The following is a 110,127-nucleotide window of genomic DNA, read 5'->3' as shown; positions in this document are numbered from 1 at the left end:
GCGAGCAGGTCGACCGGGTGGCCGAGGACGTCGGCCAGGGTCTGGCGGGGCTGGTCCACCTGCTCGGCCCACTGGTCGCCGGAGATGCGGTCCATCCGCTGGTGGTCCCAGCTGTGCGCGCCGATCGTCATGCCGGCCGCGTCGAGCTCGCGCAGCTGGTCGTTGCTGAGCCAGTTGGGCTTGTCCAGCACCACCGTCATCGGGAAGAAGGTGGCGGGGTAGCCGAACTGGCTCAGCGCCGGGAGCCCGACGGTGGCGTGGGTGGCGGAGCCGTCGTCGAAGGTGAGCAGCACCGGGCGCTCGGGCAGGCCGGTGCCGAACTGCAGGTGGTCGACGAGCGCCGGGCCGGTCACCGGGGTGTACCCGCCGTCGCGGAGCGCCTGGAGCTGGGCGGTGAGGACCGCGGGCGGGGTGATCATGGTGCGGGCGTAGGCGCTGTCCTCGGCCTGGTGCTCGCGCAGCTGGTGGTAGCAGAGCACCGGGACGGTGGAGCGGGCCAGGATCTCCGCCGCCGTTCCCGGGGTGGGTGGTGGCTCCTCGGTCGGGGTGGGGTCGGCCGAGGGCTCCGACGACGGGGTCGACCGGGCCGGCGACGTCGTCGGCCCGTCCGCGCGCCGCGCCGGCCCGGAGCTGCACCCGGCGAGGGCGAGCGCGGCTCCGGCGGCGAGGAAGTGTCGTCTGTGCACCCGGTGAGCTTGCTGCCCGGCGGGTGGTGGAGGCAACGACCCGCGCCCGGGAGTCGCCATGTCGCCATGTCGACACAGCGACAGGGGGGCTCGGCTCGTCGGGATCGGGCCGCCCGGCCGACCGTTGAGCCGCGTCAGGGCGCGGCTCAACGGTCGCAGCACCGGCTCGACCGCCGGCGCCCGTGGGTCAGCGGTAGACGACGTCGACGGTGCGGAAGGCGCCCAGCTCGTGGTCGGCGACGAAGTGCTCGTGGTCGCGGCGGACCCGGTCGGCGGCCTCCTCGGCGAAGCGCAGGACGTCGTCGACGAACAGGTCGCGCCCGCCGATGGCCTCCAGGATCGCCGGCTCGACGTCGTAGTCGACGTTGCCGGTCTCGTCGGACATCGCGTGCGTGTGGGCCAGCACCCGGCCGCAGATCTCCGCGTACTCCTTCCACTCGCTCGTGGACAGCTCGTCCAGGCTGATGTCGTCCCGGAACGGCGCCCGCTCGCGGACCATGAAGCTCTGGCCGTCGATGTCGGTGCTGCCGTAGAAGACGTCGCCGTTGACCAGGTGCACCCGCTGCGCGTGCCGGATCCGGTCACCCTGCTTGTCGACCTCGTAGCCCGAGGGCGGTACCAGCCCGGCCAGCGCCGATCGGCGGGCGCGCTTGAACTCCAGCAGGAGGTCGTCGGTGCCGTCGTCCTGGACGCCGGCGATCAGCACGTAGTACCGGGTCAGGCCCAGCGAGGCGGTGCCGGCGCCGCGGCGCTCGGCGACGTCCTTCACCCGCATCCGCCCGGCGCGCTCGGGCACCTGCACCTCGTTCTCCGCGACGTAGCGGTCGACGATGCCCTGGAACTCCTCGCGGCGGCTGCGGACCGGCACCAGCTCCTCGTCGGTGCGGAAGCCGCGGCGGGTCTCGTCCAGCAGGTCGCCCAGCCACTCGGCCCGGCTGGTCTCCAGCGTCTCGGAGATCAGGTCGGCGATCAGCGGCGGGGCGTTGTCAAGCCGGAGCTGCTCGGTCTGCTCCCCGCCGTCGGCGGCGTACGAGGCGATCCCGGCGACGTAGCCGCGGACGAACCGACGGGCGATGGCGCGCTGCTTCTTCCGGCTCTTGCCGCTCTTCTCCTCCGCGCCGAGCATGAACCCGACGGCACCGCGCTTGAGATCCCAGGTGAACGGCGCGTAGTAGGCGTCGTCGAAGTCGTTGACGCCGAAGATCGGCACGTTGTCGGCGCTGGGCATCACCCCGAAGTTGCCGGGGTGGACGTCGCCCAGGGCCAGCACCGTGGGCATCCGGGCGTCCTCGCCGACCAGGTCTCGGTAGAAGAGCAGGTTGGTACCGCGGAAGAAGTGGAAGACCGAACCGGCGAGCTTGTCGAACTTGTCCCGGGCCTCCAGGTCGCCGGTGGCGATCCGCTGCTCGTGGTCCTCCCGCACGGTCTCCCGGACGTGCACCCGACGGTCGTTGCCGGCGAGCATCCGCGGGATGAGCACCATCTCGCCGCGCGCCCGGGCCTCGGCCAGCAGGCGGAAGGCATCGACTCGGGACTGGATCTCGCGCCCGCTGTCGCCGCGCACCGTCGTCGCCTCGCCGTCGGGGGCGTCGTCGGCCTCCCCGACGGGCGGGGGCCGCAGGTGGCCGAGCAGCTCCTGCTTGCTCATCGACGAGCGTCCGGGTACGTCCTGCTCCCGCGCGAGTCGGAGCAGGTCGCTGCGGCTGGCGGACTCGAGGTCTGTGTCCATGACCTGCGCGTACCCGGTCACCTCCCCGGCCTCAAACGCCCGTCATCAGGTCGTCAGCAGGACGACATCGCTCAGGGCACGTCCCGGCGGCTGAACAGGACGACGCCGACGCCCACCACGAGCGCGGTGACGACGGTCAGGTAGATGCCGCTCTGCACGTGGGTGATCAGGTACTCAGTCGCCTCCCAGATCACGTTGCCCTGGGCGTCGACCGTCTCGCCCTGGTCGATGAACACCGTCAGCCCGTCCGGGAGCGCCAGCGCCGTCACGTTGTTGGTGAGCAGCCAGGGCTGCCAGGCCGGCCGCAGCGCCCGCACCGCGGTCTCCACCACCAGCACGTAGATGAACGCCGCGCCCAGCGCGGCCCCGGTGTTGCGCACCAGGTTGGTCAGCCCGAAGCCGATCAGCCCGGCGAACAGGGCCAGCAGCACGCCGCGGCCCTGAACGCCGGCGACCTCGGACCAGAAGCCCGCGGGCAGCTCGCGGCCGTCACCGACGAGGGCCTGCCAGGTGCCGGCCATCACCAGCCAGGCGACCTGCGCGACGACGCCGAGCACCACCGCGGCAACGGCGACGACGGCGGCCTTGGCCCCCAGCACGCGCGAGCGGCGGGGCTCCCAGAACAGCAGGTTCGTCATCGACCGGCTGGACCACTCCGCGCCGACGAACGTCGCGCCCAGCAGGAACGCCAGGGCGGCGGCGAGCAGCCCGACGCTGGCCGCGCCCATCGCGCCGTTCTCCGCGAAGGAGAACGGCGGCGGGTCGATGAACCACTCGATCGAGATGTCGGACTCCTGGACCGGGGGGCCGCAGAAGTCCTCCGGGGACATCCCCTCCTCGACCGGCACCTGCTCGAGGCACTCCGCGCGCCCCTCGATCGAGGCCTCGATCTGCTCCTGCCGCTGCTGCTCGGCCGCCGCCAGCCGCTCGGGGTTGGGGGAGGAGTAGTTCAGCAGCCCGACCACCAGCGCGCCGACCCAGACCAGCGCGGCCACGAGCAGCAGCAGCCGGATGAACCGGCGGGCGGTGAACCGCTGGAACTCCGCGCGCAGCAGCCCGCTGAACCGCCCGGCGGGGACGGTCGGCCGGTCGGCCTGCGGCGGCGTGGAGACGGCGCTCATGCCCGCTCCGCCGTCAGCGCGAGGAACGCGCTCTCCAGGTCCACGGTCATCGGGGTCAGCTCCTCCAGCCAGTGTCCGGACCCGGCCAGCAGCCGGGTGACCTCCGCCGGTGCGGCGACCGCGTGCACCAGCAGGCCGCCCTCCGGCGCCGGCTCCACCCGGTAGCCGGCGGCGGTCAGCACCGCAGCGGCGGCCGCGGGGTCGGGTATGCGCACCCGGACGTCGGGGGCGCCCCGGCCGGCCAGCACCTCGTGCACCGGACCGGAGGCGATGCACCGGCCCCGCGCCATGATCGACACCGAGTCGGCGACCTGCTGGATCTCGGTCAGCAGGTGCGAGCTCAGCAGCACCGTCGTGCCCTCCCGGCCCAGCCGCTGGATGAGCTCCCGGACGTCGCGCATGCCCGCGGGGTCCAGGCCGTTGCCCGGCTCGTCGAGCACCAGCAGCTGCGGCGCCTTGAGCAACGCCGCGGCGATCGCCAGGCGCTGCTTCATGCCGAGGGAGTAGCCGCCGAACCGGTCGTCGGCGCGGTCGCGCAGCTCGACCACCTCGAGCACCTCCTCGACCCGGGTGCGGGGCAGCCCGGCGGTCTCGGCCAGCAGCCGCAGGTTCCGCCGCCCGGTGAACCCGGGGAAGAACAGCGGCGTCTCGACCAGCGCGCCGACGCTGCCGATCACCTCGGCCAACCCGCCGGGCACCGGCCGGCCGAGCAGCCGCACCTCGCCGCTGTCGGGGCGGACCAGGCCGAGCGCGATGCGGATCATCGTGGTCTTGCCCGAGCCGTTGGGGCCCAGCAGGCCGTGCACCCCGCCATCACCGACCACCAGGTCCAGTCCGTCCAGGGCGCGCTGCGGCGGCCGCCCGCGCCGGGCGTAGGTCTTGGAGACCGCGTGCATCTCGAGGGCGGGCACCGGGAACTCCTCGGCTCGGGGGACGGGCGGGAGCACCGTGGCACAGCCGGCGACCGGGTGGGGGGTTCCGCGCCGCACCCGGCCGCATCGGCGGTGAGCTGGCAGGCTGCCCGGGTGGTCTCCCTGCCTGCGCTGGCCCACCGGGCCGACGTCGCCGTCCATGTCCTGCTCTCCCGGGTGGCGCGCCGCGCCGGCTGGACCCCGGCCGTGCTGGCGCACCCCGGCTACGGCAGCGACGGCCGGGCGCGGGTGCTCGGCCGGGTGCTGCTGGCCCCGTCGGGCGCCCATCCGGAGGAACGCCGCGCGGTGCCCGGCTGGCAGCGGTTCCTCACCCTGGAGAGCCCGCGCACCGAGGTCACCGTGGAGATCGCAGGGCAGCGCCGCACGGTGGTCAGCGACGACGACGGGCTGCTCGACGCCATCCTGGACCTGCCGCTGCCCGACGCCGGTGCTGTCCCGGTGGTGCTGCGGGCCGGTGGCCGGGAGTCGCACACCGTGGTGCACCTGGCCTCACCGGCGGCCGCGCGCGGGGTGGTCTGCGACATCGACGACACGGTGCTCGTGACCGGGCTCGCCACCCCGCTGCGCGCGGCGTGGCGGACGTTCGTGAGGCCGATGAGCCAGCGGCGGGCGGTGCCGGGGATGGCCGAGCTGTTGCAGGAGCTGACCGCCGGCTCGCCGCACGTGCCGGTCGTCTACCTGAGCAACGGGCCGTGGAACCTGGCCGGTCCGCTGACCCGCTTCCTCGAGCGGGCCGGGTTCCCGCCCGGCGCGCTGCTGCTCACCGACTGGGGTCCGACGCCGGACCGCTGGCTCCGGGACGGGCAGGCGCACAAGCGGTCGTCGCTGCAGCGGGTGGCCGCCGACCTGCCCGGCGTGCGGTGGACCCTGGTCGGCGACACCGGCGAGCACGACCCGGCCCTGTACGAGGAGTTCGCCCGGGCGCAGCCGGCGCGGGTGGCGGCCGTGCTGCTGCGCGACGTGCGCGACACCACGGTCCGCAGGGCGCGGTTCGGGGAGGTGCCGGTGGTCTACGCCCCGGACGGGACGGCGCTGGCCGGCGCCCGGCCGCGCACCGGCTGACGGCCGAACAGCTCCGCCAGGGCTGCGTCGGAGGCGGCCAGCGCCGCGCGGTCGAACGTGCTGCTGGCGGCGACCAGCTCGGCCGCACCGGTGCGCTCCACCAGCGCGGCCAGCCGCTCGGCCACCTGCTCGGCGGTGCCGGCGACCGCCGCGGCGGTGGTCTGCTCGACGTACTGCTGCTGGCGCGCCGTGGGCGTGCGGGCCCGGACGGCCCCCACCGGCTCCAGCGGCGGGAAGACGCCCGTGGTGCGCGCCTGCGCCATCGCCCAGGCCTCGGGCAGCAGCAGGTCCTGCGCCTCGGCCGCCGTCCCGGCGACGACGACGTCGAGGCTGATCGCCACCCGGGGCTCCGGCGCCTGTGCGCTGGACCGGTACTCGTCGCGGTAGCGGGCCAGCGCGGCGCGGCCCGGAGCCGGGTCACCGGCCACCCCGAGCAGCGGGCCGCCGACGATCACCGGGAGGCCGAGCGCGGCGGCCACCTCCAGGCCGCGGCCGGTGGCCAGCACGGTCATCGGCACCTCGGAGGCGGGGCGCGGGTGCGCGGTCACCTCCGCCGTCCCGGTGAGGAAGGCGCGCAGCTCGGCGAGGTCGGCGGCGAAGTCGCCCTCGTCCGCCGAGCGCAGCGCCCGCCGCACCGGGGCGGTGAAGCCCGGGGAGCGGCCCAGCCCCAGGTCGATCCGGCCGGGGGCGAAGGCGCTCAGGGTGGCGAACTGCTCGGCGACGACCAGCGGCTGGTGGTGCGGCAGCATCACCCCGGCCGAGCCGATCCGCAGCCTCGTCGTCCGGCCGGCGATCGCGGCGAGCAGCACCGCGGGTGCGGCGCCGGCCACCCCGGGCACGCCGTGGTGCTCGGCGACGAAGAACCGGTCGTAGCCCAGTCGTTCGGCGGTGGCCGCCCGCTCGACGGTGCCGGTCACGCCGGCTGCGTCGGGCTCCCCGGCGCGGGTCCGGGACCGGTCCAGCAGCGACAGGCCGACGTCGGTCAGCACTGCAGGGCGAGGACGGCCAGGTCGTCCCCGACGTACCGGGAGCCCAGCCGGTGCCGGTCGACGGCGTCCTGCACGGCCGCGACGGTGGCCTCGGCGTTGGACCCGGCGGTGGCCTCCAGCACCCGGAGCAGGCCGCTCTCCTCGAACTGGGCGCCGGTGCCGTCCCGGGCCTCGGTCACCCCGTCGGTGTAGAGGACCATCGTGCTGCCGGGCGGCAGGCCGACGGCCAGCTCGGCGTAGTCGGCATCCGGGCTGACGCCCAGGGGCCGGCCGGCGGTGCCCAGCTCGGTGCAGGCCCCGTCCGGCGCGCGCAGCACGGGCAGCGGGTGCCCGGCCACCGCCAGCCGGGCGGTGGCGGCGTCGGGGCCCGGCCGCACCAGCAGGCAGACGGCGGTCATGAACTGCAGCGGCCCCGGCGTCGCGTCGCGCAGCAGGGCCGCGTTCACCGCCTGGAGCACGGCGGCCGGTCCGGTCGAGGTCGTCGCGGCGGCGCGGGCGGTGTGCCGGGCCAGCGCAGCCGTCGCCGCCGCTCCCGCGCCCTTGCCGCAGACGTCGGCGATCAGCACCATCCAGCTGCCGTCGGGCAGCGGGAGGACGTCGTAGGTGTCGCCCCCGACGAGCAGCCCCTCACCCCCGGGGCGGTAGCGCGCCGCCAGGGCGACGCCGGGGATCGTCGGCAACGACGGGGGCAGCAGGCTGCGCTGCAGCGTGTCGGCGAGCGCGCGGACCTGCGACTCGGCCTGCAGCCGGCCGAGGAACTGCCCGATCTGCCGGCCGGCGGTCGCCAGCACGTCGAGCAGGTCGTCGGGGACCGGCCGGGACTCCCGGGAGAACAGCTCGCAGACCCCCAGCAGGGTGTCCCCGTGCAGCACCGGGAACGCCAGCCCGGTGCGGACGCCGTCGGCTCGGGCGCCGGCCCGCGGCAGGAAGCGGGGGTCGTGCCAGAGGTCCTCGATGACCACGGGTGAGCGCTGCTGCCAGGTGGTGCCCGGCAGCCCCTCGCCGCGGCCGGGCATCAGCGTCCGGGCCTGTGCGGCCAGCTCGGGCACCCCGGTGCCGGGCGCCGACCAGACGCCGCCCAGGCGCAGCCGCGCACGCAGCTCGTCGGGGTGCCAGATGGTGGCGGCGTCCCAGGACAGCTCGGTGCAGAGCGCGGGCAGCAGCTGCTGGAAGGCGGCGTCGGCGTCGGGGGCCTCGGTCAGCGCGGCCGTCACCCGCTGGATGGCCGCGAGGTAGCGGGCCACCTGGAACTGCCGCTCGAGGAAGATGGTGGTGCTCGCATCCCGCAGCATCGCCACGACCAGGGCGCCGTCGGCGTCCTCGCCGTCAGCGGCCAGCCGGGACAGGGTCAGGTCCACCACGACCTCGTGACCGGCCGCGTGCAGCGCCGGCAGCTGGGTGGTGGCCCCGACCAGCTTCCCGGTGCCGGTGGCGGCGTACCGGGCGAAGCCGGTGCCGTGCCCCACCCGCAGCCGCTCGGGCATCAGCACGGTCAGCGGACGGCCGGTGAGGTCCTCGGGGCGGTGCCCCAGCAACGTCTCCACGGCCGGGTTCACGTAGGCGATCCGGCCCTCGCGGTCGGCGACCACGACGGTGTCCGGCAGCGCCGCCAGCAGGGCGGGGCCGGCCAGCCCGGTCGGATCAGCCACCGTGTCCTCTCTCCCGGGGCGGTCAACGCCGCCACCCGGTTCCGCCGAGGGTCCCACACCCGCGGTGACGGGTCCGTTTCGCACCGTTCAGTCACCGGCCCCGGATCAGAATGCGTACCGGATGCGGAGCCAGGGCGCGTGCTCGGCGATCAGCTGCCGCAGCCGCAGCACCGCGGCCCGCTTCACGTCGGCGCGGTAGCGGACGTTGTCCTGGCCGTTCTGGCTGACCTTGGGCTCCTGCAGGTCCGGCCGCCAGAGCAGCTCCTCGGCGCGGGGGTGCCAGCCCAGGTTCACCTCGTGCAGCCCCTCGTTGTGGGTCAGCATGATCACCTCGGCGGCGGCCTGCTCCCGGGCGGCGGCGCCGAGCCCGTCGTCCAGCTGCTGCAGCAGCTCCGTCCAGTCGGTCTCCCAGCCCTCGCGCAGCACGACGGGGGAGAGGTTGAGGTGCACCTCGTAGCCGGCCGCGACGAAGTCGTCGACGGCGGCGATCCGGTCGGCGACCCGGCTGGTGCGCACGTCCAGCGATCGGGAGTCGGGGTCGGGCATGACCGAGAAGCGGATGCGGGTGCGGCCGGCCGGGTCGAGGTCGAGGAGGTCGCGGTTGACGTACTTGGTGGCGAAGGAGGCCTTCGCCGTCGGCAGCTCGCGGAAGGTGGCGACCAGGTCGGCGACGTTGTCGCTGACCACCGCGTCGACCGAGCAGTCGCCGTTCTCGCCGATGTCGTAGACCCAGCTGTCCCGGTCGCACTGGTTCGGCTCGGTCTTCGGACCCTGGCGGGCCACGTGCCGGCGCACCGAGGCGGTGATCTGGTCGATGTTGGTGAAGACGGTGATCGGGTTGGCGTAGCCCTTGCGGCGGGGCACGTAGCAGTAGGCGCAGGCCATCGCGCAGCCGTTGGCGGTGGAGGGCGCGATGAAGTCCGCCGAGCGCCCGTTCGGCCGGGTGGTCAGCGTCTTCTTCACCCCGAGCACCAGCGTCTCGCTCTTGACCCGCACCCAGCGGTCGACGTTCCCGGCGTTGCCGTGCAGCTCGGGCAGCTGCCAGTGCGAGACCACCTCGACCACCTCGGCCCCGGGGAAGCGGGCGAGCACCTGCCGGCCGCGCGGGGAGGCCGCGGCGGCGGGCTCGGCGTAGACCGTGCGGACCTGCAGCAGCCGGTTCTCGACGGGGGTCTCCGGCGGCACCACGTCGTCGAACAAGGTCAGCGCATCGGTCACGCCGGGTGCAGCGCGGGCGCGGGGGGCGCCATTCCGGTGCCCGGTGTGGCGCACCCCCTAGGCTCCTTCGCGCCCCGCCCCCGGACCTGGAGGTCTCCCCGTGCTGGCCAGCATCGGTTACGCCGTCGCCTACACCGCCGTCGGCATCGCGCTGCTGTTCGTCGGCGCGCTCGCCCTCGACCTGCTCACCCCCGGCCGGCTGGCCAAGCACATCTACGAGGAGCGCTCGATCAACGCCGGGGTCGCCCTGGCCGCCGGGTTCCTCGGCCAGGGCGCGATCCTGTTCACCACCATCTGGACCAACGCGACCAGCGGGTTCGGCCGGGCGCTGGCCTACACCGTGGTGTTCGGGCTGCTCGGCGTGCTGCTGCAGGTGCTGGCCTTCCTGCTGCTGGACGTGGTCACCCCCGGCCGGCTGGGCCACCACCTCACCGGGGTGGGGTTCCACCCCGCGAGCCTGGTCTCCGCCGGTGCCACGCTCGCCGTCTCGGCGATCATCGTGGCGTCCATCTGGCCCTGAGCCTCGGTCTGGTCCTGAGCCGGCCGGCGGCCGGTCGTGGTCGCCAGCAGCACCCCGGCGACGACGACGGCGCCGCAGCCGAGCTCCACGACCGAGGTGGCGTCGCCCAGCGCCAGCCAGGAGACGCCGATGCCGACCACGGGCACCAGCATCGAGAACGGCGCGACGGTGCTCGACGGGTGCCGGGCCATCAGTGCGGCCCAGATCGCGGATCCGAGCAGGGTGGCCAGCACGACGGTGTAGAGCAGCCCGGCCAGGGCGAGCAGCCCCTGGGTCGTGCCCAGCGTGGTGAACGACCGGGCGATCGCCGCCGGCCCCTCGGCCATCAGGGAGACCGCGAGCATCGGCAGCGGGGGCACCACGCTCATCCAGAGGGTCAGCTTCAGCGGCTCGGACGTCCGCGCCTGCCGGGTGCACAGGTTGCCCAGCGCCCAGCCCAGCCCGCCGCAGAGGGTGAGCAGCACCGGGAGCAGCAGCGCCGCGCCGCCGACCTCGGCCCGGTAGAGCGCGATGCCGCCGAGCCCGGCGACCGCGACGCCGATGCCGGTCAGCTGGCGGGCGGTGAGCCGCTCGTGCAGCAGCAGGCCGGCCAGCAGCACGGTGAACGGCGCCGAGGACTGCAGCACCAGCGAGGCCAGGCCGGTCGGCATCCCGGTGTCCATCGCCAGGTACAGGAAGAGGAACTGCAGGACGCCGAAGCCGGTGCCGTAGCCGATCAACCAGCGCAGCGGGACGGCGGGCCGCGGCACGAACAGCAGGGTCGGGACGGCGAGGACGGCGAAGCGGAGGGCGACCAGGGCGAAGGGCGGGAACTGCTCCAGCGACAGGTGGATGGCGGTGAAGTTCACGCCCCACAGCACGGCGACGAGGCAGGCGAGCAGGCGGTCGCGGGGAGGCACGGGGTGAGCCTGCCCGCGACCGCCGTGCAACTCCAGTGAAGAGATGTTGACGGTTCGTTCAGACTTGCTGCATGGACCTGCGATCGCTGGAGACCCTGCGCGCCGTCCGCAGCCGGGGCGGGGTCACCGCGGCCGCCGCGGTGCTGCACCTGACGCCGTCGGCGGTCTCGCAGCAGCTGGCCGCGCTCACCGCGGAGCTGGGCGTGCCGCTGACCGAGCGGGTGGGCCGCGGCCTGCGGCTCACCCCGGCGGGGGCCGCGCTGGCCGACGCCGCCGTCGACGTCGCCGAGGCGGTCGAGCGGGCCCGCGCGGCCTGCCAGGCGTTCACCGAGCGGCCCGTCGGGACGGTGCGGGTCTCCGCGTTCCAGAGCGCCGCCCAGCTGCTGTTCCCCCGGCTGCTCGGTGCCGGCGCGGCGCTGGACGGGATCACCCTGGAGTGCGCCGACGAGGACGTGGCGCTCGCCGACTACCCCGACCTCGCCGACCGCTTCGACGTGGTGGTCGCCCACCGGCCCGACGGTGCCGCCGACTGGGGCAGCGGGGTGCGGGTCGTGCCCCTGTTCCGCGAGCCGCTGGACGTCGCGGTCGGGGCGGGGCACCCGCTGGCCGGCCGGTCCGCCGTCGCCCCGGAGGAGCTGGCGGGCGAGCCGTGGATCACCGTGCGCGAGGGCTTCCCCGTGGCACCGGTGCTGGCGGCGGTGGCCGCCCGGTCCGGGTCCGCCCCGCACGTCGCGCACCGGATCAACGACTTCGCGGTGGCCTCGGCGATGGTCGCCGCCGGGCACGGCATCTCGCTGCTGCCCCGGCACACCACCGCCCCGGTGCCCGGTCTGCGGCTGCTGCCGCTGACCGGGGTGCCGGCCGGACGGCGGGTCGAGGCGCTGCTGCGCCCGGACCGGGCCGAGCGGCGGGTGGTGGTCCGGGTGCTCGAGGTGCTGCGCGGGATCGCCGCGGAGATCGACCGCACCGCGGGCTGACCCGGACCGGGTGGCTCAGCCGGCGACCCGGTCGGCCAGCTGCTTGGCCTGCACCAGGGACAGCGCGGGCTCGGCGCGGCGCAGCGCCACGACGGCGGCCACCCCCTCCGGTGAGCCCGCCTCGGCGATCACCCGGCGGGCCCACGCCTCGTCGACGTGGTCGGGCACCGGGGCGGGGACGGCGGAGCTGCGGCGGAACCACCACAGCCAGTGCGCGGTGAGCAGGGCGAAGACCACCGCCCACAGCGCGTTGCCGGCCACCGCGGAGGCGACCGCCGCGGCGCCCGAGGCCACCGCCAGCAGCAGCGGCACCCAACGGTGGACGAGCGGGGACTCCAGGAACCTGGTCAGGGTCTGCGGCACGCGCGGCATGGTGCCAGCCCCCGGCCGCCGGTGGGGCGCCCTGGTGCGCGGGGTGGCGGCGGGTCACCTGCCGGGGTGGGGTGGGGACGGGGGAGGCTCCGACCTCGACGACTTCAAGGCGGTCAACGACGAGCGGGGCCACGCCGCCGGCGACGAGCTGCTGTGCACCGTGGCCGACAGCGGGCGGCGAGCTCCCGCGTCCCGCTGTCGGTCGGCCTCGCCGAGCACCGGGCGGGGGAGCCGCCGTCGCACCTGATGCGCCGCGCGGACGCCGCGCTCCACCGGGCCGAGGAGGCCGGCCGGGGCCGCAGCGAGCTCGACGGCTGAACCGCCGGCGCGACTCAGCCGCGGGAGCGGAGCACGTCCGCGTAGACCTCGACGGTCTGCGCGGCGATCGCCGGCCAGCCGAACTCCGCCAGCACACGCTCCCGGCCGGCCGCGCCCATCGCGGCGGCTCGGTCGGGGTCGGCCAGCAGCTCGGCCATCCGCGCCGCCAGCCCGGTGGCGAACTCGGCCGGGCGCTCGGCGTCGTAGGGCACCAGCAGCCCGGTGCGGCCGTCGTCGACGACCTCGGGGATGCCGCCGACGGCGCTGGCCACGACCGCGGTGCCGCAGGCGGCCGCCTCCAGGTTCACGATGCCCAGCGGCTCGTAGACCGACGGGACGACGAACACCGTCGCGCCGGTGATCAGCGGCACCAGCTGGTCACGCGGCACCATCTGCTCGATCCAGACCACGCCGCTGCGCCGCTGCTGCAGCTCGGCGACGGCGTCGGCGACCTGCTGCCGCTCGGCCGGGGTGTCCGGCGCGCCGGCGCAGAGCACCAGACCGGCCTCGGGCGGCAGCTGCTCGGCCGCGGCCAGCAGGTGCATCAGCCCCTTCTGCCGGGTGATCCGGCCGACGAACAGCGCGTACGGCCGGTCCGGGTCGACCCCGAGCGAGCGGACCAGGTCGGGGTCCCGCACCGGCCGGTAGGCCTGCGAGTCGACCCCGTTGCCCACCACGACGACCTTCGCCGGGTCGAGGTCGGGGTAGACGTCGAGCACGTCGGCCCGCATGCCCCGGCTGACCGCGATGACCGCGTCGGCGGAGGCGTAGGCGGTGCGCTCGACCCAGGAGGAGAGCCGGTAGCCGCCACCGAGCTGGTCGGCCTTCCACGGCCGCCGCGGCTCCAGCGAGTGGGCGGTGACCACGTGGGCGCTGCCGTGCACCAGCTGCGCCAGGTGGCCGGCGTGGTTGGCGTACCAGGTGTGCGAGTGCACCAGGTCGGCCCCGCTCACGGCGGCGGCGATCTCGACGTCGATCCCGACGGCCTGCAGCGCGCCGTTGGCGGACTGCAGGGCGGCCGGCACGCCGTGGCCGGTCGCGTCCGCCCGGGGGCCGCCGAAGCAGTGGACGTCGAGCTCGGGCCCCTGGTCGAGCCCGCGGAGCGCGGCGACGAGGTGCTCGACGTGCACCCCGGCCCCTCCGTAGACGTCCGGCGGCCATTCCCGGGTGATCACTCCGACGCGCACGCAGCTCACCCTAGGTGGTGAACGGCGCGGGAGATGGGGCGAACTCCCAGCAGAGCCGTTACGGTCCGTCCATGCGTGGCGGTCCTCGAGTTCTCGGCATCGTGCTGGCAGGTGGCGAGGGGAAGCGGCTCGCCCCGTTGACCCAGGACCGGGCGAAGCCCGCGGTCCCCTTCGGGGGCAACTACCGGCTCATCGACTTCGTGCTGTCCAGCCTGGTCAACGCCGACATCCGGCGGATCGCGGTGCTCACCCAGTACAAGAGCCACTCGCTGGACCGGCACATCACCACCGTGTGGCGGATGTCGACGCTGCTGGGCAGCTACATCACCCCGGTGCCGGCGCAGCAGCGGCTGGGCCCCCGCTGGTACACCGGCAGCGCCGACGCCATCTACCAGAGCCTGAACCTGATCTACGACGACCGGCCGGAGATCGTCGTCGTCTTCGGTGCCGACCACGTGTACCGGATGGACCCGTCGCAGATGATCGACCAGCACCTGGCCACCGGCGCCGGCGTGACCGTCGCCGGCCTCCGGGTGCCGCGCAAGGAGGCCACCGCCTTCGGCGTCATCGACGCCGACGAGAACGGCAAGGTGCGCCAGTTCCTGGAGAAGCCCGCCGACCCGCCGGGGATGCCCGGCAGCCCGGACGAGACGTTCGCGTCGATGGGCAACTACGTGTTCACCACCGACGCGCTGCTCGAGGCGCTGCGGGTGGACGCCGCCGACGAGAACTCGGTGCACGACATGGGCGGGTCGATCATGCCGATGATGGCCGAGGCCGGCGACGCCCACGTCTACGACTTCAGCAGCAACGTCGTGCCGGGGGAGACAGAGCGCGACCACGGCTACTGGCGCGACGTGGGGACGCTGGACGCCTACTACGACTCGCACATGGACCTGGTGTCGGTCAGCCCGATCTTCAACCTCTACAACGAGCGCTGGCCGATCTACACCCTGCCGCCGATGCTGCCGCCGGCGAAGTTCGTCCTCGGTGGCCGCGCGGAGGAGTCCATGGTCAGCGCCGGGGTGATCATCGACGGCGGCTCGGTGCACGGCTCGGTGGTCTCGCCGAACGTGCGCCTGGAGCGCGGGTCGCGGGTCGAGGCCAGCGTGCTGATGGACGGCGTGCACATCGGTGAGGGCGCCGTGGTGCGCCGCGCCATCCTGGACAAGAACGTCGTCGTCCCGCCCGGCGCGCAGATCGGCGTCGACCTGGACCGCGACCGCGAGCGCTACCACGTGAGCGCCGGCGGGATCACCGTGCTCGGCAAGGGCGCCCGCGCCATCGGTTGAAGGGCCCCGCTGCCCCCCCCACCCCCCCACCGCTCGCAGGCTCGCGGCGGGCCCCTGCAGCGGGGCCGACGGCCGGGCACGTCGCGAGGGAGCGTCACGTCATGCAGCCGCTGATCGTGACGCTGCTGCTGGACGAGGCTGCGCAGCGGCGGTTCGACCGGTTGCGTGCCGCGCACTTCCCGCCGGGGCGCAACCACCTGCCGGCGCACGTGACGCTGTTCCACGCGCTGCCGGGGGAGCGCCTCGCCGAGGTGCGCGAGGAGCTGCGGACGGCGGCCGCCCGGCCCTCGTTCGACGTCGCCGTCACGGGCGTGCGCTTTCTCGGCCGGGGCGTGGCGATCGACCTGGCCGCGACCGAGCTGACCGCGATGCGGGCCGGCCTCGCCGCCGCCTTCGACCCGTGGCTCACCCGGCAGGACCGGCAGTGGGCGCACCCGCACGTCACGGTGCAGAACAAGGTGGCGCCCGAGGTCGCGCGGGCACTGCACGCCGACCTGGCGGCGGCGTTCACGCCGGGGACGGTCCGCGCCCGGGGCCTGGGCCTGTGGCACTACTGCGGCGGCCCCTGGGAGGCCGAGGCCGGGTTCCCCTTCGGCTGAGGGTCAGTCGCGCCGGGTGCCGATCAGCAGGCCGGCGCCGACGGTCAGGACCGCGCTGGTGAGCGCCTCGTCCTCGCGGACCGTGCGGGCCACCTCCCGCCAGGCGACGGTCTGCTCGTCGCGAGCTGCGCGGTCGGCGATCCGGCCGTCGGCGAGCAACCCGTGGCAGACCAGCGATCCCCCGCGGCGCAGCAGCCCGAGCAGCCCGGCCAGCTGGCCGGACCACTCCAGCGGCGGGCCGGTGCAGACCACCAGGTCGTAGGCGCCGGGGGACAGCCGGGGCAGCACCTCACCGGGCGTGCCGAAGATCAGCCGGGTGCGGCCCTGCGGCACCCCGGCCTCGGTGTAGGCCCGCCGCGCGGCGCGCACCTCGGCCGGGTCGGCGTCCAGCGCGGTGAGGACGCCGTCGCGCCGCATGCCCTGCAGCAGCCAGAGCCCGGCCACGCCGCCACCGCTGCCGAGCAGCACCACCGAGCGGGCGTCCACCCCGGCGGCGAGCACCGCCAGCGTCGCGCCGACCGCCGGCTCGACCGGGGCGGCGGTGCCGAACGCGAGCGCCGACGTCGTCGCCCGGTGCCGGGCCGTGGCCACGGCGGGCGTCTCGGCGGCGAAGCCGTCGGCGTAGTCCGCGGGGCTGGTGGGGGAGGCGTCGGGAGAGGGCGGTCCGCCGACACTGGTCACCGCACGAGGGTAGAGGCGGGAGGCGGGTCCGCGCCGCGCCGGGGGCGGTGCCTGTCAGCTCCCTGTGGGTCCGGCGGTCCGGGAACACCGTCGGGCCCGTCGGCCGTTGATCCGGACGTGCGTCTCTCGCGTACCGCCCGCCCGTCCGCCTCCTCCGACCGGCCCACCCCCGCTGGGGAGGTGTCGGTGCCGGCCGTCTGCGATCCTGGGGGCGTGACCGCACCGGACGCCGCCAGCGGCGAGCGCGCCCAGCCCGAGGGCGGTGCCCCCGCCGTCGACGGCTGGGTGGCCCCGACCTGGGAGCAGGTCGTCCGGGACCACTCCGCCCGCGTCTACCGGCTGGCCTACCGCCTCTCGGGCAACCAGCAGGACGCCGAGGACCTCACCCAGGAGACCTTCGTCCGGGTGTTCCGCTCGCTGGCGGACTTCTCCCCGGGCACGTTCGAGGGCTGGCTGCACCGGATCACCACCAACCTGTTCCTGGACATGGTGCGGCGCCGGCAGCGGATCCGCTTCGACGCGCTGCCCGAGGACACCGAGCGGTTGCCGGGTTCGGCGCCCTCGCCGGAGCAGGTCTACGCCGACACCCACCTCGACCCGCAGATCCAGGCGGCCCTCGACGCGCTGTCCCCGGAGTTCCGCGTGGCCGTCGTCCTGTGCGACATCGAGGGCCTGACCTACGAGGAGATCGCCGCGACGCTGGGCATCAAGCTCGGCACCGTGCGCTCCCGGATCCACCGCGGCCGCGTCCAGCTGCGCGAGGCGCTGGCCCACCTGGCCCCCCGCCGTCCGGTGCCTGCCGGGGAGGTCTCGGTGAGCGAGCTCGCGAGCTCACGCGGGGGCACAGCAGCACCGCGAACGCGGCCGACGAGCGCCAGCGAGGAGGTCTCGTGAGCATGCCCGAGAGCCACCTGGCCCAGGAGGCGATCGCCGCCCTCGTCGACGGCGAGCTCTCCGGTGGGGCCGCCGGCCGCGCCGCCCGGCACCTGACCGGCTGCGCGCAGTGCCGGATGGCGGTGGCCGCGCAGCGCGAGGCCAAGTCGGCCCTGCAGCGCGAGCAGGACGTGGCCGTCCCCGGTGACCTGCTCTCGCGGCTGAACGCCATCCCGTTCACCGCCGAGGTGAGCGGTCTCGGTGGTGGCGGCCTGAGCGCGGGCGCCGGTGGGCTCACCGCCACCGGCGCGGGCGGTTCCTGGGCGATCCCGCTGACCCCGGCCAGCCCCTCGACCGAGCCCCCGGCCCGCCCCGGGTCGGCCCGCTGGCTGCGCCGCGGCATGACCGGCGCGCTGGCCGGGCTCGGGGTGGGGGTCGCGGTGCTCGCCGCCGGCCTGCCCGGCACCGACGACCCGACCCGGGAGGTGCCACCGCCGGGATCGCTCGCCGGGGAGGTCCGCGACCTGGCGCCCACCGAGCGCACCGATGTCGTCCCGCCCGTGGTCCGCACGCTCACCGTCGGATCGACCACCACGCTGCCCTCCGGCGGAACGCCCTGACCGAGAGCTCCGGCGGTCCACCCCGGCCCGAAGCCGGCGAGCCGCCGCACGTCCCGGCCGCCGGCCGGCCCGAGGAGCGCGCCGTGTACGCGCGCCCGGAGGGCACCACCGGCGCCTTCGCCGACGACCAGCCCCGGCTGCGCCCCGCCCCGGCCGACGCGCCCCCGCCGCCCCCGGCGCAGCAGGCCGCCTTCGGCCGGCCCGGCGCGGTGACCGGCTCCTTCGCCGGTGACCGCCCGCCGGCCCCGCCACCTCCGGCGCCGCCCCCGCCGCCGGAGGCGGTGCTGCGCGCCTTCGCGCCCCGTGGCGACGACCGCGGGCTCGGCGAGCCGCCCGGCGGGCGTCCCGGTCCCCGCCGCACCGCGGCCGGCCCGTTCTGGAAGCGCGATGCGGAGAGCGACCCGTGGCGCGACCCGCAGGCCCCCGCCGGCCTCGGTGCGCCGGCCGTCTACCCCGCCGAGGTCGACCAGCCCGGCCCGCTGGTGGTCGACGTCCAGGGACGGCGCAAGGTGCGGCTGCGCGATCTGTCGGTGCGGCTCACCGTGCTCGCACTGCTCAGCCTGCTCCTGGTCGGCATGGTCGGTGGCACCACGGCCTGGTGGCTGGGCCGGAGCGTCGACGAGCAGCCGCTGCTGTCCCCGGGCACCCGGCTCTCCCAGGTCTCACCCGGCGTCAGCCGGGAGCCGGGATCGATCTCCGACATCGCCGCCCGGGTGATCCCCGCGGTGGTCTCGGTGGAGGTCCGGCTGGCCAGCGCCGGGGCCACCGGATCCGGCGTGGTCATCGACGCCGACGAGGGCTACATCGTCACCAACAACCACGTGGTCTCCGGCGCCGCCGACGTCGAGGACGCCGAGATCCGCGCGGTGTTCAGCGACGGCAGCGGGTCGCCGGCCCGGATCGTGGGCCGTGACCCGGCCAGCGACCTCGCGGTCCTCAAGGTGGAGAAGCCCGGCCTGGTCGGCGCGGCGCTGGGCAGCTCCGACGAGGTCGTCGTCGGCGACGCGGTGGTCGCGATCGGCTCCCCGCTGGGGCTGGCCGGCACGGTGACCAGCGGGATCGTCAGCGCGCTGGACCGCCCGGTGCGGCTGGCCGGCGAGGGCAGCGACACCAACGCCGTCATCAGCGCGGTGCAGACCGACGCCCCGATCAACCCGGGCAACTCCGGCGGGGCGCTGGTCGACGCCAGCGGCGCGGTGATCGGCATCAACACCGCGATCGCCTCGGTCGGCGGCAACGGCACCACCGGCGGTTCCATCGGGCTGGGGTTCGCCATCCCGATGAACACCGTGCGGGACATCGCCGAGCAGCTGATCACCACCGGGTCGGCGGTGCACGCCTCGCTCGGGGTGAACGCCCGCTCGGTCACCGACGGCACCCGGGACGGCGCGCTGGTGGTCAACGTCGAGCCGGACGGTCCCGCCGCCGAGGGCGGCATCGAGGAGCAGGACGTGGTCATCGCGGTCGACGGCGAACCGGTGGGCAGCTCCGAGGAGCTCGTCGTCGCCGTCGACGCGCACGAGCCCGGCGACACGATCACCGTCGAGGTGGTCCGCGGCGGCAGTTCCCGGGAGCTGCAGGTCACGCTCGCCGCAGCCTGAGGAAGGGCCTCCTCGCCCCCGCCACCCGCGAGCTCGTGGCGGACCCCTGCGAGGCGGCCGGACACGGACCGTTCAGGCGGCGCTCGACTGGCCGACAGCTGACGCACCTACGCTGGACACGGCCGCGGCGCGTGGTCGGTCAGCGAGGAGGAACGGTGTTCGACTCGATCGGCTGGGGCGAGATCATCATCGTGGCGCTGGCCGCGTTGTTCATCTTCGGGCCCGACCGGCTGCCGGACCTGGCCAAGGACGCGGCCAGCGGGCTGAAGAAGGCCCGGTCGGCGATGACCGGGATGCGTGGGCAGCTGCACGAGAGCCTGGGCGACGACTTCGACCACCTGCGCGACATCGACCTGCGGCAGTACCACCCCAAGACGTTCATCCGGCAGCAGCTGCTCGCCGACGACGACGAGCCCGTCACGCAGCGCGGGAGCGCCACCGGGAGCACCGGGCTCGCCGCCGCCGCGGCTGCCGGAGCCGCCCGGCCCTCGCAGGCCGGCCGGTCCCGGGACTCCTCCGTCCCGCCGCCGTTCGACTCCGACGCGACGTGATCTGTCGTCCTCCCGGACGACACCGCGGCCGCACGGGGAAGCTGGACACATCGTCCGTCGATGGGCAGACCGCTGCCCCGCAGGCACATCGACGGTCGATAACTGGGGGGCTCCGTGGCGGAACGGACTGCCTATGCGGGGCCGCGTCTCATCGGGTTCCTGAGCACCGTGCTGGCCGTCGTCGGGATCGTCGCTGCGGTGGCCGGGCCGGTGTACGCGCTCAACGGTGCGACGCAGGCGCCGGCGACCGTCCGGGTGCCGGTGGAGCTCGAGGACACCGGACCCACGCCCGCTGACGGGCGGGTCCCGTTCCCGGTGGGCGGCCTCCCCGACAGGGCGCAGGTGTCCGTGCTGAACACCGGTGACCAGCTGGAGCTCGGCGCCTGGGACTCCACGGTCCCCGAGCAGCTGCTGTCCCGCGGGGACGCCGCCGTCACCGGGCTGGCGATCGGCGTGGCCGCCTGGCTGCTGCGACGGTTGCTCGCCTCGGTGGCGTCCGGGCGCCCGTTCGGCACGGGCAACGCCCGGCGGCTCGGCGCGCTGGCGGTGGTCGTGCTGGTGGCGGGGTACGTCGGGCCGCTGCTGCCGCAGGTCGGCGCACTGGTCGTCCTGGACCGGCTGGGGCTCACCGGCCCCGGGGCGCCGTTCGTCCTCGGGCTGGAGTTCTCGTTCGGCCCCCTGCTGGTCGGCCTGCTCCTGCTGGTCCTGGCCGAGGCGTTCCGGCAGGGGGAGCGGCTGGACCGGGACGTCGCGGGGTTGGTGTGAGCCCGGTCGACGCCGACGGGCACCGGGTGGTCTGCCACCTCGACGAGCTGCTCGCCGACCGCGGGCTGACCCTCACCGAGCTCGCGGAGCGGGTGGGGGTGACGGTGGTGAACCTGTCGGTGCTGAAGAACGACCGGGCGCGGGCGATCCGCTTCTCCACGCTCACTGCCATCTGCGATGCGCTGGACTGCCAGCCCGGCGACGTCCTCGGCGTCGCGCCCCGCCGCTGAACGGCGAGAGGCCGGCCTCCCGCGGGGGAGACCGGCCTCTCGCCGTGCGTGCCGTCGATCAGGTCAGCGGCCGACCGGGGTGAGCCCCAGCGACATGCCGGACAGGCCGCGGGAGCGCGCGGTGAGCCCCTCGGCGATCGCGGTCAGCGCCTTCGCGGCCGGGGCGTCGGGCTCGGCGAGCACGATCGGCGCGCCGGAGTCGCCGGCCTCGCGCAGCCGGACGTCGAGCGGCACCTGGCCCAGCAGGGGCACCCGCGCGCCGAGCGTCTTGGTCAGGGCGTCGGAGACGGCCTCGCCGCCGCCGGAACCGAAGATCTCCATGCGGGAGCCGTCGGGCAGCTCCAGCCAGGACATGTTCTCGATGACGCCGACCACCTGCTGGTGGGTCTGGGTGGCGATCGCCCCGGCGCGCTCGGCCACCTCGGCGGCGGCCTGCTGCGGGGTGGTCACGACGAGGATCTCGGCGTTGGGCAGCAGCTGGGCGATGGAGATCGCCACGTCGCCGGTGCCGGGCGGCAGGTCGAGCAGCAGGACGTCGAGGTCGCCCCACCACACGTCGGCGAGGAACTGCTGCAGCGCCCGGTGCAGCATCGGGCCACGCCACACCACGGGGGTGTTGCCCGGGGTGAACATGCCGATCGAGATGACCTTCACGCCCAGCGCCTGCGGCGGCATGATCATGTTGTCGACCTGGGTGGGCTTGTCGTCGACGCCGAGCATGCGGGGCACCGAGTGGCCGTAGATGTCGGCGTCGACGACGCCGACCGACAGACCCTTCTTCGCCATCGCGGCGGCCAGGTTGACCGTGACGCTGGACTTGCCGACCCCGCCCTTGCCGGAGGCGACCGCGTAGACGCGGGTCAGCGAGCCGGGCTGGGCGAAGGGGATCACCGGCTCGGCGGCGTCGGTGCCGCGGACGGTCTTGCGCAGCTCGGAGCGCTGCTCGTCGTTCATCACGTCCAGGCCGACCTGGACGGAGGTGACGCCGGGAACGGCGCCGACGGCCTGGGTGACCCGGCTGGTGATGGTCTCGCGCATCGGGCAGCCGGCGACGGTCAGGTAGACCTCGATGCGCACCGCGCCCGGGTCGCCGCCGATCCCGATCTGCACGTCCTTGACCATGCCCAGCTCGGGCAGCGGACGGTTGATCTCCGGGTCCTGGACGGTCGCCAGGGCCGCGTTCACGGCGTCGAGCGCCGGCGAGCCGGTCAGCGTGTCGGACATACGGGACGGATCTCCTTCGACGGGGGCCAGCGGGAGTCGGCTCGCGGAGAGCTCGCGCGCGGGCGCCCCCCACTGTACGGCCGGGCCGGGGCGGACCTGCTGGTCGGCGGTGTGAGCCGGGGCATGCCGGTGCCACTCACTAGGGTGCCCCCGTGCCCCGCTCCGCCCGGTCCGCGACGCTGCGGGACGCCGTCGGGCTGGGCGCCGCCGTCGGCCTCTACGGGGTGGCGTTCGGCGCCGCCGCCGCGGGGGCCGGGCTGGACACCTGGCAGGCGGTGACCATGTCCGCGTTGATGTTCACCGGCGCCTCGCAGTTCGCGCTGGTCGGCGTCGTCGGTGCCGGCGGGGGTCCGCTCGCCGCCGTCGGCAGTGCCCTGCTGCTGGGCACCCGGAACACCGTCTACGGCGTCCGGATGGCGCCGCTGCTCGCCCCACGTGGGTGGTGGCGGCGGGCCGGGGCCGCCCACTGGGTGATCGACGAGACCACGGCGATGGCCGTCGCCGCCCCCGACCGGGAGCTCGGCCGGCTCGCCTTCTGGGCCACCGGCGCCACCATCTACCTGGGCTGGAACCTGACCACGCTCATCGGCTCGATGGGCGCCGCGGCGCTCGGGGAGACGGCGCAGGCCGCGCTGGACTCGATCGTGCCGGCCGCCTTCCTCGCGCTGCTCTGGCCGCGGCTGCGACGCACCGCGCGCGAGCCCCGGGTGCAGCGCCGGGTCGCCCTGGCCGGCGCCGTCATCGCGCTGGCGCTCACCCCGGTCGTGCCCGCCGGCGCGCAGGTCGTGCTCGCCGTGGTCGCCGTCGCGCTGGTCGGCCGGCCGCGCCGCGCGCGGGAGGAGGCGGCGTGAGCGGCGGAACGCTGTGGACGGTCGTGCTGGTCGCCTCGGTCGGCTGCTACCTGCTCAAGCTCGCCGGGCTGTCGGTGCCGGCCACCTGGGTCGAGCAGCCCTGGGTCACCCGGATCGTCGAGTTCGTGCCGGCCGCGCTGCTCGCCGCGCTGGTCGCGGTCCAGGCGGCCACGTCGGGCTCGATGCTGGTGCTCGACGGGCGGCTCGTCGGACTGGCGGTGGCCGCCCTCGCGCTGGCCCTGCGGGCCCCGTTCATCATCGTCCTGGTGCTCGCCGGCGCCGCCGGGGCGCTGGTGCACGTCGTCGGCGGCTGATCCCGGACGCACCGACGGCCGTGGTCCTCGAGGGACCACGGCCGTCGTCGTGCGGGATCCGGTCAGTGCGCGAGCGGCAGCTGCGTCTGCTCCTCGGCCAGCCGCTCGGCACCGCTGGTGGTCTTCAGCGGCTTCTCCTTGATGAAGAGCACCACCAGCAGGGCCAGGGCGGCCAGCGGGGTCGCGATGAGGAACAGCTCGGCGGTGGCGCTGCCGTAGGCGTCCTGGACCACGCGGGCCACCTCCGGCGGCAGGCTCGAGACGTCGGGGACGGTGGTCTCGCCCTCCCCGCCGGTGCCGCCGCCGAGCACGGCCAGGTCGCCCGCGACCCGGCTGGCGAGCACCGCGCCGAGCACGCTGACCCCGATCGTGCCGCCCAGGCTGCGGAAGAACGACAGCACCGAGGTCGCCGAGCCGAGCTCGCGGGCCGGGACGTCGTTCTGCGCCGCGAGGACCAGGTTCTGCATCAGCAGGCCGACGCCGACCCCGAGCACCACCATGAACGCGCCGAGGAGCCAGATCGAGGTCTGCGCGTCGATGGTGGACAGCAGGCCGAAGCCGACGGTCATCAGCACACCGCCGGCGACCAGGAACCGCTTCCAGGTGCCGGTCTTGGTGATCAGCGCGCCGGCCACGGTCGAGGAGACCAGCAGGCCGGCGACCATCGGCAGCGAGAGCAGCCCGGCCTCGGTGGGGGAGTAGCCCAGCGAGATCTGGAAGTACTGGGACAGGAAGACGGTGCCGCCGAACATCGCGATCCCGACCAGGGCGCTGGCCAGCGTGGTGAGGGTGACGGTGCGGTTGCGGAAGATGCCCAGCGGGATGACCGGCTCGTCCACCCGCGACTCGACGACGAGGGCCAGGGCGAGCAGCACCACGGCGCCACCCACCATCAGCGCGGTGGTGCCGGAGAGCCAGTCGAAGTCGTTGCCGGCCAGGGTCACCCAGATCAGCAGGGTGCTCACCCCGGCGGTGATCAGCAGCGCGCCCAGCCAGTCGATCTGCACGTCGCCGCGGCGGACCTGCTTGAGCTTCAGCGTCTTCTGCAGCAGCACGATCGCCAGCAGCGCGAACGGCACCCCCATGAAGAAGCACCACCGCCAGCCCAGCCACGAGGTGTCCACGATGACGCCGCCGATCAGCGGCCCGGCGACGGTGGCCACGGCGAAGACGGCGCCGAAGATGCCGGCGTACCGGCCCAGCTCGCGCGGCGGGATCATCGCGGCCATCACGATCTGCACCAGCGCCGTGAGGCCGCCGGCACCCAGTCCCTGGATCACCCGGGCGACGATCAGCATCGTGGTGTCCTGCGAGAACCCGGCCAGCAGCGACCCGGCGACGAACAGGGTCAACGACAGCTGCACCAGCAGCTTCTGGCTCACCAGGTCGGCGAGCTTGCCCCACAGCGGCACCGAGGCCGTCATGGCGAGCAGCTCGGCGGTGACGACCCAGGTGTAGATCGACTGGCTGCCCTCCAGGTCGGCGATGATCACCGGCAGGGCGTTGGAGACGACGGTCGCCGCCAGGATCGACACGAAGATGCCCACCATCAGGCCGGACAGGGCCTGCAGGACCTCCCGTCGGCTCATCCTGGCCTCGGTGCTGGCCGCTCCGGCCGGACCGGTCTCCGCGGTCGTGGACATGGTGCTCCTGTCAGTGCTGTGGGTCGGTGGGGGAGGCGAGGTCAGGAGGTCGGGCCGGGCTCGGGCAGGCCGGCGGCCAGCGCGTCCAGCGCCTCGTCGAGCAGGGTGGTGAGCGGGACGGCGCCGTGCTGCGCGTGCCAGCGGGCGAAGGTCACCCGGACGGCGGCGGACAGCACCGCGGCGAGCAGGCCGGGGTGCAGCGCGGTCCCCGGGTCCTGCCCGGTGCGCTCGGCGATGGCCACGGCGACCTCGCGCTCGTCGGCCGCGCTCACCTCGACCAGCCGGGGGAGCAGCGAGGGGTTGCCGGCGATCACGGTGATCCGGTCGTGCAGCGCGGCAGCGTCGGCCTCCAGCTCGGTGAGCTCCTCGCGCAGGGCGGCTCGGGCGGCCGCGAGAGCGCCGAGCCCGGCCGGCTGGGCGCGCAGCCGGGCGGACAACCTCGTCTGGTCGGCGCCGGCCGGGAACACCAGCGCGTCCTCCTTGGCGGAGAAGTAGTTGAAGAAGGTCCGGTAGGAGACCCCGGCGGCGTCGGCGATCGCCTCCACCGTGACGTGCTCCCAGCCGAGGTCGATCGCCAGCCGGAGGGTCGCGGCGGCCAGCGCCGCACGCGTGTCGGCCTTCTTCCGCTCGCGCAGTCCTCGCTCGGTCACCGGAGGAGCATGCGCGAGATCATGCACACTGTGCAAGCTTGCGCAGTGTGCAGCTAGTCACCGTGGTGCGGCGCGGCGGACGGCGCCCGGCCGACCACGACGGCACGATCGGCCCCGTGACGGCCACCACCGAGGCGCCACCCCGCCGGTGGACGCCCCTCGCGCTGGTCGCGGTGGCGGGTGTGGTCGCCGGTGTCGCGGCGAAGGCCGGCGACGAGTCGGGCTGGCGGTGGGCCGCCGACCTCGGTACGTACCCGGCGGCCTGGGTGCTCGCGGTGGCACTGATCGGCCGGCTGGCCGGCACGGTCCGTGCGGCCGCCGTCCGGGCGGGGGTCTTCTTCGCCGCGATGACGGTCGCCTACTACGCCTGGGCCGCGCTCGTCCTCGACTTCGGCTGGTCCGGGCGGCTGCTCGTCGTCTGGCTGCTGCTCTCCGCCACCGCCGTCCCGGCCACCGGCGCCGTCGTGCACCGGGCCACCCGGCGGGCCGGCTGGCTGCCCGGTGCGCTGCTCGGGGTACCGGCCGGCCTGGTGCTCGGCAGCGGCGCGGCCCGGCAGCTGCGGTCGGAGTGGGTCCAGCCCGGTCTGCTCCTGCCCGACCGGCCGGTGCAGGTCGCCGCCGAGCTGGTCACCGCGGTCGCGCTGGTCGCCGTCCTGCCGCGGGACCGGCGCACCCGCCTGTGGGCCACCGCGTTCGCCGTCCCAGCGGTCTGGCTGGCCCCGTCGGCGCTGGACCTGCTGCACCGGTTCGTCTGAGGAGGCACTCGTGCTCATCGTGATCGGCGGGCTGCCCGGGGTCGGCAAGACGACGCTCGCGCGGGCGGTCGCGGCCGCACTGCCCGCCGCGCACCTGCGGATCGACGCCTTCGAGGCGGCGCTGGTCCGGCAGCAGCTGGTCGCCGGCCCCGACGACGTCGGCGCCCACGGCTACGACCTGGCGCTCGCCGCCGCCGACACCTGCCTCGCCGCCGGCACGGACGTCGTCGTCGACGCGGTCTTCGACGTGGCCGCGGCCCGGCGGCCGTTCCGCGACCTGGCCGCCCGGCACGGCACGCCCGTGTACTGGGTGCGGTCGATCTGCACCGACCCGGCCGAGCACCGGCGCCGGGTCGAGCAGCGCGTCGCCGACCTGCCCGGGCACACCGTGCCGACCTGGGCCCAGGTGCGCGCCCGGCGGGTCGACCAGTGGCACGAGCGGCACACCGTCGTCGACACGGCCGTCGGCGACCCGGTCGCCGCGGTGCTCGCCGTCGTCAGCTAGCTCAGCCGACCGGGTCGGCGGCCGCCTCGCGACGCTTCTTGTCCCGCTTCTTGCGTTCCCGTTCCCGCTCCCGTTCCCGGTCCCGCTCGTCGCCGTCGTCGGGCACCAGCCGGTTCAGCTCGCCGCGGATGAAGTCGCGGGTCGCCAGCTCCCCGATCGACACTCGCAGCGAGGCCAGCTCGCGGGCCAGGTACTCGGTGTCGGCCCGGTTCTGGGTGGCGCGCGCCCGGTCCTCCTCGGCCAGCACCTTGTCGCGGTCGGTCTGCCGGTTCTGCGCGAGCAGGATCAGCGGCGCGGCGTAGGCGGCCTGGGTGGAGAAGGCCAGGTTCAGCAGGATGAACGGGTAGGGGTCCCAGCGCAGGTTGACCGCGGTCACGTTCAGGGTGATCCAGATGATCACGATGACCGTCTGCACCGCGAGGAACCGCCCGGTGCCCAGGAACCGGGCGATGCCCTCGGCGAACCGGCCGACCGCGTCGGGGTCCGGCCGCACGAACGTGCCCAGGCTGCGGGCCCCGCGCGGCTGGTCCAGCCGCAGGTCGGCCCGGCGGTCGGGCTCAGCCACGACGGGACCGCTCGCGCCAGTCCTCGGGCAGCAGGTGGTCCAGCACGTCGTCCACGCTGACCGCGCCGACCAGGTGCCGCTGCGCGTCGACCACCGGGGCGGCCACCAGGTTGTAGGTGGCGAAGTACCGGGTGACCTCGGCCAGCGGGGCCTCCGGGCGCAGCGGGTCCATGTCGTCGAGCACGCCGCTGACCAGCGTGGACGGCGGTTCGCGCAGCAGTCGCTGGATGTGCGCCAGACCCAGGTACCGGCCGGTGGGGGTGGCCGACGGCGGCCGGCAGACGTAGACCTGGCTGGCCAGCGCCGGGCTGAGCTCGGGCGCCCGCACCCGGGCGAGCGCCTCGGCGACCGTGGCGTCGGGGGAGAGGATGATCGGTTCGCTGGTCATGATGCCGCCGGCGGTGTCCTCGGAGTACTTCAGCAGCTGCCGGACCGGCTCGGCCTCGTCGGGCTCCATCAGCTCCAGCAGCCGGTCCCGGTCGACGTTGGAGAGCTCGGCGAGCAGGTCGGCGGCGTCGTCGGGGTCCATCTCCTCCAGGACGTCGGCCGCGCGGCCCTCGTGGAGCGTGCCCAGGATGGTGATCTGCTCGGACTCGGGCAGCTCACCGAGCACGTCGGCCAGCCGCTCGTCGTCCAGCGCCTCGGCCACCTCGTGCCGCCGCTTGATCGGCAGGTCCTGCAGGGCGTGCGCGACGTCGGCGGCGTTGAGCTCGCGGTAGGTGGCGATGAGCGTCTCCGCGCTCTGGCCGGTCTCCGGCAGCGACAACCCGCTGACCTCGTCCCAGGCCAGCTGCTGCAGCTGACCGCGCCGGCCCAGCCGCCCGGGCTCCTGCACCGCCAGCCGGGCCACCACCCAGTCGCCGGTGCGGGTCTGCTCGATCGCGGCGTCGACGACGGTCGCCGGGCGGCCGGACTCGTCGATCGTCACCCGCCGGTCCAGCAGCTCGCCGAGCACCAGCGTCTCCCCGGCCCGCTGCTCGAAGCGCTTGAGGTTGACCGTGCCGGAGGCGAGGGTCACCGAGGAGGCGTCCAGCCCGGTGACCCGGCCCATCGGGCAGAAGATCCGGCGCCGCGCCACGACCTCGAGGATCAGCCCGAGCACCCGCGGGGTGGCGCTGCCCACCCGCAGCGCGACCAGCACGTCGCGCACCTTGCCGACCCGGTCGCCGTTGGGGTCGAAGACCGTCAATCCGGCGATCCGGGAGACGTACGCCCTCGTCACCGTGGTCACGGGGGGAGGCTACCGTCGCGCGGGTGAGCGCCCAGGCACCTGATCGACCGGCACCTGATGGATCGGCACCCGAGCGGCTGGCCTACGAGGTGGTCGACGTGTTCGCCCCCCGCGCCTACGCGGGCAACCCGCTCGCCGTCGTCCTGGACGCCGACGCGCTGACCACCGAGCAGTGCCAGGCGCTCGCCTTCGAGTTCCACCTGTCGGAGACCTCGTTCGTCTGCGCCCCCACCGCGGGCTCGGGCGCCGACTACCGGGTGCGGATCTTCACCCCGTTCGCCGAGCTGCCCTTCGCCGGGCACCCCAGCGTCGGCGCCGCGCACACCCTGGTGCGCACCGGCCGGCTCCCCGCCGGGCAGCTGCGGCAGGAGTGCGCCGTCGGCGTGCTCGACCTGACGGTCGACGACGACGGCGCGACCCTCGGCGGTGGCGCGCCCACGCTGGCCGACGCACCCGATCCGGCGGCGGTCGCGGTCGCGGTCGGGCTGACCCCCGACGACCTGGCCGGGCCGCCCGCGCACGTGGCCGGCTGCGGCCTGCCGTTCACCTACCTCGCGGTGCGACCGGGCGCGGTCGACCGGGCCCGCCCCGACCAGGGGGCGCTGGACCTGCTCGGCGTCGGCGAGGGGATCTCGGTGCTCAGCTGGGACGCCGACTCCGCGACCGCCCGCGCCCGGGTGTTCGCCGGCGACCTGCGCTGGGGCGAGGACCCGGCCACCGGCTCGGCCGCGCTGGGCGCCGGGGTGTGGCTGGCCGCCGTCGGGCTGGTGCCGGCCGAGGGGACGGCGCGGTACACGATCCGCCAGGGCGAGCAGCTCGGCCGCCCATCGGTGCTGGAGTGCACGGTCACCACCGTCGGCGGGCGGGCCACCGCGGCCACCGTCGCCGGCGCCGTCGTCCCGGTCGCGACGGGCACCATCCGGGTCCCGGCATGAGCACGGCCGCCGCCGCACCGGAGTGGTCGGTCACCCGGCCCGGCGGGCGGGAGGCGGCGCTGATGGCGGTCGCGGTGGTCGGCGTCTCCTTCTCCGGGCCGCTGACTGCGCTGGTGACCACCTCGTTCGTGGCGATCGCCTTCTGGCGCAACGCCGCCGGCGCGGTCCTGCTGGTGCCGCTGCTGCTGCGCGACCGCGCCGCGCTGGCCGGCGTGGGGGTCCGCCAGCTGGGCAGCTCGGTGGTGGCCGGGCTGTTCCTGGCCGCGCACTTCGCCGCCTGGCTGCCCAGCCTCTCGATGACCACCGTGGCCGCCTCCACCGCGCTGGTCACCACCACACCGATCTGGACGGCGCTGGCCGCTCGCGTCTCCGGCGTGCAGCTGCCCGGCCAGGTGTGGGCCGGGCTGGCGCTGGCGGTGTTCGGTGCGGCGCTGATCGCCGGGGTCGACGTCACCGTCTCGTGGACCGCGCTGGCCGGTGACGGGCTGGCGCTGCTCGGCGCGATCTGCGCCGGTGGCTACATGCTCGCCGGCGCGCGGGCCCGCGTCCGGCTGACCACCTCGGCCTACGCCGTCGTCTGCTACTCCACCTGCGCGTTGACCCTCGCCGGAGCCGCGCTGGTCGCCGGGGTGCCGCTGGTCGGGTTCAGCGCCCGCGACTGGTGGCTGATCGCGGCGATCACCGTCTGCGCGCAGCTGCTGGGGCACACGATCCTCAACAAGGTGCTCTCCACGGTCGGGCCGACGGTGGTCGGCCTGGCGATCCTGCTGGAGGTGCCCGGCGCGCTGCTGGTCGCGCTGGTGCTGCTGCAGCAGGCGCCGCCGCTGCTCGCACTGCCCGGGATGCTCGCCGTCGTCGTCGGGGTCGCGCTGGTGGTCCGGGCGGGCCGCCCGGCGACGGTGACCGAACCCGTCACCTGACGAAGGACCACCTCGCCCCCCACCGCTCGCAAGCTCGCAGTGGGCCCCTGCGAGATGGCCGGCCGGAGCGGACGAAGGCTCATCGACGTCGCTACTGTCCGGTCCCGACACCGTCGTCGGTAGGAAGAGAGGCACCGTGGCCGAGCTCCGATCCCGTCGTTCCAACCTCGCCGTCCCTGGGAGCAACCCCCGGTTCCTGGAGAAGGCCAAGGGGCTGCCCGCCGACCAGGTCTTCCTGGACCTGGAGGACGCCTGCGCGCCGCTGGCCAAGCCCGGCGCCCGGAAGAACATCGTCGCCGCGCTGAACGAGGGCGGCTGGGGCGACAAGATCCGGGTGGTCCGGGTCAACGACTGGACGACGGAGTGGACCTACCGCGACGTCGTCGAGGTGGTCGAGGGCGCCGGGGCGAACCTGGACTGCCTGATGCTGCCCAAGGTCGTCGACGCCGCGCAGGTCCAGGCGCTGGACCTGCTGCTCACCCAGGTCGAGCGGGCCAACGGCCTGCCGGTGGGACGGATCGGCATCGAGGCGCAGATCGAGAACGCGCAGGGCCTGATCAACGTCAACGAGATCGCCTTCGCCAGCCCGCGGATCGAGACCATCGTCTTCGGCCCGGCCGACTTCATGGCCAGCATCAACATGAAGTCGCTGGTGGTCGGCGCGCTGCACCCGGACTACCCGGGCGACCCGTTCCACCACATCCTCATGACGATCCTGATGGCCGCCCGCGCCCGCGGCGTGCAGGCCATCGACGGGCCGTTCCTGCAGGTGCGCGACGTCGACGGGTTCCGCGAGGTCGCCAAGCGCTCGGCGGTGCTCGGCTTCGACGGCAAGTGGGTGCTGCACCCCGGTCAGATCGAGGCGGCCAACGAGATCTACGCGCCCTCGCAGGAGGACTACGACCACGCCGAGCTGATCCTCGACGCCTACGAGTGGTCGACGTCGGAGGCCGGTGGCGCGAAGGGCTCGGCGATGCTGGGCGACGAGATGATCGACGAGGCCAGCCGGAAGATGGCGCTGGTCGTCGCGGGCAAGGGCCGCGCCGCGGGGCTCACCCGGACGTCGTCCTTCACCCCGCCGGAGAGCTGAGCCGGAGGACCGGCGGACGCGGCGGTCTGGGGGCGTCCGCCGGTCAGCCGCCGACCGCCCCGGCAGGCAGCGCGGACATCCGGGTGGCGATCGAGCGGCCGGCCGCCGCGGTGATCGCCGGGTCCTCGCCGATCAGCACCGACAGCACCTGGCCGGTGGCCTGCGCGAGGACCACCTGCCTCGTGCCGTCGGGGAGCCGGTACTGGAAGACGACGCTGTTGGCGGCCAGGCCGTCGGCGCTCGGACCGGCCTCGAAGGTGTACTGGTCCTCCGGGCAGCTGCTGAAGGCCTGCACCAGCTCCTGGACGGCGGCCCCGGCGGCGGCCGGCGAGTCGTAGGCGATCGCCTCCGAGGACAGCTGCGGCGTGCCCGTCCCGTCCAGCCCGACCACCGGCTGCTTCGAGGTCCGGTGCGCCTCGGAGGCGAAGGTCTGGCCGCAGATGCCGGTCAGGCTCGGGTTCTGCGTGAGGTCGGCCCCGGCCGGCAGCGGGTTGGCCTGGACCGACCAGCCGGCCGGGAGATCACCGGCTCGCAGGGCGACGGCGACGGCCGCCTCGGCGGGGCTCTCCGCTGCGGCCGGGTCGGCCGTGGCCGCGGCGGCGGCCGCGTCATCCGCTGCGGCCGGTTCCGCGGTCCCCCGGCCGACGGCGTCGGCCGGCGCGTCCGGGGACGAGCCGCACCCGGTCAGCATGAGCGCCCCGGCGGCCAGCGCGGCGATCAGGGCACGGCGGAGGGTCACCGCTCCGACGGTAACCCCGCTCTGCCCGGCTGACCGGCTCCGCTCCGCTGCCCGAAACCCGCCCCCCGCGCAGTCGTGCTCTGCCCACTCCCGGTGAGCAGAGCACGACCGTCGCCGGGAGACCTCAGCCGGTCGCACCGCTCAGGTCGTAGAGCGTCACGCCGTCGACGGTCTGCGCGGTGAACGTCTCCGCGACCCAGGCGGCGATCTCCGCCGACGCACTGCTGCCGCCGTCGCTGGCCATCCCCATCCCGCCGCCGACGAACCAGTGCACCTGTCCCGCGGCGACGTACTGCTGGAACTCCGCCAGCGTGGGCGAGGGGTCGCTGCCGTTGAAGCCGCCGATCGCCATCACCGGCTCCTCGGTGGCCAGCTGGTAGCCGGCCGCGTTGTTCGAGCCGACGGCCGCCGCCACCCAGGTGAAGGACTCGGCGTCCTCCTCGAGGGCAGCCACCACCTCCGCGCTGGGGTCGGCGGCGCCGAGCAGCCCGCCCATGCCACCGCCCGCTCCGCCGCCCCGGGCCCCGGTGGTGCCGGTCTGCCCGGGTGCCTGACCGCCGGGCAGCTGCCCGGCGCCCCGGCCCTGGCCGGTGCCGCCACCGGCCGGCGGGGTGCCGGTCGGCGCCTGCCCACCGAACCCGCCCTGCCGACCGAACCCGCCCTGACCACCGGGTGCCCCGCCGCCGCCCGGGCCACCGCCGCGGCCGGCGGCGAAGCCCGCGCCGCCCGTCACCGTGGGGCCGGCCGAGGGGATCGACCCGGTGTGCGCCGTCCCGGCGGTCTGCACCGCGTACGCGGCCGGGCCGCCGAGCGCGGCCAGGATGCCGACGGCCAGCACTGCCGCCACCACCGCCCGGCCGAACCGGTGGGCCACCAGCAGCCCGAGGGCGGCGACCACGCCGGCGACCAGCACCACCCAGCGCAGCCAGGGCAGGAAGTCCGCCGAGCGGCCGAGCAGCACGAACGACCACAGCGCCGTGCCCAGCAGGGTCACGGCGAGCACGGTCCGCGCCCACCAGCTGCCGCGCCGCTGCCACAGCAGCCCGCCGCCGATGCCGACCAGCGCCGCGATCGCCGGGGCCAGCGCCACCGTGTAGTAGGCGTGGAAGATGCCGGCCATCAGGCTGAAGGTGAGCCCGGTGACCACCAGCCAGCTGCCCCAGGTCAGCAGCGCCGCGCGGCGCAGGTCGGTGCGCGGCGCCCGCCCGACCGCGACCAGCCCGGCCGCCAGCAGCACCAGGGCGGCGGGCAGCAGCCAGGCGACCTGGCCGCCGATCTCGCTGTTCACCAGCCGGCCGAGCCCGGTCTCGCCCCAGCCGCCACCGCCGCCGACGCTGCCGGTCTCGTTGCCGGTCAGCCGGCCCAGGCCGTTGTAGCCCCAGATCAGCTCCCACACCGAGTCGGTCTGCGAGCCACCGACGTAGGGCCGCATCGACGCCGGCACCAGCTCGACGACCGCGACCCACCATCCGCCGCTGACCACCAGCGCCAGCCCGGTGAGCAGCACGTCGACCACCCGCCGGCGCAGCGTGGTGGGCGCCGCGACCAGGTAGACCAGCGCGAAGCCGGGGACGACGAGCACCGCCTGCAGCGTCTTGGTCAGGAACGCCAACCCGATCAGCACGCCGACGGCGATCAGCCAGCGCCGGCTCGCGGTCTGCAGCGCGCGGGTCAGCGCGTAGCCGGCCAGGGTCAGCAGCAGCACGAGCAGTGCGTCGGGGTTGTCAAAGCGGAACATCAGCACCGCGACCGGGGTGAGCGCCATCGCGGCGCCGGCCAACAGCCCGGCGCCGGGGCCGACGACGCGGCGCACCGCCAGGTACACCACGCCGACGGTGGCGACGCCCATCAGCGCCTGCGGCACCAGCAGGGCCCAGGAGTTGAGCCCGAACAGCCGCACCGACAGCGCCATCACCCACAGCGACGCCGGTGGCTTGTCCACGGTGATCGCGTTGGCGGCGTCGGAGGAGCCGTAGAAGAACGCCGTCCAGCTCTCCGAGCCGGCCTGCGCGGCCGCGGCGTAGAAGGCGTTGGCCCAGCCGGAGGCGGCCAGGTCCCACAGGTACAGCAGCGCGGTGGCGAGGAGCAGGCCGAGCAGCGCCGGGCGCACCCAGACCGGGTCGGTGGCGCGGCCGCGCAGTGCCCCACGGGTCCGGGACGGCTGGGGTGCGGCCGGCGCGGGGGAGGCAGCCGGCGGCAGGACGGTGGTGGTCATCGGGAGGTCTCCAGCGCCGGGACGGCGGGCTCGGGGTCGGCGGTGCGGGTCGGGGAGGGGGGCGTGGCGCGGCCGGCGCGGAACACCCAGCCGCGCAGCAGCAGGAAGCGGAGCAGGGTGGCCAGCGCGTTGGCGCCGACCAGGAGCAGCAGCTCGATGCGGCGGGACGGCGTCGGGGTGACCGCGTGCAGCGCGGCGAGGGTGCCGCTGGTCAGCGCCAGGCCGAGGCCGAACACGACCAGCCCCTGCAGGTGCGCGCGGGTGGCGCCCGGGGCGCCGCGGATGCCGAAGGTGAGCCGCCGGTTGGCCGCGGTGTTGGCGACCGCGGTGAGCAGCAGGGCGACCAGGTTGGCCGGCTGGGCGGCGACCACCTCGCGCAGCAGCACGAACAGCACCAGGTAGGCCAGCGTCGACAGCACGCCGATGGTGGCGAAGCGGAGCAGCTGGCCGAACAGACCGGCCGGCACCCCGGGCACCGGGTCGGCCGGCGGACCGGGCAGCGGTCCGCGGCCCAGCTGGGCGCGCAGCTCGGCGACCGGCAACCGGCCGGTGCTCAGCGCCCGCAGCATCCGCGCGATGCCGGCCAGGTCGGCCTTCGCCGTCGCCACGATGTCGACCCGGCTGTCCGGGTCGTCCACCCAGTCGACCGGCACCTCGTGGATGCGCAGCCCGCTGCGCTCGGCGAGCACCAGCAGCTCGGTGTCGAAGAACCAGCCGGTGTCCTCGACCAGCGGCAGCAGCCGGGCGGCGACGTCGGCGCGGATCGCCTTGAAGCCGCACTGCGCGTCCGACAGCCGGGTGGCCAGGGCGCCGCGCAGCAGCAGGTTGTAGCCGCGGGAGATCACCTCCCGCTTCGCCCCGCGCACCACCCGGGACGACGGCGCCAGCCGGGTGCCGATCGCCAGGTCGGAGTGGCCGCTGATCAGCGGGGCGACCAGCGGCAGCAGCGCGGCGAGGTCGGTGGAGAGGTCGACGTCCATGTAGACCAGCACCGCGGCATCCGAGCGCAGCCACGCGGTGCGCAGCGCGCGGCCGCGGCCGGCCTCGGGCAGCACCAGCACCTCGATGCCGGGCAGCTCGGCGGCGACCGCGCGGGCGACCTCCACCGTGCGGTCGGTGCTGGCGTTCTCCGCCACGGTGATCCGGAACGGGTAGGGCAGCTGCGTGGACAGGTGGGCGTGCAGCCGGCGCAGGCACGGGCCGAGGTCGGCCTCCTCGTCGTGCACCGGGACGACGACGTCCACGACCGGTGGCGTGGGCTCGACGGCGGGGGCGGGTGCGTCGCCCGCCCGGGGGAGCGGTGGCATGGGGGAACCGTCGGGTGCGCCGCTGGCGCTGCGCCCAGGCCGACCTACGTGCCGGCTGTGAGTCGCGGGTGGTTTCCGCCACGTGGTCGGCCGGTGTGCCCGAGGCGCCCGAGGGGGTAGGCCGGAGGCCATGAGAGCAGTCGGAGTGACGGAGTTCGGTGGGCCCGAGGCCCTGCAGCTGGTCGACGTCCCGCAGGAGCCGCTGGGCCCCGGGCAGGTGCGGGTGCGGGTGGCCGCGGCGACGGTCAACCCGACCGACACCGCCCTGCGCAGCGGCTGGTACGCCGAGCGGGACCAGGTGAAGGAGTTCCCGTACATCCCCGGGATGGACCTCGCCGGGGTGCTCACCGAGATCGGCGAGGGCGTGGAGACCGACCTGCGGGTCGGCGACCGGGTGATGGGGATCGTCGTGCCCAGCGGGCAGCACGGCGCCTACCGGGAGGACATCGTGCTTCCCGCGCGATCGATCGCCCGGGTGCCGGCCGGCGCCAGCGACGCGGCCGCCGCCACCCTGCCGATGAACGGGCTCACCGCGCGGCAGGCGCTGGACGCGATGGCGCTGCAGCCCGGCCAGGTGCTCGCGGTGACCGGGGCGGCCGGGGCGTTCGGCGGGTACGTGATCCAGCTGGCCAAGGCCGAGGGGCTGACCGTCGTCGCCGACGCCAAGGAGGCCGACGAGCAGCTGGTGCGCGAGCTCGGGGCCGACGTCGTCGTCCGGCGCGGGGACGACGTCGCCGACCGGATCCGCGAGCAGTACCCCGACGGCGTCGACGGGCTGGCCGACGGCGCGGTGCAGAACGAGGCCGTGCTGCCCGCGGTCAAGGACGGCGGCCAGGTGACCACGGTGCGCGGCTACGCCGGCAACGGCGAGCGCGACCTGCAGGTGCACCCGGTGTTCGTCGGCCAGTACGCCGAGGAGCAGGAGAAGCTCGACGGGCTGCGCGAGGCGGTCGAGAAGGGCGTGGTGACCCTGCGGCTGGCGGAGACCTTCCCGGCCGCCGACGCCGCCGAGGCGCACCGCCGGCTCGAGGCCGGCGGGGTGCGCGGACGGCTGGTCATCACCTTCTGACGGCGCCGCCGTTCCCCGCTCGCGCGCGGCGCGCGAGCGGGGGCCGGCGCGACACCGCAAGATGTCGGGGTCAGCGCACACCGCTGACCGACCGGAAGGACTTGTGGTGGCGGGTGGACTGGTAGCGCTCCTGGACGACGTCTCGGTGCTGGCGCGCGCCGCGGCGGCGTCGATCGACGACGTCGGCATGGCGGCCGGGCGCGCGAGCGCCAAGGCGGCGGGCGTGGTGGTCGACGACGCCGCCGTCACCCCGCAGTACGTGCGCGGCCTGGCGGCCGAGCGCGAGCTGCCGATCGTGCGGCGCATCGCGCTGGGCTCGCTGCGCAACAAGCTGCTGATCCTGCTGCCGGCGGTGCTGCTGCTGAGCCAGTTCCTGCCCTGGCTGCTCACCCCGATCCTCATGCTCGGCGGCTGCTACCTCGCCTACGAGGGCGCGGAGAAGCTGTGGGCGAAGGTCGCCGGCCACTCCGATGACCACACCACGGCGGAGGGGGCGCTCCCCGACGAGGACACCATCGTCTCCGGCGCCGTGCGCACCGACTTCATCCTGTCGGCGGAGATCATGGTGATCGCGCTGAACGAGGTGGTCGACCAGGCGTTCCTGGCCCGGGCGGTGATCCTCGCGGTCGTCGCGGTCCTGATCACCGTGGCGGTGTACGGGTTCGTCGGGCTGCTGGTGAAGATGGACGACGTCGGCCTCCGGCTGGCCCAGCTGCCACGGGCGGGCGTGGCCCGGTTCGGGCGCGGGCTGGTGGCGGCGATGCCGCGGGTGCTCGCGCTGCTCACCGTGGTGGGCACCGCGGCGATGCTGTGGGTGGGCGGGCACATCCTGCTGGTCGGCAGCGACGAGCTGGGGCTGCACGCCGTCTACGACGTGGTGCACCACCTGGAGGAGGCGGCGGCCGAGGCCACCGGCGCGCTCGGCTCGGTGGTGGGCTGGCTGGTCAACACGTTCGCCAGCGCGCTGATCGGGCTGGCCGTCGGCGCGCTGATCGTGCTGGTCATGAACCTCACCGTGCACCGCGGCAAGGCCGCCGCGCACTGACGTCCAGCTCAGGTGCCTGGCCGTTCAGCTCAGGTGCTTGGCGGCCTCCCGGCGGGAGAGCGGGCTGAGCTCGTGCTCGGCCAGGAAGCGGCTGACCCAGGCCGGGTCGGTCTTGGCGTGGTCGCGCAGCGCCCAGCCGATCGCCTTGCGGACGAAGAACTCCGGGTCACCGGCGTTGACCTCGATCACCTCGGTGAGCAGCGCGGTGTCGGTGCGCGCCTTGGCGCCCAGCTGGGCGATCACCGCGCTGCGCCGTAGCCACCGGTCCGGGTCGCGGGCCCAGCCGCGCAGCACCGGCCGCACCTGCTCGGGGTGGGCGAGCAGCAGGTCCCGGATCCGCGGGGCCACCCCGTCGACCAGGTCCCACCAGGCGCCGGTGGTGATCATCTCCTGGTACAGCGGCAGCAACTCGAGGGCGGCCCGGGCTGCCGGCAGGCCGGTGAGCGCGATGGCGGCGTGGCGTTCCTCCCGGTTCGCGGCGCCGCGCCAGAGCAGCTCCGCCGCCGCGCCGACGTCGGCGGCCGAACCTGGCGGGTGCTCGCCGGCGGCGGCCCGGACGACCCGGCGGACCTCCGGCAGTCGCACCCCGAGGCAGGGCTCGGCGGTCTTGAGGTAGGCCTGCATGCCGCGGGCCCGCTCCGGGTCACCGGCCGCGGGGAGTGCGTCCCGGACGGCCGCGACGAGCGCGGTCACCTCGGCGCCGGCGGCCATCGCGGCCGACTACCGGCGCCGGGCGGCCATCGGCAGCCACACCGCGAGGCCGAGCAGCAGCATGGCCAGCGGCACGTGCAGCGGGAGGCCGGCGTCGCCGGCCCGCCCGAGGAAGTACTCGGCGACCAGCAGCAGGAGCAGCAGCGCCGTCCCGATGAGCAGGTCGCGGCGGTGCCGCAGCCAGAGCACCGCGGCGATGGTGGCGATCGCGGCCAGGGTCAGGGTGATCTCGGCGCCGCGCTGGTGCAGCGTGTACCAGGTGCCGCCGTCGGCGTCGGGGCGGAGGAAGAGCCCAGCCCACAGGCCCTGCAGCAGCACGCCGAGCGAGGTCAGCCCGATCAGGGCGCTCCAGATCGGGTTGGGCCGTTCGGTGGCGGTCGCGGTGGTGGCGGTCCGGGTGGTGGTGGGGGAGTCGGAGGCGGCCATGCCCCGATCCTGCCGCAGCCTGCCGACCGGACCGGGGGCCATGAGCCTCCCCCCGAGGAGTGACCGATGGCGCACCATCCGGTGGCGCACCGCGCAGTCGGGGCAGTGGTCGGGTCCGGTCGCAGGGGCCGGACCGTTCCCGGAAGGCACCATGCGCACCTCCTCGCTCCGCACCGCCCTCGTCCTCGCCACCGCAGTCGCCGGCCTGGCGCTCACCGGGTGCTCGTCGGCCGGGGCGCCGGTCGACGAGCAGTCGACGCTGAACCGGGCGGCGGCCGATCTCGCCGCCGCGCAGCGCGCCGCCCTCACCCCGCTGGCCACCCGGGTCGGGCTGCTCACCCGGGCCCAGCGGCGGGCAGTGCTGGCCGGGGACGACGCCACCGCCCGCGCGGTGCGGCAGCAGCTCAGCGCCTACGGCGACCTGGCCGCGGCGGTCGACGGCGCGGCCGACCCGGCCGGGGTGCATGCGGCGGTCGACCAGGCCGGGCTCCCGCTCGCGCCGGACGACTTCCCGGCCGTCGACGGCTTCGTCCTGGCCGGCTGAGCGGCCGGCCAGGACAACTCGGTACAGCGACTGCAACCAGCGTCCCACCCGGGGTGCCCTGACGGTCGCCTGAACGGGTGAAGGGCCGGGTGAACCCGTCACGCTTCGTCCACAGGGCCTTCCCGCCGGAACCCGATCTGCCCTTACAGTCGCTGCACTCTGGTGGCATCTGGGCTGTTCGACGGGGGGATCGTGGCGGTTCTGGGCTCGGCGGTCGACGTCGTCGACGGCGAGGTGCGGGAGCTGATCCGCCGGCGCGGGCTCGACCCGTTCGCCGACCCGGCGCCGGTCCGGGTGCTCGTGCGCGACGTCGTCACCGACTACTCGGAGCGGTCGCTGTCCTCGGCGCTGCCGCCGATCGGTGACCCGGAGAGCGTCGTCCGGGACGTGCTGGACCGGGTGGCCGGCTACGGCCCGCTGCAGCGGTTCCTCGACGACCCGGAGGTCGAGGAGATCTGGGTCAACGAGCCGGGCCGGGTGTTCATCGCGCGGCGGGGCCGGTCGGAGCTGACGACGACGGTGCTGCGCGCCGGGGAGCTGGCCGACCTGGTCGAGCGGATGCTGCGCACCTCGGGTCGCCGGATCGACATGTCGACGCCGTTCGTCGACGCGATGCTGCCCGACGGGTCGCGGCTGCACGTGGTGATCCCCGACGTCACCCGCCGGCACATGGCGGTGAACATCCGCAAGTTCGTGCTGCAGGCGCACAGCCTCGACGAGCTGGTCGCGCTGGGCACCATCACCACCCAGGCCGCGCGGTTCCTGGAGGCGGCGGTCGCCGCCGGGCTGAACATCCTGGTCGCCGGTGGCACGCAGGCGGGGAAGACGACGCTGCTCAACTGCCTGTGCGCGGCGATCCCGGCGCGGGAGCGGGTGGTGACCTGCGAGGAGGTCTTCGAGCTGCGCATCCCGCTGCCCGACGTGGTGGCGATGCAGACCCGGCAGGCCAACCTCGAGGGCGCCGGGGAGATCCCGCTGCGCCGTCTGGTGAAGGAGGCGCTGCGGATGCGGCCCTCCCGGCTGGTGGTCGGCGAGGTGCGCCAGGAGGAGTGCCTCGACCTGCTCATCGCGCTGAACTCCGGCCTGCCGGGCATGTGCACGCTGCACGCCAACAGCGCCCGTGAGGCCGTGGTGAAGATGTGCACGCTGCCGCTGCTGGCGGGGGAGAACATCGGTCACGCGTTCGTCGTCCCCACCGTCGCCTCCAGCGTCGACCTCGTCGTGCACGTCGGCACCGACCCGTCCGGCCAGCGCCGGGTGCGCGAGATCGTGGCCCTGCCCGGCCGGGCCGAGGGCAGCGTGGTCGAGACCGCCGACGTCTTCACCTCCCGCGAGGGCCGGCTGGTGCGCGCCGACGGCTACCCGCCGCACGCCGAGCGGTTCGCGGCCGCGGGCTTCGACCTGGCCGCGCTGCTGGGTGAGGCGTGACCGTCCCCGGTGGGCTGCTCGGGCTGGCGCTCGGCGTCGGCCTGCTGCTCATCTGGCGCTCGGGCCCGCGGGCGCCCGTGCGCCGGCCGGGTCGCGCGCGGTCGGGGCGGCGGCAGCAGCTGCTGGCCGCCGCGGGCCTCACCGGCATCAACGGCGCCCAGCTGGTGGCGCTGCAGGTCGGCCTCGGGCTGGTGACGTCGTTGCTGGTGCTGCTGACCACGGCGACGGTGAGCATCAGCGCGGTCTTCGGCGTCTTCGGCGCGGCGGTGCCGCACCTGCTGGTGCGGCGACTGGCCGCCAAGCGCCGCGCGGACCTGCGCGAGGTGTGGCCCGAGGTGGTCGACAACCTGGCCTCCGGGGTGCGGGCCGGTCTCTCGCTGCCCGAGGCGCTGGGCGCGCTCGCCGTCCGCGGGCCGGAGGTGCTGCGGCCCTTCTTCGCCCGGTTCGCCGCCGACCACCGCTCCAGCGGGCGCTTCACCGACGCACTCGACCGGCTCAAGGACGATCTCGCCGACCCGGTCGGCGACCGGATCGTGGAGACGCTGCGAGTGGCCCGGGAGGTGGGCGGCAGCGACCTGGGCCGGGTGCTGCGCACGCTGGCGGCGTTCCTGCGTGAGGACGCCCGTGCCCGGGCGGAGCTGGAGACCCGGCAGGGCTGGGTGGTGCAGGCCGCGCGGCTCGCGGTGGCCGCCCCCTGGGCCGTGCTGCTCCTGCTCGCCACCCAGCAGCAGACGCTCACCGCCTACGACACCCCGACCGGGATGGTGCTGCTGCTGGTCGGCGGCGCCGTCTGCCTGGTCGCCTACCGGTTGATGAAGCGGATCGGGCGGCTGCCCGAGGACGTCCGGGTGCTCCAGTGAGCGCGGGTCTGCTGGGCATGCTGCTCGGGCTGGCGGCGGCGTCCGGGGTGCTCCTCGCGGTCTCGTTCTCCCCGCCGTTCCGGCAGGTGCGGCTGGTCGACCGGCTCGCGCCCTACGTGCACGACACCCCGGCGCCGTCGCGGCTGCTCGGCACCGCGACCCAGCCCGGCATGCTCACCGCCGCCCGGCGGGTCTTCGGCCCGGTCCTCGCCGACGGGGCCCGGCACGTCGACCGGCTGCTCGGCGGCCGGGTGGCGGTGCGCCGGCGGCTGGACGCCCTCGGTGCGGAGACCACGGTGGAGGACTTCCGGGTCGAGCAGGTCGTCTGGGGCGGGCTCGGCCTGCTCGGTGGCGCGCTGCTGACCCTGGTCGGGTCGGCGCTGGCCGGTTCGGTGAACGTGCTCTCGGCGGTGCTGCTGTGCGTGGCCGGCCTGGTCGGCGGGGTGCTCGGCCGCGACTGGTGGCTCACCCAGCAGGTGCAGCGCCGCGAGGAGCTGCTGCTGGCCGAGTTCCCCGTGGTGGCCGAGCTGCTGGCGCTGGCGGTGACGGCGGGGGAGAGCCCGGTCGCGGCGATCGCCCGGGTCACCCGGCTGTCCGGTGGCGAGCTGGCCCGCGAGCTGGGCGCGGCGCTGGCCCGGGCTCGCGCGGGGACGCCGCTGGTCGAGGCGCTGCAGCAGCTGGCCGACCGCACCTCGCTGGAGGCGCTGGCCCGATTCGTCGACGGCGTCGTCGTCGCCATCGAGCGCGGCACCCCGCTGGCCGATGTGCTGCGCGCGCAGGCCGCCGACGTCCGGGAGGCCGGCAAGCGCCGGTTGCTGGAGGCCGGTGGCCGCAAGGAGATCGCCATGATGGTTCCGGTCGTCTTCCTGGTGCTGCCGGTCACCGTCCTGTTCGCCCTGTACCCGGGCCTGATCAGCATCGTCTCGCTGGCGCAGTGACGCCGGTGACCGAAGAGGAAGGACGACAGATGCGCTTCCACGCGTACCTGACCGCCACGCTCGCCACCCTGGTGGCACGGCTGCAGGACCGGCTGGACGACGGGGATCCCGAGCGGGGCGATGTCCCGGGCTGGGTGATGATCACGGTGATGACCGCGGCCCTGGTGCTGGCGATCCTGGTCCCGTTCCGGGAGGCGATCGTCACCGCGGTGAGCAATGCGCTGTCCTCGGTCACGACCGTTCAGTAGCCACCCGGCCGACGACGGTGAGCGGGGGAGCGCCGTCGTCGACTTCGTGCTGGTCGGGGTGCTGATCCTGGCGCTGCTGCTGGCGGTGCTGCAGGTGGCGGTCTACGTGCACCTGCGCAACGTGGTGGTGGCCAGTGCGGCCGAGGGGGCCCGGTACGCGGCGAACGCTGACGTGCCGGCCGAGGTCGGGGCGGCGCGGGCGGTGGAGGTGATCGCGCGGGCGACGTCGGCGGGGACGGCGGCCGGGCTGGACTGTGCCTCGGTGGAGGAGACCGACGAGACCGGGCTGACGCTGGTGGTCGTCCGGTGCTCGGGGGCGGTGCCGTCGCTGATCGGCGGGCTGGGTGACCTGCTGCCGCTGTCGGTGACCGGCCGCGCGGTCGAGGAGACGCGGTGAGGTGGCTGCGGGCACGGCTGGGGCAGGGCGACGGTGAGCGCGGGTCGGCGATCGTGGAGTTCGTGTTCGTGGCGCTGGTGGTGTTCCTGCCGCTGGTCTACGTGATCGCGGGGTTCTCGGCGGTGCAGCGCGGGGTGTTCGCGGCGAACGCGGCGGCGCGGGAGGCCGGCCGGGCGCTGGCGACGGCGCCGGACCTGGCGACCGGTCAGGCGCGGGCGGAGGCCGCGGTGGCCGTGGCGGTGGCCGACCAGTCGGTGGCGGCGACCGACGTGGTCCTGGCCTATGCGCCGGCGGGCTCCGGGTGCGGGGCGGCGGGCTTGTACACGCCGTCGCTGGTGCCGGGGGAGGAGTTCAGCGTGTGCGTGACGGTGACCGTGCGGGTGCCGCTGCTGCCGGAGTTCATCGACGCCAACACCGCCACCGGCCAGTTCGTCGTCGAACGCGACCGCTACGTCAACGGCTGAGCAGCCCGCCGTTGTGCACTCGTCGTCGGTTCCCGCCCGCCGAACCGACGACCAGCGCACAACGCCGGTGAAACAGCGCGGGCGAGGGCCTCTGGCTTCCTGCGGTGGGTCTTCGACGACCCGGAGGTCGAGGAGATCTGGGTGAACGAGCCGGGCCGGGTGTTCATCGCGCGGCGGGGCCGGTCGGAGCTGACGACGACGGTGCTGCGCGCCGGGGAGCTGGCCGACCTGGTCGAGCGGATGCTGCGCACCTCGGGTCGCCGGATCGACATGTCGACGCCGTTCGTCGACGCGATGCTGCCCGACGGGTCGCGGCTGCACGTGGTGATCCCCGACGTCACCCGCCGGCACATGGCGGTGAACATCCGCAAGTTCGTGCTGCAGGCACACAGCCTGGACGAGACGCGGGGACGACGCGGTTGTCCCCTGCTGCGATGCCCTGCTCGCGGAGGCGATCGGAGCGAATGCCGGTGTCTGGCGCAGCTGGGTCCGGTACGAGCTGGCTCACGGCGCGACGTCCAGCACGGCGCGCGTGACCTCCTCGCCGTCGAGCAGGACGGGGTCGTTGTGGTTGGCGCCGCCGACCTCCACGACCCGCTGCAACCCGGCAGCGGCCTCGGCGACGGCCCGGCTCTGCTCCGGCGGCACGATCGAGTCCGCGCTGCCGTAGACCACGATGGTCGGGACGTCGACTCGGGTGATCTGCTCGGCCACCGGGAAGCGGTCACGCAGCAGCAGCCGCGCCGGCACGACCGGGTAGTGCACGGAGGCGACGGCCGCGAGGTCCTGGAAGGGCGACCGGAGCACCAGCCCGGCCGGCGGGTGCTCAGTGGAGAGCTCCGTGACGACGGCGGCGCCGAGGCTCTCGCCGAAGTAGACCAACCGCTCTGGTGGCACCCCGGCGTCCTTGACCAGGAAGGACCGGGCCGCCCGCACGTCGCGCGCCAGGCCCGCCTCGCTCGGGCTCCCGGGGTTGCCGGCGTAGCCGCGGTAGTCGAACAGCAGCACGGAGAGCCCGGCGTCCTGCAGCCGCCGGGCCAATGGCTCTCGCAGCCCGCGGTGCCCGCCGTTGCCGTTGGCCACCAGCACCGCCGGGGCGTCGGGCTTGGGCTCCGAGAACCACCAGGCGGACAGCTCCAGTCCGTCATCGGTCTCGAGGACGACCTCCTCCGCACCCCGCGGCACAGTCATCGGCGAACCCTGCGGCAGGTAGATCAGCGCCCGCTGGAAGACCCAGAGCAGGCCCATCACCAGCGCGAACAAGGCGACGACGAGTCCCGCCGCCACCAGCACGCCCCGGATCACGGACCGATCCTCCCACCGGGCGGACGGCCCGATGCCGTTACCCGGGGCACCCCAGAGCCTCCACTGGAACCGGGGCGGGACAGGTGGCGGCGACCGACGTGGCGCTCGCGTACGACCGCTACGTCGACGGCTGACCCGCCCGCCGATGTGCACTCGTCGTCGGTTCCGTCCCGCCGAATCGACGATCGGTGCACAGCGCCGGCGGAGCGGGCCGGGAGGGCCCGCCGGCGGGGGTCGCGGATCGCCCGGTCGGCTCGCTACCGTGCGGGGGCAAGGTCGGCGGGGCCGCGCAGCTGCGGAAACAGCCGATGCACCGGGACGAACGCGCAGGAGCGCGACGGCGCCGCCTGCGGGGATGAGGTGGCAGATGAACCGGTACGCGACGACCGTCCTGGCCGCGCTGATCGCGATCGCGACGGTGCTGGTCCCGGGGTCGGGCACCGCCCAGGCGGTGGAACGGACGATCACCTACACCGTCTCCACGCGCGGCGCGGTCGCCGGCGACCTCGGCCACTTCTCCGCCGTGGCGGCCGACACGCTCGCCGACAGCCGCGGCTGGAGCCTCGGCGGCACGCTCGCCTTCCAGGAGGTGCCCTCCGGCGCCGACTTCGACCTCGTCCTCGCCTCCCCGGCCGTGGTCGGGAACGCCGCTCCCGGCTGCAGCAGCACCTGGAGCTGCCGGGTCGGCAGGACCGTCTACATCAACGACGAGCGGTGGCGGCTGGCCACCAGCTCCTGGACGCTCGGGCTCCCGCTGTACCAGCAGTACGTGATCATCCACGAGGTCGGGCACTGGCTCGGCCTCGGCCACCGGGACTGCCCGGGCGGGGGCCAGACGGCGCCGGTGATGCAGCAGCAGTCCATCTCGCTGCAGGGCTGCCGGGCCAACGTCTGGCCGCGGATCGCCGAACGGGAGCAGGCGGGGCGCACCCAGGGCGTGTCGGTGAACTGGTCGGCGGTCGAGCAGTTGTACCGGGCGCTGGGTCAGGCCGGCGGTCTGCTCGGGCCCCCGGTGACCTGGGAGCAGCCGACCCCCGACGAGTTCGGCCGGTACCAGCACTACGCCGGCCGCGGCGGCGCCTCGATCTACTGGACCCCGGACACCGGCGCACACGAGATCTACGGCGCCATCCGCCACCGCTGGACGCAGCTGGCCTGGGAGCAGGGGCCGCTGGGCTACCCGGTGACCGGCGAGCTGACCACCCCCGACGGCGTCGGCCGCTACAACCACTTCACCGGGAACGGCAACGGGGGCGGGTCGATCTACTGGACCCCGGACATCGGCGCGCACGAGATCTACGGCGCCATCCGCACCCGCTGGGCCGAGCTGAACTGGGAGCAGGGCCCGCTGGGCTACCCGGTGACCGGCGAGCTGACCACTCCCGACGGCGTCGGCCGCTACAACCACTTCACCGGCAGCGGCGGCGGGTCGATCTACTGGACCCCCGGCACGGGAGCGCACGAGGTCTACGGCGGCATCCGCGCCCGCTGGGCCGAGCTGAACTGGGAGCAGGGGCCGCTGGGTTACCCGGTGAGCGGGGAGTACGACGTCGACGGCGGACGCCGCAGCGACTTCCAGGGCGGGTCCATCGTGTGGAACCGGGCCACGGGCACCACCGAGGTGCTGCGGGACTGACCAGCGGCGTCCGGGAAAGCGGTCGCGCGGGAGCAGGCCTCGCTCGTAGGGTCCGGCGCGAGCGGACCGACGACGAGGACCGACGACCGGGGAGCAGCGACATGGGTGGCAGCGGCGACATCTCCGGGTGAACCCCGGGATGTGCCCGGCCGGCGCGGAACCGCGCAGCGGCCGGAGCTCCGTCGTCCTCGTCCACCGCCGGGCCGCTCCGCGCGCCCGCGTCCCCGCAGGGGTCCCGCATGCCCTCCGTCATCTGCTCCGCCCTGTCCTTCAGCTGGCCCGACGGCACCCCCGTCCTCAGCGATCTCTCCTTCGGCGTGGGCCCCGGCCGGACCGGCCTCGTCGCGCCCAACGGTGCGGGGAAGAGCACCCTGCTCAGGCTGATCGCCGGTGAGCTCCGGCCCGCCGCCGGCACCGTCACCGTCGACGGCGTTCTCGGCCACCTGCCCCAGTCGCTACCGCTGGCCGGTGACCTGACCGTCGCCGAGGCCCTCGGCGTGGCGCCGGTGCTGCGTGCTCTGGCCGCGATCGAGTCCGGCGACGCCGCGCACGAGCACTTCGCCACCATCGGCACCGACTGGGACGTCGAGGAGCGCAGCCGGGCTCAGCTCGACCGGCTCGGTCTCGGCGGGATCGCGCTCGACCACCGGCTCGACACCCTCAGCGGCGGGCAGGTGGTCACGCTCGGCCTGGCCGCGCAGCTGCTCACGCGCCCCGACGTCCTGCTGCTCGACGAGCCGACCAACAACCTGGACGGCGGCGCGCGGCGCAGCCTGCACGCCGCGCTCGACGAGTTCCCCGGCTGCCTGCTCGTGGTCAGCCACGACCGGGCGCTGCTCGACCGGATGAACCGCATCGCCGAGCTCGACCGCGGTGAGCTGCGCATCCACGGCGGCGGCTTCACCGACTGGGAGGCCGCCGTGCGCGCCGAGCAGGAGGCGGTGCAGCGCGACGTCCGCACCGCCGAGCAGCAGGTCAAGCGGGAGAAGCGGGACAGGCAGCTGGCCCGGGAGCGGGCGCAGAAGAAGTCCGGCAACGCCGCCCGCACCGTCAAGGACGCCGGGCTGCCGAAGATCGTCATCGGCGCGATGAAGCGGAGCGCCCAGGAGTCGGCGGGCAGGGCCGACGACGTGCACGCCGCCCGGCTCGACGGCGCCCGCAGCCGGCTGGCGGAGGCCGAGCGCGCGCTGCGGGGCGACCAGGCGATCGTGCTCGAGCTGCCCGGCACCGCGGTGCCGGCCGGGCGCACCGTGTTCGCCGGCGAGGGTCTGCAGCTGCGGCTGGGGGAGCGGGCGCTGTTCGCCGAGGACGGCGTGCACCTCACCATCCGTGGCCCGGAGCGGATCGCGCTGACCGGCGCGAACGGCGCCGGGAAGTCCTCGCTGCTGCGGCTGCTGACCGGCGACCTGCCGCCCGACGCCGGGGAGCTGCGGCGGGCCGACGGCCGGGTCGCCCACCTCTCCCAGCGACTGGACCTGCTCGATCCCGACCGCACCGTCGCCGAGGCGCTGGCCGACGCGGCGCCCGAGATGCCGGCGGCGGAGCGGATGAACCTGCTGGCCCGCTACCTGTTCCGTGGCAGCCGGGCCCACCTGCCGGTGCGGGCGCTGTCCGGCGGCGAACGGCTGCGGGCGACGCTGGCCTGCGTGCTGCACGCGGACCCGGCACCGCAGCTGCTGCTGCTCGACGAGCCGACCAACAACCTCGACCTGGTCAGCGTCGGCCAGCTGGTGTCGGCGCTCGCCGCCTACCGGGGGGCGTTCGTGGTGGTGAGCCACGACGAGCGGTTCCTCGCCGAGCTCGGCATCGACCGGTGGCTGCAGCTCGCCGACGGCCGGCTGCGGGAGTCCGCCGCCCCCGCCTGACCTGCCCGCCGTCGTGCGCTCGTCGTCGGTCCCGGCCCGGCGAACCGACGATCAGCGCACAACGGGGAAGGAAGGAGCGGTCAGCCGGCGATGCGGGCGCACTCGGCGCAGCGGTCGGTGCCGGCGAAGGCGAGCCAGTCCTGGTCGGCGACGGCGGACACCAGCACGCCGCAGACCGACTGGTCCAGGCCGTCGACCACCGGGCGGGCGACGGCGTGGGTGACCTGGTCGCTGCTGCGGGGGTCGTGCGCCGTGGAGGCCACGTGGGTGGCGGTGAGGTCGGTTCCGATCATGGAGAGGCTCGCCGTCATGGCGGTGAGCCTGCCGGACGAACATGACGATCTGACGTCGGTTCGGCGTTGATCGCGCGATGGCTCGTCACACCGGCCCACCACCGACGGGGATCGACGCGTCGGCGGCGGTCACCGGGGGTAGTAACCCGCCAGCCCGCGCCGAGGGCGCAGCCGCCACCGCCTCCCGGGAGGTCCACTCATGACCCGCTCCATCCGCGTCTCCACGCGCAACGGCCACCCGCTGGCCAGCCACAACGGTCCCGACCAGGGGACGAGCCCCAAGCGGGACACCGCCGCCCACGGCGATCCCGCCGACGTATCCGGCGAGGATGCCGGCGAGTCGAACGCACCCGAGGTCCGGGGGCTCTTCCAGCGGCACAGCTGGCTGATCCCGGCCACCACCGTTCTCGCCATCATCGCGGCGTTCACGCTGATGATCGTGCTCACCGCGATGGCCGGCGGCATGTCCTCGTTCGGCGGTTGAGCGGTCAGCGCCGCACGGCGTCCAGGTAGCGCAGCACCGCGCTGACCCGCCGGTCGGTGGCGTCGGTCGGCGGCAGGTCGAGCTTGGCGAAGATGTTCCGGATGTGCTTGTGCACCGCTCCGTCGGTGACCACCAGCCGGGCGGCGATCGTCGCGTTCCCCAGCCCCTCGGCCATCAGCGCCAGCACCTCCCGTTCGCGCACACTCAGCCGGTCCAGCCCGGCGTCCGGCCGGGAGCGGGTGAGCAGCTGGGCCACCACCTCCGGGTCGATCGCCGTCCCGCCCCCGGCCACCCGGTGCAGCGCGCCGAGGAACTCCTCCACCCGGCCCACCCGCTCCTTCAGCAGGTAGCCCAGCCGGCGCGCCCCGCCGGCGAGCAGCTCGGTGGCGAAGGCCTGCTCCACGTACGCCGACAGCACCAGCACCGCCAGCTCAGGCTGCCGGCGCCGTGCCTCGACCGCGGCCACCACGCCCTCGTCGGTGTGCGTCGGCGGCATCCGGACGTCGACGATCGCGACGTCCGGCCGGTGCGCGTCGACCGCGGCCAGGAACTCCGCCGGGTCGCCCGCGGTGGCCACCACGTCCAGCGACTCGGCGCGCAGCAGCAGCGCCAGCCCCTCCCGCAGCAGCGCGTCGTCCTCGGCGATCACGATCCGCACGGCAGCTCCACCTCCAACGTCGTCGGCCCGCCCGGCGGGCTGTCCACGGTCAGCACCCCGTCGTGCGCCTCCACCCGCCGGCGCACGCCGGCCAGCCCCGAACTCCCGCCCCCGGCAGCGCCGCCCTCGACGGCGCCGCCGTGCCCGTCGTCGGTGACCGCCAGCCGGAGCCGGTCGCCGATCCGGCGCACCGTCACCCGCACCGCGGTGGCGCCGCTGTGCCGGGCCACGTTGGTCAGCGCCTCGGCCACCACGAACCACGCGGTGGCCTCCACCGACGCCGGGCACCGGCCCGGCACGTCGACGTCGACCGTGCACGGGACCGGGCTCGACGCCGCCAGCCCGCTCAGCGCCCCGGCCAGCCCGCGGTCGACCAGCACCGGCGGCAGGATGCCCCGGGCCACCGACCGCAGCTCGGCCAGCGCCTGCTCGGCGGCGTCCTGCGCCCGCTCCAGCAGGTCCTCGGCGCCACCCGGGTCCCGGTCCAGCGACCGCCGCGCCGCCCCGAGCAGCACGGTGACCGCGACCAGCCGGTTCTGCGTGCCGTCGTGCAGCGACCGCTCGATCCGCCGGAGCTCCGCCACGTGCGCGTCCAGCGCCGCGGCCCGGGTGGTGGTCAGCTCGGCCACCCGCAGCGACAGATCGGTACCCGGCGGCGGCCCCAGCAGCCGCCGTCCGGCCCGGTTCTGCAGCCGGGCCATCCCCGGGGTCGCGCCGACGGTCAGCGCCGCGAACCCCAGGCCCAGCAGCGACACCGCGACGGCGTCGGCCCAGCTGGACACCGGCCACCACCACGGCGAGCCGAACTCCTCGGGCGCCAGCGCACGCCAGTACAGCGGGTAGGTGAGGTCGCGCACCGCGTAGATCGGCAGCGCGATGCCGATCAGGTCGAAGAGCAGCCCCAGGGTGCCGTGGACGGCGACCCAGGCCAGGTCGCGGTGGACGGCGGGGTCGGCGACCGCCGCGCGCCAGGACGACGGCACCGGCCCCGGACCCAGCACGTCCGGGCCCCAGCGGCTCAGCCGGGCCCGTTCCTGGTCGGCGAGCCGGCGCACCACCCGCAGCGCAGCCGGCACCAGGAAGAGCCCCACCCCGACCAGCGACAGCGCGGCGACCACCAGCAGCCACAGCAGCAGGCAGAACGCCAGCAGCGCCGTCCCGAGGCCGCCGCCTATCTGCTCCAGCGCGGCCAGCACCGACCGGCCGCCGCCCCAGCGGGTGCGGGTGGACGGCGGGGGTGGCACGGCCCAGACGCTAGGGCGGCGAGGACCTCACGTCACGCGGATGCGCCCAGGAGTACAGCAGGCTGTACCTCCAAGAGGGCAGGTCAGGGGATCGAAGCCGGGCCGGTGCCGGACGAACCTCGAGGGGACACCACACCCCCAGGAGGACCCCGTGCCCGACCCCTACCGCCTCGACGACCGGCCCCACCCGCAGACGCAGCCCCGGCCGGCCCCGTCGTCGTCCACCGAGCCCGCCACCAACCCCGTGCGTGCCCTGCTGTGGGTGCTGCTCGCGCTCAGCGTCGCCGGCAACAGCCTGGCCTCGCTCGGGGTGCTGCCGCTGGCCCTCAACATCGCCTTCGGGCTGGTCACTGCGGCCTGCGTCGCCGGGCTGGTCGTCGACCACCTCCGCCGGCGATGAGCGCCTCCCTGACCGCGCCCGGTGACCGGCGCGCGGAGCTGCCGGAGCCCGCCGTGGTCCTCCGCTCGGTGAGCAAGGTCCACCCCGGCGGCGTCCGCGCCCTCGACGACGTCTCCCTCACCGTGCGGCGCGGCACCTTCCTCGCCGTCATGGGCCCCTCCGGCTCGGGCAAGAGCACGCTGCTGCACTGCGCCGCGGGGCTGGACACCCCCACCGACGGCGAGGTGCTGCTGGCCGGTGCGGAGATCGGCCGGCTGGACGAGGCCCGCCGCACCGAGCTGCGCCGGGACCGGATCGGCTTCGTCTTCCAGTCCTACAACCTGCTGCCGGCGCTCACCGTCGCCGACAACGTCACCCTCCCGCTGCGGCTGGCCGGTGCCCCGCTGAAGCGCGACTGGGTGCGGTACCTGCTGGACCGGGTCGGGCTCGGTCAGCACCTCGACCGCCGCCCGTCCGAGCTCTCCGGCGGCCAGCAGCAGCGGGCCGCGATCGCCCGGGCCCTGGTCGCCCGGCCCGCCGTCGTCTTCGCCGACGAGCCCACCGGCGCACTGGACCGGGCCAGCGCCGCCGGCGTCCTGGGGCTGCTCCGCGAGCTGGTCGACGAGCTGCAGCAGACCGTCGTCATGGTCACCCACGACCCGGCCGCCGCCGCCGAGGCCGACCGCACCGTGGTCATGGCCGACGGCCGGATCGTCGACACCCTCGACTGGCCGACCGCGTCGGCCCTGGCCGCGCGCCTGGTCGCGCTCGGGGAGGGCTGAGCCGTGCTGAGCCTCGCCCTGGCGATGGCCCGCCGCCGGCTCGCCGCGCTCGTCGCGGTCTTCTGCGCGGTGCTCGGTGCCGCCGCGATCGTCACCGGCACCGGCGTCCTGATGGAGTCCGGGCTGCGGTCGGACCTGTCCGCCGGCCGGCTCGCCGGGGCCGACGTCCTCGTCTCCGCCGACCAGACCGTGCGGCCGCCGGAGGACCTGCCGATCGCCCTCCCCGAGCGCGCCCCGCTGCCCGCCGACCTGGCCGGCCGGCTCGGCGACCTGCCCGGGGTCACCGCCGTCGCCACCGACGTCAGCTTCCCCGCCGCGCTGCTGACCGGCGACGACGCAGTCGTCGGTGCCGGCGACCCGGCGCAGGGTGGGCACGGCTGGTCCTCCGTGGGCCTGCTGCCCGGCGCCGAGGTGACCGGTGCCGCACCCGACGGCCCCGGTGAGGTGGCGCTCGGTGCCGACCTCGCCGAGGCGGCCGGGTTGGCCCCCGGCGACCCGGCCCGGGTGGTGGTCGACGGCGGCCGCCCGGTCGGCGTCCGCGTCACCGCCGTGGTGCAGCCCGACGGCGCGGGCATCCTGCTCGCGGACGACGCCGCCGCGATGCTGCGTGGCGACGGCCCGCGGGCCGGCACCGTCGACCTGATCGGCCTGCAGGTCGAGCCCGGCACCGCCGACGACGTGGCCGCGGCCGCCCGCCGGCTCGTGGCGCCGCAGGGGTTCGAGGTCGCCACCGGCGACGCCCGCGGCGAGCTGGTGCAGCCCGAGGCGGCCGCCGGTCGCTCGCTGCTCGTCGTCCTGGCCGGCTCGCTGGCCGGGGTGCCGCTGCTGGTCGTCGGGTTCATCGTCGCCGGGGCGCTCAGCGTGAGCATCGCCGGTCAGCGCCGGGAACTGGCGCTGCTGCGCGCCGTCGGCACCACACCGCGTCAGGTGCGCCGGTTGGTCGCCGCCCAGGCGTCCCTGGTCGGCGCCGTCGCCGCCGTCCCGGGGCTCGCGGTGGGGTACTGGCTGGCCGGCCAGCTGCGCCGGTTGCTGGTGCACCTGGGCATGCTGCCGGCCGAGCTGCCGCTGACGGTCTCCCCGCTGCCCGCGCTGGCCGCGGTGCTGCTGGTGCTCGCCGTCGTCCAGGTCGCCGCCCGCTCGGCCGCCTGGCGGGTCTCCCGGGAGCCGGTGACCGCCGCTCTCGGCGAGTCGCGCACCGGACCGAAGACGCCGTCGCGGACCCGCACCGTGGCCGGCCTGGCGCTGCTCGCGGCCGCCGTCCCGCTGGCGGTGGCCCCGCTGCTGGACCGCTCGGTGCTCGGCGCAGCCGGCACCTCGCTGGCCGGCATCGTCGCCGCCATCGGCCTGGCGCTGGCCGGCCCCGCGCTGCTGCGCGCGGTCACCGGCCGGGTCGTCCGGGTGCTGCCCGCGCGGATGTCCGCGCCGAGCTGGCTGGCGGTGGCGAACCTGCACGGCTACGCGCTGCGCTCGGCCGGGGCGATCACCACGCTGGCGATGGCGGTGGTCTTCACGCTGACCTACGCCTTCTCCCAGACCACCGTCAGCGGGGCGGCCGGGCAGCAGGCCGTGGCCGGCACCCGGGCCGACACCGCCGTCGTCGCACCGGCCCTGGGCGGGGTGCCCGCGGACCTCGCCACCTCGGTGGCGGCCGTGCCCGGGGTGGAGGCCGCGGCGCCGGTGAGCGCCACCACCGTCCTGTTCGGCACCCGCCTGCTGGGCGACGTGACCGTCGAGCCCGAGTCCGCGCTCGTGCTCACCCCGGACGCCGCCGGGGTGCTCGACCTGGGGGTGCGGGAGGGCGACCTGGCCGACCTGCGGGGCGAGACGGTCGCGGTCGGCCGCGGGGTCGCCGAGGTGGGCGAGGAGCTGCCGCTGATGCTCGGCGACGGCACGGACGTCGAGGCCCGGGTGGTCGCCGTCTACGACCGCGACCTCGGGTTCGGCGGGCTCGCGCTGTCGGCGGACCTGGTCGCCGGGCACCGCACCACCGACCTGGCCGACCAGGTGCTGGTGCGCACCGACGGCAGCTCGGGGACCGCCGACCGGCTCGCGGCGCTGACCGGCGAGCATCCCGGCGTCGTGCTGGACGACGCGGCGGCCGGGACCGAGCAGGGCGTGCCGCCGGAGGTGTGGCTGAACATCGCCGTCCTCGGGGTGCTGCTGGGCTACGTGCTGCTGGGCATCGCCAACGGGCTGGTCGCCGCCACCGCCCACCGCGCCGACGAGCTGGCCGCGCTCCGGCTGACCGGCACCACGCCGGCGCAGGTGCGCGCGATGATGCGCCGGGAGGCCGGGCTGATGACGTTCGCGGCGGTCGCGGCGGGGCTGGTGGTCTCCGCCCTCCCGCTGGCGCTGCTCGGCATCGGCTTCCTCGGCCACCCCTGGCCCGCCGGGCCCTGGTGGCTGCTGCCGGTGACCGCCGCCGTCGTCGCCGCGGTCGCGTTCGCCGCGATCGAGGTGCCCACCCGCGTCGCGCTGCGCACCCCGCCGACGGCGGCCCTGGCGAGCGCGGGATGACCGGGCCCAAAGCCCCCGGCGGGAGGTCCCTCGGGCCCTCCTGCCGGGGGTGGGGCGCTCCTAGCGTCGGGGACGGGTCCAGCGGGGACCCGGTCCGGGCGCCGAGCGACGCCCGACCCGGCACAGGGAGTGGTCATGAGCGTCGACACCGAGCAGCGTCCCGTCCCGGTGGAGCAGCCGGCCCAGCGGCCGACGGCACTGCCCACGACGGAGAAGCCGGGGCTGGAGGACCGCGGCGGGGTGCTCGTCGCCGGGGTGCTGGTCTTCGCCGTGCTGGTGTTCGCGGCGATGGTCGCGCTGACGGTGCTGGCCGGCGGGGACGGTTACCCGCACTGAGTCACCCGGACCGGGCCGTTCGGCCGGTCACTGGCCGAGGTCGCGGTTCTGGCTGTGCTCGCTGAGCTGCGCCGCCTCCGGATCGGGGCACGGGCGCGGCGGTCCCGCGGTGGCGTGCGCCCAGCAGAGCCGGCACAGCTGGGTGCCTTCGGGCTCGCCGAACGGGTGGCCGCCGAGCGCGCGCACCTCCACCCACCCCACGGCGGATTCCGCGGGAGACTGGGTCCCGCACTGGTCACATCGGTACAGCACGGTCATCGTGGTGCCTCCAGGACGAGGAACGCCGGTGGTCCTCGGGAGCGGTGCGGGGAGGGGGCTCAGGCGGTGGGCAGCAGCTCGGCCAGCTCGGCCTCGAACCAGGCGTCGTCGAGGTCCTCGACCTCGTGCAGTTCGAGCTCGGCGAGCAGGGCGCGGGCGGTGGCGAGGTCCATGCCCCGACCCTGCGAGGCCCAGCGCACGGGAGCCTCCAGCGATCCGCAAGGAAACCGCAATCCACCGCCGGGCTCAGCCGCCCCGGTGGACCTCCGCACGCACCACGCCCAGCAGCGCCGTCCGGAGGGCCTGGTCGGTGTGGTCGCCCCGGTCCAGCGCCTCCCGCGCCGGCCCGGGCAGCCGGCTGACCGCGAGGTCGTCCAGCCACACGGTGTCCCCGCCCACGTGGCGGCCCAGCCGGAGCACGTCGCCGTCGCGGTGCACCAGGTACTCCTCGCCACCGAGCTCGATCGTCGTCGATCCACTCATGCCCCGGCCCCTACCCGGTGGCGGCGGCCGGCTACACGCGGGCGGGATGCCCGGGCGCGTCGTCCGTCACTCTTTCCGGGCGTGCCGGCGCGGCGTGCCTCATGCTCGGAGCGGTGGCGCCGATGGTCTCGGTGACACCGGGACCCGATCCTCGACGCCCGACGACCCCCAGCCCGGAGGTGCACGTGCCGCCAGCGACCAGGGTCTCGCTCCTCCCCGCCGACGTGCACGCCCGCCGGCACGACGACCAGGTGCAGGCCGGCCTGCTCGCCGGCGTGCTCGACGCCCTGCCCTCGCCCACGGTGCTCATCGACACCGACGGCACCATCCTGCTGGCCAACTCCGGGTGGACCGAGGCGGCCGACGTGCTCGGCGTGGACGAGCTGCGCGTCGGCGTCGGCGGCAACTACTTCCAGATGGCCCTCCGCCTGAGCGAGGACGCCCGGAACCGGCAGCGGGTCAACGAGCTGACCGCGCTGTCGCAGGGCCGGCTGGAGAAGGTGGCCTCCGACTACGCGCTGCCCACCCCGGCGGGGGTGCGGTGGTACCACCTGCAGGCGGCCCGGGCCGACCAGGCCGGCCGGGTCGTCGTCACCCACACCGACGTCACCTCCCGGGTCCAGGCCGAGCGCGACTCCGCCTGGCAGGCCCGTCACGACCACCTCACCGAGCTGCCCAACCGGGCCCACCTGCACGAGCTGATCACCGCCGAGCTCGCCCGGCCCGACCGCGGCCCGGTCACCGTGCTCTTCCTCGACGTCGACGGCTTCAAGGACGTCAACGACACCCTCGGCCACGAGGTCGGCGACCACCTGCTGCGGCAGCTGTCGGCCCGGCTCACCGGGCGCACCCGCGCGCAGGACACCGTGGGACGCCTCGGCGGCGACGAGTTCGTCGTGCTGTGCCGGGACTGCGACGTCGACGGTGCCCTGACCCTCGCCGAGCGCTTCCGGCGCACCTTCGACGAGCCGTTCCAGCTGGCGGGGGAGCGGGTCACCGGACTGAGCGTGAGCATCGGCATCGCCACCGCCGGGACGGAGCACGTCCGCTCCACCGACCTGGTGCGCGACGCCGACCTGGCCATGTACGCGGCCAAGGCCGGCGGCCGCGACCGGGTCCGGGTCTTCACCCCCGAACTGCGGTCGGCGGTGCAGCAGAAGGTGCTGGTCGCCGGCGAGCTGCGCCAGGCGATCGACGCCGGGCAGCTGGTGCTGCACTACCAGCCGGTGCTGCACCTGCCCAGCGGCGAGGTCAAGGGCGTGGAGGCGCTGGTCCGCTGGCAGCACCCCGGGCGGGGCCTGCTCATGCCGGCGGACTTCATCCCCGCCGCGGAGCAGAACGGCGTGGTCGTGCGGCTGACCCAGTGGGTGCTGGCCGAGGCGACCCGTCAGGCGGTGGCCTGGGACCGGCTCGGGCTGCCGCTGGTCACCGGGGTGAACATCAGCGCCGCGCACTTCGCCACCGGCACGCTCGTCGCCGACGTCGACGACGCGCTGACCGCCGCCGGGCTGCCGCCGGAGCGGCTGCTGCTGGAGCTCACCGAGACCAGCGTGGCGGAGGACCCGCTGCGCGCCGCCGCGCAGTTCGCCCAGCTGCGGGTCGCCGGCGTCGAGGTCTCCATCGACGACTTCGGCAGCGGGTTCTCCTCGCTCAGCCAACTGGTGTCCATCCCCGCCGGGTTGCTGAAGCTCGACCGCAGCCTGGTCGCCGGCACCCGGGTCCGGCGCAGCGAGTCCGCCGCGGCCATCGCCGCCGTCGTGGGCCTGGCCTCGGCCTGCGGGATGCACAGCCTGGCCGAGGGAGTGGAGACCGCCGACCAGCTCGCGCTGGTCACCGAGCTCGGCTGCACCTACGCCCAGGGCTTCCACATCGGGCACCCCATGCCCGCGGCTGACCTCACCGCGTGGCTGCAGCGCCGGCAGCACACCCGCCGTCCCGAGCAGCTGCAGCGGCGCTGACCGCCGGGCTCAGCCGGGCTCGCCGCGCCGCTTCCGCCGGGCGATGACCACCAGGTCGACCAGCGCGACGGCGGCCAGCACGAACAGCACGATCGGGAAGACCAGCGGCACGTCGATGGTCAGCGTCAGGATCCCGAAGACCGTGCAGATCACCAGGCCGAAGGCGGCCAGCACGAAGCGGAGGGTCAGCGCGCTCTGCGCGGGAGCCGCCCCGCCGATGCCGGCGGTGGGGTCGTGGTGGTCGGGGAGGCCACGTTCGTAGTCGGTGCGGGAGCGGTCGTCTCGAGGTTCGCTCATGCCGTGCCGACGTACCCCGTCGCGGGGCGCACTACCCTGGATCGACGTGGCCGCTGACTTCTCCGTCGTCCTGGACGAACTGAACACGACCCTCGGGTCGATCGAGGCCGTCCTGCGCGTCGACGACCTCCGCACACAGATCGCTGAACTGGAGGAACAGGCCGCCGCACCGGACCTCTGGAACGACGTCGAGGCGGCGCAGGCGCTGACCTCCAAGCTCTCCTACCTGCAGGGCGACCTGCGCCGGGTCGAGGAGCTCCGCAGCCGGCTGGACGACGTCGCGCTGCTGCACGAGATGGCCGCCGAGGAGGACGACGCCGCCACCACCGCGGAGACCGAGCGCGAGCTGACCAGCATCCGGAGCGCCATCGAGGAGCTGGAGGTGCGCACCCTGCTGTCCGGCGAGTACGACGCCCGCGAGGCGCTGGTGACGATCCGCTCCGAGGCCGGGGGCGTGGACGCCGCGGACTTCGCCGAGATGCTGCTGCGCATGTACCTGCGCTGGGCGGAGCGGCACAAGTACCCGACCGAGGTCTACGACGTCTCCTACGCCGAGGAGGCCGGCATCAAGTCGGCGACGTTCGCGGTCAAGCAGCCCTACGCCTACGGCACCCTCTCCGTCGAGCAGGGCACCCACCGGCTGGTGCGCATCTCGCCCTTCGACAACCAGGGCCGCCGGCAGACCTCCTTCGCCGGGGTCGAGGTGCTGCCCGTCGTCGAGCAGACCGACCACGTCGACATCCCGGAGAACGAGATCCGGGTCGACGTCTTCCGCTCCTCGGGCCCCGGTGGGCAGAGCGTGAACACCACCGACTCCGCCGTCCGGATGACCCACATCCCGACCGGCATCGTCGTGTCCTGCCAGAACGAGAAGTCCCAGATCCAGAACCGTGCGGCCGCCCTGCGGGTGCTGCAGGCCCGGCTGCTCGTCGTCCGGCAGCAGGAGCAGCGGGCCGAGATGGACGCGCTCAAGGGGGAGGGGAGCAGCTGGGGCAACCAGATGCGCTCCTACGTGCTGCACCCGTACCAGATGGTCAAGGACCTGCGGACCGAGGAGGAGACCGGCAACCCCGCCGCCGTGCTCGACGGCGACATCGACTCCTTCATCGAGGCCGGCATCCGCTGGCGCCGGCGGCACGACGCCGAGGTGTCCTGAGGGCGGGCCTCGCTGCCCGCGAGCTCGTCACCGGCCCCGAGAGGCTCGCCACACCGGCGGACGGGAGCGCACGCTGGGTGACCGGGTTGCCCGGTGCCGCCGGGGTTCGTCACGGTGCGCGCACACAGCTTCGGGGCGCGCCGGGCAGCGGGGCGGTGCCGGGGCTCGCGGCAGGTACCGTGGCGCCTCGTGATCGAATTGCAACACGTCACCAAGATCTACCCGACCAGCCCCCGGCCGGCTCTGGATGACGTCTCGATGCAGATCGACAAGGGCGAGTTCGTCTTCCTCATCGGCTCCTCGGGTTCGGGCAAGTCGACCTTCCTCCGGCTGCTGCTGAAGGAGGACAGCCCGACCAAGGGCGTCATCAAGGTCAACGACAAGAACCTGAACACCATGAGCAAGTGGCAGGTGCCCAAGCTCCGGCGCACCATGGGCTGCGTCTTCCAGGACTTCCGGCTGCTGCGCAACAAGACGGTCGCCGAGAACGTCGCCTTCGCCCTCGAGGTGATCAACAAGCCCCAGCGCACGATCAAGCGGGTCGTGCCCGAGGTGCTGGAGATGGTCGGCCTGGACGGCAAGGAGAACCGGCTGCCCAACGAGCTCTCCGGTGGCGAGCAGCAGCGGGTGGCCATCGCCCGCGCGTTCGTCAACCGGCCGCTGGTGCTGCTGGCCGACGAGCCCACCGGGAACCTGGACCCGGAGACCAGCCAGGACATCATGCTGCTGCTGGAGCGGATCAACCGCACCGGCACCACCGTGGTGATGGCCACGCACGACTACCACATCGTCGACTCCATGCGGCGGCGCGTGATCGAGCTGAACGACGGGATCCTCTCCCGTGACCAGTCCCGCGGCGTCTACGGCGTGGGGCGTTGAGATGCGGGCCGTCGAGATGCGGGCCGCTGGGCCCGCCGTGCAGCTGAACGACACGACAGGGAACTGATGCGCGTCAACTTCGTCCTCTCCGAGGTGGCCGCCGGGCTGCGCCGGAACCTCACCATGACGGTGGCCATGATCCTGACCACGGGCATCTCGCTCGGGCTCATGGGCACCGGCCTGCTGATCGCCAACATGATCGGCGACATGCGCGAGATCTACTACGACAAGGTGCAGGTCTCGATCTACCTCACCGACGAGGTCACCGAGGAGCAGCGCGCCTCGATCGAGGCCACCCTCGCGGACTCGCCGGAGGTGGCCAACTACCTCTACGAGTCCAAGGCCGAGGCCTACGAGCGCTTCACCCAGCAGTTCCAGGAGCAGCCGGCGCTGATCGCCAACACGCCCGAGGACGCGCTGCCGGAGAGCTTCCGGGTCGAGCTGGTCAACCCCGAGCGGTACCAGGTCATCGCCGAGCAGTTCCCGGTCGGGGTCAACGGCGTCGAGGACGTCCGCGACGAGGGTGACTTCCTGGACCGGTTGTTCAGCCTGCTCAACGGGGCGCGGAACGCCACCATCGCGGTCGCCGTCGTCCAGGCGCTCGCGGCGCTGCTGCTGATCTCCAACACGATCCAGCTGGCCGCGTTCAACCGGCGCAACGAGACCAACATCATGCGGCTGGTCGGCGCCTCGCGCTGGTACACCCAGCTGCCGTTCATCCTGGAGGCGGCGCTGGCCGGCCTCATCGGCGCGGGGCTGGCGATCGGTGGCCTGGTGCTGACGAAGATCCTGTTCGTCGACAAGACGCTGGCCGGGCCGATCAAGGCCGGGATCATCCCGCCGGTCGACTGGTCGGCGATCGCCGCGATCTCACCGATCATCGCCGCGGCCGGCGTCGGCCTGGCCGCGATCGCCGCCTACGTCACGCTGCGGCTGTACGTACGGCTGTAGCGCCCAGCCCCAGCCGGTGACTTCTGCGATCTCGGGTCCACCTGACACGGGAAGCGCCGAGAGCGCAGAAGTCACCGGCCCAGGGCCCGGGCGACGGCGGCGACCACCTCCTGTGGTCTGCCCAGGACGTCGGCCGAGCTGAACCGCAGCACGACCCAGCCCTCCAGCACCAGCCGGTTCTGCCGACGCAGGTCGGCGACGAAGACCCGACGCTCGCGGTGGACGTCACCGTCGAACTCCACGAGCACCTTCCTCTCCGGCCAGGCCATGTCGCCGAAGCCGATCTGGCGCCCCCGGTCGTCTCGGCCCGCCTGCAGGGCCCCGCGGCGAGCTTGCGAGGCGTGGGGGGCAGGCGGGTCCTTCGACCATGGGGGAGTCGACCCGCGGATCGGCGATCGCCAGCACCCGCCGGGCGCGAGCGACACCGCGACGGGACGGTGCCCGATCGAGCACCTCGCTCAGGTCCTCCGGCCGGCACAGCACGTCGATGACCTGGTCGGTCACCGCGAGCAGCGCGGCCGGCCCGAGCACCGCGGCGAGGTCGCGCCACGTCCGCGCCGGCGACGTCACCGGCATGCCCCACCGCCGCGACACGTCTCCGGGGTCCAGTGATGAGCGGTGCAGGCGGCGGTCCCGCCGGTTCCGGGCCTTCGACCCGACGGGGACGATGAGGTGGACCACCCGGTCGGGCGGGGCGAGGGGGATCTCCACCCGCCACAGCGCCGCAGCCGACTGGTGGCTGATGACCGCCCCGGGAGGCGCTGTCATCAACACCGCGGGCAGGCGGGTGCGCAGTTCCCCGTCGTCCCGCCACGGCAGGTAGGTGTCCCGCGACAGTCGGACCACTTCCGGGTGACGCAGCTGCCAGTCGGTGAGCCCGCCGGCGAGGGCGGTGGACCGGGTGCTCGGCCCACGCAGCGGGGACGGGCGACGCCGGCGGGGCACCGGCAGAGAGTGGCGCGTCGGCCCCCGGGTCCGCTCCCGCCGTCCACAGGCGGTCCGAGTTCTGCGATCTGGTGGCCACCGGCCCTGGGTGGCCACCAGATCGCAGAACTCGCGGCGGCGGGTTCGGAGTTGCCGCCGCTTCGTAGACTGGACGGCATGCCGCGGGAACAGGGGCGCAAGCTCATCGCCCAGAACAAGAAGGCGCGGCACGACTACTCGATCCTCGACACCTACGAGGTGGGCCTGGTGCTCACCGGCACCGAGGTGAAGAGCCTGCGGGCCGGCCGTGCCTCGCTGGTCGACGGCTTCGCCTCCGTCGACGACGGCGAGGTGTGGCTGCAGCACGTGCACATCCCGGAGTACACCGAGGGCACGTGGACGAACCACACCCCGCGCCGCAAGCGCAAGATCCTGATGCACCGCGCCGAGATCGAGAAGCTGATCGGCAAGACCAAGGAGGGCGGGCTGACGCTCGTCCCGCTGGACCTGTACTTCAAGGACGGCAAGGTCAAGGCCACCCTCGCGCTGGCCAAGGGCAAGAAGTCCTACGACAAGCGCCAGGACCTCGCCGAGCGCGACTCGCGCCGGGAGATGGAACGGGCCTTCGGGCGCTACGTGAAGGGACGGCGCTGACCTGATGCGCGGCATCGCCTACGACCGGTTCGGGGACGTCGACGTCCTCCGGCTGCGCGACGACCTGCCCGAGCCGCCGGTGGGTCCGGACACGGTGCTGGTCCGCACGCACGCCGCCGGGGTCAACCCGGTCGACCTCGGCATCCGGCAGGGTGGCCTGGCCGGGATGTTCCCGCACCACTTCCCGATCGTGCCCGGCTGGGACCTCGCCGGGACGGTCGAGGCCGTCGGTCCGGCGGTCGTCGACTTCGCCCCGGGCGACGAGGTGTTCGGCTACCTGCGCCGCGACGACGTGCAGTGGGGGACGACGGCGGAGCTGGTGCCCGCCCCGCAGCGGTGCCTGGCGCACAAGCCGTCCTCGCTCTCCTTCGCCGAGGCCGGGGCGCTGCCGCTGGCCGGGCTGACCGCCTACCAGGCGCTCACCGAGGCGCTGGCCGTGGGCGAGGGTGACCGGGTGCTGGTGCACCGGGCCGCCGGCGGCGTGGGCTTCTTCGCCGTGCAGATCGCCGCCGCCCTGGGCGCGCACGTGATCGGTACCGCCAGCCCGCGCAACCACGGCTTCCTCACCGACGCCGGGGCCGCGCAGGTGCTCGACTACTCGGCCGGGCCGATCAGCGAGCAGCTCGGCGAGCCGGTCGACGCCGTCCTCGACCTGAACGGCGGCGACTCGCTGGTCGACGCCCCGAAGCAGGTGCGCGACGTGTCGCGGATCGCCAGCGTCGTCGACCCCGCGGTCAACGGGATGGGCGGCCGGTACGTCTTCGTGCGGCCGGAGCGGCACGACCTGGAGGAGCTCGGCCGGATGGCCGACGCCGGTCAGCTGCGGGTGGCGATCGCCAAGGCGTTCCCGCTGGAGCAGACCGCGCAGGCCCACGAGATGGTGGCCGGCGGGCACGTGCGCGGCAAGGTCGTCGTCACCCTGGGCTGACCCGCCGGCCGGCGCTCAGGAGACGAGCTTGAGCCCGACGACGCAGCCGACGATGCCGGCGAGCAGGAGCACCCGGGCGACCGAGACCGGCTCCGCTCCCGACCACATGGCGTAGCCGGCGGTCAGGACGGCACCGATGCCCACCCAGACGACGTAGGCGGTGCCGATCGGCAGGCCGCGCATCGAGTACGCGAGGCCGGCCATGCTGCCGACGAGGGCGACGGCGAAGACGACGGTCGGGGTGAGCCGGCTGAACCCGGCCGACCGGCCGAGGGCGGTGGCCCAGACGGCTTCCAGCACGCCGGAGATGACGAGGACGGCCCAGTACACGGTGGCTCCCTGGACGCCGTCTTGTCGCTGTCCGGGTACGGCGCGCTCGTCCGGGAGCCCTGTGCCGGGCCCACCCCGACGGTCCCACACCTGCCGGGGTCGGCGCCGCAGAGCACGGGGTGACGGCAGCCGCCGCCGGCAGCGGCGGGCGCGCTGTTCCACGCCGCGGAGACCGCCGGCCGGGCCGACACGCTAGCGTCGACGCCCGTGCCCGACCTCTCCCTCCCCGCCGGACTGACCGCGCGACCCATCCACCCGGACGATCTCGGCGCCGTGGCGGCGCTGCTCAGCGCGGCCGAGGAGGTGGACGACACCGGCGTGCACGAGTCGCCGGAGGACCTCGCCGGTGGCTGGCTCAACGAGCTGGTGGACCTCGAGCACGACACCCGGCTGGTGACCACGGCCGACGGCGCCGTCGTCGCGTACGCGGCCACCGTCGCCCCACCCACCTTCCGGGACGCCTACGGCGTCCACCTGCAGGGGCGGGTGCACCCGGCGTGGCGGGGCCGCGGGATCGGCCGGGCGCTGCTGGCCTGGCAGCTGACGCGGGGGGAGCAGCTGCACGTGCAGCGGCACCCCGGGTCGCCGGCCCGGCTGACCGCCACCGTCTACACGACCATGCCGTCGCTGGAGGCCCTGCTGCGCCGGGCCGGGCTGGCGCCGGTGCGCTGGTTCTTCCACATGGAGCGCCCGCTCACCGACCTGCCGCCGCGGCGCCGGCTCGACGGCATCGACCTGGTGCCCTTCACCTGGGACCGGGACGAGGAGGTGCGGTTGGCGCACAACGCCGCCTTCACCGAGCACTACGGCTCCAGCGAGCGCGACCTCGCCTCCTGGCAGGTCATGTTCACCGGCATGCGGACCTTCCGCCCGGACCTGTCGGTGCTGGCCGTCGAGGACGGCGAGGTGCTCGGCTACACGCTGGCCTACGTCTCCGAGACGGCCGCCGCGGTCACCGGCTCCCGGGAGAGCTACTTCGGCCAGATCGGCGTCGTCCCCGCGGCCCGGGGGCGCGGGGTCTCCAAGGCGGTGATCATCGAGGCGCTGCACGTGGCCGCGGCGCACGACTGCCAGACCGCCGGGCTGGAGGTCGACAGCGAGAACGTGTCCGGGGCGCTGGGGCTCTACGAGAGCCTGGGGTTCACCACCGCCCGCACCCAGGTCTCCTGGTCGCGGCTGCGCGACCCGGTCACCGCGGGCTGAGCGGCGTACCGTCGAGGTGATGCGGAGCACCGTGCGCGCCCTCGCGGCCACCGGCCTGGCGGTCGGCGCTGCCCTGGTCGCACCCTCCGCGGCCGCCGCCGCCGAACGTCCGGCCCGTGACGACGCCGTCGGCTACGACGTCTCGTACCCGCAGTGCCGGACGGAGCTGCCCGACGACGCGGCCTTCGCCGTCGTCGGGGTCAACGGCGGGCTGGCGACCAAGCCGAACCGGTGCCTGCCCGAGCAGTGGGTGTGGGCCACCGAGGCCGGCGGCGAGGTGCCCGGTCAGCCGCCGGTGCAGTTCTACGTGAACACGGCCAACCCCGGCCAGGTGCGCGACCAGGTGACCACCTGGCCGGAGCGGGGCAGCAACCGGTACGGCGACTGCGACGGGGCGAACAGCGCGGCCTGCTCCTACGAGTACGGCGTCGCCCGGGCCGCGGGCGACGTGCGGATCGTGCTGCGGGCCGCGCGGGAGCTGGCCGCGGCGGACGACGACGCGCCGGCCGAGATCGCCGCGGTGCGGGACGTCACCGATCTGGTCGGGTACCGCTGGTGGCTCGACGTCGAGACGATGAACACCTGGCAGCTGGGCGGTGCCGACGCCCAGCGGAACAACCGGGCCACCCTGGAGGGGATGACCGACCACCTCACCGCGCTGGGTGGGGAGGTCGGCCTGTACTCGACCGGGTACCAGTGGCGGCAGATCGTCGGGGCGGTCCCCGAGAGGAGCAGCCTGACCGGGCTGGACAGCTGGCTGGCCGGGGCCGACGACCGCGAGGACGCCACCCGGATGTGCCGATCCGACCCGCTGGTCGACGGCGGTGAGGTGACGCTCGTCCAGTACGTCGTCGGCCGGCTCGACCACAACCGGGCCTGCGCCCCCGCCGAGGACTGAGCCGCCGCGTCACCGGGTGTTCCTCACCCGGTCGGGCGCCCGGGGGTGCGTCGTCCACCCCGGGCGTGTCACGATGGTCGACGGCCCGCTGACCCATGCCGGCCGCTGGGACCTTCGGGAGGTGACTGGTCGTGCGCAACGAACCCCCCAGTCACAGTCCCGAGGTCCCCTCCTGCTGACCCGCCCGGTCATCGACCGACCCGGCGGCCGCGCAGCGGGGACCTCCTCGCTGTCCGCAGCCCAGCAGCCCCCCGGGAGTCCGTCGTGAACGACCGTCGCCGCGTGTCCCGCACCGGCCACCGCAGCGCGCTGGCCACCCTGGCCCGTCTGCCCCGCCCCGCCACCGTGCCGTCGCCCGCGCAGGAGCGGCCGGCGCCCGCTCCGGAGCCACCGCTCCGCACCTCCAAGATCATGGACAACGCCGTCTACGCGGCCGGACGCCGGATCGCCACCCCCGACTCGGCGGCCGAGAGCCACGAGTGGCTGACCGAGGGCTTCGACGACCGCATGGTCTGGCTCGGGCTCTACCGCCCCCAGCCGGCCGAGCTGGGGGAGCTGGCCGAGCAGTACGAGCTGCCCGACCTGGCCGTCGAGGACGCGATCCAGGCCCACCAGCGGCCCAAGTTCGAGCGGTACGGCGACACGCTGTTCGTCGTCCTCAAGGCCGCCCGGTACGTCGACTCCGCCGAGGAGGTGGAGTTCGGCGAGCTGCACCTGTTCCTCGGCAAGGACTTCGTGGTCACCGTCCGGCACAGCGAGTCGCCCGACCTGGCCCGGGTGCGCCGGCGGCTGGAGAGCACCCCGGAGCTGCTGGCCCGGGGGAGCGAGGCGGTGCTCTACGCGATCCTCGACGCCGTCGTCGACGGGTACGCCCCGGTGGTCACCGGGCTGGAGAACGACATCGACGAGATCGAGGCCGAGGTGTTCCGCGGCGATCCGCAGGTGTCCCGGCGCATCTACGAGCTGTCCCAGGAGGTCGTGGACTTCCAGCGCGCCTGCCAGCCGCTGACCGGGATCCTCGCCGCGATCACCGCCGGGTTCGAGAAGTACGGCGTCGACGAGGAGCTGCGCGGCTACCTGCGGGACGTCGCCGACCACGTCACCCAGGTGAACGAGCGGATCGAGGGCTTCCGGCTGCAGCTGCGCGACATCCTGACGGTGAACGCGACGCTGGTGGCGCAGCGGCAGAACGACGAGATCCGCGAGCTCACCGTCACCAGCATCGCCCAGGGCGAGGAGGTCAAGAAGATCTCCGCGTGGGCCGCCATCCTCTTCGCGCCCAGCCTCGTCGGCGGGGTGTACGGCATGAACTTCGAGAACATGCCGGAGACCGACTGGGAGTTCGGCTACCCGATGGCGCTGGTGCTGATGGTCATGGTCAGCGCGGCGCTCTACCTGGTGTTCAAGCGACGGGACTGGATCTGAGATGGCCGACGTGCTGAACGCCGCTCCGCCGGAGCGGCTGGAGACCGACGGCGTCGTGCTGCGGGCGATGACGGCGGCGGACTGGACGCTGGAGCAGGCGCTGTCCCGCGACCCGGAGATCATCCGGTGGACGACCCACCCGCCGGACCTGGACGAGGCGACCGCCCGGCAGCGGATGGCGGACGTGGCCGACCGGGCCCGTCGGCGGCTGGGCCAGCGGTACGCGGTGTGCCCGCTCGAGGGCGAGGCCGTGGGCGAGGCGGTCGGGATGGCGGCGCTGACCGTGGAGCGCTCGCCCGAGCCGTCGGTCGGGTACGCGCTGCTGCCGGCCGGGCGGGGGCGCGGGCTGGCCGCGGCGTCGGTGCGGCTGATGACCGACTGGCTGCTGTCGGTGGGCCACCCGCGCGTCCAGCTGGGGATGCTGCCGGACAACGAGGCCAGCGCCGCCGTCGCCGCCCGGGCCGGCTACCACGACCTCGGGATCGAGTCCGCACCGCGACCGGACGGGTCGGTGGCCCAGGTGCGCTGGTGGGAGCGCTGCGCCTGACCGCCGGGCCGGCCCGCGGGGACGGCGCCGGGGCGGCGGGAACATCCCGGCGGTGGCACCCGTTACTCTGGACGTACAACTACACAGGGGGGCGATTGGTCTCGACTGCGGTCGTTTGACCAGGGGAAGCGAGCCGAGGAAGGCAACGATGATCTCGTTAACCATCCGTTGCAAAAAACACAAGCGCCGATTCCAATCAGCGCGACTTCGCTCTCGCTGCCTGACGGCAGCTAGGCGAGTCTGTCAGCCCGGGTTCGTCATCGGCCCGGATCCTGGCATCAGCTAGATGACTCACCGCACGCATCGGTCGCGGTTGCGTGTGGGACACCAAACAGCGACTGGGCCCGTCATCCCGACTCGTTCGTGAGATCGGGAGGGCCGAGCAGAGGCAGAGCGAACTGCGCTCGGAGAAGCCCTGGTGATGCGTCGCAGGACGCGGGTTCGATTCCCGCCGCCTCCACCCCCCGCACCACCACGAACCGCCCCGGACCCCACGGTCCGGGGCGGTTCGTCGTCTCGTGCACTTGCCCGGCACCACTCCTGCAGCCGAGGCGCCCGAGTCCTGAGATCCTCTCTCCGACGGCGCGACGTCGGCCGGTGCGCCCTGGGCGTGCCGGCTCGGTGGACCAGGACACAGGAGGGCGCATGAGCACGACCGAGGGGCGAGCCGCGGGGCAGCCCGATCAGGAGCGCCGCCGGGGCGGGTTCAGCTCCAGGCGCGTCTTCATCCTGGCGGCGATCGGGTCGGCGGTCGGGCTCGGCAACATCTGGCGGTTCCCCTACGTCGCCTACGAGAACGGCGGTGGCGCCTTCCTGCTGCCCTACCTGGTCGCGCTGCTGACCGCCGGCATCCCCTTCCTGCTGCTCGACTACGCGATCGGCCACCGCCACCGCGGCTCCGCACCGCTCTCCTTCGCCCGGCTGCGCCGCGGCACCGAGGGGCTCGGCTGGTGGCAGGTGGGCATCTGCTTCGTCATCGCCGTCTACTACGCCGCGGTCATCGCGTGGGCGCTGCGCTACACCTTCTTCTCCCTCGACCTGGCCTGGGGCGCCGATCCCGAGGCATTCTTCTTCGGCGAGTTCCTCCAGGCCGGTGACGTCGCGGTCACCGCCGACGTGGTGCCCGGGGTGCTCGTGCCCCTCGCGCTGGTCTGGCTGGCCGTCCTGGTGATCATGGGCCTCGGCGTCCAGCGGGGGATCGGCGTGACCTCGCTGGTCTTCATCCCGGTGCTGGTGCTCGCCTTCGTCGCCCTCGTCGTGCAGGCGCTGCTGCTGCCGGGCGCCGGGGCGGGGCTCGACGCGCTCTTCGCACCCGACTGGTCGGCGCTCATCTCGGCGCCGGTCTGGGCTGCCGCGTTCGGCCAGATCTTCTTCTCGCTGTCGGTCGGCTTCGGCATCATGATCACCTACGCCTCCTACGTCCACCGCCGCGAGGACATGGTCGGCTCCGGCCTGGTCGTGGGCTTCTCGAACTCCGGGTTCGAGCTGCTCGCCGGCATCGGGGTGTTCGCCGCCCTGGGCTTCATGGCCCAGGCCACCGGCGTCGCGGTCGACGAGGTCGCCAGCGGTGGGATCGGGCTGGCCTTCATCGCCTTCCCGGCGATCATCAGCGAGGCCCCGGCCGGCGCCCTCCTCGGCGTCCTCTTCTTCGGGGCGCTGGTCATCGCCGGCATCACCTCGCTGATCAGCGTGATCGAGGTGGTGATCTCCGCGGTCCGCGACAAGCTCGACACCGGCCGGCTGACCGCGACCCTGGCGGTCGGCGTCCCCGCCGCGGTGCTGAGCCTGGTGCTCTTCAGCACGACGAGCGGCATCTACGTGCTCGACGTCGTCGACCACTTCGTCAACCAGTACGGCATCCTCGTCGTGGCGCTGGTGAGCATGCTGGTCGTCGCCTGGGTGCTGCGGGCCCTGCCCGGCCTCGGCGCCCACCTCAACGTCCACGGCCGCCCCCGGGTCGGCACCGGCTGGCGGCTGCTGACGAGCGTCGTCGCCCCGGCGGGCCTGGCCGTCGTGCTCGTCCTCGGGCTGCGGGCCGACCTCACCGCGCCCTACGAGGACTACCCCGACTGGCTCCTGCTGGTCCTGGGCTGGGCGCTGGTGGTGGCGCTGCCGCTCGTCGGCTTCCTCGTCGCCCGGCTGCCGTGGCGCGCCGGGACCCACCTGGACGGACCGCCACCGGGGTCCGATCCGGCGGAGCCGCTGCACGCGTCCCGCGGGACGGACCAGACCCCCCGCAACCGCCCGGTGACCGGGCCCGACGAGGAAGGCCGGCCATGAGCACCGACGCGATCGTGATGATGGTGGTGGCGATGGTCGTGATCTGGGGCGGTCTCGCCCTGGCCATCGCCAGCCTGCTGCGCCACGGCGCCGTCGAGGACCGCACCGAGGGCCCGCACCGGGACCTCTGACCTCTGTCGCTGTCGACCGTCCGCCACGCACGGTAACCGGCTGCCGGATCGGCCTCTTCGGCACGAGCGCGGTCCCCGGGGAGGCACGCGGTCGCAACCTGCGGTTAAGCTGCCGGTCCTTCGACCAATGGCGGATGTTCGCTCGCTGTTCACACACGACACCCCGTGTCGTGCTGGCGTCCGCCGGCACTGGGAGTGACATGTCGACCAGCCTCAGCAGCCCGGCCCGGCGGTCGCCGGCGGTCCGGCGACCGGTGCACGCGACCGTGGCCGGGATCGACCGGGACGCCGTCGACGACGGGCTGCCCCGCCCGCTCGCGCGCGCCGTCGCCTGGACCCCGGTGGTCGGGATCGGCGTGGCGGTCGTCCTCCTCGCGGTCGCTCGCCCGCTCTACTACACGGTGCTGCGCGAGGACAACCTCGTCGAGTGGCTGCAGTTCGCCGTCTGCCTGCTCGCCGCGGTCCTCGCCGTTGCGGCGGCCGCACGGTTGGCCGGCCGGCGCGAGCTGCTGCCGGCCGCGCTGCTGCTCGCCGTGGCGCTCGGTGCCTTCCTGCTGGCCGGCGAGGAGATCTCCTGGGGGCAGCGGGTCTTCGCGTTCACCACCCCCCAGGAGCTGGCCGCGGTGAACCAGCAGGCGGAGGTGAACGTCCACAACGTCCGGGTGGCCGGTGAGTTCAGCCTCCAGGCCGTGTTCAAGGCGGTGTCCTGGCTCATCGGCGTCGTGGGGCTGGCGCTGGCCCTGCTGGTGCGCGGGCCCCGGCCGCTGCTGCACGGCCCGTTCTGGGCGCGGGTGACCCCGCCGCTGTGCGCCGTGCCCGGCTTCCTCGGCATGGCGCTGTACTGGCCGGTCGCGCTGGTCCTCCCCGTGGTGCCGCCGCTGACCCGCTTCCAGGAGTGGGTGGAGTTCGGGTTGCACCTGGCGATCGCCGTCACCGTGCTGTGCGTCTACCTGCGATCGGCGCGGCCGGCCGACGCCGCGGGCCCGGGGCATCACCGGCGGACGTGGGCGCTCCCGGTGGTGACGCTGGCGGTCGTCGTCGTCCTGACGATCGTCTTCGCCGCGCTGACCGCCCACCACGGGATCGTGCCGATCAACGCCCGTACCTGACCGGCTCTGCCGGCGGCCCCGGGGTCGGTGCGTGGGTGCGCTGCCGGCGCGGGTAGGACGGGCGGCATGGAGTTCCGACACCTGGGCCGCAGCGGCCTGAAGATCAGCGAGATCACCTACGGCAACTGGATCACCCACGGCGGGCAGGTGGAGGCCGACGCCGCGAATGCGTGCGTGCACGCCGCCCTCGACGCCGGCATCACCACCTTCGACACCGCCGACGGCTACGCCGGGGGACGGGCCGAGGAGGTGCTGGGCGCGGCGCTGGCCGGGGAGCGGCGCAGCGGCATCGAGATCTTCAGCAAGGTCTACTGGCCGACGGGCGAGGGCGCGAACGACCGCGGTCTGTCGCGCAAGCACGTGCTGGAGTCGATCGACGGCTCGCTGCGGCGGCTGGGCACCGACTACCTCGACCTCTACCAGGCGCACCGCTACGACTACGAGACGCCGCTGGAGGAGACGATGCAGGCCTTCGCCGACATCGTCCGCAGCGGCAAGGCCCTCTACATCGGCGTCTCCGAGTGGCGGGCCGAGGAGATCCGCGCGGCCAAGGTCCTCGCCGACGAGCTGCGCGTCCCGCTGGTCTCCAACCAGCCGCAGTACTCGGCGCTCTACCGGGTGCCCGAGGCCGAGGTGATGCCCACCTGCCGCGAGCTGGGGCTCAGCCAGATCGTGTTCTCCCCGATCGGGCAGGGCATCCTCACCGGCAAGTACCAGCCGGGCCAGCCGCCGCCGTCCGGGTCACGGGCCACCGACGAGAAGGGCGGCGGCGCGAACTTCATCTCCCGGTGGATGACCGACGACGTCCTCACCCGGGTGCAGGAGCTGCGCCCGATCGCCGACGACCTCGGCCTGTCGATGGCGGCGCTGGCGGTGGCGTGGGTGCTGTCGGAGGAGAACGTCGCCGCGGCGATCATCGGTGCCAGCCGGCCCGAGCAGGTGCGGGACAACGTGCAGGCCTCCGGCGTCCGGCTGGAGGCCGACGTCAAGGCCCGGATCGACGAGGTGCTGGCGCCGGTCGCGGTCACCGACCCGGCGCTGACCCAGAGCCCGAACCCGCGCCCCTGATGACGCGCCCCTGACGACCCGCGCCTGACGCACGGGTCCCCGCCCCGGCCCGGGGCGGGGACCCCCGCTCAGCCGCCCACGGGCGCGCAGGCGAGCGCTTCGGTGTCCTCCCCGTCGGCACCGACGGCGTGCACCAGCAGCGCCGTCCCGTCCTCGGCCAGCAGGGTGTCCAGGTCGACGTTCGCGACCACCGAGCTGACCTCGCCGGTGCCGTCGTCGCCGACGACGAGCTGGGGCAGCTCGACGCCGGGCAGCGCCGCGCCGACCCCGGTCCAGTCGCCGATGAGGGTGGGGTCGTCGGGGGTGGCCGGCGCGTCGCAGTCGGCGGTCTCGTGCAGCGACAGCGGGTGCTCGCCGGGCGGCAGGCCGGTGGCCTCCACCGTCACCTCCATGCCGGTCTCCGCGTCGCTGAACGTCACCCGGCCGGCGCTGCTGCCCTCGGGGTCGACCAGGTAGGCGCTCTCCTCGACCGGGACCGTCGGGTTGCCCTCGACCTCGCCGTCCTCGGAGGTGAAGGTGCCACCGGGCCCCGTGGGGTTGTCACCGCAGGCAGCGAGCAGCAGGAGGGCGGTGGCGGCCGGGACGAGGTACCTGCGCGGCACGGGGAACTCCTCGGGGGTGCGACAGTCGGGACGTCCCGGTGGTGCCCGGCCGATCTGCCCGCGCACCCTGCCGGCCCGCTTTCGTCACCGGAATGTCACCGGCCGACGCCGTCAGCTGGGTCGCTGCTGCGGCTGCGGCGTCGTCGCCGGGCCGTGGCCGTGCGCCGGCCGGTGACCGGCCACCCGCTGGTGCTGGGCTGCCTGGTGGGCGGCCCGCTGCGTCGGGGTGATCCGGGGCAGCTCGCTGGTCAGCCACCGCACCGGACGTCGCTGCGCCGGCCGGCGCGCGGCCAGGAAGTCCAGCGCGATCGCCGCCGTCCACGACTGGTCCCGGCTGCCCAGCGTCTCGCCGGTGATCGGCTCGTAGTACTCCGCGAAGTCGCAGTCGATGAGCTGGGACAGCCCGGCCAGCCGCAGCTGGTTGGCCGCCTCCTGCTCGCCGGAGCGGTTCAGCGCCCACGCCATCAGCCAGTTCAGCACCGGCCACTGCGGCCCGCGCCAGTAGGTGCGCTCGCGGAAGGCGGCCGACGCCGGGGACACCGAGGGCACCACCGGCCAGCGCAGTCGCGAGTGCCCGCACCACCGCGGACCCAGCAGCAGGTCGCGCTGCCGGCGGGTGACCCCCTCGTCGCCGCCGCACAGCAGCGGGGCGAAGCCGGCGGCGCTCTCCACCTCCAGCCAGTGGCCGGTGCGCAGGTCCAGGTCGCGGGCCAGCCCGCTGTCCGGGCTCACCGACCGCAGCACCCCGGTGCGGAACCGCCGGGCGATCGCCCGCGACTGCTCCACGCCGCCGGCCGAGCCGCCGCCGATGCCCAGCTCCTCGCCCATGTCGGCGAGCAGGTCGCTGGCGGCGGCCAGCAGCGCCGACACCAGCACGTCGCCGACGACGAAGTCGCCGGTCGAGCGGTAGGCGGCGTCGTCGTAGCGGACCCGGACCTTCTGCTCCAGCAGCCACAGGTAGCGGGCGTACTCGGCGTCCGAGGGGCGCTGCGACGGGTCGGCGACGTGCGCGAGGTCGGCGCGCACGAACGGCGGCATGTCCGGCTGCGGGTGCACGTTGGCGTAGGGCGCGTCCCAGCGCGGCGAGTCGTCCATCCCGGACTCCCAGCCGTGGTGGATCTCCACCAGCCCGTAGCTGTACGGGTCGCGGGCGGTGGCCAGGTACTGGTGCCAGGCCAGCCACTGGTCGAACGTCTCCCGGACGAAGTCCTCGGCCAGCTGCTGGTCGGTGCCGCCGCGGCGCCGGGCGTCGTGCAGGATCCGGGACAGCGCGATGACGTGGATCGGCGGCTGGCAGATGCCCGAGGTGAGCACGTTGGCCGGGCGGGCGGCGGCCAGCTGGGTGCGCCAGCGCTCGGGACCGGGGAAGTAGTCGCTGGGCTGGTGGAACAGGATGTGCGGGATCATCCCGGTCGCCCACTGCCCGGACAGCAGCGTGCGCAGCTCGTCCAGCGCCCGGGGCACCGACACGGTGGCGATGCCCAGGGCGACGAAGCCGGCGTCCCAGCTCCACATGTGCGGGTAGAGGGTGGGGGAGGCGACCGTGAACCGGCCACGGTCGTTGGCCCGGAGGACGTAGCCGGCCCGCCCCGCCATCAGGCCGACCTCCACCGCACTGGGCTGCGACACGGTCATCTGCGGTCCCGCTCCTCTCGCCGGTCGGTGCGATCCTTCCCCGCCGGGGCGGGGATCGCGCCGCTGTTCACGCAGAAGTCACGAACGAGTCGTTGACCGCTCCGTCCGGGGCGAGTTGCCCCGGTTCCCCCACCAGGGTGCCTGGGCGAGCGCGGGGACGGGCACCCCGGCCAGCACGAGCACCTCGGCCGGCAGCCGGGTGCGGCGCCGTGCCCCGCCCGGGTGAGCCGAGCCCGCCGCCGCTCGCCCCCGTCGCCCGGGCCGGGGCAGGCTGGCTCGCGTCGGCGAACGGTCCACGGACGGGCTGCTGCCGCGACCAGGAAGAGGAGTCGGTGACGGCAGCGACCAGCGACCTCCCCGGTGTGCGTGCGGCGGTGGCTCCGGAGGGCGGCTGGGCGGCGGCGCTGGCCACCGTGCTCGCCGACCCGGCGCAACCGCGGCTGGTGTTCCAGCCCATCGTCGACCTGCGTCGCGGCGTCGTCGCCGGCTACGAGGCGCTCTCCCGCTTCGACGCCGCCCCCGGGATCGGCCCGGACCGCTGGTTCGCGGTGGCCGACGAGCTCGGGCTCGGCGCCGACCTGGAGGGCAAGGTCGTCGCCGCCGCGCTGCGCGCCCGCGAGGACCTGCCCGCGGGCTGCTTCCTGTCGGTGAACGTCAGCCCCCACCTGCTCACCGCTCCGGCGGTCGCCGACGTGCTGCTGGCCGCCCCCGACCTGGGACGGCTGGTGCTGGAGCTGACCGAGCACGTGCCCTTCGACGACCACGAGCGCCTCACCGGGCTGCTCGCCCGGCTGCGCGCGGCCGGGGCCGCGGTCGCGCTGGACGACGCCGGCTCCGGCTACTCCGGGCTGCAGCAGCTCGCGCTGCTGCGCCCGCAGTTCGTCAAGCTGGACCGGACGCTGGTCGACCACGCCGACCGGGACGAGGCGAAGCTCGCCCTGGCCGAGCTGCTGGGCACCTACGCGGGTCGGCTGGACGCCTGGTTGCTGGTGGAGGGGATCGAACGGCCCGAGGAGCTCGCGGCGTTCGTCCGGCTCGGGGTGCCGCTCGCCCAGGGCTACCTGCTCGCCCGGCCCGCCCCCGGCTGGTCGGCGCTGGACCCGGCCGTCGCCGAGCTGCTGCAGACGTTGGTCGCGCGCGCCGGCCAGGCCGACGCGGTCGGCTCGCTGGTCGAGACGGTGCCCGCGGTGACCGTCGGCGACCTGGCCGGTGACCCGGCGGGGGAGCTGGCGGTGGACCTGACCGGTGCGCGGGAGTGGTTCGCCGCCGACGCCGGGCTGGACGTCGTCGTCACCGTCGACGCCGCCGGCTGCCCCACCCACCTCGTGCGGCCGTCCCTGCGCGACGGCGACCCCACCGGTGAGCTCCAGGTCGTGCCGGTCAGCCTGCGGGTGCGACCGGCCGCCTCGGTGGTGGAGGTCGCCACCCGGGCGATGACGCGGGTGGCCGCCCGGCGCTTCGACCCGGTGCTCTGCGTGGACGACGGTGGCCGGCTGCTCGGCCTGGTCCGACCCGAACGGATGACGCTGCGGCTGGCCGCGCTCCAGGGTGGGGCGTCCGCGGTCGACGTCCCCTGAGCAACACCGGCGCCGCACGGCTGCGGCCGAGAGATCATGGAGGAACCCGGTGAAGGAGTTCGACTGCGCCGACGTCGTCCCCGGTTGCGGAGCCAGCTTCCGCGCCCCGACGTTCGCGGAGCTGATCGCGCACGGACGCGTGCACGCCGAGCACGGTCACGGCAAGGGAGCCGCGGACATGCCCGAGGTCGACGCCGCCGTGGGGCGCGCCATCCGCGACGTCGGCTGAACCCGGGCCGCTAGGCCGAGCTGCCGTCGGGCCCGCGGTGGGCCTTGACGACGACGAGGACGTCCTCGCTCTGCAGGGTGCCGATCAGCGGGTCGTCGAAGCGCAGCGTGCGGCCGCCCCGGGTCACCGAGAGCACCACGTCGCGCAGCTGACGGGGGCCCAGGCCCACCTCGGGGTGGGTCACCGTGCGCTGCTGCAGGTCCAGCCCGCGGCCGCTGGTCAGCAGGTCCTCGACCGCGGCCACCACCCGGGGCTGGTCGGTGGCCAGGCCGAGCAGCCGGCCCGACGTCGCCGCGGTGGTGATCACCGTGTCGGCGCCGGACTGGCGCAGCAGGCTGGCGTTCTCCTCCTCGCGGACGGAGGCGGTGATCGGCACCGTGGGGTTCAGCTGCCGCACCGTGAGCGTGATCAGCACCGAGGCGTCGTCCCGGTGCGCGGCGACGACGACCGCGCGGGCCTTCTCCACCGCCGCGCGGCGCAGCACCTCGGTGCGCCCGGCGTCACCGAGGATGCCGGTCAGGCCGGCCTCCGTCGCCTCCTCGATCATCCGGGCGTCGGTGTCGACCACCACGATGTGGTCGGGGTCGGTGCCGGTGGTCAGCAGGGCGCGGATGGCGCTGCGGCCCTTGGTGCCGTAACCGCAGACGACGACGTGCTGGCGCACGCGGGACCTCCAACGTCGGAGCCGGAACTCCTCCCGGGAGCGCGTGGTGAGCGCCTCCAGGGTCGTTCCGATGAGGATGATCAGGAAGAGCACGCGAAGCGGCGTGATGACGACGACGTTGACCAGCCGCGCCCGGTCGGTGAGCGGCGCGATGTCGCCGTAGCCGGTCGTGGAGAGCGACACCGTCGTGTAGTAGAAGGAGTCCAGCAGCGACACCTCGCCGTCGACGTCGTCGTAGCCGTCGCGGCCCAGGTAGACGATCGCCACCGTGCCAAGCAGCACGAGGGTGGCGGCGAGCAGCCGTCGCACCACCTGGCGGGACGGCGGCTCCTCGGCGTGGGGGAGCTGGACGCCGGTGTGCTCGCCGGAGTTCAGCACGGCGCCGACGTCTTCCTGGTCACCGGGGGGACGATAGCGACCGCAGGTCGCCCGCACTGCTCAGGCGGGGTGCCCGTCGTCGCGTGGCGGCGGGGACGGGTCGGCGCCGGGCTCCCGGCCGAGGTGATCGAGCACCCGCTGGAGCAGCCCGTGCAGGGTGGCCGCCTCGGCCTCGGTGAGGCCCAGGGCGTCCGGCCGGCCCAGCTCCCCGAGCACCGGCCCGGCGGCGGCCAGGGCGGCGTGCCCGGCGTCGGTGAGCCGCACGTCGATCCGCTGGCCCCGGCGGACCTCCTCCTGGCGCTCGATCCAGCCGGCGTCGGCCAGGCTGCGCAGCAGCGCGCTCATGCTCTGCGGGGTCAGCTGGAGCCGGCGCGCCAGCTCGGCGGAGGTGAGCACCCGGTCCCGGGCCAGGTGCACCAGCACGAAGAAGGTGTGCGTGCGGAGCCCGACCCGGGCCAGCTGCCGGGCGAACAGGCCGCTGACGACCGCACCGGCCCGGGCCAGCGCGTAGGCGGGGATGCCGGCGGGGTCCCGGTCCACCCAACCGGGGACGCGGGGGAGCGGGCCGTCTCCCTCCGGTGGGTGCTCCATGGGAGGAGACCGTAGGTGGCCCGGCTGGACGCGACCGTGGTGCGCGGCGCCCACACCCCGGCGCTGGTCGCCGCGGCCGGCGCGCTGCACCGGTGGCGGCCGCCGCGGCGGGGGCGGCGCCGGGCAGGATGGCCGGATGACTGAGCAGCGCAGGGCCCTGGTCCTCGGTGGCGGCGGCATCACCGGCATCGCCTGGACGACCGGCGTGCTCACCGGCCTCGCCGACGCCGGCATCGACCTGACCGACGCCGACCTGGTGGTCGGCACCTCCGCGGGCTCGGTGGTCAGCACCCAGCTGCGCAGCGGCGTGCCCGTCGCCGAGCTGTTCGAGCGTGAGGTGGCCCCGCCGCGGCCGGGGCCGACCGCCCGGCTGGGGCGGCGCACGCTCGCCCGCTACGGCCTGGCGATGCTGGTCGCCCGCCGGGACGACGCCGCCTTCCGCCGCCGGGTGGGGGCGCTGGCCGTGGCCGCGGCCGACGCCGGGGCCACCCCGTCGGAGGAGGACTGGCGGCAGATGATCGCCGCCCGGCTGCCCGGCACGGAGTGGCCGGACCGGCCGCTCCTGCTCACCGCGGTCGATGCGGAGAGCGGGGAGTTCCGCACGTTCACCCGCGGGTCGGGCGTGGAGCTGCTCGCGGCGGTGGCGGCCAGCTGCGCCGTCCCCGGGGTCTACCCACCGGTCACCATCGACGGACGCCGCTACGTCGACGGCGGGATGCGGTCGGCGGCCAACGCCGACCTGGCCACCGGCTGCGACCGGGTCGTCGTGATCGCCCCGGTCGTGAAGGGCATCGGGCCGGTGGCCGGGGTCGACGCGCAGGTCACCGGGATGGTCAGCCGGGTCGCCGTCGTCGCGCCGGACCAGGGCAGCCGGACGGCGATCGGCAAGAACGTGCTCGACCAGGCGGCCCGCCCGGCGTCCGCGCGGGCCGGTCGGGTCCAGGCCGCCGCGGTCGCCGCGGAGGTCGCCGAGGCCTGGCAGTGAGGACGGCGTCCGGCACCGGCTGAACTGTCACCGGGGGCCAGCGCTGGGTGACCGGCTCGCGGGGTGTGCGCGTGGCTTCACCGGCTGTTCCGCCGGGGTTGGCGCGGCTGCCGGGGCTCCCCGCTGGGATCGGGCGGCGGGCCGGCGGCGACGGTCGCCACCGGAGCCCGCAGGAGCACCCATGCGCACTGCCATCCGGCTGCCGGCCACCGTGGTCCTGGCCCTGGTCGCCGTCCTGATGTCCCTGGCTGCCCCCGTCCCCCTCGTCGCGACCGCCGCCGCGGGCGGCGGGGACCACGACCACGACCACGGCGCCGAGGAGCTGCTGGTCATCGGGCACCGGGGTGCCTCCGGCCACCGCCCCGAGCACACCCTGGCCGCCTACCAGCTGGCCGCCCGGATGGGTGCCGACTACATCGAGTGCGATGTGGTCAGCACCGCCGACGCCGTGCTGGTGTGCCGGCACGAGAACGAGATCTCCGGCACCACCGACGTGGCCGACCACCCGGAGTTCGCCGACCGGCGGACGACGAAGACGGTCGACGGCGTCGAGCTGACCGGCTGGTTCACCGAGGACTCTACCCTGGCCGAGCTGAGGACGCTGCGCGCCGTCGAGCGGCTGCCCGAGGTGCGGGAGGAGAACACGCTGTACGACGGCTTGTTCGCGGTGCCGACCCTGGACGAGTTCCTGGAGCTGCGCGCGGAGCTCAGCCGCGAGCTGCGCCGGGAGGTGGGGGCCTACATCGAGACCAAGCACCCCACCTACTTCGACGGGATCGGGCTCTCGCTGGAGGAGCCGCTGGTGGCCGACCTGGACGAGGCGCACCTGGACCGTCGCCGGTCGCCGGTCTTCCTGCAGTCGTTCGAGACGGCGAACCTGCGCGAGCTCGACGCCGCCGGGGTGCGGGTGCCGCTGGTCCAGCTGCTGTCGGCCACCGGCGCACCGGCCGACCTGGTTGCCGCCGGTGACCCGCGCGGCTACGCCGACCTGTCGACCGCCGAGGGGCTGGCCGGGATCGCCGAGTACGCCGACGGCGTGGGCCCGGAGAAGAACCAGGTCATCCCGCGCCAGGAGGACGGGACGCTCGGCGAGCCGACCGGGTTCGTCGAGGACGCGCACGCGGTGGACCTGCTGGTGCACCCGTACACGTTCCGCAACGAGAACACCTTCCTGCCGGCCGAGCTGCAGGAGGGGGAGGACCCGGCGGCCTACGGCCGGGCGATCGAGGAGCAGCTGCTGTTCTGGGCGGCCGGGGTGGACGGCCTGTTCACCGACAACCCGGACACCGGGGTGCTGACCCGGGAGCTGTTCCGGACCGGGGCCGGTTCGGCGGCCGCCTGAGCCACCTGGACGCCGGTCCCGGTGCTCCGGGACCGGCGTTCAGCGCTCGTTCAGGTGGCGTAGCAGGGTCTCGCCGATGTCGCGCATCGCGACGACCTGGGCGGGGGAGAGCTGGTCGAACAGGTGCGCCCGCACGCCCTCGACGTGCACCGGCGCGGCGGTCTGCAGGGCGGCGAAGCCCTCCTCGGTGAGGACGGCGAGCTGACCGCGGCCGTCCTCGGCGCAGACCTGGCGGCGCACCCAGCCGCGCTCCTCGAGGCGGGAGACGGCGTGCGAGAGCCGGCTGCGGGAGGACAGGCAGCGCTGGGCGAGCTCGCTCATCCGGAGCTGCCGGCCCTCGGTCTCCGACAGCTGCACCATGATCTCGTAGTAGGCGTGCGAGATGCCGGTCTCCCGGGTGAGCTCGCGGTCCAGCCGGTCCTCCAGCAGCATCCAGCTGTACATGTAGGCCCGCCAGGCGCGCTGCTCGTCGGGGTCGAGCCAGCGGGGGGCCGGGGGGTCGGCCTGGGCGGCGCCCGGGGTCGACGGACGCTGGGGGGACACGTCGGTGCTCACCCCCCGAGGGTACTAGCGGAATACTCAAGCTCTCAACTACGCTGACTCCCGACGACATCGTCAAGCGCTCAACCAGTTGGAGGGTCACCATGGCCAGCACCACCCAGATCCCCGGTTACGTCGTCGGCACGTGGGACATCGACGCGTCCCACTCGACCGTCGGCTTCGCCGTCCGCCACATGATGGTCAGCAAGGTCCGCGGCTACTTCCGCGAGTTCTCCGGCGTCATCACCACCGCCGAGGACCCGTCGCAGTCGACCGTCACCGCCACCGTCGACATGGACTCGATCGACACCCGGCAGGAGCAGCGCGACGCCCACATCAAGTCGGCCGACTTCTTCGACGTCGGCAACCACACCGTGATGGAGTTCCGCTCCACCGGTGTGCGCAACAAGGGCGAGGACTGGGTCGTCGAGGGCGACCTGACCATCAAGGGCATCACCAAGCCGGTCACCCTGGACCTGGAGCTCAACGGCTTCGGCCCCGACGCCTACGGCGGCACCCGCGCCGGCTTCTCCGGCAAGACCTCCATCTCCCGCAAGGAGTTCGGCGTCGACATCGACATGCCGATGGACGGCGGCGGCGTCGTCGTCGGCGACAAGATCGAGGTCGAGCTCGAGATCGAGGGCGTGCTCCGCACCGCCTGATGAAGGACCTCCCTCCTCCCCGCCACTCGCAGGCTCGCGGCGGGTCCCTGGAGGAAGGCCGACCGCTGGGTGCGTCCCACCGCAGCGGCACCATCCGTTGACGAGGGTCCCGGGCACCGCCCGGGACCCTCGTCGTCTCCGCAGTCGAGGCCGCCGCGCGGGGGTGGAGCTGCTGGGACACTGGACGGCATGTCGACCTCCGCTCTCGCCCGCGTGCAGACCCGACTCCCCTCCGCCGTCCTCGCCGCGCTGGGTCTCGCCGCCGGCTTCGGCATCGCGCAGGGCACCGGCGTGCGGGCGCTGGGCGGGATCGTCTTCGCCGCGGGCGGGCTCGGCGCCGCCTGGCTCTGGTACCGCCGCCGCGGCGCCGCCGTCTCGGCCGGCCTGGCCGTCGCCTACGTGGCGGCGTTCGTGCTCGCCCACGTGCTGGCCCTCGGGGTCGGCTGGCCGGCCTGGCTGGCCGTCGGGCTGGTCACCGTGCTGGTCGCGGCGCTGTCCTGGGTGGTCGCCGACCGGCCCGCGTCCTCCGTCTGAGTGCAGGGCCGGCCCGACGACCTGGGACGGCCCCGGTCCAGCGGCTCGTCCCGAGCCTGCGAGGGATGAGGGGGACCGGGGTCCTTCATCTACCATGGGAAGGTCTCTGCCGCACTCGCGGTTGAGTCCTGATGTGCGCGCCGCTGCGCGCAGACTCCCGCGACCCCCTGAGGTGCCTCTCCGCATGCCCACCCGCAACGACCTGCGCAACGTGGCGATCATCGCCCACGTCGACCACGGCAAGACCACCCTGGTCGACGCCCTGCTCCGACAGGCCGGTGCACTGGGCCGGGCCAAGGGCGAGGGCACCGACAACGACTCCACCCAGGACCGGGTCATGGACTCGATGGACCTGGAGCGCGAGCGCGGGATCACCATCCTCGCCAAGAACACCGCGATCCACCTGCACGACGACGACGGCAACCCCGTCGTCGTCAACATCGTCGACACCCCCGGCCACGCCGACTTCGGTGGTGAGGTCGAGCGCGCGCTGTCCATGGTCGACGGCGTCGTCCTGCTCGTCGACGCCTCCGAGGGCCCGCTGCCGCAGACCCGCTTCGTGCTCCGCAAGGCCCTGGCCAAGGGGATGCCGGTCATCCTCGCGGTGAACAAGACCGACCGGCAGGACGCCCGCATCGAGGAGGTCGTCGACGAGACCTACGAGCTGTTCATGGAGCTGCTCGAGGACGCCGGCCTGCCCGCGGAGACCCTCGAGTTCCCGATCGTCTACTGCAACGGCCGCACCGGCCAGGCCTCGCTGAACAAGCCGGAGAACGGCACCGTCCCGGACAGCCCGGACCTCGGCCCGCTGGTCAAGACCCTGCTCGACACCGTGCCGGCGCCGGAGTACGACGCCGAGGAGCCGCTGCGCGCGCAGGTCACCAACCTCGACGCCTCCCCGTTCCTCGGCCGGCTCGCGCTGCTGCGCATCCACTCCGGCGAGATGAAGCGCGGCCAGCAGGTCGCCTGGTGCAAGGCCGACGGCACCATCACCAGGACGAAGATCACCGAGCTGCTGGTCACCGAGGGCCTCACCCGCACCCCGGCCGACAGCGCCGGCCCCGGCGACCTGATCGCGATCGCCGGCATCGAGGAGATCATGATCGGCGACACCCTCGCCGACCCGAACGACCCGCGCCCGCTGCCGGCGATCACCGTCGACGAGCCGTCGATCTCGATCACCATCGGCATCAACACCTCGCCGATCTCGGGCAAGTCGGGCAAGAAGCTCACCGCCCGGCTGATCAAGAACCGCCTCGACCAGGAGCTCGTCGGCAACGTCTCGGTGCGCATGCTGCCCACCGAGCGCCCCGACACCTGGGAGATGCAGGGCCGTGGCGAGCTGGCGCTGGCCATCCTCGTCGAGCAGCTGCGCCGCGAGGAGTTCGAGCTCACCGTCGGCCGCCCGCAGGTGGTCACCAAGGAGATCGACGGCAAGCTCCACGAGCCGGTCGAGCGGGTCACGATCGACACCCCGGGTGACTACGTCGGCACCCTGACCCAGGCGCTGGCCGTCCGGCGCGGGCGGCTGGAGAACCTGGTGCACCACGACACCGGCTGGGCGCGGATGGAGTACATCGTCCCCTCGCGTGGCCTGATCGGGTTCCGCACCGAGTTCCTCACCGAGACCCGCGGCACCGGCGTGCTGAACCACAACCTCGAGGGCTACGAGCCGTGGCTGGGCGACATGCGCGCCCGCCCGACCGGCTCGCTGGTCGCCGACCGCACCGGTGTGGCGACGACGTACTCGATGTTCTCGCTGCAGGAGCGCGGCCAGATGATGGTCGAGCCGGGCACCGAGGTCTACGAGGGCATGATCGTCGGTGAGAACTCCCGTCCGGACGACATGGACGTGAACATCACCAAGGAGAAGAAGCTCACCAACATGCGCAAGTCCACCTCCGAGGAGCTGGAGCGGCTCATCCCGCCGCGGCTGCTCAACCTGGAGCAGGCACTGGAGTTCTGTGCCGAGGACGAGTGCGTGGAGGTCACCCCGGGCGCCGTGCGGGTGCGCAAGGTCGAGCTCGACCAGACCATCCGCGGCCGGTCCAAGAACCGGAAGCCCAAGCCCTGATCGGCTGAACCCGAACCGACCGACGCCGTCGTCCCCACCTCGGGGGCGGCGGCGTCCGTCGTTCCCGGGCTGTCACGTCGACGCACGGGGGCGGGGCGACGAGAGGCGAGGGGCGCGTGTGGCAAGTGTTGTCGTGCCGCCACGCAGTGTGATGACCGGCCGAACGGCTCGGACACGTTGCGCGATGGTCCCCGCGTCGCGCCGGGGTGTCGCGCGCGTCGGCCTACTTTCCGCTCGGGAGACGTGCGCCTGGCAGGGGAAGGCCGGGCGGCGTCTGGGGGAACTGTGCGGAGGGTGGTCGGAGAACCGATGACGGTGCAGCGGGCAGCGGGCTTCCGGAACGGGATCGACGTGCGGGTGCGCCTGCGGCGGGAAGGGACCCGGGCGGACGTCCCGGTCGACGGGGCCTGGTGGCCGCGCAGCCGGGACCTCGCGGCGGAGCTCCCGGAGCTGGTGGCGGCCCTGGCCGGGCTGGGCGTCCGGGTGGAGCGGTTCACCTACCCGTCCACGGCGTGGCAGCCGGTCGAGCGCCGGATCGCGGTGGCCGGGCGGATCGTGCGCACCGGCGCCTTCACCAGCATGGACCCGCAGCTGGTCTCGCTGACCGTCGAGGACGACCGCCGGCTGGACCTGCTGGTGGTGCCGCCGGAGGCCGACGCGCTGACCGGCGTCCGGGCGCTGCGGCTGGCCGGGCTGAAGGAGAGCTCCGGGACGGCGCAGCGGGTGCTCGCCGCCGCCGGCACCCGGCCCGGCCCGGAGGTCGTCCCGCTCACCAGCGTCCGCGCGGGCTGACGAAGGGCCCCTCTGCCCCCCCCCGCCACTCGTAGGCTCGCGGCGGGGGCAGAGGGGCCTGACCGCGGCTCCACCCGGCCCTGGGCGGCTCAACCCCGCCGGCGGGCCCGCAGCACCTCGTCCGCGTGGTGGTGCCCGCCCTCACCGGCAGCCCGCGGACGGGACTCGGCGACCAGCACCTCCCACGCGCGCGGATCCAGGTCCGCGGCGACGTCGGCGGCGGTGGCGAACCGGTCCCCGCCCCACACCGCGGCCCGCTCCTCGTCCCAGGGGTGGCCGACCCACAGCAGCGTGCCGCCCGGGGTCACGCCCGCGGCCAGCCGCGGGACCAGCTCGTGCCGCAGCGCCTCGTGCGGGTGCAGGAAGTGCGCGGTGACCAGGTCGTAGGCCCGCTCCGGCGGCTGCCACGTGCCGACGTCCCCGCGGACCCACTCGACCCGCTCGGTCAGGCCCGCCCCGGCCGCGTGCGCGGCGGCGCGGGCGAGGGCCACTGCCGACCAGTCCAGGCCGGTCACCCGCCAGCCGCGGCCGGCCAGCCAGAGGACGTCGCCACCCTCGCCGCAGCCGACGTCCAGCGCGCGCCCCGGCGGCAGGTCGGCGACCTCGGCCACCAGCGCGGCGTTGGCCCGCCCGCTCCAGAGCGCCGGGGAGTCGCGGTACCGCTGCTCCCAGGACGCCAGGTCGTGGCCGTTCCCCTGTGGCCCGTGCTCCTCCACCGGTCCTCCTTCGGCTCGCATGCCGGCGGTCACCGGGCACCTGCCCCGGCGCCGGCCTCGGTGGAGGATGCCGCCCGGCGGGCCGCCACGGCCAGCCGGGTGTCCTCGGCGATCAGGTCGCCGTTGAGCCCGGCACCGGCCTTCAACCCGGCGGCGGCCGCGCCGATCACCTGCGCCATCAGGTCGGTGACGTTGCCGGCCACCCAGACCCCGGGGACGTCGGTCGAGCCGACCGGCGTCGCGGGGACGGCGCTGCCCGCGACGTGCCCCATCACCTCCATCGGCTCCACCGGCAGGCCGAGTGACTCCAGGACGGCGGAGCGGGCGGTGAACGTGGGGGCGACGACCAGCGCGTCGCGGGGCACCACCTGGCCGGAGGCCAGCCGCACACCGGTCAGCCGGTCGCCGTCGGACTCGACGGCGGTGACCTCGCCGACGACGACCGAGATGCCGCGCGCGGCCAGCTGCTCCCACTCCTCGTCGGTGGGCTCCGCCCGGGCGTGCAGGAAGAGGGTGACGTCGTCGCTCCACTGCCGCCACATCAGCGCCTGGTGCACCGACATCGGGCTGGTCGCCAGGATGCCGATCGCCTGGTCGCGCACCTCCCAGCCGTGGCAGTACGGGCAGTGCAGGACACCGTGCCCCCACTGGTCGCGCAGGCCCGGCACCGCGGGGAGCTCGTCGACCAGGCCGGTGGTCACCAGCAGCCGGCGGCCGAGCACCGACCGCCCGTCGGCCAGCCGCACCTCGAAGCCCCCGTCGACGGGGGCGGCGGAGACCGCGTCGCCGTCCAGGAACCGCCCGCCGTACCCGGCCACCTCGGCCCGCCCGGCGGCCAGCAGCTCCCCGGGCGGGGTGCCGTCCCGGCCCAGGTAGTTGTGCATCTCGGCGGCCGGGGCGTTGCGCGGCGCCCCGCCGTCCACCACCAGCACCGACCGGCGGGCCCGGCCCAGCGCCAGTGCACCGCTCAGGCCGGCGGCGCCGCCGCCCACCACCACCACGTCGTACCGCTCGCCCATGGTCGCGCTCCTCGTCCCCGGGCGGCCGGGTCTCGGCCGCCGTCGGGTCGAGGGTGCGACCGGTGCGGTCGGGCCGACAACCTTCTTTGCCGAACAGCAAAGGGCCCCGTCCGGTGGTCACCGGACGGGGCCCATCTGCGGGATCGGTGCTGCTACTCCCGGGGAGCGCTCGGGCGGCCGGCGCGGATGCTCTCCAGCGGCTCGGTGGTGTTCGGCTCCCGCTCGGCGCGGGCGAGCTCCTCGGCCTCGGCGGCCAGCGCGGCGGCCTGCTCCTCGGCGCGCTCCCGCCGGTACTCGCGGAACGACCAGACCACCGCGGCGGCCCAGGTCAGGTAGACCACCGTGTAGACGGCGTAGCGGACCGGGTCGGCGGCGTCGACCCAGTCGCTGGTGAGCAGGCTCCGGACGTTGGTCGCCACGATCATCCCGCCCACCCCGGCGCCCAGCAGCCGCGGCGGGACGTAGCGCACCAGCCAGGCGGCGATCGGCGCGGCGATCAGACCGCCGGCGAGCAGGCCGAGCACCCAGAACAGGTTGATGCCCTGGCTGCCGAGGGCGAACAGGAAGCCCAGGCTGGCGGCGAGCGACACCAGGAACTCGGAGGTGTCGATCGAGCCGATGGTCTTGCGCGGCTCCAGGCGTCCGCTGGCCAGGATGGCCGGGGTGCTCACCGGCCCCCAGCCGCCGCCGCCGGTGGCGTCGATGAAGCCGGCCGTCAGGCCGAGCGGGGCGAGGAACCGGGTGCGCATCGGCTTGCCCAGCTGGCGCTTGTCGATGCCGCGGAGGGTGAACCGGACCAGCAGGTAGACGCCCAGGCCCAGCAGGATCAGCGACATCGCCGGCGCGGCGATCGCGGTCGAGACGTTCGACAGCACGGTGGCGCCGACGAAGGCGCCGATCGCCCCGGGGACGCCGATCCTCGCGACGACCTTCCAGTCGACGTTGCCGAACTTCCAGTGCGACAGACCCGAGGCCAGGTTGGTGCCGATCTCCGCCAGGTGCACGGTGGCCGAGGCGGCGGCCGGGTTGGTGCCGATGGCCAGGAGCAGGGTGGTCGAGGTGACGCCGTAGCCCATGCCGAGGCTGCCGTCGACGAGCTGCGCGCCGAGGCCGGCGAGGGCGAGCAGGATCAGGGTCTTCACGAGGAGGGTGCTCCGGGGTCGTGGCGCCGGGCGCAGCGGAGCGCGTCAGGCGGGCTGAACGAGGGGCGCCGCGAACGGCGCGGAGGTCAGCGGCCCGGACAGGTTGCGGTGGCGACCCGGAGCAGGTCGACGTGCAGACGGCTCACCAGCAGCTCGCCCGGGAGGGGGGGCGGGAGCAGGGCCGTCGTCGTCACGGGGACATTCCTACCACTTTGGTGCGGATTGCGGGCAACCGGCTCCCACGCAGTGGGATCAGCCGCGCAGGACGTCGTTCCGGACGGTCAGCCAGGCCGCCAGACCGCCGGCCGCCATGAGCCCGGCACAGGCCAGCATGGCCGTGCGGTAGCCCGCGGTGAACCCGGCCGGGTCGGTGTAGTCGTCTCCCGAGAGCCCCACCGCGACCGGCAGCGCCGCCACCGCGAGCAGGTTGGCCGCCCGGGCGACCGCGTTGTTGACCCCGCTGGCCAGCCCGGCCAGCCGGTCGGGTGCGGCGCCGAGCACCGTCGCGGTCAGCGGGGCGACCACCGCGGCCATGCCCAGCCCCAGCAGCAGCTGGCCGGGCAGCACGCCGGTCACCCAGGTGTCGCCGGCGTCCAGCCCGGACAGCCACAGCAGCCCGGCGCCGGCCACCAGCGGGCCGATGCTCATCCACGGCCGCGGGCCGGTGCGCTGCGCGAGCGCCCCGGCCCGGGCCGACAGCAGGGAGATGACCGCGATCGCGGGGATCAGCGCGGCGCCGGCGGCGGTCGCCCCGTAGCCGAGCGAGGTCTGCAGCTGCAGCACCAGGAAGAAGGAGAAGCCACCGAGCGCCGCGTAGACGGCCAGGGTGCTCAGGTTGGCGCCGGAGAACTGGCGGTCGGCGAAGAGGGTCAGCGGCATCATCGGCGCCCGGGCGCGCTTCTCCCGGACGACGAACGCGGCGCCGCAGCCGAGCCCGGCGACGGCCGCCGCCCAGACGTCGGGCCGGCCCGGGGCCTCCCCGGCGGCGATCAGCGCGTGGGTCACCCCGCCCAGGGCCAGCGCCCCCAGCACCGCCCCGAGGACGTCGAACCGGCCGTGCCGCTCGGTGTCCCGGCTCTCCGGCACGTGCCGCAGCCCGGCCAGCGCGACCACCACGGCGACCGGCACGTTGATCCCGAACACCCACCGCCAGGTGAGCGCGTCGACGAGGAACCCGCCCAGGAACGGCCCGACCAGCCCGGCGACCCCGCCCAGGGCCGACCACAGGCCGATCGCCCGGGCCCGGTCACCGGGCCGGAACGAGGACTGGATGATCGCCAGGCTGCCGGGGGTCAGCAACGCACCACCGATGCCCTGCAGCACCCGGGCGGCCACCAGCTGACCGCCGGTCTGGGCCACGCCGCACACCAGCGAGGCCAGCGCGAACCAGACCACCCCGATGAGGAAGACCCGCCGCCGTCCGTACCGGTCGCCCAGTGCGCCGCCGAGCAGCACCAGCGAGGCCAGCGCCAGGGTGCAGCCGGTGACGGTCCACTGCAGCACCGACAGCGAGGCGCCGAACTCGGCGCCGATCGCCGGCAGGGCGACGGTGACCGCGGTGGCGTCCAGCATCGCCATCGCCGAGGCCAGCACGGTGGCCAGCAGCACCCACCGGCCGGCGGCGGTGCCCAGGGCCACCGGGCCGGCGGGTGGTGCTGCCGGCGGGGCCACGTCCGCCGAAGCTAGCCGACGGCGGCTAGCCGACGACAGCGTGGGTGACCACGTACGCCAGCGCCGCCACCCCGGCCGCGGCGGGCAGGGTGACCACCCAGGCCACGACGATGCCGCCGGCCACGCCCCAGCGCACTGCGGAGAACCGCCGGGTCGCGCCGACGCCCATGATCGAGGTGGTGGTGACGTGCGTCGTCGACACCGGGACGGCGAAGACCGTCGCCGTCGTGACCATCACGCTCGAGGCCACGGTCTGCGCGGCGAAGCCGCCGGCCGGGGTGAGCTGGATGATCCGCCGGCCGAGGGTGCGCATGATCCGGAAGCCGCCGGCGTAGGTGCCGGCGCTGATCGCGATCGCCGCGGCGAAGACCACCCACAGCGGCACCTCGAAGGTGTCGATCTCCCCGGCGGTGAGCAGGGCGAGGGTGATGATGCCCATCGTCTTCTGCGCGTCCTGCATGCCGTGGCCCAGCGCCATCGTCGCCGAGCTGACCACCTGGGCGTAGCGGAAGCCGCGGTTCGCCCGGTGCGCGTTGGCGCCGCGGAAGGTCCAGAGGATCGCCAGCATGACCAGGTAGCCCAGCGCGAACCCGACCAGCGGTGAGAGCACCATCGGGATCAGGACGTCCTCCAGCACGCCCCTCCACTGCACCGAGTGGGCGGCCGCCAACGTGGCGCCGACCAGCCCGCCGATCAGCGCGTGCGAGGAGGAGGAGGGCAGCCCGAAGTACCAGGTGGTCAGGTTCCACACGATCGCCCCGACCAGCGCCGCGAAGACCAGTTGCAGGCCCTCGAAGCCCGCGGGTGCCTCGATGATCCCGGCGCCCACGGTCTGCGCGACCTCGGTGGAGATCAGCGCGCCGATCAGGTTCATCACCGCGGCGAGCGCGAGGGCCACCCGCGGGGTGAGCGCCTTGGTGGAGACGGCGACGGCGATCGCGTTGGCCGCGTCGTGGAAGCCGTTGGTGTAGTCGAAGGCCAGGGCGACGACGACGATGACCGCCAGCGCCGGGAAGAGCGGGTCCATGCCGGGGTCAGGACTCCTTGACCGCGATGGTCTCGACCACGTTGGCCACGTGCTCGAAGGCGTCGGCGGCCTCCTCGAGCTGGTCGGCGACCTCCTTGAGCTTGAGGATCTCCAGCGCGTCGAACTCGCCGGAGTACAGCCGGGACAGCAGCCGGCGGTACAGCTTGTCCGCCTCGTTCTCCAGCCGGTTGACCTCGATCCAGTAGTCGGCGAGGTCCTTCATCGAGCGCAGCCGGGGCATCGACTCGGCGGTCACCGCCGCGCAGCGCTGCAGCAGGGCGACCTGCTGGCCCATCTCCGCCGGCAGCGTGCCGAGCTTGGTGAGCACCACCAGGTCGGCGGCGGCCTCGATCGCGTCCATCACGTCGTCCAGGTCGCTGGCCAGGTTGTAGATGTCCTCCCGGTCGAACGGGGTGACGAAGCTGGAGTTGACCTGCCGGAAGATCGCGTGGGTGGCCTGGTCGCCGGCGTGCTCCAGGTCCCGCAGCCGCTCGGCCAGCTCCTCCCGGCGGGCGTGCTCGTGCACGAACTCGCTGAGCACGTCCGTGGCGGTGACCAGGTTCTCGGCCGACGCGGTGAACATGGCGTAGAAGCTCGAGTCGCGGGGGGTGAGGCGGAAGGCCACGCGGTGCTCCGGGGATGAAGGGGAGTGGTGGCCGCTGCCCGCTCGGGCGGGCGGCCGCAGGGGAGCATAGGTCCGCCGCCGTTCACCCAGCGTTCACCGTCAGTCCATCGGGTACGTCGGGGTGCTCTGCGCCACAGCGGGAACCGGCGGGCGTCCCCGCACGACTGACCTCCCGTGCAGCACGCCGGCCGGGGGAGGACCCGAACGTGAACCGGGTCGTCCCCGCCCTCCTGCTGCTGGCGGGGCTCCTCGTCGCCGGGCTCGGGCTCGACGTGCTCACCGCCCGCCCGGCCGCGGCGCACGCCACCGTCGTCAGCACCACCCCCGCCGACGGCGCCCGGCTGGACACCGTCCCGGACGAGGTGACCGTCGAGTTCGACGAGCCGGTGTCGCTGGGGGCGGGCTACGCGCGGGTGTTCGGCGCCGACGGCGAGCGGGTCGACTCCGGCGCGGCGGAGGTCCGCGACGACACCCTCACCGTGCCGCTGCGCGACGGCCTGCCCGAGAGCGGCTACCTGGTCACCTACCGGGTGGTCTCGGCCGACGCCCACCCGGTGTCCGGGGCCTTCACCTTCGCGGTGGGCGACGGCGAGCTGCTCGCCGTCGACGCCGTGGCCGACGACGGCGACGTCCACCCGGTGGTCGCCGCCGCGCTCCCGGCCGCCCGCTGGCTGGGCTACCTCGGCCTGGCGCTGGGCCTGGGCATCCCGCTGGCGCTCGCGGTCTGCTGGCCGGGCGGCTGGGCGGTGCCGCTGCTGCGCCGGCTGGCCCTGGCCGGCCTGGGCGCCGTGGCCGTCGGCGCGCTGCTCGGGGTGCTGCTGCAGGGGCCGTACGCGGCCGGCAGCGGACCCGGCTCGCTGCTCGACCCGGATCTGCTGGGCGCCACCCTCGGCACGGCGCACGGGCTGACCCTGGTGCTCCGGCTGCTGCTGGCCGCGGCGCTGGCCGCGCTGCTCGCGGTCGGCTGGCGCGCCGGCCGACCGCCGGCCCCGGGGCTGCTGATCGGCTCGGCGGTCCCGGCCGCCGCCCTGGTGCTGGCGACGGCCGCCGTCGGGCACCCGGTGGCCGGTCCGCTGCCCTGGCTGGCCGTGCCGGTGGCGGCGGTGCACGCGGCGGCGATGGCCGGCTGGCTGGGTGGGCTGGCCGCGCTGTTCGCCGGTGGGCTCCGCCTGCGGGCGGGCGCCGCGGACCGGGTGGGGGAGCTCGCGCTCGCGCTGCCCCGGTGGTCCCGGCTCGCCGCGGGGCTGATCGCGGCGCTGGTGGTCACCGGCGTCCTGCAGTCGGTGCGCGAGGTCGGCTCGCCGTCCGGGCTGGTCGGCACCCGCTACGGGTGGCTGCTCCTGGCCAAGCTCGTGCTCGTGCTCGGGGTGCTGGGCGCCGCCCTGGTCAGCCGCGACTGGGTGCACCAGCGGCTGGGGGAGCGACGGCGGGCCCGGGTGCCCGCGGGGGGTCCCGGGGAGCACCTCGGGGTGCTGCGGCGCTCGGTGCTGGTCGAGCTCGCCGGCGCCGTCGTCGTCCTCGCGCTGTCGGCGGTGCTGGTCGGCACGCCGCCCGCGCGGGCCGCGGTCGCCGACCCGGTGGAGGTCACGCTGCCCCTGCAGTCGGCCGGCGGAGCGGACGGCACGGTGCAGGTCACCCTGGCCCCGGCGTCGCCCGGGCCGGCCACGCTGCACCTCTACCTCTTCGACGACGACGGCCGGCTCATCCAGCCGCAGGAGATCACCGTCACGCTCACCGAGCAGCAGCAGGAGATCGGCCCGCTCGACGTCGAGCTGGCCGGCGCCGGGCCCGGCCACTACGTCGCCGACCCGGCCCTGCCGACCGCCGGCACGTGGACCCTCGCCGTCACCGTCCGGCTCGACGAGTTCACCGCCCGCACCGCCAGCACCACCTTCCCGGTGCGCTGACCAGCCCCCGATCGAGGAGAACCCGCATGTCCCCGTCCCGTTCCGTGCGCCGGCTCGGCGTCGTCGTCCCGGTCGCCCTGGCCACGCTGCTCACCGTCGGGGTGGGCGCCGCCTCCGCGCACGTCACCGTCTCCAGCCCCGACGCCGAGCCCGGTGGCTACGGCAAGCTGACCTTCCGGGTGCCCAACGAGAGCGACACCGCGAGCACGGTGGGGCTGCGCATCCAGGTGCCGCCGGAGGCGCCGCTGGCCTCGCTGCGGGCGCAGCCGGTGCCGGGCTGGACGATCACGTTCACCCGCAGCGAGATCGACCCGCCGGTGGAGGTGCACGGCACGGAGGTCGACGAGGCGGTCTCGGTGGTGGAGTTCCGCGCCGTGGACGGCGCCGGCATCGAGCCCGGTCAGTTCCAGGAGTTCGCCCTCTCCGGCGGGCCGTTCCCCGACGCGGAGCAGCTGGCCTTCAACGCGGTGCAGACCTACAGCGACGGCAGCGAGGCGGCGTGGATCGAGCCCACCGTCACGGGCCAGCCCGAGCCCGAGCGCCCGGCGCCGGTGCTGACGCTGTCCGAGGGGGCGGCCGACGGCGCCTCCGGGCCGGCGGCCACCCCGGACGAGGTGACCGCCGCGGACGACGGCAACGGGCTCGCCGTCACCGCGCTGGTGCTCGGCGTCCTCGGCGTGCTCACCGGTGTCGGCGGTCTCGCGCTCGGTCTGGCCGCGCGCCGACGTACCGTGTCCTCGTGAGCTCCCGGACCCTCCCTCCCCGGTTCCGTCCCGCCCTGGCGGGGGTGCTGTCGGCGGCCGGCCTGCTGCTGGCCGGCTGCGGCGGCGACGCGACCGCGGACGGCTCCGGCGCGGCCGGCGGCCACGACCACGCGGCCGGGGTGGAGCCCCCGGCGGTCGTCGAGGGTGGCGACACGGGGCCCTACTCCGGCATCCACCTGAAGGACCCGTACCAGAAGCCGTCGTTCACCCTGACCGACAGCGCCGGGCAGCCCTACGACTTCGCCGCGGCCACCGCCGAGGGGCCCACGCTGCTGTTCTTCGGCTTCACCAACTGCCCGGACATCTGCCCGACCACGATGGCCGACGTCCGGCTGGCGCTGGGCGACGTCGATCCCGCGGTGGCGGAGCGCACGAACGTCGTCTTCGTGACCACCGACCCGGCCCGGGACACCCCCGAGGTGCTGGGGGCGTACCTGGACCAGTTCGACGCCGAGCTGCCCACCGAGTTCGTCGGGCTGACCGGCGACCAGGCGCAGATCGACCAGGCCCAACTGGCCGCCGGGGTGCCCCTCGCGCAGAACGGCGGCGAGGCGCACTCGGCGCTGCTGCTGCTCTACGGCACCGACGGTGAGGCCGACGTCGCCTTCGACGCGGGCAACACCAGCCGCGACATCGCCCACGACCTGGCCCTCGTCGCGGCCGAGTGAGCGGCACGACCGGATGAGCGCGTCGGCGTCGCGCCCCTGGGGTGCCCGGCTGGGCGTCGTCCTGCTGGCGGCGCTGGCGGTGGTGGTCGGGGCCCTCGCCGGGCCGGCGCTCGCGCACGTCGGCGGGGGAGCCGCCGGCAGCGACTTCGACGGGCGGGTCACCTCGGTGAGCCCGCCGCTGCCCGGGCTGAGCGTCCGGGTGCTCGACTTCGGCGACACCCTCGAGGTGGTCAACGAGACCGGCACCGAGGTCGCCGTGCCGGGGTACAACGACGAGCCGTACCTGCGGATCGGGCCGGACGGCGTCTGGCGCAACGCGCTGAGCCCGGCCAGCTACCTCAACCTGGACCGCTACGGCCGCGCGCCGGTGCCCGACGACGTCGACGTCACCGCGCCGCCGCGCTGGGAGCAGGTCTCCACCGAGCCGCAGTACGTCTGGCACGACCACCGCACGCACTGGATGAGCGAGGGGCTGCTGCCCCCGGCGGTCGCCGCCGATCCCACCCGCACGCACACGGTGGCCGAGTGGACCGTGCCGATGGCCGTCGGTGGCACGCCGGTGGTGGTCGCCGGCGAGCTCACCTGGAGCCCGCCGCCGCCGGCCTGGCTGGTCTGGCCGGTCTACGGGCTGCTGCTGGCGGCCACGGTGCTGGCCGGCTGGCGGGCGGGCACCCCGCGCCCGCTGGCGGTCGCGCTGGGCGCCGGCGGGCTGGCGGCGCTGGTCCACGCGCTGGCCACCCCGGATCCGCCGGTGACGGTCGCCTCCTACCCGGGCGCGTTGGTCTCCGCGCTGCTGCCGGCGCTGCTGGCGGTGCTGGTCGCGGCGATCGGCATCCGGGCCGCGCTGCGCGGCCGCGGGGTGCTCACCGGGCTGATGGCGGTGGTGGGCGGGTGGTTGCTGCTGGTGCAGGGCGTGCCCGACGTCGACGTGCTGTGGACCGCGCACACGGTCACCCGGGGGCCGGAGCTGCTGGGCCGGGCCGCGGTCGCCGTCCTGGTCGTCGTCGGGCTCGGCCTGGTGATCGGCGGTGCGCTGGCCGCCCGCCGGTTCCGCGACGACGTCCGGGGGCGCCCGGCGGCCGACACCCCGGTGCCCGCACCGGTCGGCGGCTGACGCCTCGCCGTGCGCCGGGTCGACGTGTCGACACGTCGACATGTCGGCCCGTTCCTGACCGTCGTGGAGCAGTCACGCGGCGTGTCTTGATGAACACGCCGTCAGACAAATTACAAAGCTGCAACTCGATGTTTCGATGACTGCCGAACCGCTCCGGCGCGCAGGCGCCGCCATCGAACTGAGGGGCACTGCGCATGGCTTCGAGGCACGTCGGCAGCGTCGTCGAGGGAACCCGACGGACGGTTGCCGAGGTCGTCGCCGAGGTCTCGCCGAACACCGCCGAACGCGCCGCCGTCCGCCCGTCCGCGGTGCAGCGCCGGCGGCCCGGCGCGCTGCTGGCGGCGCTCGCCATCGGTGGGCTGGTCGCCTTCCTGGGCAGTCACGCCCTGCCGACGGCGGTGGCCGAGCCGGTCGAGGTCGCCGCGATGCTGGCCGCCGACTCGTCGCTGATCGACGAGGAGGCGGCGCTGATGCCGCAGTCGTCGATCAGCGAGGCCGAGGCCCGCGTCCGGCTCGCCGAGGTGGCCGCCAACCGCGCCGAGCGCCAGGCCCGCCAGGAGGAGGAGGCGGCGGCCGCCGCGGCCGCCGCGGAGGCCGCCCGCCCCAAGGCCGTCTCCCCGCTGGGGACCTACCGGTTGACCAGCTGCTTCTGCCAGCGCTGGGGCACCATGCACTGGGGCATCGACCTCGCCGCCCCGATGCTCACCCCGGAGTACTCGGTGGAGGACGGCGTCGTGCTGCGGGCCGGCGCGGCCAGCGGCTACGGGCTGGCGGTGTACATCCTCGGGGAGAGCGGTGACGTGACCGTCTACGGCCACATGGAGAAGATCCAGGTGCGCGCCGGCGACGTCGTCGAGGCCGGTGACCAGATCGCGCTGCTGGGCAACCGCGGGCAGTCGACCGGGCCGCACCTGCACTTCGAGGTGCACTCCGGCGGGCTGGAGGGCAAGCGGGTCGACCCCGTCAAGTGGCTGGCCGCCCGCGGCGTCGAGCTGTAGCCGCCGCTCAGGCGACGGGTCCCGCCCGTGACCGAGACCGTCAGAGGTCGCGGGTGGCGGCGGTGACGAGCGTCGGCAGCACGAGAGCGACGTGGAAGGGCAGCAGCAGGGCGCCCATGAGCACGTTGTCGCCCGGTGCCGGCCAGTCCGCGAACAGCCAGACGGCGGCGACGAACAGCTCGGCGGTCAGCAGGCCGAAGCCGACCCAGTAGGCGCGGGCGTAGGCCTCGCCGCGCAGCTGCCACTGCCGCTCGTCCAGCGCCTCGGCCGGGAGCTCCTCCACCCCACGGGTGCTGGCCTTGAGGGCGCCGAGGAGCAGGACGAAGGCGATCACCACGACCGCCATGCCGACGACGAAGACCACCGGAGCGCGTTCGGCGATGAGGACGAGGCCGGCCTCCGCGACCAGCAGCCCGCTGAGGACGGCGACCAGCCGGCGGCGCGTGCGCGGGGTGCGGAGTGACTCGAACTGCGGGTCGTCGAGGCGGGCGGCGCGACGCTGGGTGCGGGTGGGGGTGCTCATCGGGACTCCTGGGTGCCGTAGACCTGCTCGGACAGGGTGCGGAACGGGGTGAGGGAGAAGACCGCCTCCATCGGGAGGCCGAAGACCGCGGCCAGCCGCAGCGCGAGGGTGGCGCTGGGGCTGTACTCGCCGCGCTCGAGGTAGCCGATGGTCTGGTAGTGCACGCCGACCGCGTCGGCCAGCTCCTGGCGGGACATCCCGCGCTCCGTGCGCAAGACGGTCAGCCGGTTGTACAGCTGAGGTTCCTCGGAGCGTTTGCGCGGTGGCATGTAGCAAACTTACTACAGAGCGCGGTTCGCACGCTATCCCAGATCCACGTCCCGCTCTGGCCGGTGGATGCTGCGGGTCCGGGTGGAGATGGTTCCCTGGCGGGGCGCTGGGAGACTGCACCTCCGTCGGGTGAGCGTGCCCGGCCCCCGCTGAGCCGACCGTCCAGGAGGAGATCACCCCGATGGCCCAGCACGAGGACACCCCGGCCGACCGGTTGCTCGAGGTCGCGGCCCGGATCGCCGACCACCTGCTGGACGTGCAGCGGCAGGTCAACCGGCGGATCGACGCGATGCACGCCGAACTGCTCCCCGGTGTCCGCGAACAGCTCGGACTGCCGGACCCCGACGTCGTCGACCTGTCCGGCCTGGTCAACACCCGGATCGCCGGCCTGAGCATCGTCGTCACCCCGGAGGCCGTCGCCTCGGTGGTGCCGCTCCCGGAGCCGGCCATCGCCACCACGCGGGCCGGGCGCGCGGCGATGGCCGAGATCGTGAGCGGCCGGAGCGGGCGCCTGGCGGTGATCGCGGGACCGTGCTCGATCCACGACCCCGTCGCCACGCTGGAGTACGCCGACTTCCTCCGCCGGATGCGGGCCCGCTTCGGGGCCGACCTGGAGATCGTGATGCGCACGTACACGGAGAAGCCGAGGACGGAGGTGGACTGGAAGGGCTTCGCCTACGACCCGTACCTCGACGGCTCCAACCGGATCAGCGTCGGGCTCGTGGCCACCCGGATGCTCATGGCCCGCATCACCGCGACGGGGGTGCCGGTGGCGGCCGAGCCGCTGAACGCCCTCACCCCCCAGTACGTCGACGGCCTGGTGACCTACAACGGCGTGGGCGCGCGCAACGTCACCGACCAGACCGCCCGCGAGCGGGTGTCCGGGTTCTCCGCCGTCGTCGGGTTCAAGAACTCCCCGGAGGGGAGCATCGACGCCGCCATCTCCGCCGTCATCGCCGCCCGGGCGCCGCACGAGTTCCTGGGCGTCGACCGCCACGGCATCTCCGCCCAGCTGTCGACCACGGGCAACGAGACCGGGCACGTGATCCTGCGCGGTGACAAGGACGGCCCGAACTACTCCGCCGCCCACATCGCCCGCACCCGTGAGCGGCTCCGTGCGCGCGGGCTGCCGGAGGTGCTCGTGGTCGACGCCTCGCACGGGAACAGCCAGAAGGACCACCTGCGCCAGATCGACGTCGTGCGCGACCTGGCCGGCCAGATCGCGGGCGGGGAGACGGCGATCCGCGGGGTGATGCTGGAGAGCAACCTCGTCGCGGGGCGGCAGGACCTCGACCAGCGGCGTCCCGACGCGCTGGAGCACGGCAAGAGCGTCACGGATGCCTGCGTGGACCTGGCGACCACGGAGACCCTGCTCGACGAACTGGCCGGCGCGGCCCGGGAACGGCGCGAGCGCGGCGGTACGGCCGGCTGAGGGCCTGGCGCGACGACGGCGGCGCGTGCGCGGGACCGCCGCGAACGGCGCGGTGCCATGATCCCGCTCGTGAGCCGGGCGTCCGAGGACTCCAATCGGCGGATGCTGCGGGCCCGGGACGCGATGGACCGCGCCTACGCCGAACCGCTCGACGTCCCGACCCTCGCCCGGATCGCCCACGTGTCGGAGGCGCACTTCATCCGCACCTTCAAGGCCACCTTCGGCGAGACGCCGCACCGGTACCTGCAGCGGCGGCGGGTGGAGCGGGCGATGGTGCTGCTGCGCAACAGCGAGGAGACCGTCACCGACATCTGCATGGCCGTGGGGTTCGCCAGCCTGGGCACGTTCAGCCGGGTGTTCGCCGAGATCGTCGGCGAGCCGCCGAGTGTGTACCGGCGGCGCGGCCCGCTGGCGCCGGTGCCCAGCTGCTTCGGCATGCGGTGGCTCCGGCCCAGCACGGACAGCGCAGTTTCGGAGAAGCCCGGGCACGACGCCCGCCCCTAGCGTCCTGACCATGCTGAACTCGATCACGATCACCTCCCTCTACGTCCTCGACCAGGACGAGGCGCTGGACTTCTACGTCGGCACGCTCGGCTTCGAGGTGCAGACCGACATGCAGTTCGGGCCGATGCGCTTCCTCACCGTGGCGCTGCCCACCGACCCCGGCCACGCGGTGCTGCTCGAGCTCGCGGCGCCGCCGTCGGTGAGCCCGGAGATCGCCGGCCAGGTGCGCGACCTGGTCACCAAGGGCGCCGGCGGCGGACACCTGTTCTTCGGCACCGACGACGCGCGCAAGACCCACGCCGAGCTCAAGGAGCGCGGCGTCGAGCTGCCGGAGGAGCCGATCGTGCAGCCCTACGGCATCGACTTCGGCTTCCGCGACCCGTTCGGCAACTCCGTCCGCGTCGCCCAGCTGACCCCGCCGCCGTCCTGACCCCCGAGTGGGGCAGAAATGGCCATTACTCCCCCACTCGAGCTCCCCCGTCAGGACGGCGTCAAGGTCGCCACCCCCCGCCGTCAAGGACCCGTCAAGACCCACGTCAGCACTCCCGAGCGCTCCTAGCGTCGCCGCCCGGACGTGGACGACGACCGGTCGTCCGCCCGGATCGGGATGAAGGTGCTCTGGACGTGACCGACGTGGTCTACGTGCTGCTCACGCTGGCGGTCTTCGGGCTGCTGCTCCTCGCTCGACCAGCGCTTCGGCGCAGGGAGCTGACGACACGGCACCCGGTGGGGGACCCCTCCGCCGGGTGCCGTTCACCGCGATGTAGAGTTCTCCACGGCTCGGACGCACCAGACCGGGTCGGCAAGGGGCTGTGGCGCAGCTGGTAGCGCACCACACTGGCAGTGTGGGGGTCAGGGGTTCGAGTCCCCTCAGCTCCACCCCGTTGATCAGGCCGTTCTCCCGCTGGGAGAGCGGCCTGATTTTCTTTGGTGCCAGCGTGGTGGCCACTGCAGCACATCCGGTGCCAGGTCAGTCCCACAGGGCCTCCCCATCCGGGCGGCCGGGTCCTTGTCGAGGGCGGGCATCACGTCGCTGTAGGTGTCGGTCGTGGTGCGCAGTTGCGAGGGCGGGCCCTAGCGTTCGGGGTAGCAGTGCCTGCCGACACCACAGCGAGGATTCCCATGGACCATTCGGTCAGCAGCATGCGCAGAGCTCCCGAGGGATACGCCTGGACCCGCTTCGGTCAGCCGGAGTACACCGACTGGCTGGACGAGAGCTTGTCGTGGAAGCAGACCTGCTACATCGGGGACTGGTCGTTCCTCTGGCAGCACCGTTTCACCGGGCCGGACGTCCTCGCCATGCTGAGCGAGATCACGGTCAACAGCTTCGCGAAGTTCGACATCGGCCAGTCGAAGCACGCGATCCACACCAACGGGAACGGCAAGGTCATCCACGAGGGCGTCCTCACCCGGTTCGGGCCCGAGGAGTTCATGCTGCACGGGCGCGGAGGGTTCTGGGCCAGTCACCACCTGGCCTCCACCAGCTACGACGTGCAGGTGGAGAAGGACGACTGGTTCATCCTGCAGGTGTCCGGGCCGCAGTCGGTCAATGTGCTGGACAAGATCGCCGGCTCTGGGTTGCGCGACACCGGCTTCATGTACGTCAGCACCATCACCGTCGCCGGCCACGAGGTCCACGCCCTCCGCCAGGGCATGGCGGGCGAGATCGGCTTCGAGCTCCAGGGGCCGGTCGCGCACAAGCAGGAGGTGTACGACGCCATCCTCGAGGCCGGGCAGGAGTTCGGGATCCGCAAGCTGGGCGGCCGGACGGCGCCGATCAATCATCTGGAGGCGTGCTTCCCGACCATCGCGACGGACTACATCCCGGCGATCTTCGAGCCGGAGACCGCGGACTACCTCGAGGTGTTCACCGCGTCGATGCCGGCGTTCGCCCAGCCGGCGTACATCGCAGGCTCCTACGACGGGCGCGACATCTCCGAGTACTACCGCAGCCCCGTCGAGCTCGGCTGGGGCCGCAACATCGCGTTCGACCACGACTTCCTCGGTCGGGAGGCGCTCGAGGAGGAGAAGGCCAACCCCCGTCGCACGATCCGCAGCCTGGTGTGGAACGCCGAGGACGTGCTCGACGTGCAGGCGTCACTGTTCCGGCCCGGGGAGAACTACCCGTTCATGGACATGCCGCGTGACCAGCGCGGGTTCATGTGGGCGGACAGGGTCACGCGGGACGGCGAGCTCGTCGGGGTGGCGACCTCCCGCGGCTACAGCTACTACTTCCGGGAGATGCTCTCGCTCTGCACTCTCGACGTCGCCCACGCCGAGATCGGGACGTCGGTGACGGTCCACTGGGGCAATCCCGGAGGCCCGCAGAAGGAGATCCGGGCGACCGTCGGCCCCGCGCCCTACAAGACCGACCGCAGACGAGAAGACCTGCACACCGCCTGAACCTTGCTGTGAAGAGGCGGGCTCCGGTCGGAAGTAGATGAGGTCATGTGGATGCGGACAGCAGGTATTGACCTTGCTGCGGAGCCTGCTGGTACTGCGATCGTGCAGGTGGTCTGGCAGCCGGGCGGTGCGGCCGTAGTTGATCGGGTGCATCTTCGCGCCGATGACGCGGCCATCGTCGGTGCTGTTGCTGAGGCGGACAGGGCGGCGATGGACTGCCCGTTCGGCTGGCCTGAGCCGTTCGTCGAGTTCGTGAATGAGCACCGGTCGGGGCACGTGTCGATACCTACGGGAGATGCGGGCTTGGTCTGGCGCCGAAGGTTGTCGCGCCGGGAGACAGATTTGAGGTGCGAGCAGACCACCGGTGTCCACCCCTTGTCGGTTTCGGCTGACCGGATTGCGGCCGTGGCCATGCGGGGCGCGGGCGTGTTGAGTCGGCTGTCCGACGAGGGCCCGGATGTGAGCCGGGACGGGTCGGGACTGGTGATCGAGACATATCCGGCTGCTGCGCTGCGGTCCTGGGGGCTGCCTCACAAGTCGTACAAGGGTCTGGCGAAGCGTGATGCGTTGCGGGCATCGGTGGAGGCGCTTGTCGCCGCGGCACCCAAGCTGGACCTCGGGGTGGCGCGAGAGGCCATCAGGGACTCGGACGACGTCTTCGACGCCTTGATCTGCGCGTTGATCGCTCGCGCGCGCGTTCTAGGGCTCGTGTCCTTACCTCCAGCGGGCAGCGAGACACGGGCTGGTCGCGAGGGCTGGATGTGTCTACCTGAGCAGCCGCTGATGAAGCTGTTCGTGTAATCGGCCGCTGGTGGGCCTGGCCACGAAGGACTGACTAGCGCCTAACGGCACGGCAAGAGCTGTGATTCAGCTTCGGCCATTTGCTGCATATACAGCTACCTGATGTCGGCGTGAGGGTGACGGCCGGCCGGCGCCTAGCAACCACCGACCAGGCGACGTCGCGATGGGGGCCAGCGGCAGGTCGCCGACCTGCAGGAGGCTGGCCGACATCGACCACAAGGTCGAGATCTGCCTCGTGCACCTCGAGGCCGGCACCGCCGACACGCTCTGGCTCGACGGGCCGCAGTGGAGCCCGCCCCCGACCGCTGATCGAGTCCGACTGACCACGCCGGTGACGCCAGTCCATGCGAGGGGCCGGGTACTGCGATCTCCGTAGTCGGAGCCTGCGCCTGCACGACGACGGGACCCCTGCCAGGACGAAACGCTCCTCGGGACAACCACGACAACTGGGGTGTTCCGACATGGCAGGTCTGCTCGATCGTCTTGGCCGCTTCTCCTTCCGCCGGCGGTGGTCGGTCGCTGTGCTCTGGCTGCTCGTCCTCGCCGGGGCGGTGACGGCCGCCGTCACGTCCGAGGGCCCGGTGAACACCCGGGCGACCATCCCGGGCATCGAGTCGCAGGACGCGTTCGACCTCCTCGCCGAGCGCTTCCCGGACACGCCCACGGACAGCGCATCGGCGACCCTCGTCTTCGTCGCTCCCGACGGCGGTTCGCTGGACGCGCCGGCGAACCGGGCGGCCGTCGAGGCCGCGCTGGCCACCGTCGCCGACAGCCCCCAGGTGTCCCGGGTCGTGCCGCCCTCGGCGGGCACCAGCATCAGCGCCGACGGCTCGACCGGCTTCGCGTCGGTGACGTTCGAGGTGCCGTCGGCGGAGGTCACCGACGAGTCGCGCGCCCTGCTGGAGGAGGCGGTCGAGCAGGCGCGGGACGACGGGCTGACCGCGGAGATGCGCGGCTCGGCGCTCAAGAGCCCCACCAGCATGAGCGCCACCGAGCTCATCGGGGTCGCGATCGCGGCCGTCGTCCTGCTGATGACCTTCGGGTCGCTGGTGGCCGCGGGGCTGCCGCTGCTCACGGCGATCATCGGGGTGGCCATCTCGTTCCTCGGCGTCTGGGCCCTCGCCGGCCCGCTGGGGATGGCGATCACCAGCGGGATGCTCGCGCTCATGCTGGGGCTCGCGGTCGGCATCGACTACGCGATGTTCGTCGTCTCCCGGTACCAGGAGGAACGGCTCACGCACGACGACGCCGAGACGGCGGCCGGTCGCGCCGTCGGCACTGCGGGCTCGGCGGTCGTCTTCGCCGGGACGACGGTGGTGATCGCGCTCGCCGGGCTGGTCGTGGTCGGGATCCCGTCGCTGATGAAGATGGGGCTGGCCGCGGCGGGCGCCGTCGTCGTGGCCGTCCTCGTCGCGCTGACCCTGGTCCCGGCGCTGCTGGGCATGTTCCCGAACCGGGCTCGCTCGCGGTCGCAGCGGCGCGGGGCCCGCACGAACCCCCGCGTGCCGGTGGCCCGGACCTGGATGCGGCTGGTGCAGCGTCGTCCGCTGCTGGTCACGGTGGCCGGGATCGCGGTGCTCGCCGCCGTCGCCATCCCGGCGCTGTCGTTGCAGCTGGGCACCCCCGGCGACGCCTCGCTGCCGACCACGGCCACCGAGCGCCGGGCCTACGACCTGCGGGCCGAGGCGTTCGGGCCCGGCTCCAACGGCCCGCTGACGGTGGTGGTCGACGCCCGCGGTGCGAGCGACCCGGAGACCGCGGTGCCGGCCGTCGCGGACGACCTCGCAGCGATCGACGGCGTGGCCTCCGTGTCGACCCCGACCTTCAACGAGCAGGGGGACACCGCCGTCCTCACCGCCGTCCCCACCACCGGGCCGACCGACGAGCGCACCGAGGCGCTGGTGGAGTCGCTGCGCGACGCCCGCCCGGCCGTGGAACGCGACCAGGGCGTCAGCTACGAGATCACCGGGACGACGGCGCTCGACATCGACATGGCGCAGAAGACCCAGTCGGCCCTGGTGCCCTACGTCGCGCTCGTCGTCGGTCTCGCGGTGCTGCTCCTGCTGGTGGTCTTCCGCTCGATATGGGTGCCCATCAAGGCCGCGGTCGGCTTCCTGCTGTCACTGTTCGCCTCGATCGGGGTGATCGTGGCGGTCTTCCAGTGGGGCTGGGCAGGTGATCTGCTCGGTGTCGAGCAGACTGGCCCGGTCATGAGCCTGATGCCGATCCTGCTGGTGGGGATCGTGTTCGGGCTGGCCATGGACTACGAGGTGTTCCTGGTGTCGCGGATGCGTGAGGCGCACGTGCACGGCGTGCCGGCCCGGCAGGCCATCGTCACCGGGTTCGGGCAGAGCTCGAAGGTCGTGGTCGCCGCCGCGGTGATCATGGTCGCGGTGTTCGGCGGGTTCGCGGCGGCCTCCGAACCGCTGATCAAGATGGTCGGTCTCGGGCTCGCCGCGGCGGTGTTCTTCGACGCGTTCGTCGTCCGGCTGACGCTGGTGCCCGCCGTCCTGCAGCTCCTCGGTGAGCGGGCCTGGTGGCTGCCGCGCCGGCTCGACCGGCTGCTGCCGAACGTCGACGTGGAGGGTGCGTCGCTGCCGGCCGCGCCGGCTCGGACGCCGGACCTGGCGCTGAGCAGCCGCTGATGAGCACCAGGCCGGGGGCGCGGGACGCGGCGGCCGCGCTCGTCGCGTTCCTCTTCGCCGCCCTGGGTACCAGCATCGACACCGAAGGCATCGTCGGGCCGGCCGTGCTCGTCCCCGGCGTGCTGCTCAGCCTGGTGGCCAGCGTCGCCCTGTTCACCGCGGCCCGGTGGCCGCGCGCCGCGACGGCCGTGGCGATCTGCTGCGAGACCGGCGCCTGCGCGCTCGGCTACCTGCCGACGCCGTTGCTGCTGGCCCCGCTGATCGGCTGCCTCTACTGGCTCGCGGTCGTCGGGTCCGTGCGCGCCGTCGCGTGGTGGACCGGGTCCGCGGTGGCCGCGGTGATCCTGGGCAGCTTGACGGACACCCCCACCGGGGGCTCGCTGGTGCTGCGCACCGTCGGCGTCGCCCTGTGGCTGCTGCCGGCGGTGTTCGCCGGCCGGACGGCCCAGGCCCACCGCTCCTACCTCGAGGTGGTCCGGGCCCGCGCCGAGGACGCCGAGCGCAGCCGGGACGACGAGATCCGGCACCGGGTGGGCGAGGAACGCCTGCGCATCGCGCGGGAGCTGCACGACGTCGTCGCCCACCACCTCACCGTGGCCCACGCCCAGGCCGGCACCGCCGAGCACCTGCTGGACCGGCGTCCCGAGCAAGCTCGGGAGCTGGTGGCCGGGCTCAGCGCCTCCACATCGGCGGCGCTCCAGGAGCTCAAGGCCACCGTGGCGGTGCTGCGCACCACCGATGACGACCCCCCGGCCGACACCGTGCCGGCACCGGGGCTCGACCAGCTCGACGAGCTGGTCGAGCCCTGCCGGGCAGCCGGCATCGAGGTCACCGTGCTCCGCGAGGGACCCCTGGACTGCCTGCCCCGGCTGGTCGACGTCACCGCCTACCGCGTCGTCCAGGAGGCCCTGACCAACGTCACCAAGCACGCCGTCGACCCGTCCGTGACGATCACCGTGCGCCGCACCGAGGACACCTTCTGCGTCCACGTCGAGAACACCGGCGCCCGGCCCGGTCCGGTGGGATCGGGCTACGGGCTGATCGGGATGCGCGAGCGCGCGCTCGCGCTGGACGGGACGGTGCAGGCCGGCCCGGTCGGGTCCGATCGGTACGCCGTGACCTTCACCGTCCCGCTGACGCCCTGGGAGGGACCCCGATGATCCGGGTGCTGCTGGCGGACGACCAGGCGCTGCTGCGCTCGACGTTCCGCATGCTGATCGACTCCGAGGACGACCTGACGGTCGTCGCCGAGGCCGCGAACGGCGCGGAGGCGGTCGAGCTCGCCCATCAGCACCGTCCCGACCTGGTGCTGATGGACATCCGGATGCCGGTCCTGGACGGGCTGGCCGCCACCCGGCAGATCTGCGCAGCCACCGACCTGGCGGGCACGCGGGTGCTGATCCTGACCACCTTCGAGTCCGACGAGCACGTGGCGCACGCGCTCCGCGCGGGGGCGAGCGGATTTCTGGGCAAGGACGTCACGCCGGCCGAACTGCTCGCCGGGATCCGGACGGTCGTGGACGGCGAGGCCCTGCTCTCACCGGTCGCCACCCGGGTGCTGGTGAACCGCTTCCTCGCCAGTCCGGACGGCATCGGCGACCTGCCGCGCGGACTGCTCCCGACGTTGACCGACCGCGAGCGCGAGATCACCGGGCTGGCCGCGCACGGCCTGTCCAACCAGGAGATCGCCGACCGGCTGGTCGTGAGCCCGCTGACCGTGCGCACCCACGTGCACCGGGCATGACGAAACTGGGCGCCCGCGACCGGGCCCAGCTGGTCGTCATCGCCTACCAGGAGGGGCTGGTCCGAGCGCCCTGACGGTCGTCGTGGGCAGGGGCGAGCCCGGTCGGCCGTCTCAGTCCCCGATGGGGCACTGCAGGTTGATCGGGTTGCCGTCCGGGTCGCTCACGTGGGCCACCCGCATGCCCCACGCCATGTCGGTCGGCCCGCCGGTGACCGAGCCACCGTGCGAGCGCACGGAGTCCAGCAGCGCGTCGACGTCGTCGACGCCGATCCCCAGCAGGGTCCGGTTGCCGGCGGGCGGCTCGGCCTCCCGGACGAGCCCCAGCACCGAGTCGCCGATGCGCAGGCTCAGGAAGAACGGTGGGTCGCCGTCGTCCTCCGGTGGGGTCCGCTCGACCACCTGGGCGCCCAGTGCTCCGACGTAGAAGTCCCTCAGGCGCTCCGGGTCGGCGGTGAGCAGCATGGGCAGGATCGTGGGCACGGGTCTCCTCCTGGTGGGTCGTCTCGCAGCACTGACTCCGGGAGGAGGGGGAAGTCATCGGCCCGGTCGTCAGCGGGAGTTGAGCCGGGCCGCCTGGCGCGTCAGGTGGTCGCGCTCGGCGGCGTTGGGTGCCTTCGCGGCGGCTTCGGCATACAGCCGCGCCGCCGTCGTCCGGTCGCCGTCCTGCTCGTGCAGGTGCGCCTGGACGGCGGCGAAGCGGGGGACCGAGGCGTCCACCGAGGCGAGCGCGGCCAGGCCGGCGCGCGGACCGTCCGCCTCGCCGACGGCGACCGCGCGATTGAGCCGCACCACCGGGCTGCCGGTCAGCCGGACCAGCTCGTCGTACCACTCCACGATCTGCACCCAGTCGGTCTCCGCGGCCGACCGTGCGTCGGCGTGCAGCGCCGCGATCGCGGCCTGGGCCTGGTACTCGCCCAGCCGGTCCCGGGCCAGGGCGGTCTGCAGGACGGCGACGCCCTCGCTGATCAGCGTGGTGTCCCACCGGTCGCGGTCCTGCTCGGCGAGGGGCACGAGGCTGCCGTCGGGCGAGGTCCGCGCGGCACGCCGGGCGTGGTGCAGCAGCATCAGGGCGAGCAGCCCCGCCACCTCCGGGTGGTCGACGGCGGCTGCGAGCTGCCGGGTGAGCCGGATCGCCTCCGCCGCGAGGTCTAAGTCCCCGGAGTAGCCCTCGTTGAACACCAGGTACAGGACGCGCAGCACGGTGGCGACGTCGCCAGGGGAGTCGAACCGGACGCCGGAGACGGTGCGTTTCGCCCGGCTGATCCGCTGCGCCATCGTCGCCTCGGGCACCAGGTACGCCGCCGCGATCTGCCGGGTGGTCAGCCCGCCCACGGCGCGCAGCGTGAGCGCGACCGCCGACGCGGGTGTCAACGACGGGTGGGCGCACAGGAAGTACAGCTGCAGCGTGTCGTCCGCCTCGGGCACGGGGCCGGACGGCGGCTCGTCGGCGACGGTCTCCTCCCGGCGGCGGCGGGTGGCCTCCGCCCGGGTCGCGTCGAGGAACTTGCGCCAGGCCACCGTGACCAGCCAGCCCCTCGGGTCCCGCGGCGGGGCGGCCGGCCAGCTGCGGACCGCCTCGACCAGCGCCTCCTGGACGGCGTCCTCGGCCGCCGCGAAGTCGGCTCCGCGACGGACGAGGACGCCGAGCACGCCCGGCACCAGGCTCCGCACCAGGACGTCGTCCACCGGTGGGGTCACTCCGTGATGGTGGGTGGCGCGCCCAGGAACGGGCGCAGCTCCAGCCACTCGCGGATCGGCCGACCACCCGGGCCGGGGGCCGCCGAGAGCTCCCCGGCCAGCTCGACGGCGCGCTCGTGGCTGTCGACGTCGATCACCATCCACCCGGCGATGAGGTCCTTGGTCTCGGCGAACGGCCCGTCGGTGACCGGCGGGCGGCCCTCGCCGTCGTACCGGACCCAGGTGCCCTCGGGGGCGAGCGCCTGCCCGTCGACGAACTCGCCGGTCCCGGTCAGCTTCGCCGCGAAGTCGTTCATGTACTGGATGTGGGCCGAGACCTCGTCCGGCGTCCACTGGTCCATCGGCGCGCAGTCGAGCGACTTCGACGTGCTCCGGTAGTGCTTGAGCATCAGGTACTTGGCCATCGCAGCTCTCCTCGGTGCTGGTGCGGCCCATCGTGGCCGCGGACACCCCAGGGACGGAACCGGTCGCGGCTTCTCGACATCGACGGGTGGCTCGGTCGCGACGCGCGCCGGGACCGCCTGGGACGAGTTGCTCGAGGGCGGTGGGTCACCGTGGTCGAACGGGGCTGTCAAGGCCCAGGCGACATCTGTGGACAGGGCGCTGACCTGCGGTTTCATGTTGTCCAGTAGTTCCCGGAGCGGTACTATTCGTACAGACGTTCGAAGCGGCGGGAGGTGCTCGGTGAGCGAGTTGACGTCGGCACTGGACGCCCTGGCCGCCGAGGAGCTGCACGGGTTGTCCGACGGCGAGGTGCTGGCCCGGACGGCACTGCTGGTGGCTGCGCGGAACCGGTTGGACGCCGAGCTGACCCGCACGGTGCGGCATGCGGAGAGCACGCAGGCGTGTGAGCGGGATGCGCTGAAGAGCATGCGGTCGTGGTTGATCGGGCACGTGCGGGTGGCGCCGGCCGAGGCGTCGCGGATCG

At 74.4% G+C, this 110,127-nt stretch carries 117 protein-coding genes, 1 tRNA gene, 1 other RNA gene, 3 pseudogenes and 1 riboswitch (1 of these 123 only partly in view); of the genes and pseudogenes, 75 read left to right on the top strand and 47 right to left on the bottom strand.

The window, feature by feature from the left end; translation table 11 throughout:
* The 4 genes from ACI79U_RS06170 to ACI79U_RS06155 all read right to left on the bottom strand — a co-directional run.
* Window positions 1-686, bottom strand: partial view of a polysaccharide deacetylase family protein gene (locus tag ACI79U_RS06170; RefSeq protein WP_457066040.1) — the 5' portion only. The gene continues 184 nt to the left of window position 1, outside the view; only the first 686 of its 870 coding nucleotides appear in the window; the start codon lies at window positions 684-686; the stop codon falls past the left edge of the window.
* Window positions 687-873: 187 nt separating this feature from the next.
* Window positions 874-2,415 carry a DUF2252 family protein gene (locus ACI79U_RS06165; protein ID WP_457066042.1) on the bottom strand — a complete coding sequence of 514 codons (1,542 nt, stop codon included), beginning with the start codon at window positions 2,413-2,415 and terminating at the stop codon, window positions 874-876.
* 71 nt (window positions 2,416-2,486) lie between these two features.
* Window positions 2,487-3,536 (bottom strand): ABC transporter permease subunit, encoded by a 1,050-nt coding sequence (locus tag ACI79U_RS06160; RefSeq protein ID WP_457066044.1) that lies wholly within the window; start codon window positions 3,534-3,536, stop codon window positions 2,487-2,489.
* On the bottom strand, window positions 3,533-4,447 hold the full coding sequence (locus tag ACI79U_RS06155; RefSeq protein WP_457066046.1) for an ABC transporter ATP-binding protein: 915 nt from the start codon (window positions 4,445-4,447) through the stop codon (window positions 3,533-3,535). The genes ACI79U_RS06160 and ACI79U_RS06155 overlap by 4 nt, the downstream gene beginning before the upstream one ends.
* A gap of 114 nt (window positions 4,448-4,561) precedes the next feature.
* Between ACI79U_RS06155 and ACI79U_RS06150 the strand changes: the two genes are divergently transcribed.
* Window positions 4,562-5,530, top strand: coding sequence for an App1 family protein (locus ACI79U_RS06150; RefSeq protein WP_457066048.1), 969 nt, complete (start codon window positions 4,562-4,564; stop codon window positions 5,528-5,530).
* Here ACI79U_RS06150 and ACI79U_RS06145 read toward each other — a convergent pair.
* The 3 genes from ACI79U_RS06145 to ACI79U_RS06135 form a co-directional block, all read right to left on the bottom strand.
* The gene (locus ACI79U_RS06145; RefSeq protein WP_457066050.1) at window positions 5,479-6,519 is read right to left on the bottom strand and encodes an MsnO8 family LLM class oxidoreductase; all 1,041 of its coding nucleotides are present in this window, start codon (window positions 6,517-6,519) and stop codon (window positions 5,479-5,481) included. The genes ACI79U_RS06150 and ACI79U_RS06145 overlap by 52 nt on opposite strands.
* Window positions 6,513-8,168: a SpoIIE family protein phosphatase gene (locus tag ACI79U_RS06140; protein ID WP_457066052.1), complete on the bottom strand. Its 1,656-nt coding sequence runs from the start codon at window positions 8,166-8,168 to the stop codon at window positions 6,513-6,515. Before ACI79U_RS06140 ends, ACI79U_RS06145 begins: the two co-directional genes overlap by 7 nt.
* Before the next feature lie 105 nt (window positions 8,169-8,273).
* The gene (locus tag ACI79U_RS06135; RefSeq protein WP_457066054.1) at window positions 8,274-9,386 is read right to left on the bottom strand and encodes a spore photoproduct lyase family protein; all 1,113 of its coding nucleotides are present in this window, start codon (window positions 9,384-9,386) and stop codon (window positions 8,274-8,276) included.
* A 100-nt stretch (window positions 9,387-9,486) separates the two neighbouring features.
* Here ACI79U_RS06135 and ACI79U_RS06130 point away from each other — a divergent pair, with 100 nt between their 5' ends.
* A complete protein-coding gene (locus tag ACI79U_RS06130; RefSeq protein WP_457066056.1) occupies window positions 9,487-9,906 on the top strand; it encodes a DUF350 domain-containing protein in 420 nt (139 codons plus the stop codon).
* A 50-nt stretch (window positions 9,907-9,956) separates the two neighbouring features.
* On the opposite strand, the pseudogene ACI79U_RS06125 reads toward ACI79U_RS06130, so the two are convergent.
* A pseudogene (locus ACI79U_RS06125) lies at window positions 9,957-10,805 on the bottom strand (EamA family transporter); the annotation flags it as partial.
* Window positions 10,806-10,876: 71 nt separating this feature from the next.
* Between ACI79U_RS06125 and ACI79U_RS06120 the strand changes: the two are divergent.
* On the top strand, window positions 10,877-11,782 hold the full coding sequence (locus tag ACI79U_RS06120) for a LysR family transcriptional regulator (RefSeq protein WP_457066058.1): 906 nt from the start codon (window positions 10,877-10,879) through the stop codon (window positions 11,780-11,782).
* 15 nt (window positions 11,783-11,797) lie between these two features.
* Here the strand turns inward: ACI79U_RS06120 and ACI79U_RS06115 are convergent, their stop codons facing one another.
* Window positions 11,798-12,145 (bottom strand): hypothetical protein, encoded by a 348-nt coding sequence (locus ACI79U_RS06115; RefSeq protein ID WP_457066060.1) that lies wholly within the window; start codon window positions 12,143-12,145, stop codon window positions 11,798-11,800.
* A 7-nt stretch (window positions 12,146-12,152) separates the two neighbouring features.
* Here ACI79U_RS06115 and ACI79U_RS06110 point away from each other — a divergent pair.
* Both ACI79U_RS06110 and ACI79U_RS06105 read left to right on the top strand, forming a co-directional pair.
* A pseudogene (locus ACI79U_RS06110) lies at window positions 12,153-12,287 on the top strand (hypothetical protein); the annotation flags it as partial.
* 20 nt (window positions 12,288-12,307) lie between these two features.
* On the top strand, window positions 12,308-12,472 hold the full coding sequence (locus tag ACI79U_RS06105) for a hypothetical protein (RefSeq protein ID WP_457066267.1): 165 nt from the start codon (window positions 12,308-12,310) through the stop codon (window positions 12,470-12,472).
* A gap of 14 nt (window positions 12,473-12,486) precedes the next feature.
* Here the strand turns inward: ACI79U_RS06105 and glgA are convergent, their stop codons facing one another.
* Window positions 12,487-13,659: a glycogen synthase gene (gene glgA / locus ACI79U_RS06100; protein WP_457066062.1), complete on the bottom strand. Its 1,173-nt coding sequence runs from the start codon at window positions 13,657-13,659 to the stop codon at window positions 12,487-12,489.
* A 71-nt stretch (window positions 13,660-13,730) separates the two neighbouring features.
* On the opposite strand from glgA, the gene glgC reads away from it, so the two are divergent.
* Together glgC and ACI79U_RS06090 are read left to right on the top strand one after the other, a co-directional pair.
* Window positions 13,731-14,951: a glucose-1-phosphate adenylyltransferase gene (gene glgC / locus ACI79U_RS06095; RefSeq protein ID WP_457066064.1), complete on the top strand. Its 1,221-nt coding sequence runs from the start codon at window positions 13,731-13,733 to the stop codon at window positions 14,949-14,951.
* Window positions 14,952-15,052: 101 nt separating this feature from the next.
* Window positions 15,053-15,550, top strand: coding sequence for a 2'-5' RNA ligase family protein (locus ACI79U_RS06090; RefSeq protein WP_457066066.1), 498 nt, complete (start codon window positions 15,053-15,055; stop codon window positions 15,548-15,550).
* Window positions 15,551-15,553: 3 nt separating this feature from the next.
* Here ACI79U_RS06090 and ACI79U_RS06085 read toward each other — a convergent pair whose 3' ends face one another.
* Window positions 15,554-16,231, bottom strand: a complete 678-nt coding sequence (locus ACI79U_RS06085; protein ID WP_457066068.1) for an O-methyltransferase — start codon at window positions 16,229-16,231, stop codon at window positions 15,554-15,556.
* Window positions 16,232-16,444: 213 nt separating this feature from the next.
* On the opposite strand from ACI79U_RS06085, the gene sigE reads away from it, so the two are divergent.
* The 6 genes from sigE to ACI79U_RS06055 all read left to right on the top strand — a co-directional run bounded on the left by sigE (window position 16,445) and on the right by ACI79U_RS06055 (window position 20,871).
* Window positions 16,445-17,125 (top strand): RNA polymerase sigma factor SigE, encoded by a 681-nt coding sequence (gene sigE, locus ACI79U_RS06080; protein WP_457066070.1) that lies wholly within the window; start codon window positions 16,445-16,447, stop codon window positions 17,123-17,125.
* Between the two features lie 2 nt (window positions 17,126-17,127).
* Window positions 17,128-17,724 carry an anti-sigma factor family protein gene (locus ACI79U_RS06075; protein WP_457066265.1) on the top strand — a complete coding sequence of 199 codons (597 nt, stop codon included), beginning with the start codon at window positions 17,128-17,130 and terminating at the stop codon, window positions 17,722-17,724.
* An 83-nt stretch (window positions 17,725-17,807) separates the two neighbouring features.
* Entirely contained in the window at window positions 17,808-19,325 is a 1,518-nt protein-coding gene (locus tag ACI79U_RS06070) for a S1C family serine protease (protein ID WP_457066072.1), read from the top strand.
* Window positions 19,326-19,480: 155 nt separating this feature from the next.
* A complete protein-coding gene (locus tag ACI79U_RS06065) occupies window positions 19,481-19,876 on the top strand; it encodes a twin-arginine translocase TatA/TatE family subunit (RefSeq protein WP_457066073.1) in 396 nt (131 codons plus the stop codon).
* Between the two features lie 114 nt (window positions 19,877-19,990).
* A complete protein-coding gene (locus ACI79U_RS06060) occupies window positions 19,991-20,641 on the top strand; it encodes a DUF2975 domain-containing protein (protein WP_457066075.1) in 651 nt (216 codons plus the stop codon).
* Window positions 20,638-20,871 (top strand): helix-turn-helix domain-containing protein, encoded by a 234-nt coding sequence (locus ACI79U_RS06055; RefSeq protein ID WP_457066077.1) that lies wholly within the window; start codon window positions 20,638-20,640, stop codon window positions 20,869-20,871. The genes ACI79U_RS06060 and ACI79U_RS06055 overlap by 4 nt, the downstream gene beginning before the upstream one ends.
* Before the next feature lie 63 nt (window positions 20,872-20,934).
* On the opposite strand, the gene ACI79U_RS06050 is transcribed toward ACI79U_RS06055, so the two are convergent.
* Complete coding sequence (locus tag ACI79U_RS06050) at window positions 20,935-22,095, bottom strand: Mrp/NBP35 family ATP-binding protein (protein ID WP_457066079.1); 1,161 nt, start codon at window positions 22,093-22,095, stop codon at window positions 20,935-20,937.
* A 152-nt stretch (window positions 22,096-22,247) separates the two neighbouring features.
* On the opposite strand from ACI79U_RS06050, the gene ACI79U_RS06045 reads away from it, so the two are divergent.
* Both ACI79U_RS06045 and ACI79U_RS06040 read left to right on the top strand, forming a co-directional pair.
* Entirely contained in the window at window positions 22,248-22,946 is a 699-nt protein-coding gene (locus ACI79U_RS06045; RefSeq protein WP_457066081.1) for an AzlC family ABC transporter permease, read from the top strand.
* The gene (locus ACI79U_RS06040) at window positions 22,943-23,260 is read left to right on the top strand and encodes an AzlD domain-containing protein (RefSeq protein ID WP_457066083.1); all 318 of its coding nucleotides are present in this window, start codon (window positions 22,943-22,945) and stop codon (window positions 23,258-23,260) included. The genes ACI79U_RS06045 and ACI79U_RS06040 overlap by 4 nt, the downstream gene beginning before the upstream one ends.
* A 62-nt stretch (window positions 23,261-23,322) precedes the next feature.
* Here ACI79U_RS06040 and ACI79U_RS06035 read toward each other — a convergent pair whose 3' ends face one another.
* Complete coding sequence (locus ACI79U_RS06035) at window positions 23,323-24,903, bottom strand: MDR family MFS transporter (RefSeq protein WP_457066085.1); 1,581 nt, start codon at window positions 24,901-24,903, stop codon at window positions 23,323-23,325.
* A gap of 41 nt (window positions 24,904-24,944) precedes the next feature.
* Entirely contained in the window at window positions 24,945-25,553 is a 609-nt protein-coding gene (locus ACI79U_RS06030; RefSeq protein ID WP_457066088.1) for an acyl-CoA-like ligand-binding transcription factor, read from the bottom strand.
* Between the two features lie 116 nt (window positions 25,554-25,669).
* Between ACI79U_RS06030 and ACI79U_RS06025 the strand changes: the two genes are divergently transcribed.
* Both ACI79U_RS06025 and ACI79U_RS06020 read left to right on the top strand, forming a co-directional pair.
* Complete coding sequence (locus ACI79U_RS06025) at window positions 25,670-26,308, top strand: DUF6518 family protein (RefSeq protein ID WP_457066090.1); 639 nt, start codon at window positions 25,670-25,672, stop codon at window positions 26,306-26,308.
* A 10-nt stretch (window positions 26,309-26,318) separates the two neighbouring features.
* The gene (locus ACI79U_RS06020) at window positions 26,319-26,813 is read left to right on the top strand and encodes an AAA family ATPase (RefSeq protein WP_457066092.1); all 495 of its coding nucleotides are present in this window, start codon (window positions 26,319-26,321) and stop codon (window positions 26,811-26,813) included.
* A gap of 1 nt (window position 26,814) precedes the next feature.
* Here ACI79U_RS06020 and ACI79U_RS06015 read toward each other — a convergent pair whose 3' ends face one another.
* Together ACI79U_RS06015 and ACI79U_RS06010 are read right to left on the bottom strand one after the other, a co-directional pair.
* Complete coding sequence (locus ACI79U_RS06015) at window positions 26,815-27,378, bottom strand: DUF1003 domain-containing protein (protein WP_457066094.1); 564 nt, start codon at window positions 27,376-27,378, stop codon at window positions 26,815-26,817.
* Window positions 27,371-28,609, bottom strand: a complete 1,239-nt coding sequence (locus ACI79U_RS06010) for a magnesium transporter MgtE N-terminal domain-containing protein (protein ID WP_457066096.1) — start codon at window positions 28,607-28,609, stop codon at window positions 27,371-27,373. Before ACI79U_RS06010 ends, ACI79U_RS06015 begins: the two co-directional genes overlap by 8 nt.
* 23 nt (window positions 28,610-28,632) lie before the next feature.
* On the opposite strand from ACI79U_RS06010, the gene ACI79U_RS06005 reads away from it, so the two are divergent.
* From ACI79U_RS06005 to ACI79U_RS05995, 3 genes are all read left to right on the top strand, one after another.
* The gene (locus ACI79U_RS06005; protein ID WP_457066098.1) at window positions 28,633-29,544 is read left to right on the top strand and encodes a PhzF family phenazine biosynthesis protein; all 912 of its coding nucleotides are present in this window, start codon (window positions 28,633-28,635) and stop codon (window positions 29,542-29,544) included.
* Entirely contained in the window at window positions 29,541-30,464 is a 924-nt protein-coding gene (locus ACI79U_RS06000) for a DMT family transporter (protein WP_457066100.1), read from the top strand. Before ACI79U_RS06005 ends, ACI79U_RS06000 begins: the two co-directional genes overlap by 4 nt.
* A 136-nt stretch (window positions 30,465-30,600) precedes the next feature.
* Window positions 30,601-31,554, top strand: a complete 954-nt coding sequence (locus ACI79U_RS05995) for an HpcH/HpaI aldolase/citrate lyase family protein (protein ID WP_457066102.1) — start codon at window positions 30,601-30,603, stop codon at window positions 31,552-31,554.
* A 43-nt stretch (window positions 31,555-31,597) separates the two neighbouring features.
* On the opposite strand, the gene ACI79U_RS05990 is transcribed toward ACI79U_RS05995, so the two are convergent.
* From ACI79U_RS05990 to ACI79U_RS05980, 3 genes are all read right to left on the bottom strand, one after another.
* Window positions 31,598-32,293 (bottom strand): hypothetical protein, encoded by a 696-nt coding sequence (locus tag ACI79U_RS05990; protein WP_457066104.1) that lies wholly within the window; start codon window positions 32,291-32,293, stop codon window positions 31,598-31,600.
* A 124-nt stretch (window positions 32,294-32,417) separates the two neighbouring features.
* Complete coding sequence (locus tag ACI79U_RS05985) at window positions 32,418-34,508, bottom strand: glycosyltransferase family 39 protein (RefSeq protein WP_457066106.1); 2,091 nt, start codon at window positions 34,506-34,508, stop codon at window positions 32,418-32,420.
* Window positions 34,505-35,815 carry a glycosyltransferase gene (locus ACI79U_RS05980; protein WP_457066108.1) on the bottom strand — a complete coding sequence of 437 codons (1,311 nt, stop codon included), beginning with the start codon at window positions 35,813-35,815 and terminating at the stop codon, window positions 34,505-34,507. Before ACI79U_RS05980 ends, ACI79U_RS05985 begins: the two co-directional genes overlap by 4 nt.
* A 130-nt stretch (window positions 35,816-35,945) precedes the next feature.
* Between ACI79U_RS05980 and ACI79U_RS05975 the strand changes: the two genes are divergently transcribed.
* A complete protein-coding gene (locus ACI79U_RS05975; RefSeq protein ID WP_457066110.1) occupies window positions 35,946-36,884 on the top strand; it encodes an NADP-dependent oxidoreductase in 939 nt (312 codons plus the stop codon).
* 106 nt (window positions 36,885-36,990) lie between these two features.
* On the top strand, window positions 36,991-37,929 hold the full coding sequence (locus tag ACI79U_RS05970; RefSeq protein WP_457066112.1) for a DUF808 domain-containing protein: 939 nt from the start codon (window positions 36,991-36,993) through the stop codon (window positions 37,927-37,929).
* A 24-nt stretch (window positions 37,930-37,953) separates the two neighbouring features.
* On the opposite strand, the gene ACI79U_RS05965 is transcribed toward ACI79U_RS05970, so the two are convergent.
* Together ACI79U_RS05965 and ACI79U_RS05960 are read right to left on the bottom strand one after the other, a co-directional pair.
* On the bottom strand, window positions 37,954-38,640 hold the full coding sequence (locus ACI79U_RS05965; protein WP_457066114.1) for a DNA alkylation repair protein: 687 nt from the start codon (window positions 38,638-38,640) through the stop codon (window positions 37,954-37,956).
* 9 nt (window positions 38,641-38,649) lie between these two features.
* Window positions 38,650-39,066: a hypothetical protein gene (locus ACI79U_RS05960; protein WP_457066116.1), complete on the bottom strand. Its 417-nt coding sequence runs from the start codon at window positions 39,064-39,066 to the stop codon at window positions 38,650-38,652.
* Between the two features lie 151 nt (window positions 39,067-39,217).
* Here ACI79U_RS05960 and ACI79U_RS05955 point away from each other — a divergent pair, with 151 nt between their 5' ends.
* From ACI79U_RS05955 to ACI79U_RS05925, 7 genes are all read left to right on the top strand, one after another.
* Complete coding sequence (locus tag ACI79U_RS05955; RefSeq protein WP_457066118.1) at window positions 39,218-39,610, top strand: hypothetical protein; 393 nt, start codon at window positions 39,218-39,220, stop codon at window positions 39,608-39,610.
* Window positions 39,611-39,802: 192 nt separating this feature from the next.
* The gene (locus ACI79U_RS05950) at window positions 39,803-41,038 is read left to right on the top strand and encodes a CpaF family protein (protein ID WP_457072784.1); all 1,236 of its coding nucleotides are present in this window, start codon (window positions 39,803-39,805) and stop codon (window positions 41,036-41,038) included.
* The gene (locus ACI79U_RS05945) at window positions 41,035-41,898 is read left to right on the top strand and encodes a type II secretion system F family protein (protein ID WP_457066122.1); all 864 of its coding nucleotides are present in this window, start codon (window positions 41,035-41,037) and stop codon (window positions 41,896-41,898) included. Before ACI79U_RS05950 ends, ACI79U_RS05945 begins: the two co-directional genes overlap by 4 nt.
* A complete protein-coding gene (locus tag ACI79U_RS05940) occupies window positions 41,895-42,836 on the top strand; it encodes a type II secretion system F family protein (protein WP_457066124.1) in 942 nt (313 codons plus the stop codon). Before ACI79U_RS05945 ends, ACI79U_RS05940 begins: the two co-directional genes overlap by 4 nt.
* A 29-nt stretch (window positions 42,837-42,865) precedes the next feature.
* Window positions 42,866-43,084: a hypothetical protein gene (locus tag ACI79U_RS05935; protein ID WP_457066125.1), complete on the top strand. Its 219-nt coding sequence runs from the start codon at window positions 42,866-42,868 to the stop codon at window positions 43,082-43,084.
* Window positions 43,053-43,481 carry a TadE/TadG family type IV pilus assembly protein gene (locus ACI79U_RS05930; RefSeq protein ID WP_457066127.1) on the top strand — a complete coding sequence of 143 codons (429 nt, stop codon included), beginning with the start codon at window positions 43,053-43,055 and terminating at the stop codon, window positions 43,479-43,481. The genes ACI79U_RS05935 and ACI79U_RS05930 overlap by 32 nt, the downstream gene beginning before the upstream one ends.
* A complete protein-coding gene (locus tag ACI79U_RS05925) occupies window positions 43,478-43,945 on the top strand; it encodes a hypothetical protein (RefSeq protein ID WP_457066129.1) in 468 nt (155 codons plus the stop codon). The genes ACI79U_RS05930 and ACI79U_RS05925 overlap by 4 nt, the downstream gene beginning before the upstream one ends.
* 504 nt (window positions 43,946-44,449) lie before the next feature.
* Here the strand turns inward: ACI79U_RS05925 and ACI79U_RS05920 are convergent.
* Window positions 44,450-45,250 (bottom strand): alpha/beta hydrolase, encoded by an 801-nt coding sequence (locus ACI79U_RS05920; protein ID WP_457066131.1) that lies wholly within the window; start codon window positions 45,248-45,250, stop codon window positions 44,450-44,452.
* Window positions 45,251-45,617: 367 nt separating this feature from the next.
* Here ACI79U_RS05920 and ACI79U_RS05915 point away from each other — a divergent pair, with 367 nt between their 5' ends.
* Complete coding sequence (locus ACI79U_RS05915; protein ID WP_457072611.1) at window positions 45,618-46,886, top strand: DUF3152 domain-containing protein; 1,269 nt, start codon at window positions 45,618-45,620, stop codon at window positions 46,884-46,886.
* 239 nt (window positions 46,887-47,125) lie between these two features.
* Window positions 47,126-48,751: an ABC-F family ATP-binding cassette domain-containing protein gene (locus ACI79U_RS05910; RefSeq protein ID WP_457066135.1), complete on the top strand. Its 1,626-nt coding sequence runs from the start codon at window positions 47,126-47,128 to the stop codon at window positions 48,749-48,751.
* A gap of 80 nt (window positions 48,752-48,831) precedes the next feature.
* On the opposite strand, the gene ACI79U_RS05905 is transcribed toward ACI79U_RS05910, so the two are convergent.
* Window positions 48,832-49,044: a hypothetical protein gene (locus ACI79U_RS05905; protein ID WP_457066137.1), complete on the bottom strand. Its 213-nt coding sequence runs from the start codon at window positions 49,042-49,044 to the stop codon at window positions 48,832-48,834.
* 199 nt (window positions 49,045-49,243) lie between these two features.
* On the opposite strand from ACI79U_RS05905, the gene ACI79U_RS05900 reads away from it, so the two are divergent.
* On the top strand, window positions 49,244-49,528 hold the full coding sequence (locus ACI79U_RS05900) for a hypothetical protein (protein WP_457066139.1): 285 nt from the start codon (window positions 49,244-49,246) through the stop codon (window positions 49,526-49,528).
* 4 nt (window positions 49,529-49,532) lie between these two features.
* Here ACI79U_RS05900 and ACI79U_RS05895 read toward each other — a convergent pair whose 3' ends face one another.
* On the bottom strand, window positions 49,533-50,186 hold the full coding sequence (locus ACI79U_RS05895; protein ID WP_457066141.1) for a response regulator: 654 nt from the start codon (window positions 50,184-50,186) through the stop codon (window positions 49,533-49,535).
* Window positions 50,174-51,430 (bottom strand): sensor histidine kinase, encoded by a 1,257-nt coding sequence (locus ACI79U_RS05890; RefSeq protein WP_457066143.1) that lies wholly within the window; start codon window positions 51,428-51,430, stop codon window positions 50,174-50,176. The genes ACI79U_RS05895 and ACI79U_RS05890 overlap by 13 nt, the downstream gene beginning before the upstream one ends.
* 151 nt (window positions 51,431-51,581) lie before the next feature.
* Between ACI79U_RS05890 and ACI79U_RS05885 the strand changes: the two genes are divergently transcribed.
* The 4 genes from ACI79U_RS05885 to ACI79U_RS05870 all read left to right on the top strand — a co-directional run bounded on the left by ACI79U_RS05885 (window position 51,582) and on the right by ACI79U_RS05870 (window position 55,444).
* Window positions 51,582-51,830, top strand: a complete 249-nt coding sequence (locus tag ACI79U_RS05885) for a hypothetical protein (protein WP_457066145.1) — start codon at window positions 51,582-51,584, stop codon at window positions 51,828-51,830.
* A complete protein-coding gene (locus ACI79U_RS05880; RefSeq protein ID WP_457066147.1) occupies window positions 51,827-52,591 on the top strand; it encodes an ABC transporter ATP-binding protein in 765 nt (254 codons plus the stop codon). Before ACI79U_RS05885 ends, ACI79U_RS05880 begins: the two co-directional genes overlap by 4 nt.
* Window positions 52,592-52,594: 3 nt before the next feature.
* The gene (locus ACI79U_RS05875; RefSeq protein ID WP_457066149.1) at window positions 52,595-55,108 is read left to right on the top strand and encodes an FtsX-like permease family protein; all 2,514 of its coding nucleotides are present in this window, start codon (window positions 52,595-52,597) and stop codon (window positions 55,106-55,108) included.
* A 135-nt stretch (window positions 55,109-55,243) separates the two neighbouring features.
* Window positions 55,244-55,444 (top strand): hypothetical protein, encoded by a 201-nt coding sequence (locus ACI79U_RS05870; RefSeq protein ID WP_457066151.1) that lies wholly within the window; start codon window positions 55,244-55,246, stop codon window positions 55,442-55,444.
* Window positions 55,445-55,471: 27 nt separating this feature from the next.
* On the opposite strand, the gene ACI79U_RS05865 is transcribed toward ACI79U_RS05870, so the two are convergent.
* Both ACI79U_RS05865 and ACI79U_RS05860 read right to left on the bottom strand, forming a co-directional pair.
* A complete protein-coding gene (locus tag ACI79U_RS05865; protein ID WP_457066153.1) occupies window positions 55,472-55,645 on the bottom strand; it encodes a hypothetical protein in 174 nt (57 codons plus the stop codon).
* Window positions 55,646-55,948: 303 nt separating this feature from the next.
* Window positions 55,949-56,185 carry a hypothetical protein gene (locus ACI79U_RS05860; protein WP_457066155.1) on the bottom strand — a complete coding sequence of 79 codons (237 nt, stop codon included), beginning with the start codon at window positions 56,183-56,185 and terminating at the stop codon, window positions 55,949-55,951.
* A 185-nt stretch (window positions 56,186-56,370) separates the two neighbouring features.
* Between ACI79U_RS05860 and ACI79U_RS05855 the strand changes: the two genes are divergently transcribed.
* Window positions 56,371-58,143, top strand: a complete 1,773-nt coding sequence (locus ACI79U_RS05855; RefSeq protein WP_457066157.1) for a putative bifunctional diguanylate cyclase/phosphodiesterase — start codon at window positions 56,371-56,373, stop codon at window positions 58,141-58,143.
* 9 nt (window positions 58,144-58,152) lie between these two features.
* Here the strand turns inward: ACI79U_RS05855 and ACI79U_RS05850 are convergent, their stop codons facing one another.
* Complete coding sequence (locus ACI79U_RS05850) at window positions 58,153-58,440, bottom strand: DUF6343 family protein (protein ID WP_457066159.1); 288 nt, start codon at window positions 58,438-58,440, stop codon at window positions 58,153-58,155.
* 46 nt (window positions 58,441-58,486) lie between these two features.
* Here ACI79U_RS05850 and prfB point away from each other — a divergent pair, with 46 nt between their 5' ends.
* From prfB to ftsX, 3 genes are all read left to right on the top strand, one after another.
* Window positions 58,487-59,596: a peptide chain release factor 2 gene (gene prfB, locus ACI79U_RS05845; RefSeq protein WP_457066161.1), complete on the top strand. Its 1,110-nt coding sequence runs from the start codon at window positions 58,487-58,489 to the stop codon at window positions 59,594-59,596.
* A 189-nt stretch (window positions 59,597-59,785) separates the two neighbouring features.
* On the top strand, window positions 59,786-60,475 hold the full coding sequence (gene ftsE / locus ACI79U_RS05840) for a cell division ATP-binding protein FtsE (RefSeq protein WP_457066163.1): 690 nt from the start codon (window positions 59,786-59,788) through the stop codon (window positions 60,473-60,475).
* Between the two features lie 66 nt (window positions 60,476-60,541).
* Window positions 60,542-61,426: a permease-like cell division protein FtsX gene (gene ftsX / locus ACI79U_RS05835; protein ID WP_457066165.1), complete on the top strand. Its 885-nt coding sequence runs from the start codon at window positions 60,542-60,544 to the stop codon at window positions 61,424-61,426.
* A gap of 71 nt (window positions 61,427-61,497) precedes the next feature.
* On the opposite strand, the gene ACI79U_RS05830 is transcribed toward ftsX, so the two are convergent.
* Window positions 61,498-61,695, bottom strand: coding sequence for an endonuclease domain-containing protein (locus tag ACI79U_RS05830; RefSeq protein ID WP_457066167.1), 198 nt, complete (start codon window positions 61,693-61,695; stop codon window positions 61,498-61,500).
* Between the two features lie 832 nt (window positions 61,696-62,527).
* Between ACI79U_RS05830 and smpB the strand changes: the two genes are divergently transcribed.
* Together smpB and ACI79U_RS05820 are read left to right on the top strand one after the other, a co-directional pair.
* Window positions 62,528-63,004 carry an SsrA-binding protein SmpB gene (gene smpB / locus ACI79U_RS05825; protein WP_457066169.1) on the top strand — a complete coding sequence of 159 codons (477 nt, stop codon included), beginning with the start codon at window positions 62,528-62,530 and terminating at the stop codon, window positions 63,002-63,004.
* 4 nt (window positions 63,005-63,008) lie between these two features.
* Window positions 63,009-63,932, top strand: coding sequence for an NADP-dependent oxidoreductase (locus ACI79U_RS05820; RefSeq protein ID WP_457066171.1), 924 nt, complete (start codon window positions 63,009-63,011; stop codon window positions 63,930-63,932).
* Window positions 63,933-63,947: 15 nt separating this feature from the next.
* Here ACI79U_RS05820 and ACI79U_RS05815 read toward each other — a convergent pair whose 3' ends face one another.
* Window positions 63,948-64,262, bottom strand: a complete 315-nt coding sequence (locus ACI79U_RS05815; RefSeq protein ID WP_457066173.1) for a DMT family transporter — start codon at window positions 64,260-64,262, stop codon at window positions 63,948-63,950.
* 10 nt (window positions 64,263-64,272) lie between these two features.
* Window positions 64,273-64,337, bottom strand: a riboswitch (guanidine-III (ykkC-III) riboswitch).
* A gap of 132 nt (window positions 64,338-64,469) precedes the next feature.
* On the opposite strand from ACI79U_RS05815, the gene ACI79U_RS05810 reads away from it, so the two are divergent.
* From ACI79U_RS05810 to ACI79U_RS05770, 9 genes are all read left to right on the top strand, one after another.
* Window positions 64,470-65,465: a GNAT family N-acetyltransferase gene (locus ACI79U_RS05810; protein WP_457066175.1), complete on the top strand. Its 996-nt coding sequence runs from the start codon at window positions 64,470-64,472 to the stop codon at window positions 65,463-65,465.
* 19 nt (window positions 65,466-65,484) lie between these two features.
* Window positions 65,485-66,363: a hypothetical protein gene (locus ACI79U_RS05805; RefSeq protein WP_457066177.1), complete on the top strand. Its 879-nt coding sequence runs from the start codon at window positions 65,485-65,487 to the stop codon at window positions 66,361-66,363.
* 282 nt (window positions 66,364-66,645) lie between these two features.
* Window positions 66,646-67,788, top strand: coding sequence for a magnesium/cobalt transporter CorA (gene corA / locus ACI79U_RS05800; RefSeq protein WP_457066179.1), 1,143 nt, complete (start codon window positions 66,646-66,648; stop codon window positions 67,786-67,788).
* Between the two features lies 1 nt (window position 67,789).
* On the top strand, window positions 67,790-68,335 hold the full coding sequence (locus ACI79U_RS05795) for a GNAT family N-acetyltransferase (protein WP_457066181.1): 546 nt from the start codon (window positions 67,790-67,792) through the stop codon (window positions 68,333-68,335).
* Between the two features lie 87 nt (window positions 68,336-68,422).
* Window positions 68,423-68,798: a transfer-messenger RNA gene (gene ssrA, locus ACI79U_RS05790) on the top strand.
* Window positions 68,799-68,980: 182 nt separating this feature from the next.
* A complete protein-coding gene (locus ACI79U_RS05785) occupies window positions 68,981-70,615 on the top strand; it encodes a sodium-dependent transporter (RefSeq protein ID WP_457066183.1) in 1,635 nt (544 codons plus the stop codon).
* Window positions 70,612-70,746, top strand: a complete 135-nt coding sequence (locus ACI79U_RS05780) for a methionine/alanine import family NSS transporter small subunit (protein WP_457066185.1) — start codon at window positions 70,612-70,614, stop codon at window positions 70,744-70,746. The genes ACI79U_RS05785 and ACI79U_RS05780 overlap by 4 nt, the downstream gene beginning before the upstream one ends.
* Before the next feature lie 200 nt (window positions 70,747-70,946).
* On the top strand, window positions 70,947-71,855 hold the full coding sequence (locus ACI79U_RS05775) for a hypothetical protein (RefSeq protein ID WP_457066187.1): 909 nt from the start codon (window positions 70,947-70,949) through the stop codon (window positions 71,853-71,855).
* A gap of 66 nt (window positions 71,856-71,921) precedes the next feature.
* Window positions 71,922-72,923, top strand: a complete 1,002-nt coding sequence (locus ACI79U_RS05770) for an aldo/keto reductase family protein (protein WP_457066189.1) — start codon at window positions 71,922-71,924, stop codon at window positions 72,921-72,923.
* A gap of 68 nt (window positions 72,924-72,991) precedes the next feature.
* On the opposite strand, the gene ACI79U_RS05765 is transcribed toward ACI79U_RS05770, so the two are convergent.
* Window positions 72,992-73,525 (bottom strand): superoxide dismutase family protein, encoded by a 534-nt coding sequence (locus tag ACI79U_RS05765; protein WP_457066191.1) that lies wholly within the window; start codon window positions 73,523-73,525, stop codon window positions 72,992-72,994.
* A 111-nt stretch (window positions 73,526-73,636) separates the two neighbouring features.
* Complete coding sequence (ggh, locus tag ACI79U_RS05760; protein ID WP_457066193.1) at window positions 73,637-75,160, bottom strand: glucosylglycerate hydrolase; 1,524 nt, start codon at window positions 75,158-75,160, stop codon at window positions 73,637-73,639.
* A 332-nt stretch (window positions 75,161-75,492) separates the two neighbouring features.
* Between ggh and ACI79U_RS05755 the strand changes: the two genes are divergently transcribed.
* Window positions 75,493-76,737 carry an EAL domain-containing protein gene (locus ACI79U_RS05755; RefSeq protein WP_457066195.1) on the top strand — a complete coding sequence of 415 codons (1,245 nt, stop codon included), beginning with the start codon at window positions 75,493-75,495 and terminating at the stop codon, window positions 76,735-76,737.
* Window positions 76,738-76,786: 49 nt separating this feature from the next.
* The gene (locus ACI79U_RS05750; protein WP_457066197.1) at window positions 76,787-76,966 is read left to right on the top strand and encodes a DUF1059 domain-containing protein; all 180 of its coding nucleotides are present in this window, start codon (window positions 76,787-76,789) and stop codon (window positions 76,964-76,966) included.
* A 10-nt stretch (window positions 76,967-76,976) separates the two neighbouring features.
* Here the strand turns inward: ACI79U_RS05750 and ACI79U_RS05745 are convergent, their stop codons facing one another.
* Together ACI79U_RS05745 and ACI79U_RS05740 are read right to left on the bottom strand one after the other, a co-directional pair.
* Complete coding sequence (locus ACI79U_RS05745) at window positions 76,977-78,008, bottom strand: potassium channel family protein (protein WP_457066199.1); 1,032 nt, start codon at window positions 78,006-78,008, stop codon at window positions 76,977-76,979.
* 60 nt (window positions 78,009-78,068) lie between these two features.
* The gene (locus ACI79U_RS05740) at window positions 78,069-78,599 is read right to left on the bottom strand and encodes a MarR family winged helix-turn-helix transcriptional regulator (RefSeq protein ID WP_457066201.1); all 531 of its coding nucleotides are present in this window, start codon (window positions 78,597-78,599) and stop codon (window positions 78,069-78,071) included.
* A gap of 15 nt (window positions 78,600-78,614) precedes the next feature.
* Between ACI79U_RS05740 and ACI79U_RS05735 the strand changes: the two genes are divergently transcribed.
* The 3 genes from ACI79U_RS05735 (at window position 78,615) to ACI79U_RS05725 (ending at window position 80,926) form a co-directional block, all read left to right on the top strand.
* Complete coding sequence (locus ACI79U_RS05735) at window positions 78,615-78,743, top strand: hypothetical protein (RefSeq protein WP_457066203.1); 129 nt, start codon at window positions 78,615-78,617, stop codon at window positions 78,741-78,743.
* The gene (locus ACI79U_RS05730; protein WP_457066205.1) at window positions 78,736-79,584 is read left to right on the top strand and encodes a patatin-like phospholipase family protein; all 849 of its coding nucleotides are present in this window, start codon (window positions 78,736-78,738) and stop codon (window positions 79,582-79,584) included. Before ACI79U_RS05735 ends, ACI79U_RS05730 begins: the two co-directional genes overlap by 8 nt.
* A 181-nt stretch (window positions 79,585-79,765) precedes the next feature.
* On the top strand, window positions 79,766-80,926 hold the full coding sequence (locus tag ACI79U_RS05725; RefSeq protein ID WP_457066207.1) for a glycerophosphodiester phosphodiesterase: 1,161 nt from the start codon (window positions 79,766-79,768) through the stop codon (window positions 80,924-80,926).
* Between the two features lie 39 nt (window positions 80,927-80,965).
* On the opposite strand, the gene ACI79U_RS05720 is transcribed toward ACI79U_RS05725, so the two are convergent.
* Entirely contained in the window at window positions 80,966-81,481 is a 516-nt protein-coding gene (locus ACI79U_RS05720) for a MarR family winged helix-turn-helix transcriptional regulator (RefSeq protein WP_457066208.1), read from the bottom strand.
* 89 nt (window positions 81,482-81,570) lie between these two features.
* On the opposite strand from ACI79U_RS05720, the gene ACI79U_RS05715 reads away from it, so the two are divergent.
* The 4 genes from ACI79U_RS05715 to ACI79U_RS05700 all read left to right on the top strand — a co-directional run bounded on the left by ACI79U_RS05715 (window position 81,571) and on the right by ACI79U_RS05700 (window position 85,528).
* The gene (locus ACI79U_RS05715) at window positions 81,571-82,128 is read left to right on the top strand and encodes a YceI family protein (protein ID WP_457066210.1); all 558 of its coding nucleotides are present in this window, start codon (window positions 81,571-81,573) and stop codon (window positions 82,126-82,128) included.
* A gap of 189 nt (window positions 82,129-82,317) precedes the next feature.
* A complete protein-coding gene (locus tag ACI79U_RS05710) occupies window positions 82,318-82,662 on the top strand; it encodes a hypothetical protein (protein ID WP_457066212.1) in 345 nt (114 codons plus the stop codon).
* A 184-nt stretch (window positions 82,663-82,846) separates the two neighbouring features.
* On the top strand, window positions 82,847-84,736 hold the full coding sequence (typA, locus tag ACI79U_RS05705) for a translational GTPase TypA (protein ID WP_457066214.1): 1,890 nt from the start codon (window positions 82,847-82,849) through the stop codon (window positions 84,734-84,736).
* 309 nt (window positions 84,737-85,045) lie between these two features.
* Window positions 85,046-85,528 (top strand): DUF5994 family protein, encoded by a 483-nt coding sequence (locus ACI79U_RS05700; RefSeq protein ID WP_457066216.1) that lies wholly within the window; start codon window positions 85,046-85,048, stop codon window positions 85,526-85,528.
* Window positions 85,529-85,617: 89 nt separating this feature from the next.
* Here ACI79U_RS05700 and ACI79U_RS05695 read toward each other — a convergent pair whose 3' ends face one another.
* The 7 genes from ACI79U_RS05695 to ACI79U_RS05665 all read right to left on the bottom strand — a co-directional run bounded on the left by ACI79U_RS05695 (window position 85,618) and on the right by ACI79U_RS05665 (window position 91,728).
* Window positions 85,618-86,244, bottom strand: coding sequence for a class I SAM-dependent methyltransferase (locus tag ACI79U_RS05695; RefSeq protein ID WP_457066218.1), 627 nt, complete (start codon window positions 86,242-86,244; stop codon window positions 85,618-85,620).
* 29 nt (window positions 86,245-86,273) lie between these two features.
* Window positions 86,274-87,263 (bottom strand): NAD(P)/FAD-dependent oxidoreductase, encoded by a 990-nt coding sequence (locus tag ACI79U_RS05690; protein ID WP_457066220.1) that lies wholly within the window; start codon window positions 87,261-87,263, stop codon window positions 86,274-86,276.
* A 152-nt stretch (window positions 87,264-87,415) separates the two neighbouring features.
* Window positions 87,416-88,405, bottom strand: coding sequence for a sulfite exporter TauE/SafE family protein (locus ACI79U_RS05685; protein ID WP_457066222.1), 990 nt, complete (start codon window positions 88,403-88,405; stop codon window positions 87,416-87,418).
* Window positions 88,406-88,491: 86 nt separating this feature from the next.
* On the bottom strand, window positions 88,492-88,599 hold the full coding sequence (locus ACI79U_RS05680) for a putative leader peptide (RefSeq protein ID WP_457066224.1): 108 nt from the start codon (window positions 88,597-88,599) through the stop codon (window positions 88,492-88,494).
* Window positions 88,600-88,657: 58 nt separating this feature from the next.
* Window positions 88,658-90,076, bottom strand: coding sequence for an MFS transporter (locus ACI79U_RS05675; protein WP_457066226.1), 1,419 nt, complete (start codon window positions 90,074-90,076; stop codon window positions 88,658-88,660).
* A 25-nt stretch (window positions 90,077-90,101) separates the two neighbouring features.
* Complete coding sequence (locus tag ACI79U_RS05670; RefSeq protein WP_457066228.1) at window positions 90,102-91,103, bottom strand: anion permease; 1,002 nt, start codon at window positions 91,101-91,103, stop codon at window positions 90,102-90,104.
* 7 nt (window positions 91,104-91,110) lie between these two features.
* Window positions 91,111-91,728 carry a DUF47 domain-containing protein gene (locus tag ACI79U_RS05665; protein WP_457066230.1) on the bottom strand — a complete coding sequence of 206 codons (618 nt, stop codon included), beginning with the start codon at window positions 91,726-91,728 and terminating at the stop codon, window positions 91,111-91,113.
* 206 nt (window positions 91,729-91,934) lie between these two features.
* Between ACI79U_RS05665 and ACI79U_RS05660 the strand changes: the two genes are divergently transcribed.
* From ACI79U_RS05660 to ACI79U_RS05640, 5 genes are all read left to right on the top strand, one after another.
* Window positions 91,935-93,635 (top strand): copper resistance CopC/CopD family protein, encoded by a 1,701-nt coding sequence (locus tag ACI79U_RS05660; RefSeq protein ID WP_457066232.1) that lies wholly within the window; start codon window positions 91,935-91,937, stop codon window positions 93,633-93,635.
* A gap of 26 nt (window positions 93,636-93,661) precedes the next feature.
* Window positions 93,662-94,378, top strand: coding sequence for a YcnI family copper-binding membrane protein (locus tag ACI79U_RS05655; RefSeq protein ID WP_457066234.1), 717 nt, complete (start codon window positions 93,662-93,664; stop codon window positions 94,376-94,378).
* Window positions 94,375-95,067, top strand: coding sequence for an SCO family protein (locus ACI79U_RS05650; protein WP_457066236.1), 693 nt, complete (start codon window positions 94,375-94,377; stop codon window positions 95,065-95,067). The genes ACI79U_RS05655 and ACI79U_RS05650 overlap by 4 nt, the downstream gene beginning before the upstream one ends.
* A 13-nt stretch (window positions 95,068-95,080) precedes the next feature.
* Window positions 95,081-96,181 carry a hypothetical protein gene (locus ACI79U_RS05645; RefSeq protein ID WP_457066238.1) on the top strand — a complete coding sequence of 367 codons (1,101 nt, stop codon included), beginning with the start codon at window positions 95,081-95,083 and terminating at the stop codon, window positions 96,179-96,181.
* A gap of 194 nt (window positions 96,182-96,375) precedes the next feature.
* Window positions 96,376-97,179, top strand: a complete 804-nt coding sequence (locus ACI79U_RS05640) for a M23 family metallopeptidase (RefSeq protein ID WP_457066240.1) — start codon at window positions 96,376-96,378, stop codon at window positions 97,177-97,179.
* Window positions 97,180-97,219: 40 nt separating this feature from the next.
* Here ACI79U_RS05640 and ACI79U_RS05635 read toward each other — a convergent pair whose 3' ends face one another.
* Window positions 97,220-97,702, bottom strand: coding sequence for a hypothetical protein (locus ACI79U_RS05635; protein WP_457066242.1), 483 nt, complete (start codon window positions 97,700-97,702; stop codon window positions 97,220-97,222).
* The gene (locus ACI79U_RS05630) at window positions 97,699-97,971 is read right to left on the bottom strand and encodes a helix-turn-helix transcriptional regulator (protein WP_457066244.1); all 273 of its coding nucleotides are present in this window, start codon (window positions 97,969-97,971) and stop codon (window positions 97,699-97,701) included. The genes ACI79U_RS05635 and ACI79U_RS05630 overlap by 4 nt, the downstream gene beginning before the upstream one ends.
* Before the next feature lie 182 nt (window positions 97,972-98,153).
* Between ACI79U_RS05630 and ACI79U_RS05625 the strand changes: the two genes are divergently transcribed.
* The 9 genes from ACI79U_RS05625 to ACI79U_RS05585 all read left to right on the top strand — a co-directional run bounded on the left by ACI79U_RS05625 (window position 98,154) and on the right by ACI79U_RS05585 (window position 107,501).
* The gene (locus ACI79U_RS05625; protein ID WP_457066246.1) at window positions 98,154-99,404 is read left to right on the top strand and encodes a 3-deoxy-7-phosphoheptulonate synthase; all 1,251 of its coding nucleotides are present in this window, start codon (window positions 98,154-98,156) and stop codon (window positions 99,402-99,404) included.
* A gap of 69 nt (window positions 99,405-99,473) precedes the next feature.
* Window positions 99,474-99,908 (top strand): helix-turn-helix domain-containing protein, encoded by a 435-nt coding sequence (locus tag ACI79U_RS05620; protein WP_457066249.1) that lies wholly within the window; start codon window positions 99,474-99,476, stop codon window positions 99,906-99,908.
* A 10-nt stretch (window positions 99,909-99,918) separates the two neighbouring features.
* Window positions 99,919-100,338, top strand: a complete 420-nt coding sequence (locus ACI79U_RS05615; RefSeq protein ID WP_457066251.1) for a VOC family protein — start codon at window positions 99,919-99,921, stop codon at window positions 100,336-100,338.
* 376 nt (window positions 100,339-100,714) lie between these two features.
* Window positions 100,715-100,787, top strand: a tRNA-Ala gene (locus tag ACI79U_RS05610).
* Between the two features lie 243 nt (window positions 100,788-101,030).
* Window positions 101,031-102,311, top strand: a complete 1,281-nt coding sequence (locus ACI79U_RS05605) for a hypothetical protein (RefSeq protein WP_457066253.1) — start codon at window positions 101,031-101,033, stop codon at window positions 102,309-102,311.
* 45 nt (window positions 102,312-102,356) lie between these two features.
* Complete coding sequence (locus ACI79U_RS05600; RefSeq protein ID WP_457072783.1) at window positions 102,357-103,112, top strand: DUF429 domain-containing protein; 756 nt, start codon at window positions 102,357-102,359, stop codon at window positions 103,110-103,112.
* Between the two features lie 461 nt (window positions 103,113-103,573).
* A complete protein-coding gene (locus ACI79U_RS05595) occupies window positions 103,574-105,757 on the top strand; it encodes an MMPL family transporter (protein WP_457066257.1) in 2,184 nt (727 codons plus the stop codon).
* Window positions 105,757-106,917, top strand: a complete 1,161-nt coding sequence (locus ACI79U_RS05590; RefSeq protein WP_457072782.1) for a sensor histidine kinase — start codon at window positions 105,757-105,759, stop codon at window positions 106,915-106,917. Before ACI79U_RS05595 ends, ACI79U_RS05590 begins: the two co-directional genes overlap by 1 nt.
* Window positions 106,914-107,501, top strand: a complete 588-nt coding sequence (locus ACI79U_RS05585; RefSeq protein ID WP_457072379.1) for a response regulator transcription factor — start codon at window positions 106,914-106,916, stop codon at window positions 107,499-107,501. The genes ACI79U_RS05590 and ACI79U_RS05585 overlap by 4 nt, the downstream gene beginning before the upstream one ends.
* Window positions 107,502-107,612: 111 nt before the next feature.
* Here the strand turns inward: ACI79U_RS05585 and ACI79U_RS05580 are convergent, their stop codons facing one another.
* The 3 genes from ACI79U_RS05580 to ACI79U_RS05570 form a co-directional block, all read right to left on the bottom strand.
* Complete coding sequence (locus ACI79U_RS05580; protein ID WP_457072381.1) at window positions 107,613-107,981, bottom strand: VOC family protein; 369 nt, start codon at window positions 107,979-107,981, stop codon at window positions 107,613-107,615.
* Between the two features lie 69 nt (window positions 107,982-108,050).
* Complete coding sequence (locus ACI79U_RS05575; RefSeq protein WP_457072383.1) at window positions 108,051-109,199, bottom strand: RNA polymerase sigma factor; 1,149 nt, start codon at window positions 109,197-109,199, stop codon at window positions 108,051-108,053.
* Window positions 109,196-109,603: a YciI family protein gene (locus tag ACI79U_RS05570; protein WP_457072385.1), complete on the bottom strand. Its 408-nt coding sequence runs from the start codon at window positions 109,601-109,603 to the stop codon at window positions 109,196-109,198. The genes ACI79U_RS05575 and ACI79U_RS05570 overlap by 4 nt, the downstream gene beginning before the upstream one ends.
* Before the next feature lie 280 nt (window positions 109,604-109,883).
* Between ACI79U_RS05570 and ACI79U_RS05565 the strand changes: the two are divergent.
* A pseudogene (locus ACI79U_RS05565) lies at window positions 109,884-110,127 on the top strand (endonuclease); the annotation flags it as partial.

The organism is Modestobacter sp. SYSU DS0904 (assembly GCF_054051115.1).
This window is presented reverse-complemented; position numbering and strand designations above follow the sequence as displayed.

What these genes read in the sequence shown, in the direction of transcription:
- ACI79U_RS05930 (WP_457066127.1), top strand. Translation starts at nt 43,053, where the DNA reads ATGCGCTGTCCTCGGTCACGACCGTTCAGTAGCCACCCGGCCGACGAC.
- ACI79U_RS06160 (WP_457066044.1), bottom strand. Translation starts at nt 3,536, where the DNA reads ATGAGCGCCGTCTCCACGCCGCCGCAGGCCGACCGGCCGACCGTCCCC.
- ACI79U_RS05690 (WP_457066220.1), bottom strand. Translation starts at nt 87,263, where the DNA reads ATGGGCGAGCGGTACGACGTGGTGGTGGTGGGCGGCGGCGCCGCCGGC.
- ACI79U_RS05725 (WP_457066207.1), top strand. Translation starts at nt 79,766, where the DNA reads ATGCGCACTGCCATCCGGCTGCCGGCCACCGTGGTCCTGGCCCTGGTC.
- ACI79U_RS05850 (WP_457066159.1), bottom strand. Translation starts at nt 58,440, where the DNA reads ATGAGCGAACCTCGAGACGACCGCTCCCGCACCGACTACGAACGTGGC.
- ACI79U_RS06090 (WP_457066066.1), top strand. Translation starts at nt 15,053, where the DNA reads ATGCAGCCGCTGATCGTGACGCTGCTGCTGGACGAGGCTGCGCAGCGG.
- ACI79U_RS05785 (WP_457066183.1), top strand. Translation starts at nt 68,981, where the DNA reads ATGAGCACGACCGAGGGGCGAGCCGCGGGGCAGCCCGATCAGGAGCGC.
- ACI79U_RS05830 (WP_457066167.1), bottom strand. Translation starts at nt 61,695, where the DNA reads ATGGCCTGGCCGGAGAGGAAGGTGCTCGTGGAGTTCGACGGTGACGTC.
- ACI79U_RS05980 (WP_457066108.1), bottom strand. Translation starts at nt 35,815, where the DNA reads ATGCCACCGCTCCCCCGGGCGGGCGACGCACCCGCCCCCGCCGTCGAG.
- ACI79U_RS05600 (WP_457072783.1), top strand. Translation starts at nt 102,357, where the DNA reads ATGTGGATGCGGACAGCAGGTATTGACCTTGCTGCGGAGCCTGCTGGT.
- ACI79U_RS05965 (WP_457066114.1), bottom strand. Translation starts at nt 38,640, where the DNA reads ATGGCCGCCGGCGCCGAGGTGACCGCGCTCGTCGCGGCCGTCCGGGAC.
- glgC (WP_457066064.1), top strand. Translation starts at nt 13,731, where the DNA reads ATGCGTGGCGGTCCTCGAGTTCTCGGCATCGTGCTGGCAGGTGGCGAG.
- ACI79U_RS05645 (WP_457066238.1), top strand. Translation starts at nt 95,081, where the DNA reads ATGAGCGCGTCGGCGTCGCGCCCCTGGGGTGCCCGGCTGGGCGTCGTC.
- ACI79U_RS05935 (WP_457066125.1), top strand. Translation starts at nt 42,866, where the DNA reads ATGCGCTTCCACGCGTACCTGACCGCCACGCTCGCCACCCTGGTGGCA.
- ACI79U_RS05960 (WP_457066116.1), bottom strand. Translation starts at nt 39,066, where the DNA reads ATGGCCGCCTCCGACTCCCCCACCACCACCCGGACCGCCACCACCGCG.
- ACI79U_RS05590 (WP_457072782.1), top strand. Translation starts at nt 105,757, where the DNA reads ATGAGCACCAGGCCGGGGGCGCGGGACGCGGCGGCCGCGCTCGTCGCG.
- ACI79U_RS05780 (WP_457066185.1), top strand. Translation starts at nt 70,612, where the DNA reads ATGAGCACCGACGCGATCGTGATGATGGTGGTGGCGATGGTCGTGATC.
- ACI79U_RS05975 (WP_457066110.1), top strand. Translation starts at nt 35,946, where the DNA reads ATGAGAGCAGTCGGAGTGACGGAGTTCGGTGGGCCCGAGGCCCTGCAG.
- ACI79U_RS05570 (WP_457072385.1), bottom strand. Translation starts at nt 109,603, where the DNA reads ATGGCCAAGTACCTGATGCTCAAGCACTACCGGAGCACGTCGAAGTCG.
- ACI79U_RS05730 (WP_457066205.1), top strand. Translation starts at nt 78,736, where the DNA reads ATGACTGAGCAGCGCAGGGCCCTGGTCCTCGGTGGCGGCGGCATCACC.
- ACI79U_RS05910 (WP_457066135.1), top strand. Translation starts at nt 47,126, where the DNA reads ATGCCCTCCGTCATCTGCTCCGCCCTGTCCTTCAGCTGGCCCGACGGC.
- ggh (WP_457066193.1), bottom strand. Translation starts at nt 75,160, where the DNA reads ATGACCGTGTCGCAGCCCAGTGCGGTGGAGGTCGGCCTGATGGCGGGG.
- ACI79U_RS05630 (WP_457066244.1), bottom strand. Translation starts at nt 97,971, where the DNA reads ATGCCACCGCGCAAACGCTCCGAGGAACCTCAGCTGTACAACCGGCTG.
- ACI79U_RS05915 (WP_457072611.1), top strand. Translation starts at nt 45,618, where the DNA reads ATGAACCGGTACGCGACGACCGTCCTGGCCGCGCTGATCGCGATCGCG.
- ACI79U_RS05795 (WP_457066181.1), top strand. Translation starts at nt 67,790, where the DNA reads ATGGCCGACGTGCTGAACGCCGCTCCGCCGGAGCGGCTGGAGACCGAC.
- ACI79U_RS05635 (WP_457066242.1), bottom strand. Translation starts at nt 97,702, where the DNA reads ATGAGCACCCCCACCCGCACCCAGCGTCGCGCCGCCCGCCTCGACGAC.
- ACI79U_RS05615 (WP_457066251.1), top strand. Translation starts at nt 99,919, where the DNA reads ATGCTGAACTCGATCACGATCACCTCCCTCTACGTCCTCGACCAGGAC.
- ACI79U_RS05955 (WP_457066118.1), top strand. Translation starts at nt 39,218, where the DNA reads ATGCGCACCTCCTCGCTCCGCACCGCCCTCGTCCTCGCCACCGCAGTC.
- ACI79U_RS05775 (WP_457066187.1), top strand. Translation starts at nt 70,947, where the DNA reads ATGTCGACCAGCCTCAGCAGCCCGGCCCGGCGGTCGCCGGCGGTCCGG.
- ACI79U_RS05585 (WP_457072379.1), top strand. Translation starts at nt 106,914, where the DNA reads ATGATCCGGGTGCTGCTGGCGGACGACCAGGCGCTGCTGCGCTCGACG.
- ACI79U_RS05625 (WP_457066246.1), top strand. Translation starts at nt 98,154, where the DNA reads ATGGCCCAGCACGAGGACACCCCGGCCGACCGGTTGCTCGAGGTCGCG.
- ACI79U_RS05900 (WP_457066139.1), top strand. Translation starts at nt 49,244, where the DNA reads ATGACCCGCTCCATCCGCGTCTCCACGCGCAACGGCCACCCGCTGGCC.
- ACI79U_RS06050 (WP_457066079.1), bottom strand. Translation starts at nt 22,095, where the DNA reads ATGTCCGACACGCTGACCGGCTCGCCGGCGCTCGACGCCGTGAACGCG.
- ACI79U_RS05595 (WP_457066257.1), top strand. Translation starts at nt 103,574, where the DNA reads ATGGCAGGTCTGCTCGATCGTCTTGGCCGCTTCTCCTTCCGCCGGCGG.
- ACI79U_RS05860 (WP_457066155.1), bottom strand. Translation starts at nt 56,185, where the DNA reads ATGAGTGGATCGACGACGATCGAGCTCGGTGGCGAGGAGTACCTGGTG.
- ACI79U_RS05640 (WP_457066240.1), top strand. Translation starts at nt 96,376, where the DNA reads ATGGCTTCGAGGCACGTCGGCAGCGTCGTCGAGGGAACCCGACGGACG.
- ACI79U_RS06075 (WP_457066265.1), top strand. Translation starts at nt 17,128, where the DNA reads ATGCCCGAGAGCCACCTGGCCCAGGAGGCGATCGCCGCCCTCGTCGAC.
- ACI79U_RS05905 (WP_457066137.1), bottom strand. Translation starts at nt 49,044, where the DNA reads ATGATCGGAACCGACCTCACCGCCACCCACGTGGCCTCCACGGCGCAC.
- ACI79U_RS05710 (WP_457066212.1), top strand. Translation starts at nt 82,318, where the DNA reads ATGTCGACCTCCGCTCTCGCCCGCGTGCAGACCCGACTCCCCTCCGCC.
- ACI79U_RS05805 (WP_457066177.1), top strand. Translation starts at nt 65,485, where the DNA reads ATGCGGAGCACCGTGCGCGCCCTCGCGGCCACCGGCCTGGCGGTCGGC.
- ACI79U_RS05870 (WP_457066151.1), top strand. Translation starts at nt 55,244, where the DNA reads ATGAGCGTCGACACCGAGCAGCGTCCCGTCCCGGTGGAGCAGCCGGCC.
- ACI79U_RS05715 (WP_457066210.1), top strand. Translation starts at nt 81,571, where the DNA reads ATGGCCAGCACCACCCAGATCCCCGGTTACGTCGTCGGCACGTGGGAC.
- smpB (WP_457066169.1), top strand. Translation starts at nt 62,528, where the DNA reads ATGCCGCGGGAACAGGGGCGCAAGCTCATCGCCCAGAACAAGAAGGCG.
- ACI79U_RS06165 (WP_457066042.1), bottom strand. Translation starts at nt 2,415, where the DNA reads ATGGACACAGACCTCGAGTCCGCCAGCCGCAGCGACCTGCTCCGACTC.
- ACI79U_RS06000 (WP_457066100.1), top strand. Translation starts at nt 29,541, where the DNA reads ATGAGCACGGCCGCCGCCGCACCGGAGTGGTCGGTCACCCGGCCCGGC.
- ACI79U_RS05740 (WP_457066201.1), bottom strand. Translation starts at nt 78,599, where the DNA reads ATGGAGCACCCACCGGAGGGAGACGGCCCGCTCCCCCGCGTCCCCGGT.
- ACI79U_RS05820 (WP_457066171.1), top strand. Translation starts at nt 63,009, where the DNA reads ATGCGCGGCATCGCCTACGACCGGTTCGGGGACGTCGACGTCCTCCGG.
- typA (WP_457066214.1), top strand. Translation starts at nt 82,847, where the DNA reads ATGCCCACCCGCAACGACCTGCGCAACGTGGCGATCATCGCCCACGTC.
- ACI79U_RS06120 (WP_457066058.1), top strand. Translation starts at nt 10,877, where the DNA reads ATGGACCTGCGATCGCTGGAGACCCTGCGCGCCGTCCGCAGCCGGGGC.
- ACI79U_RS05985 (WP_457066106.1), bottom strand. Translation starts at nt 34,508, where the DNA reads ATGACCACCACCGTCCTGCCGCCGGCTGCCTCCCCCGCGCCGGCCGCA.
- ACI79U_RS05880 (WP_457066147.1), top strand. Translation starts at nt 51,827, where the DNA reads ATGAGCGCCTCCCTGACCGCGCCCGGTGACCGGCGCGCGGAGCTGCCG.
- ACI79U_RS05770 (WP_457066189.1), top strand. Translation starts at nt 71,922, where the DNA reads ATGGAGTTCCGACACCTGGGCCGCAGCGGCCTGAAGATCAGCGAGATC.
- ACI79U_RS05655 (WP_457066234.1), top strand. Translation starts at nt 93,662, where the DNA reads ATGTCCCCGTCCCGTTCCGTGCGCCGGCTCGGCGTCGTCGTCCCGGTC.
- ACI79U_RS05670 (WP_457066228.1), bottom strand. Translation starts at nt 91,103, where the DNA reads ATGGACCCGCTCTTCCCGGCGCTGGCGGTCATCGTCGTCGTCGCCCTG.
- ACI79U_RS06035 (WP_457066085.1), bottom strand. Translation starts at nt 24,903, where the DNA reads ATGTCCACGACCGCGGAGACCGGTCCGGCCGGAGCGGCCAGCACCGAG.
- ACI79U_RS05605 (WP_457066253.1), top strand. Translation starts at nt 101,031, where the DNA reads ATGGACCATTCGGTCAGCAGCATGCGCAGAGCTCCCGAGGGATACGCC.
- ACI79U_RS05700 (WP_457066216.1), top strand. Translation starts at nt 85,046, where the DNA reads ATGACGGTGCAGCGGGCAGCGGGCTTCCGGAACGGGATCGACGTGCGG.
- ftsX (WP_457066165.1), top strand. Translation starts at nt 60,542, where the DNA reads ATGCGCGTCAACTTCGTCCTCTCCGAGGTGGCCGCCGGGCTGCGCCGG.